Here is a 115,343-nt window from a genome sequence, read left to right on the forward strand (position 1 = left end):
AAGATAAGCAAGTGCTAAATACACAAGTAGTAGACCAAGCGCTGCAATAAATCCTGCAAAGATTGTTACTTTTGCAATACTGTTTTTATTTGTAATGCCTTTTTCTTTTAACGCATGAATTACAACATTTCCGAATACCAGTGCTGCAAGTCCATCTAAAGTTAAATATCCATCAATAAATCCTTTGAAGAGAGGAGCACTATACGCTTCTGTCGGTGCACCAAATTCTCCAATTGGTGTAATAAGTGCTTTACCTACGATAATTGCAATAACAGCTAATAATATTGGAGTTAGCACCTTACCAATACGACCCACTAATTTCGAAGGATTTAAAGCTAAATAGAAAGTGACTGCAAAGAAAATAAGTGTAAAGATAACAAGTGGATATGACTGACCAGCTATCTCACTTGGTAAAAACGGTGCAACACTCATCTCATAAGCTACTGTTCCTGTACGCGGCACACTTACGAATACGCCTAAACATAAATAAATTGCAGTGATAAAAACAAGTGCGAATATAGGATGTACACGTCCTGCTAGCTCATTAATATCTCCCTTTAAAGCTATAACAATTACTCCTAATAAAGGTAGTCCAACGCCTGTTACGATAAAACCAAACAGCGCGATCCATACGTCCGTTCCAGCACCTTGCCCTAACGCTGGTGGAAAAATCATATTACCTGCACCAAAAAACAGTGCAAATAACATTAAACTTATTGCAAACATCTCTGAAAACTTTAAAGATGATTTCATTTCTACTAACCTCCTAAAATGATAAATTAACAAAATATTCTGAATTGAAATCCGTTACATATCCTCTTTCAAGCATACTTCCCCGTAAAAGAACGCAAAAAACACCCGTCCCTAACAAAGGGACGAGTGTTGAAATCGTGGTTCCACCCTTATTCTAATAAAATGAATTTATAACGAAATACGCTCATTTTATAGCTCGTGTAAATTGATAACGGTTTTATCCGCCAAGAATTACAATGCATCATGTATGCAGTTCACTCTTGAAGTTTAGAGGTGGTAAGCTTGTCTTTTCGTATTAGGAAGCTCACAGCCTAAGGCTTCCCTCTCTGAGAATCGTAAAATACAACTCATGTCCTCATCATTACTTTTATAAAATATCTTGTCGAAACTTGTTGCTTTTTATTATATGGGCTATTTTTTAAAAAATCAATAGTTTTATTTTTTCTGACAAAAAAAATATAGGGAGAAAATTTTCCCTCCCTATAACTGCCCTATTAAAATTTCTAACTCTTCAGCCGTAACGCTCCGCCACTTTCCAACTTCAAGCTCATTTAGCTCTATATTCATAATGCGTACTCGCTTTAGCTTTATTACAGTAAACCCGAAAGCTCGACTCATTCTACGAATTTGCCTGTTCATTCCTTGCGTTAAAACAATACGAAATGTTGATTGATCGACTCTTGTCACTTTGCACGGCTTCGTCATTCCATCTTTAATCTTTACACCGCTGGACATCTCATCAATAAACCAGTCCGTAAAAGGTTTATCGACTGTGACAACATATTCCTTCTCGTGCTCATGATCACCATGTAAAATTCGATTCGCAATGCCGCCGTCATTCGTTAATAAGATAAGTCCTTCCGATGCTTTATCTAATCGTCCAACTGGAAAGATTCGCTCTGGATAATTGATATAATCAATAATATTATCTTCAATATGATCAGCTGCTGTACAAGTAATTCCGACTGGTTTATGAAAGGCTATGTACACCTTTTCTTTCTCTTCTTTTACAATAACTTGCCCATCAATCGTTACAACATCACCATCGCTCACAAGTGCACCGTGCGTACATATTTCACCATTAATAGCCACGCGTCCAGCTTTAATGAGGCGATCTGTTTCACGTCTGGAGCATGATTTTGCTTCGCTTATGTATTGGTTGATTTTCATGTTCTATTCCTTTTCACATATATTAAAAGCGTCAATCTATGGCAATATCATTCTGCCACGATTGACGCTTTTTCACTTCGCAAAAACAACTAAATAAATAACCCCAATCACCAAAAATATTCCGCAACAAGCTAACAATACTTTTGCAAGTTTGTCCATAAACATATAATGGTTTCCCCTTTGTTTCGTTGTTTTCTATTTTAATTCGACAACTGTTACGCCTAGGCCTCCCTCGCCCATGTCACCGTAACGGAAGGTTTTTACACCACGATGCTTCTTCAAATAATCTTGTACACCTTGGCGAAGTGCTCCTGTCCCCTTACCGTGAATAATTGATACGCGAGGATAGCTTGCAAGCTGGGCATCGTCTAAGTATTTCTCAACGCGCGCCATTGCATTTTCAAATCGTTCACCACGAAGGTCAAGTTCTAATGAAACGTGATAGTCTCTACCTTTTACCGTTGCAACTGCTTTTTTCTCTATTTGCTTCGGTGTGTTAATGTATTCCATGTTAGATTCTTTTACTTTCATCTTCAGAATACCGATTTGTACGCTCCACTCAGTATCGCTTACTTTTTCAAGTAATTGACCTTTTTGACCGAACGTTAATACTTTTACTTCATCACCTGCACGTAACTGTTGCTTCGGCGCAGTGTTTTTCACGTTTACTTTTTGTTTCTTAACAAGCTCTGGTGCTGCGCCTTCTAGACGGCTCTTCGCTTCAATTAACTCGTGATCTTTCACGTTTGCAAGCTGTGCTTTACGCAATTGACGAAGTTCTTGAATAATGCCTTCTGCTTCTTTCTTTGCGGCTTCGACTTTTTCTTCCCCTTCTTTTTGCGCTTTTAATAATCGTTCATCGCGATCTTCGTTAAATTCAATGATTTGACGTTGTAATTCACGATGAAGTTTTTCAGATTGTTTGCGAAGTGCTTCTGCTTCGTTCCAGTCACGCTCTGCGTTCTTCTGGCTTTCTTCTAACTTCGCAATCATATTTTCAATTTTATTCGTATCTGTACTAATGTGGTTGCGTGCTTGGTCAATAACGCGATCAGATAATCCAAGACGTTTCGAAATTTCAAAGGCATTACTACGGCCTGGTACACCGATTAATAATTTATAAGTTGGACTTAATGTATTTACATCAAACTCAACACTCGCATTAATAACTTGCTCACGGTTATATCCGTATGCTTTTAATTCTGGATAATGCGTCGTTGCAACAACGCGAGCACCGCGATTACATACTTCATCTAAAATCGAAATTGCTAGTGCAGCACCTTCTTGTGGGTCTGTTCCAGCACCTAATTCATCGAATAAAACTAAGCTTTCAAAATCAGCTTTTTCTAAAATATCAACGATGTTCACCATATGTGAGGAGAACGTACTTAAACTTTGTTCAATCGATTGCTCATCACCGATATCAGCAAATATATTTTTAAACACACAAATCTCTGACTCATCCATTACTGGAATGTGAAGACCAGATTGCGCCATTAAAACACAAATACCAACTGTTTTCAGCGTAACTGTTTTACCACCTGTATTCGGTCCTGTAATAACAATTGTCGTGAAATCTTTACCTAACATAATGTTATTTGGCACAATAATTTCTGGATCGATTAGCGGATGGCGAGCTTGTCTTAAATCCATATAACGCTCGTTATTTACGATTGGTTTCGTTGCTTTAATTCGCTTCGCATAAAAAGCTTTCGCAAAAATGAAATCAAGATTCGCAACTACTTCTACGTTTGATAAAACGATATCAGCTTCTACTGCCACTTCTTCTGTTAGCATCAATAAGATGCGTTCGACTTCTTGTTTCTCTTTCACACGAGCTTCTTGCAGTGCGTTATTTAATTCTACAATGACTTGCGGTTCAATAAATAACGTTTGTCCAGAAGCTGATTGATCGTGAACAATACCACCATATACGCCGCGGTATTCTTGTTTTACTGGGATTACGTAACGTTCGTTACGAATCGTTACAATCGAGTCAGACAGCATCTTTTGCGCGTTTGAAGAGCGCGTCATATTTTCTAACTTTTCACGAATACGGCTTTCCGCAGTACGAATTTGAGTACGAATCCCACGCAGTTTATCACTTGCGCTATCCACTACTTCACCGCCGTCACCGATACAATTTGTAATTTTCTTTTCTAAATCATATAAAGATACAATTTGAGCGACGTGAGTTTCTAAAATCGGAAGCTCGACACCGTTATCAGCCATATCTTCAATGAAACGTTTCATATTACGACTACCATACATCGTATTCGCAATATCAAGTAATTCATTTGGACTTAACATACTCCCAATTTTTGCACGCTTCACATTTGAGCGAATATCCGTAATACCACCTAATGGTGCACTCCCTTTTAAACGAATAACTTTCGCTGCTTCATCCGTTGTATCTTGCATTTCTACAATTTCTTCAAAATCAGTGCTCGGCACTAAATGCTTCACTTTGTCACGGCCAAGTGAAGAGGCTGTATGTTCAAGTAATTGTTCTTTTACTTTATTGTATTCTAATACACGCAACGTTCTTTCTAACATGTTGCAGGTCCCCCTTGTGTTACTTATTACGTTTAATATAGTCTAATAAACGTTCAATATCCCATGTGTTAATCACGTTATCTTTTTGAATCCAACCTTTACGTGCTGCTGCTACACCTGTTTCCATATCTTCTAACATTTCAAGTGTATGAGCATCTGTATTAATCGCTACTTTTACACCAGCATCTTGTGCTTGTTTTAATAATTTTGCGCTTAAATCTAGACGGTTCGGATTCGCATTTAATTCTAAAACTGTATTTGTCTCTTTTGCGAGTTCAATTAATAAATCTGTATCTACATCATAACCCTCACGGCGCCCGAGAAGACGTCCTGTCGGATGAGCAATCATTGTGACATGTTTATTCTCAAGTGCAGTACGCAGACGCTTCATGATCGTTTCACGGTCTTGTGAGAAGCTAGAGTGAATCGCTCCAATGACATAGTCTAATTCTTCTAATACTTCATCATCAAAATCAAGCGAGGCATCTGGTAAAATGTCCATTTCAATTCCGCGTAAAATTGTAATGTCTGGATACTTTTCATTCATACGTTCAATTTCTTTCGCTTGCTCACGAAGACGCTCTTTCGTTAAACCATTCGCTACTTTTAAGTATTGCGAGTGATCAGTAATCGCCATAAACTTATATCCACGAGCACGGCACGCTTGTACCATTTCTTCAATAGAAAAAGCACCGTCACTCCAAGTTGTATGCATATGTAAATCACCTTGTATATCGGAAAACTGAATTAAGTTCGGATACTCTTTAATTAATTCAATTTCTTTTCCATCTTCACGCACTTCTGGCGGAATAAATGGTAGACCGAAATGAGCAAAGAAGTCTTCTTCAGTCTCAAATGTTTTCACTTCACCTGTTTCTAAGTTCTCTACACCGTACTCACTAATTTTCTCGCCTTTATCTTTTGCGATTTGACGCATTTTCACGTTATGGTCTTTTGATCCTGTGAAATGGTGAAGTGTTGTAATAAACTCTTCTGGTTTTACTAAGCGGAAATCGATTGAAATATCATATTCATATTGAAGACGAACAGAAACTTTCGTATCCCCACTTGCGATTACCTCAATCATATTATCGAATTGTAGTAAATGCTCACGTACCGCTGCTGGTTCTGTCGTTGCAATGATAAAATCTAAATCTTTCACTGTTTCACGAACACGGCGCAAACTACCAGCGCGAGAGAAACGAATTACTTCAGCAATATTCGACAATTTCTCCTCTATTTCCCCGGCAATAGGCAATACCATCGCAATTGGTAAACGCTCTGGACGAGAGCCTACTTGATCGATTGCTTCTAATATTTTCTCTTCTGTCTTCTTACCGAAACCAGCTAAAGCTTGTACTTTATTTTCCTCACAAGCAGCTTTTAACGTCTCCATATCAATAACGCCTAGCTCTTTATATAACTTAGCCACCTTTTTACCACCAAGACCTGGTAGTTTTAATAACGGCAATAAGCTACTCGGTACTTCTTTTTCAAGTTCTTGTAATACTTCAGATGTTCCCGATTCTATATATTCTTGAATAACGGCTGCTGTTCCTTTTCCGATGCCCGGAATCTTTGTGAAGTCTTCAATCTCAGAAAGACTACGATCGTCACTTTCTAATGCTGCTGCCGCTTTACGAAATGCAGATATTTTAAATGGATTCGCACCCTTTAGTTCCATAAAAAGCCCGATTGTCTCTAATAATTTGATAACTTGTTTTTTATTTACTTTCATCATTACCCCGCCTTTCTTTCATAGAAAAAAACTTCTCTTTCCGAAAAAAGAGAAGTTATACTCTGCTACCTGTCTGCCATAGTTCCTTCACCTTTTCAGATAGAATCGGTGTATCGTCTACAATTATTTTGCTAATTGATGATTTTTGTAATGGTGTTTGTACTTGTTCAATCGGAAGAATGTTTCCAATGATAATTAAGACAAACAAAACAATATATACTTCTAAAAATCCGAGGATTGCCCCCGCAAACGCATTTACTTGCTTTAAAACCGGTATTTCTGCAAACATATTTAACAAATTACCAAGTAATGAAAGTGCTATTTTTGTAATAATAAACAATATGATAAACGCAAGCGCTTGATAAAATACTGTCTCAATATTATTTGCATCAATCCATTCTGGAACAGATACGTTTTTATCAAATGGATACGGAATAAATTTCGCAAGTGCTGGCGCTAAATCTTTACAGTACCAGTATGCAACAAGGTATGCGATAATAAAGCTTGTTAACTTCACAAGTTGCAGAATAAACCCTCTGCGTAAGCCGAGGAAAAATCCCATAACAAGCAGTAAAATGATAATAATATCAATCATGTTATTCCATTCCTTTTTTTGTCATACTTTCTTTCAATTTCTCATGTTCTTCTTTTAATTTTATGTAATCGTGTATGACGTTTACCGCCGTCAATACCGCTAGTCTACTCGTGTCAAGCGAAGGATTCTTGGCATTGAGTTCGCGCATTTTATCATCCACAATCGCTGCTACCATGCGGATATGACTTGTACTTTCATCGCCAACAACTGAATATTGCTGACCATAGATTTCTACATTAATTCGACTTTTCTTTCCCTTTTGTTGTGACAACTCACCGGCCTCCAATCACGTACAGAATCCTAAAGTTTATCATACCATGAACCTTCATAATATGGAAACAGAAAGAACAATCCGATATGATAAAAATAACAATATAAAAAAAGGGGCGACCATTATGTCAAATTCTATCGTAATTCAAACAAATTCTACAGTAATTGAAGACATGAAACAACAATATAAACATTCGCTTACCCCGAAAATTCCGCAAGGCGGTATCTTTATGGCTAAGGTGCCATCTTGCACGATTACAGCGTATAAATCTGGAAAAGTAATGTTCCAAGGAGGCCGCGCTGAAGCAGAAGCTTCTCGTTGGCAAACTGTCTCTCACGCGCCAAAAACAGCTGTAAAAAAATCTGTCGATTCCCATCGTTATGCGCCGCCTACTTCCATCAGTACAATGTCTATTGTAGGGTCTGATGAAGTTGGTACGGGAGATTTCTTTGGACCGATGACAGTCGTTGCTGTATATGTGGATGCGAAGCAAATTCCACTACTAAAAGAACTTGGTGTAAAAGACTCTAAAAACTTAAATGACGATCAAATTACTGCCATTGCGAAACAACTTCTACACGTTGTTCCTTACAGCTCTCTTGTCCTTCATAATGAAAAATATAACGAGCTATTTGATAAAGGAAACAACCAAGGTAAGTTAAAAGCCTTGCTACATAATAAAGCTATTACAAACTTATTAGCGAAAATGGCACCTACAAAACCTGAAGGCGTCTTAATCGATCAATTCACACAACCTGATACATACTATAAATATTTAGCAAAACAAAAACAGGTACAGCGTGAAAATGTTTATTTCGCTACGAAAGGTGAAAACGTCCATTTAGCAGTAGCCGCTGCTTCTATTTTAGCTCGCTACTCATTCGTAAAACAGTTTGACGAACTAAGTAAAAAAGCTGGTATGCCACTTCCGAAAGGTGCTGGTAAACAAGTTGATATCGCTGCTGCTAAATTAATTCAAAAGCTTGGTAAAGAACGATTACCCGAGTTTGTGAAACTGCATTTCGCTAATACGGAGAAGGCGCTTCGCTTATTAAAATAGTATCGACAAAAACAGGAGCCTACAAACTCCTGTTTTTTGTTTCATCCTACTATTGTCCTTATAGTTTTGTTATAATTATAATATACAGATTATTCTAACATAGGAGGAGATCTACATTGCTACTTCTACAAATGATTCTAAATATTTTACTAGGCGATCCACACGAAAGACAGTTCGAAATTAGAGAAAACATTCAGCTACTAAGTGAACAACCAGCGTTCAACGATTTAATAGAGCGTTATGGTCGATCTTTCTTATTAAACTTTCGGATTCGAAGATTTATTGGGAAACACGATGCACGCTTGTTAATACATAATCCAGCAAAACTACAACACTTCTGTGAAGAACTTGAATGTATGATTAGAAAAAGGAGGTTTTTCATATGAACGCTGTAAAAGTTAAAAAGGTACTATATGCTTTCGTACACCTCGTAGGCCCACTTTCTTACCTCACTATTTCTATCATTTGGGGAGCTTTTTTCACTACTAAATCCACATTCGAAAATATATCTGATAATCTTGGCGTGATGGCCATCTATTACGTGTTCATAAGTTTACTGTGGTTTTTCTATTTAGATCGATTAGACAAAGACATAAATAAGATTACAAAAGAAATTAACGATAATAAGATGTAACACATAACAAAGGAGAGCCCTTAAGACTCTCCTTTGTTATGTTAGCTTCGTTTCTGCTTCTTATTTGATGAAGATACTTTATGAGAACCTGTTTCATGTGTCGTCGTTCCTTGTCCTTCAACTTCTGGAGAACCTAGGCCCGATCTTGAATGATCTTTTTTCACTTTTTTACTCATTTATATTCACCCCTTCGCGTTACTTTTTGCTACGAGGGAATAAACTATACAATATGTAAAATAAAAAGCGAGAGGAAATCCTCTCGCTTTTTTTCATATTTTAGAATTCAGAAGAACCTGGAGTTCTTGGGAATGGAATTACGTCACGGATGTTAGCCATACCAGTGATGTACATTAGGAAGCGCTCGAAACCTAGACCGAATCCAGCGTGTTTTGTACCGCCGTATTTTCTAAGTTCTAAGTACCACCAGTAGTCCTCTTCGTTCATACCTAATTCTTTAATTCTGTCTACTAAAACGTCCATTCTTTCTTCACGTTGGCTTCCGCCGATTAATTCGCCGATGCCAGGAACTAGAAGGTCAGTAGCAGCTACTGTTTTACCGTCTTCATTTAAACGCATGTAGAATGCTTTAATGTCTTTCGGATAGTCAGTTACGAATACAGGGCGTTTGAAGATTTCTTCTGATAAGTATCTTTCGTGCTCTGTTTGTAAGTCAATTCCCCATTCTACTGGGTATTTGAAGTCAGCACCTGATTCTTGAAGCACTTTAATTGCTTCTGTATATGTGATGCGACCGAAGTCAGAGTTGATTACGTTGTTCATGCGCTCTAGAACTGTTTTATCAACGAAGCTGTTGAAGAATTCCATTTCTTCTGGAGCATGCTCTAATACGTATTTCATTGCATATTTCAGCATATCTTCTGTAAGGTTCATTACGTCACCTAGTTCAGCGAATGCAATCTCAGGCTCAACCATCCAGAACTCAGCAGCGTGACGAGTTGTGTTTGAGTTTTCTGCACGAAATGTAGGTCCGAATGTGTATACATCACGGAATGCTAATGCATAAGCTTCAGCGTTCAGCTGTCCACTTACTGTTAAGTTTGTTTCTTTACCGAAGAAGTCTTTTGACTCATCAACTTTTCCGTCTTCACCTTTTGGTAGGTTATTTAAATCTTGCGTTGTTACGCGGAACATTTCGCCAGCACCTTCTGTATCACTACCAGTGATGATTGGTGTGTGGACATGTACGAATCCACGCTCTTGGAAGAATTGGTGAATCGCAAATGCTGCGATAGAACGTACGCGAAACGTTGCAGAGAATGCATTTGTTCTTGGACGTAAGTGAGCGATTGTACGTAAGTATTCAAACGTATGACGCTTCTTTTGAAGTGGGTAATCAGAATCTGATAAGCCCTCGATATCAATTTTTTCTGCTTTAATTTCAAATGGTTGCTTCGCTCCCGGCGTTGCAATTACTTTACCTTCTACTTTAACTGAAGAGCTAAGTGGAAGTTTTGCAATTTCTTTGAAGTTCTCTAATTCTGTATCGAAAACGATTTGAACGCTTTTAAAGAAGCTACCGTCGTTTAATTCGATGAAACCAAATGCTTTTGAATCACGTAAGTTACGAATCCACCCTGATACTTGTACTGTTTGATCTGCATACTTTTCTGTATCTCTATACAGACTTTTTACTAATGTGTTTTCCATAGTGAAATTCTCCTTTGCTCATATATTTAAATACAAAAAAACCTTTCATCCATAAAGGGACGAAAGGTTAAACTTCGCGGTACCACCCAATTTGTCATAAAGACCAACTTTAACTCGTATGTAATACATACTTCCCGGTTTGTAACAGGCCGGATTCCCGTCTAAGTCTACTCTTGAATACAAAATTCAATTTCGGTTAGCAACTCCAAGGTGTTCTTCACATATACCGCCTCATCAGGCTCTCACCGTCCCTGACTCGCTTTGGATTATAGTATATACTACTTTTCCTTATCATCGTCTTTCATTTTGTTAAACTAAAATTAATGTACTACATTCGAGAGAAAGATGCAAGGTGTCGGAAAATATATGAGCGATTTTTGTAATATATCGACTTACCGACAGCGTCCGACAACCAATCCAATAAAAAAATTGCCGGAATGAATCCGGCAATTTTCTAATTACTTACGTAACTCCGCACCGAATTTCTCTTCTACCGTTGTTAATACACGGTTATGTGCTTCTGTTACTTCTTCGTCTGTTAATGTACGTTCTGCATCGAAGTAAGTCATAGAGAATGCAAGTGATTTCTTGCCTTCTTCCATTTTTTCACCTTCGTATAAGTCGAATAGTGTTACGTCTTTCAGAAGTTCTCCGCCAGCTTCAGCAATGACTTGCTTCATTTCACCAGCTTTTGTTTCTTTTGTTACTACAACAGCCATGTCACGTGTCATAGATGGGAAACGTGGAATTGCTGAGTAGTAAGTTTCCTCAGCGTCTGCACCGAATACTTTTACAAGAGATAATTCAAATACGAATGTATTTTTCACATCTAATTGTTTTTCTGCTTCTGGGTGCAATTGACCGATGAAACCAATTACTTCGCCATCTAATACGATGTCAGCTGTACGGCCTGGGTGCATACCTTCACGTTTTGCTGGTGCATATGTGATTTGATTTGAAACGCCAAGCACGTCGAATAGTCCTTCTAGTACACCTTTCACAACGAAGAAGTCTACTACTTTCTTCTCACCTTGCCATGCATGGTGAAGAGCAAGACCTGTCATAACACCTGCAAGATGTTGTTCTTCTTTCGGAAGTTCTCCTTCTTCTGTCGGTAAGAAGATAGAACCTACTTCGTATAAAGCAACGCTGTCGTTTTTACGAGCGACATTGTATGAAACTGCTTCTAGTAATTGCGGTACTAAGCTTAAACGAAGTTGGCTACGTTCTTCACTCATTGGAAGTGCAAGACCTACAGGCGCCTTTTCGTTTGGCTCAACCATATATTGTTTCGCTTTGTCAGCGCTTGTTAATGAATACGTAATTGCTTCATATAAACCAGCACCCTCTAAGAAGCGGCGTACTTTACGACGTTTCGTTTGTGCTGATGTTAATTTACCACGAGTCATCGTTCCAGAAGGTAATGTAACTGGAATGTGGTCATAACCGTATAGACGGCCCACTTCTTCTACTAAGTCTTCTGAAATTGTAATATCAGGACGACGTGCTGGTACATTTACATGGAATGTTCCTTCTACTTCTGTAAATGGGAATTTCAAGTTTGTGAACATTGTACCCATTTCACTCGCAGAAATATTTGTACCTAATACACGGTTTACTTTTTCAGCAGTAACAGATACTGTACGCTCTTGTACTTGTAAGTTGTCAGCTTCTACTACACCTTCAAGTGCTTCACCGCCAGCATATTTCGCCATTAAAGCAGCTGCGTGTTGAATTGCTTCAAATGTACGTGTTGGATCGATTCCTTTTTCGAAACGTGCACTTGATTCACTACGAAGACCTAAGTCTTTTGATGTACGACGTACTGTTTGACCTGCAAAGTATGCAGACTCAATTAGAACGTTTACTGTCTCATTTGTAACTTCAGAATCCGCCCCGCCCATTACACCAGCAACAGCTAAAGCTTTCGTGCCGTTTGTAATTACAAGATGGTGGCTTTGTAATGTACGCTCTTGATCATCTAACGTTTCAATTTTTTCGCCTTCTTTTGCAAGACGAACAACGATTTCTTTTGAACCTAATTTATCGTAATCGAATGCATGTAACGGTTGACCGTATTCCATTAAAATGTAGTTTGTAATATCAACTACGTTGCTAATTGGACGAATGCCAGCTGCCATAAGACGAGTTTGCATCCACATTGGTGACGGACCAATCTTTACGTTTTTAACCATTTTTGCAATGTATAATGGGTTTTCTTCTTTCGCTTCTACGCTTACAGAAATATAATCAGAAGTTTTTTCTGCTGTTTCTTGTAAGTCGATAGCTGGAAGTTTTACTTCGCGGCCATAAATAGCAGCTACTTCGTAAGCAACACCTAACATGTTTAAGCAATCTGCACGGTTTGGTGTTAAGCCAAGCTCAAGTACTTCATCGTGTAAGTTTAAAATTTCAAGTGCATCTGCACCAACTTCAGCGTCACTTGGGAAGATGAAGATACCATCTGCGTATTCTTTTGAAACTAACTTTCCATCAATACCAAGCTCTTGAAGAGCACAAACCATACCGTGAGAAGCTTCACCGCGTAGTTTTGCTTTTTTGATTTTGAAGTTACCAGGAAGTACAGCTCCAACTTTTGCAACTGGTACTTTTAAACCTTTTGCAATGTTAGCAGCTCCACAAATAATTTGAACTGGCTCTTCTTCACCGATATCGATTAAGCATTTGCTTAATTTATCAGCTTCTGGGTGTTTTTCACATTCTAATACGTGACCAACTACAACACCTTTTACACCTTTATTTAATACTTCAACGCCTTCTACTTCAATACCACTTTTCGTGATTTTGTCTGCTAGTTCTTGTGCTGTTACATCTTTAATATCTACATACTCTTGTAACCAACGATATGATACGAACATATTTATCCTCTCCTTCCCTTACGCTCGTTTGAATTGTTGTAAGAAACGTACATCATTTGTATAGAAATGACGAATGTCATCTACTCCGTATTTCAACATTGCGATACGCTCTGCGCCCATACCGAATGCGAAACCTTGATATTCTTTTGAATCATAACCAGCCATTTCAAGTACGTTCGGGTGAACCATACCTGCGCCTAGAATTTCAATCCAGCCAGTTCCTTTACAAGTGCCGCAACCTTTGCCATGACACATCATACAAGAAATATCCATCTCTACAGATGGCTCTGTGAATGGGAAGAAACTTGGACGAAGACGGATTTCACGATCTTCACCGAACATCTTTTTCACGAATACTTGCAGTGTACCTTTTAAGTCACTCATACGAATGTTTTTATCAATTACAAGACCTTCAATTTGCATGAACTGATGTGAATGCGTCGCATCGTCGTCATCACGGCGATACACTTTACCAGGACAAATAATTTTGATTGGGCCTTTTTCTTTATTATTTTCCATCGTACGTGCTTGCACAGAAGATGTATGTGTACGTAGTAACGTTTCTTCTGTAATGTAGAATGTATCTTGCATATCACGCGCTGGGTGATCTTTCGGTAAGTTTAGTGCTTCGAAGTTGTAGTAGTCTTTTTCTACTTCTGTTCCTTCAGCTACTTCATAACCCATACCGATGAATACATCTTCAATTTGCTCAACAACAGCTGTTAACGGATGGTGACAACCTGTTTCAACAGGACGACCTGGCAGTGTAACATCGATTGTTTCAGTAGCTAATTTCGCTTCGATTACTGCTTTTTCTAAGTTACTAATTTTGTCATCTAAACGCGTTTGAATCGCTTCACGCACTTCATTTACTAATGCTCCCATACGTGGACGCTCTTCTGCTGACAATTTTCCCATGCCGCGTAATACTTCTGTAATTGGGCCTTTTTTTCCTAAATACGCTACGCGTACGTCGTTTAAGCCCTTTAGCTCTTTCGCTTCTTCAATAAGCTCTAACGCTTTTTGCTTTAGCTCTTTTAAACGTGCTTCCATTTTGGAACCCTCCTAATTTTAAAAATAAAAAAACCTCGCTCCCAAAAAGGGACGAGGTAAATTCGCGGTACCACCCTAAATTGACAGAACAAGTCTGCCCACTCATTAGTTATAACGATCAATTCTGACCGGAACGCCTTTACATATACATGGTCCTGGCGTCAACTCCAGAGGTGAATTCACTTCCGTCTACCATAAGAATGCTTTCAGTCTACGGCACTCTCTCCCTATATGGCGATTTTGTAAGTTACTCTTCTCTATCAACGTTTTTCGTTATTTAACTTTTAATATAATGTACTTCAACTTATTATAAGAAGTTTTTTATTTGTTCGCAACCGGGCTTTGCAAATAATACGTTAAAATCCCTGCTGCAACCGCAACATTTAATGATTCTGCCCCGCCGTAAATCGGAATATACAAGTTTTGATCCGTTTTTGCAAGAATTTCTTGGCGTACGCCATTTCCTTCATTTCCTACAATTAATGCAAAACTGCCAGCCGGCGTTACTTCACCATACGGAACTCCATTTTCAAGAGCTGTTCCATATACAGGAACGTTGTTTTCTTTTAACTTGTCTACCCATTCTTCTAAGTTCCCTTTTACAATTGGTAAGTGGAAAATAGAGCCTTGTGTAGAGCGGAGTACTTTACTATTGTAAACATCAACACAACCTTCTCCAAGCACAACGGCGTGAATACCAGCTGCATCAGCTGTACGAATAATTGTTCCTAAATTACCTGGGTCTTGCAGGCCATCTAATAAAAGGAATTTCCCATCAGTAAGAGCTACTTCTTTCTCATGCTTCTCACAAACAGCAAATACACCTTGTGTCGTTTCTGTTTCACGAAGTATTTTGACAATCGCCTCAGGTACGATATACATTTCCACATCATTAACTGTCCAATCTTTCGGAAGGTCTGTCTGATCTGAAACGATAAGTTCTGTTACAATTCCTGCCTTCAAAGCTTCCTCGACTAAGTGGAATCCTTCTACAAAAAATAAACCTTTTTTATCGCGTTCTTTTTTCGTTTGCAGCTTTTTCCACTGCTTTACACGCGGATTTTGTACTGAATCAATGTTTTTCATAATATGTATTTCCCTCTCTTCTTGTCTTATCATTATAGCCTATTTTTCATACATATTTACATAAAAAAGAACAAAAACTAACGTCAGTTTCAATTCTGAAGAAGAGGTGAAAGCAATGAGTTTTAATTTACGCGGTGCCGTATTAGCGAATGTATCTGGAAATTCACAAGATCAATTACAAGAAACAATCGTCGATGCAATTCAAAGCGGTGAAGAAAAAATGCTTCCAGGTCTTGGCGTTTTATTTGAAGTCATTTGGAAAAACGCTGATGAAAATGAAAAGCACGAAATGTTAGAAACACTAGAGCAAGGATTAAAAAAATAAGCAATTTGAAAATCACCTTTGCATAAGCTAAGGTGATTTTTTTTGCAGAAAAATTTTTTCTTCTCCTAAACATTTCTACTTTACTAACGAACTATGATGGAGTACAATGTTCAAAATACATTTAAACCGATCGATTTTTCTTCATATACACCATAAGATAAAAGGAGTGAATGTTTTATGCATCGTATTACGCTTGAACAAATTTTTAAACACCACATTACACAAAAATACGTAAACCGTTCTGGAATGGTCCACGCGATCGCTGTCGCTTACCATGCGTTTCACCTAGCCAAAAAGCATCACGCCTCAGTCGATGCTGCCACAAAAGCTGGCTTCCTTCATGATATCGGACATCATACGTGGTACACAGGCGGTGAATGGGATTATGACTTATATAAAAAGAATGATATACACGCAATTAAAGGTGCTGAAAGAGCACATAAATTACTTATTAGATTAGGAGAACATCCAAAACTAGCAAAAGAAATTTCTATTGCAATTCTTCTTCATACAGATTCTTTCTTAGTGGAACAAGAAATTGAAAGAACATCTCTTCAAAATATTATTAAATGGGCAGACGAAGCAGATGAAGAACCGGGCGGAGCGCATCATTATCGAACAATTTCTTATGAAAAAGCACTTAAAGCAATTCAGCAATTAGATCGATTGGTAGAGCGTGAATTGCAAATAGAGCAAGCAAAATTGAATAACAAGATAGAACATAGTTATCAATGAGAAAGAGGCATCACTACAGGGTGATACCTCTTTTATTATTTTATGGAAAATACACCTTTATATGTAATATTTAAATATTACGCCTGAAAACAAAATGCCTTATAATTAAATATACAAATATAAAGAGGTGATTCTACATATGCAACCCGCTACACAACTTTCTAATGAACAGAAATACTCTATGTCATGGGGACAATTTATTAGCTCCGTTGTATTCGCTTTTTTCGGAACCGGACTTATTACTGTGTTCCTCGCAATGCCCTTAACAATTTATACAGCCGGTCTTACAGATAAAAAACAAATTGCCCTGTATGAATCTATCGTAAATACTGCAAGTATTGTATTACAGCTAGCCGTGTTGTTATTCTTCATTTTTAAATTCGAACCCGCAAAAAAATTACTACTACAATCATTTAACTTTAAAGCACTGAGAGAATGGCGTACATACGTATACTTACTTCTTTTCTTCGCTATAAACATTTTACTCAATTACATCTTGTTAAATTATGTGTTCCAAGACGCAACAAAGCAGCAATCTTCCGCACTAAACTTAGATGTCTTTAAGCAGTATCAAATATTATTACTTCTCGGCTTTGCAATACTCACACCAATTTTTGAAGAGCTTATTTTCCGTGGCTTTATACTTCGCTTTTTCTCAGAACGCTTTCCATTTTGGATTGCAGCGATTATAACAAGCTTCTTCTTCGGTATCGCTCATACATACTCACTTGGCGTAATGGTCATTACTTTCTTCATGGGATTATTAATGGCTATTTTATGTAAAAAAACAAAATCCATTATTCCAGCTATGTTATTTCATATTATGAATAATTTGTTGGCATTCTTGAATTAGAAAGAGGTATCCTCACGATACCTCTTTTATTAATTCGTATGATCACTTCTCATCTCTATCAATTTATACATATTTATTAATAATATCCAAAATAAACTTCATGTAGTAAAATATAACTTAATTCATATAAAGGAGTTTACATATGTTCAGTGTTATTTGGATGCTTTTCACGCCACTTCTCTTACTATGCGGGATTGCTGGTGGTATTTTTTTAATAGTAACAGGAATTAAATATCGGAAATTACTCGTTGGTTTAATGGGGCTACTTAGCCTATCCTTTGTCACACTACCTTTTGTTTTTTTAAGTATAGGAATTAATATGGATACAATCTTCCCCATTCCAACTGCTCTTTACTGGACCCTATTTTCTTTAACTGGATTATTAGCAGGGATAAGTGGATTCCAAGCAAAAATTAAAAGTATACGTAATATGGGATTCATTATTTTTACCATTGGAATATTAGGGGTTATCTTCTGGGTACTCATGTCTGTAGGTGTTTGATTCTATATATAACTTTTTTCGAAACCCACAAATCGGAGGTAATACAGAAATGTTCGGAATATTAATTTGGATGATTTTAGCTTTTACTTTAATGTTATGCGAATTCATCGTCGGCATTTTTTTAATTATTGCTGGTATGAAATGTCGTAAATCATTTACTATTATAGCTGGTTTAATTAGCATATCTCTTATCGTTGTTCCTATCATTTGTATAGGTTATGGAATAGACTTAGAGGGGATGATTCCAATTTCAGGAACTTTATATTGGGGTCTCTTCTCTTTAGCTGGACTATTAGCTATTATAAGCGGCAGACAAATATCAAGTATTCGTGCTATGGGAACAATTTTGTTTATAACAGGGCTGTGCTCCGTAGCTGGTTACCAGCTTTTATATTTAACTGCATAAAGAACACAAAAAAGCAGGGAATTTAATTCCCTGCTTTTCTATTTGGTTTATTGCCTGATGGTAAGAAGAACGATAACACCCAAGCGATACCTGCTAGTATCGTTGCGATTAAGAAGGCATCGTTAATACCGTTAATTGCAGATAGCTTTGAAATTTGTCCATATAATAGTTGTGTACTCATCGCGTCTCCTGCTTGAGCTGATCCAGCTAAGGCCGCTAAACTTTGCCCCATGCCGTGTATTTTATCAACTAAAATTGGGTTTGATGTTGTTAACATGTTGCCGTAATCTGCTACGTGAGCAGTCGTTTGTTGCGTCATAAGTGTAATTAAAATCGCTGTTCCGATTGAACCCGCTACTTGTCTTGACGTATTTTGCGTTGCTGTACCGTGAGAAATTAATTTCATCGGCAGCGCGTTCATACCAGCCGTCATAATTGGCATCATAATGAATGACATACCAATTGAACGTATAATATAATCCGTCATAATAACGCTATACGGTGTATCCATCGATAATTTTGTAAATTCATATGTCGCATACGTCGTAATTGCCAATCCAATTATCGCTAATGGACGAATGCCATATTTATCGAATAATTTACCCGCTACTGGTCCCATGATCCCCATAATTAATGATCCTGGAAGAAGTAGTAAACCAGATTCAATTGGCGTAAAGCCACGAATGTTTTGCAGATATACTGGAAGCAATAACATACCTCCGAATAATGCCATCGTAACGATTGCGTTAATTACTAAAGTGAAAGTAAATACTGGATATTTAAATACTTGTAAATCAAGCATTTTATTGTCCGTTGTTAGCTCTCTCCAAATAAATAACGCTAAACCAATTACACCAATGATAAGTGAAATAACAACTTCTGCACTAGTCCAACTATTATTTCCAGCTTCACTAAATCCGTACAATAAGCTTCCTAGTCCAATACTTGAACTAACCACACCGAATATATCTAATTTCGTTTTAGACACTGGCTGAGCTAGTGTAAAGAATTTTAAAGATAGGAACGTAATAATTAAACCGATAATAAACATCGCATAGAACATTAAGTTCCAGCTATAGTTTTCAATCACCCAACCTGTTACAGTCGGTCCGATAGCTGGTGCTAAAATCATCGCTACACCTAGTAATCCCATCGCCGCTCCGCGTTTATGAGGCGGGAATAACGTCATGAAGATATTCATACCAACCGGCATTAAAATACCCGCACCAACTGCTTGAATTACGCGACCTGTCATCATCATTGTAAAGTTTCCTGAAGTAGCACAAATGATAGATCCTACCGTAAAGAATAACATTGCTGCTACGAATAATTTACGATACGTAAATCGTGAAACTAAAAATGCACTAATCGGTACTAAAATACCATTTACAAGCATGAAGCCTGTAATTAACCATTGTGCTGTTGAAGTTGATACGTTAAATTCATTCATTAACGGAGGTAATGCAACGTTAATAATTGTTTGGTTTAAAATAGAAACGAACATGCCGAGAATTAATACAGCTACAACTGCTTTTACGTTCACATTCTCTACAGGCGTAGACATTTGTTTTTTCGGCACTTCTTTTTCTTGTTTTACTTCTTCTTGCTTTCCTGTTTCTAACTCAACTACATTAGAAATTTCCGATTCTTGCTTTCGTTCAATTTCTTTCTCTTCTGTTTCAACTTTACTTATTTCTATTTTACTTACGGCTGGGACTTGTTCTTCTCCCATTTTCGTTTTTTTCTTTCGTAAAAGACGATTTACAAGGAAGAAGACGATTATACAAAATAGTGCATATCCTGCAATTACAATTGAGGACATCTCATCTCCCCCTTACTTATGAATACGAACTGTCACATTCATGCCAGGAACAATATTTACTGATTTGCTATGATCTAAAGAAATTTTAACTGGTACTACTTGTGTTACTTTCGTATAGTTCGCTGTTGCGTTGCTTGATGGCAACATAGAGAATGTATTCGCTGTTGTTAAGCCAACTTGTTCTACTTTTCCTGTTAACGTTGTATCTGGGTATGCATCTACATACACATCTACATCTTGACCTTTTTGAACATCATCAACATCTGTTTCTTCAATGTTTGCTGTTACCCATAAATTGTTCATATCGAATGCGTAAGCAATCGGGCTACCAGCTCCAACGAAAGCATTTGTTGTTGCGTTTGATTGTACAACCGTTGCATTTTGTGGAATGGTTACATCTACTGTTTGTTCTCCATTAGCTGCCGCTACAGTAACAGTGCCTAGTTTATCGTTCTCATTATAATTTTTTCCTACTTCAGCTTTCCAGTCAGTTAGTTTACCTGCTACTGGTGAAGCAACCGGAATTACCTTCCCATCAATCTTTGCATTGTCTGTTTTTAAGTAATTTTCCGTTTGGTTGTAATAGTAATAACCGCCAATACCGCCGCCAACTAGTACAATTAATGTGATAATGTTGATAATTACCATTCTTCGAAACTGATTCATTGCATTCCTCTCCTTATATCGCATATAATTTTTTTCTAAACTATTTATGTCCTTATTGTTTAGATTGTTTAATTGTTAATTATATTAACCTTTTAACAAAAAAATCACACCATCTGCAGCGTAAATCGAAATTTATCTACCTGCGAGCGGTGCTGATTTCTGAAGGACTATCGTTTATAATTATAAATAATTATTTTGAATCTACAACCGACAATTTACGTATGAAATGTCGCTTAAACAACAATATAATACCAATATGTTGTTTAAGTATAGAAAATTAAACGAGGAGAAGAAAAATGTCTATTAAAAATACAAATGATCCACGTGTAAAGCGAACGAGACAACTCATTCAGGATGCTTTTGTCGCTTTAGTAGGCGAAAAAGGCTTTGAAAATGTAACTGTGCAACATATCGCAGAACGCGCTCCTGTAAATCGCGCTACATTTTATAGCCATTACCATGATAAATATGACCTATTAGACAAAAGTATTGAAGAAATGTTAGAGAAGCTAGCAGAAGTAATTAAACCGAAAAATAGAAATAAAGAAGATTTTCAACTTACATTTGATTCACCTCACCCTACATTTTTGGCTTTATTCGAACATATCGCAGAAAATGTAAACTTTTATAACGTTATGCTTGGGGATAAAGCTGCCGGAAACTACTCTTATAAAATGATGAAAACAATACAAGTGCATTTAACATTAAGCTTGTCTATTTCACAACCAGATGATGAAGATCTTATGGTTCCTCGTGATATTTTGATTAGTTATGTTACAGGGGCTCACATCGGAATGATTATGTCATGGTTAAAAAGAGGAATGATATATACTCCGCATTTTATGGCGATGCAATTAACTCGTTTAATTATTTTAGGCGCTCATACTGCAGCAGGATTAGAACGGCCTTTTTAAAACATAAAAAAGCGAAGGAGAATCTCCTTCGCTTTTTCTATTAATTAAATGTAATGTTATGTACAGCCTCTTTATCAAGACGTTTAATAACTTCTACAATTAACTTCACTGCATTTTCATAATCATCACGGTGTAACATTGCCGCATGAGAATGGATATAGCGCGTTGCAATTGTAATTGCCATAGAAGGAATACCATTTACAGCAATGTGAATCGCACCCGCATCCGTTCCTCCGCCCGCTACTGAATCATATTGATACGGGATTTGTAATTCATCAGCAACATCAACTACGAAATCACGTAAACCTGTATGTCCAATAACAGAAGCATCATATAAAATGATTTGTGGTCCATCGCCCATTTTACTTTGCGCTTCTTTTGACGTTACACCCGGTGTATCTCCAGCGATACCAACATCTACTGCGAACGCGATATCTGGTTTAATATAATTCGCAGATGTTTTTGCGCCACGAAGACCAACTTCTTCTTGTACAGTTCCAACGCCGTATACAACGTTTGGATGCTTTTCATCTTTTAATTGTTTTAATACGTCAATTGCAATTGCACAACCAATTCGGTTATCCCATGCTTTTGCAAGTAACATTTTTTCATTCTTCATCACTTGGAATTCAAAGTAAGGTACAACTTGATCTCCTGGTCGTACGCCCCACTCCATTGCTTCTTCTTGGCTAGAAGCACCGATATCGATGAACATGTCTTTAATTTCAACTGGCTTTTTACGAGCTTCTGGAGGTAAAATGTGCGGTGGTTTTGAACCAATTACACCTGTTACATCTCCTTTACGCGTTACAATCGTCACGCGTTGCGCAAGCATAACTTGTGACCACCAGCCACCAACCGTTTGGAAGCGAAGGAAACCTTTGTCATCGATTTGTGTAATCATAAATCCAACTTCATCCAAATGACCTGCAACCATAATTTTTGGGCCGTTTTCTTCCCCTACTTTTTTTGCAACTAAACTCCCTAAATTATCAGTAGAAAGTTCGTCCGCAAACGGCTCGATATATTTCTTCATTACTTCACGTGGTTCACGTTCGTTACCAGCAATACCACGTGCGTCCGTTAATTCTTTTAGCATTGTCAATGTCGCGTCTAATTTTGTCATTGCCAACACCCTCCTTTTTCTTCAGTCAATTCATTATACAATAATTAAATTGAAATATTCAAAAATTAAATTAGTATCCTTGTGTTTGACGCTGATGATTTACTTCATTTTTATCTAAATATGCTTTTTCAATCTCTTCTTGCTCAAATTCAAGTGCTTGTCCAAGTCGAAGATAGCTCGTAAATAATTCAATATAGTTTGTAATAGATGGTTGATCTGTAAAACGAATTACTTTCGCATATGTGTCTAAGAAAATTTCCACTTGTGTTTTATTCGTTTGTGCACATTTATAGAATAGGAAGTTTTTATCAATACCTAAATCAATTCCGATTGATAAAATAAAATGCAAACCATCTACGTATTCTTCTAATATTACTTCACGTTCCGAAGCTGGCTTGTTGCTCCAATATTTAAAACAACGTGTTTCATTTGCAAGTTCTCCAATTTCTACAAGAAGAGCTAACATTTTTTCTTTTAACAATTTTTTCGGTTGTAAGTCATGTTCTTTTGCAATACGGTCATCTAATTCTTTTTGTAATTTAAATAGTTGTAGTAAGTCCATTCTATTGTCCTCCTCCAACATCGCATTTTACGCAACAATGTTGTTTCATCTCAAAGTTCATTATTATGTTTCAGTTCTTATGAATAAGTCAGCTATCTAACTCTTTATAAAATAGCTTGTCCTTAATTTACAAATACGTTTCAGTCATCGCTCTTAAATTGTTCATCTGATGAAAGTTCCATATTACCTTTCCATTATAGCAGTGTCGTTTCGGCTAGGAAAGATACTCTTCTTTCCAAACGAGCAGAATTGAAAAAAGCCAGGAGTATTCTCCTGACTTCATATGTATATTCTTCTATACTGCTATAACTTTTATATTGATTTTGTCATATTGATAACGACATAGTCGTTAATCTTTAGAATTTCTTTCACTTCTAACTTCTATTTGAATACAAATAAAAAAACCTTAGAAGAAAATTCTTCTAAGGTTTCAACTAATTAATTAGTTAATGTTGTTTTTTGCAACTGTTGCTAATTCAGCGAAAGCTTTTTCGTCATGAACAGCTAAGTCAGCAAGCATCTTGCGGTTAACTTCGATGCCAGCATTTTTAAGACCGTGCATTAAGCGGCTGTAAGAAAGACCATTCATACGAGCTGCTGCGTTGATACGTGTAATCCATAATTTACGGAAGTCACGTTTCTTTTGACGGCGGTCACGGAATGCATACATTAGAGATTTCATAACCTGTTGGTTAGCAACCTTGAATAATGTATTTTTTGAACCGTAGTAACCTTTTGCTAATTTAATTACTTTTTTACGACGTTGACGAGTAACTGTACCACCTTTTACTCTTGGCATAATATTACCTCCTAATTGTTCTATATATCAGCCGAACTTATTTTAAGTTGTCAAGCATTTGACGAATGCGTTTGAAGTCACCAGCGCTTACTACACCAGCTTTACGTAGTTTACGTTTAGCTTTTGTAGATTTGTTAGCGAATAAATGGCTTGTGTAAGCGTGAGAACGTTTCAGTTTACCTGATCCAGTCTTTTTGAAACGCTTTGCAGCGCCGCGATGAGTTTTTTGTTTAGGCATAGGTATTTCCTCCTCTATCTATTACTTATCGTTTTTCGGTGCTAAAACTAAGAACATACTGCGTCCTTCCATTTTAGGCTTAGATTCAACTGTACTAACTTCAGCACAAGCTTCTGAGAAGCGATCTAAAACACGTTGACCGATTTCTTTATGAGTAATGGCACGTCCTTTAAAGCGAATTGACGCTTTAACCTTGTCGCCTTTCTCTAAAAACTTGATAGCATTACGAAGTTTTGTGTTAAAGTCGTGTTCATCAATTGTTGGACTTAAACGAACTTCTTTCATGCTAATTACTTTTTGATTTTTGCGCTGCTCTTTTTCTTTCTTCTGTTGCTCAAAGCGGAATTTACCGTAGTCCATAATGCGGCATACTGGCGGTTTCGCATTTGGAGCAACTAATACTAAATCAAGATTAAGATTTGCAGCTAAGTCTAAAGCGTCATTACGAGACTTGATTCCAAGTTGATCGCCATTTGCGCCAACTAAACGTACTTCACGTGCACGAATTTGCTCGTTAATCATCATATCCTTGCTAATAGTAAGCCACCTCCAAGGTTTTCTCAGAACATATTTTGTAGTCATAGAACCCGAACAAAAAAAGTGCGGGCATACGACACCCACACTTGTAAAATCTTAAGTAAGAAATACATTTACCTGTTAACTGCGAATGCGTCCATCAGGTGAGAAGCGGGTGCTTCTACTTGTTCCACAAAACAATATTCTATTATCCTTGATGAGTTTATCATAGGACATGACGTCTGTCAAGAAGACGCGATGTGTTTTACTAACAACAAGAAATATTGTAACAAACAACTAACATACTTGCAATACTTTTTTATGATAAGTGTCACATGGTTATTTTTTCTAATTTCTCTCGAATATATTACATAAAAAAGCCGCGGTATACCGCGGCTTTTTCTTATCGTTTTCCTTCTACTTTAATCATGTCAACAAAAGCATCTAATGCGATTGTTTCTGATTTTTGTTCACCATATTTACGTACGTTTACGCCGTTTTCAGTTACTTCATTGTCACCTACTACAAGCATGTACGGAATTTTTTGCATTTGTGCTTCACGGATTTTGTAACCGATCTTCTCTTCACGAGTGTCTAATTCAACACGGATACCAGCACGACGCAATTCGTCTTGTACTTTTTTCGCATAGTCTAAATGTACTTGCGGAGAAACTGGAATTACTTGTACTTGAACTGGAGCTAACCATGTTGGGAATGCACCTTTGTATTCTTCAATTAAGAAGGCTACAAAACGTTCCATAGTTGATACAACACCACGGTGAATTACAACTGGACGATGTTGTTTACCGTCTTCACCAACGTATGATAATTCAAAGCGTTCTGGAAGTAAGAAGTCTAATTGTACAGTTGAAAGTGTTTCGTCTTTTCCAAGAGCAGTACGAACTTGAACATCAAGTTTTGGACCGTAGAATGCCGCTTCACCTTCAGCTTCATAGTAATCAAGACCCATTTCATCCATAGCTTCTTTTAACATACCTTGTGCTTTTTCCCACATCTCATCATCCGCATAATACTTTTTAGTATCTGCTGGGTCGCGGTAAGATAGACGGAATGAGTAGTTCTCTAAACCGAAATCTTTGTACACTTCTAGAGTTAAGTTTACAACACGTTTTAACTCTTCTTTAATTTGATCTGGACGAACGAAAATGTGCGCATCGTTTAAAGTCATTCCGCGTACACGTTGTAATCCAGATAACGCACCTGACATTTCATAACGGTGCATTGTTCCAAGTTCTGCAATACGGATTGGTAATTCACGGTAGCTGTGAATATCATTTTTATAAACCATCATATGATGAGGACAGTTCATTGGACGAAGAACTAATTCTTCGTTATCCATTTCCATTGATGGGAACATGCCATCACGGTAGTGGTTCCAGTGACCAGAAGTTTCATAAAGCTCTCTGCTTCCTAGTACTGGAGTATATACGTGATCATAGCCTAAGCTTGCTTCTTTATCAACGATGTAACGCTCGATAATGCGGCGGATTGTTGCACCTTTTGGTAACCAAAGTGGTAAACCTTGTCCTACTTTTTGGCTATTAGTAAATAGTTTTAATTCTTTACCTAATTTACGGTGATCGCGCTCTTTCGCTTCTTCAAGCATACGTAAGTGCTCATCTAATTCTGCTTTCTTAACGAATGCAGTACCGTAAATACGTTGTAGCATTTTATTATTGCTATCACCGCGCCAGTAAGCACCTGCAACGCTTAATAATTTAAACACTTTAATTTTCCCTGTAGATGGAAGGTGAACACCACGACAAAGGTCGAAGAATTCGCCTTGCTCATAGATTGAAATAACTGCATCTTCTGGAAGATCGTTAATTAAATCTAATTTTAACTCATCGCCGATTTCTTCAAAGCGACGAATTGCTTCTGCACGTGGTACTTCATGACGAACGATTTCTAAGTTCTCGTTCACGATTTTTTGCATTTCTTTTTCGATTTTCTTGAAGTCTTCAACTGTAATTGCTTCTTCCATATCAATATCGTAGTAGAAGCCATTTTCAATTACTGGACCAATGCCAAGCTCAACCTTAACATCTTTATATAAACGTTTTAACGCTTGTGCTAAAAGGTGGGCTGTTGAATGGCGTAAAATATATAGGCCATCTTCAGAATCTAATGTAATGATAGAAACTGCACCATCTTCTTCGATTGGTGTAACAAGATCGATCATCTCATCGTTTAATTTTCCAGCTACAGCTTTTTTCTTTAAGCCTGGGCTAATAGAAGCTGCGATTTCTTCAGTTGTTACGCCTTTTGGAAACTCCTTCACAGCTCCATCAGGGAAAGTAATTTTAACTACATCTGCCATCACTGGTCACTCCTCTTTTTCTCAAAATAAAAAACACTCACCCCGTAAAAAGGGACGAGTGTTGAATTCGTGGTTCCACCCTTGTTCCAATTAACATAATTGTTAATTGCTCAAGTTCAACATAACGGTGTTGTCCGTTAGCAATTACTAGAAAAACCGTTCACTGCTAAAGTTTAGAGGTGGTAAGTAATAATCCCGTACTAGGAAGCTCACACCCTAAGGCTTCCCTCTCTGAAAATCGTAGAAAACTACTCATGTCCTCATCATGACATTTCAATATATTTCATTTATGTAGGTAATTATATGCTCAAAAACTTAGAAAATCAAGGGCGTTACCTTTATTTTTTAAATTTTTCACATTGCGCTCAAAATCATGTAATCCATGTAATTGGACCCGTTCTTGGAACACATTTCGCAAAGTAATAATCATATTATGGTCTTGTTCTTTCGTATATAAATAAATCTTTTTAGGCGAAATAGAAAGAAGCGGCGCAATTACTTTCGTATCAATATATACATCATTTTGCTTTAATAATTCCTCATCTATATATTGGACCAACTTCTCCTGTTTTAAACGTCTACCTTTATCATCATAAAAGATAAAGCTTTCATCAAAAATAAGATGCACGCAAGACAAACGTGATTTACGGCTACTTACTTGTTGCCGAAGCGTCTCAATGAACATTTGGTATTCTTGCTCCATCTTATATTCATCAATTGCCACTTCCGCAAGTTTAGCCACCATTTCCCTATATGTACGAAGACGAAAACGGATATATGATGAAAACGAGAATGAGAGCGGATCACAAAGCCAATTATTTAAAGAAGACTTAATATATGACTCAAATGCGTTACGCGTTAAATCCTGAGCTACACCTTTTCTTCTTCCCTTTAAAATCTCATGTGCCATGTGCAATATTTGATGACACTCTTCTTGTTCTTCATAAAAAAACTTTTCTTTTAAAATCGTATAAATCCACTCATTTTGTTTCACATTCACAATGAAATACACCATTACTGGCAATAAGATTTTTTCAATATAATTCGATTCACGTACTGGTATGTGAATCACCACTTTTTGTTCCTGTAAATACACACTCGTTTCCTTATATAACACTTCCGCTCTTTTCAGCAATTGTCTATATACGTGCATAGCATCATTTTTTTCTTCGAAGCAAATTTCAATCACTTTTGTCCCCCCTTTTATCCCCGCTCTAAAGGACTGTATCTATACGTTACAAATCCTATAAGAGTCCGTCCCGCGTGAAGTTCACTCTTAGTAGAATCACATTTCCTATCGTTAGAAAATCCACTCAATATGGCTTGCTAATTTTATATATATTAAGGGAGGGAGAAAAAAATGATACAAGCTACTATGAATTTTTATTGTATACTTTACTTATCAATAAAAGGGGGTATCTGAATGTTTGAATATAAATTCGTAAAAGTCGAATTACATTGGGGGTTCACTCGCTCAAAACCAGCTGAAGACTACCAAGAAATTATTCAAGAACATGCTAGAGATGGCTGGAGGTTCGTACAGATTGTTGCCCCTACGATTGGCAGTTCTGGACAACCTGAATATTTCGACCTCATATTTGAAAAGAAAATATCACTATAATACAAAAGAGCAAGCTTCTCAGCTTGCTCTTTTACTTATGACGACGGTTTTTCCCACCAATTGGAATTGGTTTCGCTAAATATTTAATTCGTTCCATAATACGTGCTGCCTTCATTTCTTCAGCCTCACCACGCTGCGTATACGTTAAATGGTGTTCCAGTTGTTTAAAATCAAAATTAGACGTAAAGAACGTCGGTAAGTTTTCTAACATACGGAATTGCAAGATTGCACCAAGCACATCGTCACGCACAAAGCTTGACATCGCTTCTGCCCCGATATCGTCTAACATTAAAACTTGTACGCGTTTAACCGCATCAATCTTTTCACCAATCGAATTATCTTGAATTGAACTTTTAATTTCACGTAAAAATTCCGGGAAGTATACGAGCATCGAACTTATTTTCTTTCGAGCAAGCTCGTTCGCTATTGCTCCTAAAAGGTACGTTTTTCCTACACCAAATTTACCGTACAAATATAAACCTTGTGCTTTTTTACCTGGTTCATATGTACTTAAAAATTCATTCGCTGCACCAATTGCATCGATACGTGCATTTAAATCAGAAGGGTCTAAGTTTTCCATAGTTGCCTGCAAAATATCCGTTGGCATATATACACTTTGAACGAGTTTTTCATATTTCTTTCTCTCGTCATGCGCTACTTTTCTAACGCAGCGATCGTATTGAATATCAATCATCTTCCCTTGAATAACAAGCTTTGGCTCATAACCTTGCAGCATATTTTTACATGAACCTAAATCCGGACAATCCACGCAACCTACACTTTGTCCAATATATTCATATAACTTCACAAGACTGCGCTCAATCATAGAAGTCGTTACTTCACCCTTATGTTCGTCTATAAATTCTTTCACACGCGGATGCGCCATTACTTCTGCCTTTAATACTTCATATCTATTTTTAAAGTTTTCATTTTCCATTAATTTTGCAAATGAATTTTGAATATGCTCCATTTTCTCACCTCAAAGAGCGTTCATTCTCTTCTATTAATCACGCTTATATTTTTTTAACACTTCTTCTAGTCGTTTTCTTTCATCTTCTAGCGTACTTGCATTTTTTTCTACACTTATATCTTTCTTCTCTGTTTCTTTCTCTTGTTCTTTCGACTCTTCTTCCTTAAGCCAATCTGGCACCATTTCTTTCCGCACCGTTTTCTTCGCCGTACGGCCTTTTTTCTTCGTCTCAGCCCACTCTTGATATTGACGGTTCTCTTCTTTCGCTAACGCCATCGCGTCCGCTACTGTACCGACCTTTTTACGTGCCCAATGCCCAGCAATCTTCTCGACATACGTTTTCGCAAGTTTCATATCTGAGCGTAGCATAACGTAATAAATAAGTACATTCACAACTCCTGGTGTCAATTTTTGATTAATCATGACATCTTCAACGATCTGCAAGTCCGCTTTCGTTGCCTCTGCACCACCAGAAATCTCTTTCAATAGTTGTTTTGGCGAGATTTCCTCTAGCTGCTTTATTAGCATCTCCTCTTGCGATGAAGGCTCTTTCTCTTTCATCGTACGTGCAGCATGAGGCTGTACTCTTTCACTTAATACCGGTAATGCTTGACCATTTTCAAATTGATACCAATCGCGCGCTCCTTTTCTAAGCCTTTCCGTATCAATTGTTTGCATCTCTGTCACTGCACCAAGAACGATATTTTGCATCGATAACACATCTACACCATACACGTAAGCAAGTGTTATAACGCAGTCTCTCACTTGATCTGTAATCGCCTTTTTAGGAACAAGAGCGGACAATCCATCTACAAATAAAGAGAAATCAAAGAAATCATTCCAAACTTTCGGAGCGTCTCCCTTCTCGTTACTTGGCATAGTTGTCGTTTTTGGAATACGAAGATCTTCTTGCGCATGCTCAAGCTGTCCTGGATTAAACGAACCAAACACATCATTGAAAGAACGCGTAACATTTTCATAAGAAGCAAAATCCAATTCTTCTTCTAAGAAATATTGCTTTACTTGATTATATTTTGTCCGGCTCAATCGATTGTATAAAAAGATACTTAAAACAATATCATCAAAAAACTGCTTCGGAGATAAAGGTGGTTGCAACTCATATATGAACATTCGAATATCTTTTTCTTTCTTAATATATACCTTCAATAGCCCAATTGCCTCTAACTTTACTCGTTCTTCATATATTTCAGGAAGTTGCATTTGCATAGTCACCATAAGGAAATGATGCGTATTCTCTTTTCCAAATACACGATCTTGCTCTAGCTCTCCCCATAGTGTCATGTATAAGCTAAAAGCTCTACTACCTATTAACGGCTGATACAACATCGTTAACACTTTTCGGTCGTAATTGTGCAGTAGCCCTTTCGCACTTACTTTATAACGATCAATCGGCAATAGCTCCATCCATGACTGTTTTTCCATTCTTGCTTTTCCTTTCTCTCATCCAATCTATCCTCTACTTCATTCGTTCTATCTTCATTATATAAATTCTTAGTGAAAAAGAGCTATTAGCTTGCGCTTCTAGCTCTCTTATCCTATTACTTACGGTATGTAAAGAGAATAAAATACAACTTCTACTCTCTTTCTTTTTGCAGTATATCTTTTAATTCTTCAATAAATACATTTAAATCTTTAAATTGACGATATACAGAAGCAAAACGTACGTAAGCAACATCATCAATATCGCGAAGTTCTTCCATGACAATTTCACCAATCATATCACTTTTCACTTCTGATATACCTAAATTACGCAGTTCACGTTCCACGCTTTGTGTTACTTCTTCTAATTGTCTTAAAGATACTGGTCTTTTTTCACACGCTTTAATTAAACCACGTAAAATCTTTTCTTTATTAAACTCTTCTCGTGTGCCTTCTTTTTTTACAACGATAAGAGGTGACTCTTCTACCCTTTCAAAGGTCGTAAAGCGACTTAAGCAGCTTTCACACTCTCTCCTTCTTCGAATAGAGCGCCCCTCGTCTACCGGACGCGAATCTAACACTCTTGTACCATTATGAGAACAGGATGGACAACGCAATACATTCACTCCTTTACACTATACTCTTTATTTTTCTCTACTCACTTCACCTAAAATATATATACAATATTATATAACTCATTCTAACTCTCTTACCACTTTAAGTTTCAGCGCATCACTTTATCATCTCATCCTTAAAAATAAGATGGTATATAGAGCACTACCTCATTTGCAAGAATCCAATTTATTCAACTAACGAGTACGTTATATTTTTCCTTTTTTATAAACTAAAAAAGAGGTGCATTATACACCTCTTTACATTTTAAATCAATTATGTTCTTTTTTAAAGAGCTTTTGTTTCTCTCTGCTTAATTTCGAAGCTACCAGTGCCTCGAGGAAGCTCGATGCTCTCACGCGTTTTCGCGTTTAAACCTTCTGCAATATATTCTGCAGCAACATTTGGATCAATACGATCCCCACAAGTATAAACATCAATACTCGCGTAACCGTGCTCCGGAAAGCTATGAATTGTTAAATGTGATTCTGAGATAATTACTACTCCACTTACACCTTGTGGTGCAAATTTATGGAAAGCAACCTCACGCACTTCAGCACCAGCTCTTAGTGCTGCATCCACAAATAATTGTTCAATATACGGCATGTCATTAAGCTTGTCGAAATCGCAATCCCAAAGTTCAGCGATCACGTGACGACCCATCGTATCCATAGTATCCATTCTACAGTTCCCCCTTGTAAATTTATTCTAACTGTTCGAATTGAAAACTAATTTGCAATTTGGCTTGCTCCACTACCACGGGGGAAAGTTAGTCCAGAGAGGTCCTAACCCTTTAAGTAGTGACTACGTACCTCAGCTCTTAAGTTTACGAGTGTTAGTATACTTTGTTTATTTTCATTTTGCAACAACAGTTTTTTCGATTTTCTGTCATATTTTCCTCTTTACTTTTCCCTAAAAAAAATAAACGATTCACAAATGCAGTAATCACAACGTTTCGTGGTATGTCCACTTTTTAAAATATACTTATATAATTTTTTCCTTTTCAGAAAAAATTAAAAAAAGAGGGCAAATATTGCCTTGCCCTCTCCTCCCTTATTCACTTAAATGTGTTGCACATTTTCTTGTTTCGCTAACTCTTCAACAACTAACGTTACAAGATCTACAACACGACGAGAATAGCCCCACTCGTTATCATACCAAGCAAGTACTTTCACTTTACGATCACCCATTACCATTGTAGATAAACCATCGATAATAGCTGAATGTGTATTTGTATTAAAGTCGATAGATACTAAAGGCTCTTCGCTGAATTCTACAATACCTTTTAAAGCACCGTTTGCAACAGTTTTGAATGCATCGTTAATAGCTTCTACTGTCACATCGCGTTTTACATCTACTACCAAGTCAACAAGAGACACGTTTGGTGTTGGTACACGAAGTGCCATACCATGAAGTTTTCCGTTTAAATGTGGAAGAACTTTTGCTAGCGCTTTCGCAGCACCTGTCGTTGTCGGAATGATTGATTGTCCGCAAGCACGTGCTCTTCTTAAATCTTTATGTGGGTTATCAATATTTTTTTGGTCATTTGTATAAGCGTGAACCGTCGTCATTAAACCGTTCTCAATTCCAAACTGCTCATCTAACACCTTCACAACAGGCGCTAAACAATTTGTTGTACAAGATGCATTTGAAATAACAGTATGTTTTGTAATATCTAATTGGTCTTCGTTCACACCAACTACAATTGTTACATCTTCATTTTTACCAGGCGCTGTTAAAATAACTTTTTTCGCTCCAGCTTCAACGTGAAGAATTGCTTTTTCTTTTGAATTAAATTTACCAGTTGCTTCAATTACAACTTCAACACCTAAATCTGTCCAAGGCAATTCCTTTGGATCGCGGTTGTTTAAAAGGCGAATCATTTTTCCATCAACTAATAAGTGATCTTCAAATGCTTCTACTGTTCCGTCAAACTTGCCATGAACTGTATCATATTTAATTAAGTGTGCTAACGTTTCAGATGGATAGCTTGCATTGATTGCTACAATTTCGAATGCGCTTTCTTTTATTGCTTGACGAAATACCATTCTCCCAATACGTCCAAATCCATTAATTGCCACACGAGTCATAATATGTTATCCCCCTTGAATGCGTTATACTATTTATCTCCAATCCCAATAATAGTATAACACAAAAAGGAGATATGTCACTAAGCATTTTCATTAATTTCACAATTTTTTAGTCAATAATGTTCCACTTCCTTAAAATTACCTGCAATTGTGTTTTCGTTCCCATAATTGTGCCATCATTATTTATCACTTCATCTGCATTTTTCACTTTTTCTTCTAACGGCATTTGAGATTGAATACGAGCTGTTGCTTCTTCTTCTGAAAAGTTATTTCGTTTCATCAAACGTTCTAATTGCGTATGCGGCTTAACCGCTACAACTAAAATGCGGTCAACGAGACTTGTTAATTTGCTTTCAAATAAGAGAGGAATATCTAACACAACCGCTTGCATACCTTCTTTTATGTACATTTCCTTTTGCCTATTCATTTCCTCACGTACTGCAGGATGAACAATTTTATTTAACTGCAATCGTTTTTCTTCATTATAGAAAACGACACTTCCTAGTTTTGGACGATCTAGTTCTCCATCTTCTTGTAACACTTCCGTTCCAAATACTTCTACTATTTTGTTATATGCTGGTTTTCCTCGCTCTACAACTTCTCGTGCAATAATATCTGCATCAATTACTGGTATACTCAGTTCACGAAACATTTGAGATACTGTACTTTTTCCGCTTGCAATGCCTCCTGTTAATCCAATTACTACTGTCATCATAATCCTCCTCATAATAAAAGGCGCGAAACTAATGTTCCACGCCCATACTTACATTTTCCAAATTCCAATAATAATGAGTAATACTCCAGGCAGGAATGTGAATTTTTGTAACCACTTCATATTCGATAAAACCGTTCCAAGTTTCATTCCAATAAATAAAAACAAAGAACTCATAATTGCAACTAATATCGCCATCATAGCGGGTGTATACCCTAATAAAGATGCACCAATTCCGGCACCAAATGAGTCTACAGAAAGAGCGATACCAAGAAGCAATGCTTCTCCTGCAGAAATGGTGCCTGATTTATCAAAATCTGCTACAGTCGGTTTCCGTAAAATTTGAATCACTAGCCCTAGCGAGGCAATCTCTAATTTCCAGACCTTCTCCTCTTGCTTCGGTTCTTCTTTTTTCTCACTTCGAAAAAATTGATATAATACCCAAATCCCTATTCCAATAAGAACGAGCCCACCGATACGCGTTGCGATAACAGGTGAAAATACTTTCGCGATCATATGTCCAATTCCCATTGAAACAAGCATAACAGCCGCTGAACACATTCCGATAATTATAATTGATCTTAGTGGAATTCTTACGCTTCTTAAACCATATGTTAGCCCTACACTACAGCTATCCAAGCTTAATGTAAAAGCTAATAAAATAAGAGATAAATAAAGGTACATCGGTAAGCTCCTCCCTTATACATAGCTCTGCTGTATGTATATGACAAATGCCTATCCGATGTTATCTCTTTTCTATATTCTAGGCTGACAAATTGGGCAGTAATGCGTTCCTCGCCCGCCAACAACTGTTTTTTCTAATATCGTACCGCAAGTTACACACGGTTCTCCTTTTTTTCCGTATACATTTAGGAGTTCTTGGAACGAACCAATTTGCCCTTGTGAGTTGATATACGTTCGAATTGTACTTCCGCCACGCTTCACCGCTTCGCTTAGCGTTGTAACGGTAGCCTCATAAATTCGCTCAATTTCTTCTACTGTTAAAGACGACGCTTCTCGTTCAGGATGAATTTGAGAACGGAATAAAACTTCATCTACATATATATTTCCAAGCCCTACTAAAAGACGCTGGTCCAATAGCACAACTTTTATTTTACGATTCGTCTTTTTCAATCTTTCTTGTAAATACTGCGTTGTCAATTCCGCATCAAATGGCTCCGGACCTAAGTCAGCAAGAGGCATTTGGTTCATTTCTTCACCTTTCTTAAAGAGATGCATCGTACCAAATTTTCTCACATCTTTATAATGTAATTCCGTTCCATCTGTAAATAAGAAACGGACGTGCGTATGTTTATCAATCAGCTCATCCTCTTGATGTAGTAAAAACTTATCTTCCATACGCAAATGTGAAACAATAACATAATTTGTTACATATAGAAGCAAAAACTTACCCCTTCGCTTTATATTTTCAATCTTCTCGCCTTTTAGCATTTCTTTAAAAATTTCTGCATCATCTGGTCGTTTCACTATTTTTGGATAAGTAACAATAACATCTTCAATCGTTTTTCCTGTTACAAGATTTTCAAGTGTCCGTCTGACATTTTCAACCTCTGGTAATTCAGGCATTTCATCACTTCCTTATTTTGCGTCGTACCAAGTTGGACCGTAAGAATAATCAACTTTCAGCGGAACTGCGAGTTCAATTGCATGCTCCATTACTTCAGGTACAAGCTTCTCTAATTTTTCAATTTCTTCTTTTGGCGCTTCAAATATCAATTCATCGTGTACTTGCAGAAGAAGACGTGCTTGTAATCCTTCTTCTTCTAAACGATCCGCCATAATAATCATCGCTTTTTTAATAATATCTGCGGCAGTACCTTGAATTGGTGTATTCATCGCTGTACGCTCAGCGAAGCTACGTAAATTGAAATTACGACTCGTAATTTCTGGAATATAACGGCGACGATTTAATAATGTAGCCACATATCCTTTTTGTTTCGCATCTTTTACGATGTCCTCCATGTATTCTTGTACACCAGGGAAACTTTCTAAATACTTTTCAATAAATTCCGCTGCTGCTTTTCTTGTAATTCCTAAGTTTTGTGAAAGACCATAATCACTAATACCATATACAATTCCGAAGTTAACAGCTTTCGCTTGTCGTCTCATATTTGAAGTTACTTCATCTTTTTCAACGCCAAATACATCCATAGCTGTTTTCGTATGAATATCCATATCATGTTGGAATGCTTCAACTAGCCCTTTATCATTTGCAATATGAGCTAATACACGCAGTTCGATTTGTGAATAATCAGCCGCATACATAATCCATCCTTCTTCTGACGGAACAAATGCCTGACGAATCTTTCTTCCTTCTTCTAATCGAATCGGGATATTTTGCAAGTTCGGATCCGTTGAACTTAATCGACCTGTTTGCGTTAACACTTGATTAAAGCGAGTATGAATTTTAGATGAATCTTCATGTACAACTTTCAGTAAACCTTCAATGTAAGTTGAATTTAGTTTTCCTAATTGACGATAATGTAAAATATTTGGAATAATTTCATGGTGATTCATAAGCTTATCTAGTACATCAGCTGACGTAGAATAACCTGTTTTCGTCTTTTTAATAACCGGCAAGTTTAAGTTCTCAAACAGAATAACACCAAGCTGCTTCGGTGAATTAATATTAAATTCTGTTCCCGCAAGCTTATAAATTTCCTGTTCCATTTCCTTTAATCTACCCGCAAGTTCTTCTCCCATATTACGAAGACGCTCTGTATCAACTTTTACACCCTTTACTTCCATATCAGCTAATACACGTGCAAGCGGCAATTCTAACTCTGTAAACAGTTCATATTGCTCATTCTTCTTTAACTCTTCAACGAATGTTTGCTTTACATCATATAATACATGCACTTTACGAGCCACATGCTCCGCTACTACCTCTAACTTTGGAACAGCACGCTTCGCACCTTTTCCGTAAACTTCTTCATCAGATTTCACAGCATGCGTTTCTTTCATTTTCGCTACAGTACGGAAGTCTTTATCCGTATCAGCTGGATCAAGTAAATAAGCAGCGATTAATAGATCAAAGTCAATCCCTTGCATATCTATCCCATTCCATTTCAGTGCAACGATTGCACGCTTCGCATCAAATGTATGCTTTCTCATTTCTCCATCTGCAAGCCACTCTTTAAAAGCATCTGACTTAAGAGCAATGTCTGTCTGAATAAAGTAACATCCATTTTCATTTTGAATACCGAAACCTTGAATGTCTGCTTTATGATAGTTATCTTCTTGTACTTCAACGATAAGCGCACTATCTTGCTGAAGCATTTCTTCTGTAACTTCTTCCACAATATCAAATGTAATATCATCTAATTCAGCTGGAGCAGTTTCTTCTGGCGTAACGCCTAATTTATTTAAAAGAGATGTAAATCCTAAACTCTCGAACATTGGAATGACATCACTTGCTTCATATCCTTTATACGCCATATCATCCACATGAACTGTAATCGGCGCATCTGTAATAATAGTTGCAAGATCCTTACTCATAAGAGCTTGTTCTTTATTTTCTTCCAGTTTTTCTTTTAATTTCTTCCCACTTACTTGATCTATATTTTCATACACCGCTTCAACCGTTCCAAACTGTGTTAACAATTTAATTGCCGTTTTTTCACCAACTCCTGGTACACCCGGTATATTATCTGACTGGTCTCCCATTAAACCTTTCATATCGATAATTTGCTTTGGTGATAAGCTGTATTTTTCAAATAAAGCTTCTTTCGTATATTCATCCACTTCTGTAATCCCTTTTCGCGGAATACATACAAGCGTGTTATCAGAAACAAGTTGAAGTAAATCTTTATCTCCTGAAATAACTTTTACACTTGCCCCTTGCTCACTCGCTTCTTTCGCTAACGTTCCCATGATGTCATCCGCTTCATAATTTTCTAATTCATAACGCGGTACATTGAACGCATCCAGCATCTCCCGAATAAACGGGAACTGCTCTGATAATTCAGGTGGAGTCTTTTGACGCCCTCCTTTATACTCACTATACGTTTTATGACGGAACGTTGTTTTGCCTGCATCAAACGCCACTAACATATGAGTTGGCTTTTCTTCCTCTAATATTCTCATTAACATCATTGTAAAACCGTAAATTGCGTTCGTATGTATACCTTTGTCGTTATTTAAAAGCGGTAGTGCAAAGAAAGCACGATACGCGATATTATTACCATCTACTAATACGACCTTTTTTTCCAAAATTAAAACCTCCCCATACAAATTTGAAATGATTTTTTTCACAGAAAAAAACCGTTCCTTTCCTCTCTCTATATTAACATGACTAATAGAGAGAAGAAAAATAACGGCTATTTTCTTTCATATATAAAACAGACTTATATTGGCATAAAGGGAAGTGACGAGAACAGCTTAACTATTCTCGTCCAAAATTACTCCTTGGATGAAGGGGTTTTCATGTATTATATTAACAGAGCTTTATTAATATTTAATTAAGCCATTGTTAATATATTGTAAACATCCTTCATCCTATTTTTCAGTTGCTGATTTCGGTAAAACAACTGTAAACGTTGTCCCTTCTCCAACTTCACTATCTACTGTAATCGTACCTTGATGCGCCTCAACTAAATGCTTTACGATCGACAATCCAAGGCCGGTACCACCAGTATTTCTACTTCTTGCTTTATCCACCCGGTAGAAACGTTCAAAAATACGCGGAATTTCCTCTTTACTAATACCAATTCCAGTATCCGATACTTTTATATAAGCATTATATTTATCTTCCGCTAACTCTACTGAAACAACGCCTCCAGCCGGTGTATATACGATTGCGTTATTAATTAAATTAATAAAGATTTGTTTCAAACGACTTGGATCTCCAATAACAGAGGCACGTTTTAATACATTCACTTGTAAAGAGATTTCTTTTTCTCCTGCTTTATTATCAAGCACCATATGAATATCTTCAAGCAGCCCCTTCATGTCAACGGTTCCCATATTTAATTTAAATCCTTGTTGTTCGATCTTCGACAAATCTAATAAATCTTCAATTAATCCTTGCATGCGCTCACTTTCTTTTAAAATAATGTGCAAGAAATGTTCGCAGAATTTTTTATTATCCATCGCTCCGTCTAAGAGTGTTTCTGAAAAACCTTTAATAGAAGTAATCGGTGTCTTTAATTCATGAGAAACATTCGCTAAAAAGTCTTTTCTCATTTGTTCTAATTTCTTTAACTCTGTTATGTCATGGAATACGAGAACAATCCCTTTCCATTCATGGTTTGTCCCGATAATAGGCGCTCCATATACTTCGAAATGCTTCCGTTCAATTCCAAGTGGTAATAACATTTGTTTACGCACTTTCACTTCTGTCATAAAGATTTCTTCTACAAGCTCAATAATTTCTGTATGATGAAACGATTCATAATATAAGCGATCTAAATATTCTTCATCTGTTACGTGGAAAGTTTCCTTATAAGAGCGGTTTACAAGGTTTATATATCCTCGGCTATCAATTAAAATCATTCCGCTTCCCATATTTTCAATTAACGTATGCAGACGATCTTGCTGCATTTCTTGTTCAAGTGTCATCTCTTGTAAATTTCGTGCTAAAATATTAATCGCTTTACTCAGCATTCCTGTTTCATCCGAATGACTTTCGTATGCACGTGCTTTATAATTACCCTTTGCCAATTCAATTGCAACTTTCGTAACCGATTCAATTGGCCTAATATATTGCCCTGTAATTTTCATACCTAAAAATACAACTACGAGACAAGCAATGACAAATCCGATAATTAATAATCCCCACGTTTTTTGATGTACGTCTCTTAAAGGATCAATTATACTTTTCACCAAAATGTATCCTTGTTTTCCTTCTACATCTTGAACGAACACCGCATGATAAAATTCATTCTTTCGATCCGTTTCTTTCGTAATTACTTTACTTCGTTGTTTTGCCACTTCCGAAGAAAGTTCTTTAATCGTCTCTGGACTAAATGCCAATTCTTGTCCTTTTCTATATTGAACTTTCTTTTTTTCATCCAAAAATACGATAGAAGCTGGTATTTTTTCTTCTAACTTTTCAAATACGTATGGATTTTTTAAGACATTATTAAAACCTTGCTCTTCTGCTAACGTCGCAACATACTCCGTCTCTTTTACCATTCTCTCTTTAGCATGATCTATATAGTAGTTTTCAAACACAGTTTCTAGTAATAAACCTAGTCCAACTAAAATAAATACAATAAGAGAAACAAATGTAAAAAGAAGCCTGGAACGAAATTTATTCATTCCCTTTTGGCTCCTCTAATTTATATCCTAAACCACGTATCGTTTTAATGTACGTCGGTTTTTTCGTATTTTGTTCAATTTTATCGCGCAAATGGCTAATATGAACATCAACAATTCGTGTATCACCAGCAAAATCATAATTCCATACAGCACTTAATAATTGATCACGTGTCAACACGCGACTTTTATTTTTCGCAAGATACACAAGTAGTTCAAATTCTTTTGGTGTTAATTCAAGCTTTCTTCCTTGGAAATAAGCCTCATAAAACTCCGGTAAAATTTTAAGTTCTGCAATTGTAATGCTATCTTCATCTGGCGCTTCTGCAACTTGTTCTTCTTGTTGTAATTTCGTGCGGCGCAAAATTGCCTTCACACGAGCAACAACTTCTCTTGGACTAAATGGTTTCGTCATATAATCATCTGCCCCAAGTTCAAGGCCTAGCACCTTATCAAACTCATCATCTTTTGCCGTTAACATTAAAATCGGCGTCATAACGCGCTGCAATCGTAATTCTTTACACACTTCCATACCATCCATTTTCGGAAGCATTAAATCTAATATAATTAAATCTGGGCGTTCTGTTGTCGCTTTTTGAAGCGCCATTTCTCCATCCATCGCTGTTATAACTTCAAACCCAGCTTGTTGTAAATTAAATTCGATTAAAGTTAAGATAAATTCCTCATCATCAACTACTAAAATACGATTGTTCATTCTTTTCCTCCAAGTTATAGACTTGAAACCTTCTTCATCCTAGTATTTTCCCCGTTATTCTCATCATACTAGAAAACAAGGTCCCTCTCAATATAATTGTCTATTCATGGAGATCGTTTGTGTAGAATTGAGAAAATAGACTTAATTACGCTTCACCTGCAACTACACAGGATTTTGCCAAATTTTATAGATTGCTCTCTCTTCGTTAAAGCTCACTTCCGTATGAACTATAAAGTGAAACTTTAATCAGTGGGGGGGTGTTCATTCCCCACTGATTATTAGTTGAATCAATCGGGCTTTTACGGGCAGTTGATTCCCCACCTAACTTCTTTGCTTTCGCTGAATTTTGAGGTGGGATCTTACTGCCCGTTAATGCGGGATAAAATCTTGATTTTGCGCTAAGAACAACGAAAGAGCATACGCTATTTTATAATCTGGTGTTTCATATCCATCAAATACTCTCCCGTACATTTCATTCACAAACCCGTCTGCCCACACTTCAGCTTCTCTTACCGTTTCAAAGATCACTCTTCTCTTTTCCACCTCACCTAAAAAACCACTCCTTTAATTGACTTCAATTACCGATAATAATATTATTAATCTTAATATATAAATTAATAATATTTGGAGGTCTATTATGCGACTAATACTATCCATTCTATCTTTAGCAGTCACATGTATCCTTGCTTTTAACGCTCCTAGCTGGGATACGATTAAAACGGGTTGCTCAGAATTTGCTGAAGGGTTCAAAGAAGGGTTTTTCAACTAAAAATAGCGCTAGCATCCCTATTAAAGGTATGCTAGCGCTATTTTTATTTTCATCTTTTAAAAGTTATCTAATGCTTTTTCCATAATGGAAACAGATTTATAAGGTGGCGTTACTGTTAATGAACCCTTTACAACAGTTTCTCCTTTTTCATCATGAGCAGATACAAGCATATCAATTGTATGTTCCTCCTCAGAAACAGCCACAACTTCAAAGTGGATTTGTAACGTTTCATAATGGTGAACATGTTTCACGAATGTAAGGTCCTTTCTCGTAATATGACTTCCTGGACCCGGTAAATATTTCGTAACTGCCGTTGTAATCATTCCCGTTAGCATAATGCTTGGTACAATCGGCTTTTCATACGGAGTTTGGGATGCGTAATCATGCTGAATATATAATGGATTGGCATCATTCGTTAACCCTAAGTACAATAACAAATCTTTATCCTCAATTTTTTCAGTGATAGATAATTTCTCTCCTACTGTAATTTCATCCATTTTACGACCAATTTGAACTTTTTTCTTTAACATGTTACAACCCCCTCCGATTTTTTCACCTTATTATCCTACTAAAAGCGATACCTTATCCGAAATTTACTATGATGAGGGCAATATATAGTATAAATCTACAGTTTCATTATAGGATATTACAAATGATAGCGTTTTCATATTATTTCAAAAAAACAATTCGGTAAATAGTAGAAAAAGATTCGGAATCCCGAATCTTTTTCACTACTATTCAATTATTAAACAAGAACTTTCATTACGTTACGTACAGATTCTACAGAGCGATCTAACGCTTCTTTTTCATCTGCAAGAAGTTCTAATTCAATAATTTTTTCAATTCCGTTACCACCTAGAATTACTGGTACCCCTAAGTAAAGGTCACTATAACCATACTCACCTTCAAGGTACGCAATAGCCGGTAATACACGGCGTTGATCTTTTAAGATTGCTTCTGTCATTTCAACTAAAGAAGCTGCTGGTGCGTAATATGCACTACCGTTTCCTAATAAGCCTACAATCTCACCGCCACCTTTACGTGTACGTTCTACGATTGCTTCTAAACGCTCTTTCGGAATTAACGTTTCTAACGGAATACCGCCTGCATAAGAATAACGCACAAGAGGTACCATGTCGTCACCGTGTCCACCAAGAACAAATCCTGTAATATCTTTTACAGAAAGATTTAATTCTTGTGCGATGAATGTACGGAAACGAGCTGTATCTAATACACCCGATTGACCGATAACACGCTCTTTCGGGAATCCTGCTTCTTTAAATACAGAATATGTCATTGCATCAACTGGATTTGTTAACACAACAATAATTGCATTTGGTGAATGTTTTGCAATGTCGCGCGTAATACTTTTCATAATTTTAGAGTTTGTTGCTACTAAGTCATCACGGCTCATACCAGGCTTACGTGCAATACCTGCTGTAATAACGACAACGTCAGAATCAGCAGTATCTGCGTAATCAGATGTTCCAATAATGTTAGCATCAAAACCTTGTACTGGGCTCGCTTCTAACATATCTAACGCTTTCCCTTTTGTTGGATTTTCCAGTTGTGGAATGTCCACTAATACAACATCTGCAAGTTCTTTTTGTGCTAATAAGAATGCCGTTGTTGCTCCTGTAAATCCTGCACCGATGACTGAAACCTTCTTGCGTTTGATTGTCATAATTTACCCCCCGCTTTAATTATGCGTTTTTGATTATCGCTACATCCATGTTTTTAATAAGTTCATTAGCGAACTCAGAACATTTCACTTCTGTTGCACCTTCCATTAAGCGTGCGAAATCATAAGTTACTACTTTTGAAGCAATTGTTTTCTCAACAGAAGCAGTTACTAATTTCGCAGCTTCGTTCCATCCTAAGTGTTCTAATAATAATACACCTGAAAGAAGAACAGAAGATGGGTTTACTTTATCTAAACCTGCATATTTTGGAGCTGTACCGTGTGTAGCTTCAAAGATAGCATGTCCAGTCACATAGTTAATGTTTGCACCAGGTGCAATACCAATTCCACCTACTTGTGCAGCAAGTGCATCAGAGATATAGTCACCATTTAAGTTCATTGTTGCAACAACATCGAACTCACGTGGACGAGTTAAAATTTGTTGTAAGAAGATGTCTGCAATAGAATCTTTTACGATGATTTTTCCAGCCACTTCAGCGTCTGCCATCGCTTTATTCGCTGCATCTTTACCATCTTTTTCAACAATACGATCGTATTCAGCCCAAGTAAATACTTTGTCGCCGAATTCTTGTTCCGCTACTTCATAACCCCAGTTTTTGAAAGCACCTTCTGTAAATTTCATAATGTTTCCTTTATGAACTAATGTAACAGAAGAGCGTTTTTCGTTAATTGCATATTGAATTGCAGCACGAACAAGACGCTTTGTCCCTTCTTCTGAGATCGGCTTAATACCAATACCAGATGTTTCTGGGAAGCGGATTTTATTAACACCCATTGCTTCTTTTAAGAAAGCAAGAACTTTTTCTGCTTCTGGAGACCCTTGTGCATATTCAATTCCAGCATAAATGTCTTCAGTATTTTCACGGAAAATAACCATATCAGTATCTTCCGGACGTTTTACAGGTGAAGGAACACCTTCAAAATAACGAACTGGACGTAGACATACATATAAATCTAATTCTTGACGAAGTGCTACGTTTAGAGAACGAATACCACCGCCAACTGGAGTTGTAAGTGGACCTTTAATCGCGATTAAATATTCACGAATTAAGTTTAAAGTTTCTTCAGGTAACCACTCGCCTGTTTGGTTGAATGCTTTTTCCCCTGCAAGCACTTCTTTCCAAACGATTTTCTTCTCACCATCATAAGCTTTTTCAACTGCTGCTTCTAGTACGCGAGATGCAGCTGCCCAAATATCAGGACCAATTCCATCTCCCTCGATAAATGGAATAATCGGATTGTTTGGTACATTCATAACACCATTAGTTACAGTAATTTTTTCACCTGTCGTCAATGTGATAACCCCCATGTTTGAAATTTCATATGTATGAAACTGAGGGAATAACCCCTCAGTTCAAACCGTTAGTCAAATTAAAATATTCTAATCATTACATCTTTCCGAAAAAATCAGACTTTTGAAAGCGTATTTTCACTATCAAAATAGTGTTATTCGCTTATCGTTGTGCAATTGGAACATACACTTGATGCGTTGGTCCATTATAATCAGCACGCGGACGAATTAAACGGTTGTTTTCATATTGTTCTAGAATATGAGCTAACCAGCCTGACATACGGCTAATTGCAAAAATAGGTGTAAATAAGTCATGGTCAATTCCTAAACAATGGTATACAGAAGCTGAATAGAAATCAACATTTGGTGGAAGACCTTTTTCTTTTGTTACAATGTCTTCAATTTTGATAGACATATTATACCATTTCTCTTCTCCTAAAAGCACGCATAATCTCTTAGACATTTCACGTAAGTGTTTTGCACGTGGATCACCCTGCTCATACACACGGTGGCCAAAGCCCATGATTTTCACTTTATTTTGAAGAGCATTATGAATATATGACTCTACATTTTCTTCTTCACCAATCTCAGTTAACATCTTCATTACATTTTCATTTGCCCCACCGTGAAGAGGACCTTTTAATGCACCGATTGCTGCTGTAATACCAGAATATACATCTGAAAGTGTAGCTACGCAAACACGTGCAGTAAATGTAGAAGCGTTTAACTCATGATCTGCATGAAGTACAAGCGCCTTATCAAAAGCTTCAATTTCAACTTCATTTGGCTCGCGATCATTTAACATGTACAAGAAGTTTGCAGCTAATGATAAATCCTTTCTTGGCTCAACAATATCTAAACCTTTACGGATTCTCGCGTAAGCAGCAACTAAAGTTCCGACTTGCGCCTGTAATTTAACCGCTTTCAAATAATTGGACTTTTCATCCATAATTTCAGCGCTCTCATCGTATAATGATAGCATGGAAATTGCAGTTCGTAAAACCGACATCGGATGTGCGATTTTTAAATCTACTTGTTTCAAATATGTTAAAATCTCATCTGGCACTTTATAGTATTCCGATATAGTCCCTTTAAATTTCTCTAGTTCTTGTTCGTTAGGAAGCTTACGATGCCATAATAAGTATACTACTTCTTCAAATGTAGCATTCTCCGCTAAATCATCAATATTATACCCAACATAAGTTAATGTATCATCAATAATAGAGCTCACAGATGATGTTGTTGCTACTACCCCTTCTAAACCTCGAATAACAGTCATGACATTCTCTCCTTTTCCTGAAAATTCTCCCAACCTTGCTCCTTATATCTATTTGCTTCCCTTTTGAATTATGAACGCCCGTTCACTCTTTAGGCAAGCAAAATGCACGATCATGCAAATTTGTTGCGATGTTCCCCTCTTATTGTCCATTGTTTACATGGAAAGCATGAGCGTGAATGTCTCCCCGAATCCTCACGCTCAAAACAACAAGTTAGTGAGGAAAATACATTCCGAAGAGTTTTATGATAAAAACAACATAAAACAATATCATTATAAAATTGTTTTATGTTGTTTTTATTTTATCTGGTGTAAAGTCTCTGCTGTTATGTAACTTTTCAAAGTTTCTAATCCTATTATAAACAATTATCTGACTTTTGTGAACAGAAAGAATTCAAAAATTTTATATTACTATAAAATTCCTTATTTAAACATCTGTATAATACTCATAACCGCATAGGCAATTCCAGCCCCAATTAACGGACCAACAGCAACCCCATTAAATAGCGCAACCGCTATAATTGTCCCAAAAACAAGCGCAGTTGTAATGTGAGGATCCGTCGTCAACAATTGTACGCCGCCTTTCGCTAACAAAGCGACCGCTACACCTGAAGCTAAAGCAATCCACGCATAATAAGATTTCGCCGCTTCTCCAAGTTGTTTAAAACCTATTTCCCCTGTCGCAATCGGTACGAGCACCGCTATTGTAATGACCGTTACACCTAGGTTAATTCCTTTCGTTTGTAAATAAGGAAAGACCTTATCTCCTAAAAACGTAAACTTCAATAAAAATAACACACCAATAGCTACAGTAAGCGATTGGTTTTTAGCAATAAGTCCTATAATAAGTAGTATGAATAAAAATAACGTTGACTGACTAATCATGTTTGCACTTCCTTTCTGAAAATAATGAACTCATTTCCAAACAAAAATACCTTTAAACCTATCGTTATACATGCTATATCGATGCCTATTCAACATGAATCACTTCATTTTTTATGTATTTTAAAATGACAAACTGAGACTTTCACCATCAAAATTTAAGCATGTATACATTTTAAAAAACGGGCGTCTCTTCTTTCTTTTCTAATTAGAAACAGGTAAAATAAAAAGAAGAGAAAATGAAGTTTTTACCATATAGTAGAAGCATCAACACCAAGCTTTCACAGTCACTCACATACTGAAAAAGCAGGAAAAATCCATCATTCCACTATAACATAAAGTGAAACTTTAATCAGTGGGGCATTTTCCACTGATTATTAGTTGAACCAATCGGGCTTTTACGGGCAGTTTATCTCCAGCTAACTCCTTTGATCCAGCCGCACTTCGGGTAGGAGATTTACTGCCCGTTAATGCGGGGTAAAGTGAAACTTTAATCAGTGGAGCACACTCGTTATAAGTTGAACGAATTAGGATAATCCAAATTGGAATGGGAGGTATACATCTTTGAACCGAAACTTACTATATATGATATTGAGACTCATATTTGTCATTGTAGCAACGGTAGCTGGGTTCTATGTATTACTATACATGTCAGGGCTTATCTATCCTTTTATTATCGCTTTTGCATTTGCTTATTTGATTAATCCTGTCGTCAATTTCCTTAATCAAAAACTACAATTTCCTCGCGCACTAGCAGTACTCGTTAGCTTAATTCTCGTATTTGGAGCTATCGTTGGACTTGTTACATATCTTGTGACTGAAGCAATATCTGCCACAACATACTTACTACAACTTGTTACAGTAAAGTTTCCAGATATCGTTACATTCGCTCAGCAATTTGCACTTAATCATATTATGCCTCTCTACGATGATTTAATCTCTAAATTTAATCATCTTGGAGAACCACAGCGCTATACAATTACACAAAACATTCAAAACTTAGGAACAGAAGCAACAACACAAATGAAAGAACTTTTAACCGCCATTATAAGCGGGTTAACGAATTTCATTAGTGCACTGCCAACAACTTTAACTGTCCTTGTATTCATTTTATTAGCCACTTTCTTCATCAGTTACGATTGGCACCGTCTTGCTCAGAAAGCAAGAAAATTGCTACCGAATCGTGTACATGGCTATGGAAAAACTATTTTTGTCGACTTAAGAAAAGCTTTGTTTGGTTTTGTGAAAGCACAACTTACACTCGTATCTATGACAACCGTCATTGTACTAATCGGGCTTTTAATATTACGCGTACCATACGCCATTACTATTGCGATTATTACAGGAGTTGTAGATTTACTACCATATTTAGGAACAGGTGCAGTCTTTGTTCCATGGGTTATATACGTATTTTTCACTGGCGATACCGCATTCGCCATTGGTCTTCTCATTTTATACATCGTCGTGATTGTCCAAAGACAAATTATGGAGCCGAAAGTACTTTCATCTAACATCGGTCTCGATCCATTAGCAACACTCGTCGCTCTATTTGTCGGCTTTAAACTTTTTGGCTTTTTAGGATTAATCATCGGCCCAGTCACCTTAGTACTACTTAATACATTACACAAAGCTAATGTCTTCCATGACTTGTGGAAATATATTAAAGGTTCACCTTCAAAATAATAGTTTCTAATTCATACACAACAAAAAACTTACATGTAATCAGTGGGAAATTCCCACTGATTATTCCTTGTACTTATTTTTCATACTCATTACATAAAACAAGAGAATTGCACTCAAAAAAGATAATTCTCTTGTTTTTTTGCATAAAAAACGCATATTTCGTGGTGCTTTTACATATTTATTCTATTTATTTTATAATTATTATTTACATTTATTACTTTTTATGTAAATGAATAATTATACAAAATAGCATAAAATAAGACTTCAACTAACAATCTCCGCCTTTTTATATGAATTTTTTACACCAATCGTTCCTTTATATAAGAAAGCAAAACTTTAATTTAGCAGCGTTTCCCTCCATCTTATTCATCTAAATTAATAGCACTAAAAAATCACAAGTTTAATCGAAGCACAACAAGAGTTCAAATGAAAATTATATAGCAAATATAATGAGCAGACGTTTTGTTCATCCCCACTCATCATTCGCCCCACATCAGACACTTACGAGCAGCCCAATTTCGAGATAGAAATTCCACCCCACAAATAGCGTGGTAAAACAAAGCTTCAATTAGAAAGTTCCTCTCCTCTTACAAGACAAAAAATAGCACTTAGATTTCTACAATCTAAGTGCTATTTCTGAATAATAATAGTAGAGTTCTTTCTAAATTTCCATTCCATCCACTTCATAACAAGCGGCTTCAATAAAGCTCTCGTAATAGGGATCACGCAGATAAACCCTAGCACATCTGTCACATACCCAGGAAGCACTAAGAGAATACCTCCTACAAATACAAAAATACCATCTAGTACCGCCTCACCTGGCATTTCCCCTCTATTCAACTTAGATTGAATCTCTCCAAGCACTTTAAACCCTTGTCTTTTCGCCAAATACACACCTACAACACCTGTAAATACAATCATAGCGAACGTAGACCATAAACCTATTACATGACTTGATCCAATTAAGACCGTAATCTCAATCGCTGGTATTAAAATAAACAAGAATAGTAACCATTTCATAGTTCTACACCTCTCTCACATCTCACTTTTAATGCCCTCACAACGCCTATATACATCATATGAAATATAGATATCCTTTCATATTAAAACCCATAACAAACAGCTTTTAAAAGCAATTCTAGGCGCTTTAAGCTAATTCTATCTCGTTTTTGTGTAAAAAAAAAAGAGAAGGACTCCGATCCTTCTCTCCGTATTACTTATAGCACTTCCGCATGTCCATTATAAACAATTCCGCGTGCTGCATCAACTGTTACTTCTTGGCCATTTTTTAAAGTTGCTGTTACGCCGTTTACACCAACGATAACAGGAATACCGATTGATACGCCTACAACAGCTGCATGGCTCGTTAAGCCACCTTCTTCTACAACTAAAGCCGCAGCTTTTTCGATTGCAGGAATCATATCTTTATCAGTGCTTGTTGTAACAAGGATATCACCTTCGTTTACGTTCGCTACAGCTTCAGCAGCTGTTTTTGCTACAACTACTTTACCTTTTGCAGCTTTACGACCGATTCCTTGTCCTTTAGCAATTTCTTCACCAACAACGTGGATTTTCATTAAGTTTGTTGTACCAGTTTCAGCAACTGGAACACCCGCAGTAATCACTACAGTATCTCCAAGTCCGATTAGACCTGCATCCATACCTGTTTGAATTGCTGTATCTAACATTTCGTCAGTTGAAGCTGCGCGCTTCTCAGCCATAAATGCTTGTACACCCCAAACAAGTGCAAGACGACGTCCTACTTGCTCGTCAGATGTTACAGCTACGATTGGAGATTTTGGACGGTATTTAGAGATCATTTTCGCAGTATATCCACTTTCTGTTGGAGCTACGATTGCAGCTACATCAAGAGCAAGTGCTGTATGCGCAACAGATTGGCTAATTGCATCTGTAATTGTTGGAGTGAACTCTTTAATACGTTTTTTGAACATATCTTCATATTGTAATGATTTTTCAACACGTACCGCAATGTTAGCCATCATTGTTACCGCTTCTACTGGGTATTGTCCAGCAGCTGTTTCACCTGAAAGCATGATTGCATCTGTACCATCGAAGATTGCGTTAGCTACGTCACTTGCTTCCGCACGAGTTGGACGTGGGTTACGTTGCATAGAATCTAACATTTGTGTTGCAGTAATAACTGGTTTACCTAACACGTTACATTTTTTAATTAGACGTTTTTGTACTAACGGTACTTCTTCTGGTGGAATTTCTACACCCATGTCACCACGAGCTACCATTAAACCGTCAGAAACTTCTAAGATTGAATCGATGTTGTCGATACCTTCTTGGTTTTCGATTTTTGGTACGATTTGGATGTATTGAGCGTTATGCTCTTCTAATAATTCACGGATTTCTAATACGTCAGACGCTTTACGTACGAATGAAGCTGCAATGAAATCAACTTTTTGCTCGATACCGAAGATGATATCTTTTACGTCTTTTTCAGTGATACCAGGAAGCTTAATGCTTACGTTTGGTACGTTAACACCTTTTTTATTTTTTACAGTTCCGCTGTTAAGAACTTTTGTACGGATGTTTCCGTCAGCTTTTTCGATTACTTCTAGTTCGATAAGACCGTCATCGATTAGAATACGAGAACCTGGGTCTACATCGTCATAAAGACCAGCATAAGATACAGAGAACTTCTCTGCAGTACCTAATACTTGCTCAGTAGAAAGAACTACTTCTGCACCTGTTACAAGCTCAGCTTGTCCGTCTACGAAGTCGTGAGTACGGATTTCTGGACCTTTTGTATCAAGTAAGATACCAACTGTTTTACCAGTTTTCTTTGAAGCTTCACGAATGTTTTTAATACGAGCTCCGTGCTCTTCATGGCTACCATGAGAGAAGTTTAAACGAGCAACGTTCATACCTGCTTCGATTAATTGCTCTAATTTTTCAATACTTTCACTAGCAGGACCTATAGTACATACAATTTTAGTTTTACGCATATTGCACCTCCGAAAATTATGAAACCGTTCCCAAATATCTGACATTACGCCGATTAGATGGATAATTCTTTAGATAATTGATACATATCTTTATCGATTGTATGCTTTTGAGCTAACGCTTCGATAATATCATGATCAACAAGTTTGTTATCTTGAATACCTACACAACGTCCACCTTTACCAGCAATTAACAATTCAACTGCTCTTGCGCCAAGACGACTTGCTAATACACGGTCTTGTGCACTTGGTGATCCACCACGTTGTACGTGACCTAATACAGTTACACGAGTATCAAAGTTTGTTGCTTCTTCAATGTGCTTACCGATGTCAATTGCACTTCCAACACCTTCAGCTACAACGATAATACTGTGTTTTTTACCACGTTCACTACCACGCTTCAGACGAGCGATAACATCATCCATGTCATACTCTTCTTCTGGAATTAAGATTGTTTCCGCACCATCAGCTAAACCAGCCCATAATGCGATATCACCAGCGTGACGTCCCATTACTTCGATAACATATGTACGTTCATGAGATGTAGCTGTGTCACGAATTTTATCAATTGCATCAATAACAGTGTTTAAAGCTGTATCGAAACCAATTGTGAAGTCTGTTCCAGGGATATCATTGTCGATTGTACCTGGTACACCAACACATGGGAATCCTTGTTCAGTTAATTTTTTAGCGCCTTGGTAAGAACCATCTCCACCAATAACAACAAGTCCTTCGATACCGTGTTTCTTTAATTGCTCGATACCTTTTAGTCGTACTTCTGGATCTTTAAACTCAGGACATCTTGCTGTATATAATTTTGTACCACCGCGGTGGATAATATCGCCAACAGAACCAAGTTCTAATTTTTCAATGTGACCAGAAATTAATCCAGCGTATCCATGGTAAATACCATATACTTCAATATCATGGAAAATCGCTTTACGAACAACTGCACGAATGGCAGCATTCATACCAGGTGAATCTCCACCACTTGTTAATACACCAATACGTTTCATTTGTACTCACCTCATAAAGATTATTTGCCTTATAATAAAATAACACGAAAAAATATAAAAATACAATGGAGAAGATGTGTCTTTTCATAATAAAAACGTGCATTCGCGAAGTGGAACGCACGCTTTTCTTATTTTATCCAAATGGAAGCGTTTGAAAACGAAACTTGCCCAATTTTCATATATTTTTCATAACGTTTTTCGATTAATTCATCTTTCGAAATTCCGTTTAATTGTTCAAAAGTTTTTCGAATCATTAAATCTATATTTTCTGACTGTTTCAAAATATTACGGTGAGCTCCGCCTCTTGCTTCTGGAATAATTTCGTCAATTACACCTAATTCTTTCAAATCTGCTGCTGTAATTTTCATTGCCTCTGCAGCTTCCTTTGCTTTTCCTGCATCTTTCCAAAGAATTGCCGCTGCACCCTCTGGTGTAATAACAGAATAAGTGGAATTTTCTAGCATATGAATGTAATCTCCTACTCCAAGACCTAGCGCACCACCACTACCGCCTTCACCAATAACGATACAAATAACTGGTACCGTTAAACCTGCCATCTCAAATAGGTTGCGGGCAATAGCTTCACTTTGTCCACGTTCTTCAGCTGCTTTACCAGGATAAGCTCCCTTCGTATCGATGAAACAAATAATAGGACGATTAAACTTTTCCGCTTGTTTCATGAGACGCAGTGCTTTTCGATATCCTTCTGGATGAGGCATTCCAAAGTTACGGCGAATATTTTCTTTCGTATCTTTTCCGCGCTGATGCCCAATTACAGTTACAGGCATCCCTTTATATTTCGCAATGCCGCCGACAATCGCTGCATCATCGCCAAATAGACGATCTCCATGACATTCGAAAAAATCAGTAAATAAGTGCTCAATATAATCGAGCGTTGTCGGTCGTTCTGCATGACGAGCAATTTGAACACGGTCCCATACTTTTAGATTGCCGTATATATCTTCCTCTAAATTTTCTAGCTTTTCTTCCAAAATACGAATCTCCTCACTGAAGTCCATCTGGCTGTTTTTCGTATAGTCTTTCAGTTCACGAATCTTATTTCTTAGCTCAACAACTGGTTTTTCAAATTCTAGCTCTGCCATACAGCCATTTCCCCTCCTTGATGAACTTCTAAAATCTTGCGAAGCGATTCTCTCATATCATCACGATGCACCACCGCATCTAATTGACCATGATCTAGTAAGAATTCTGCCGTTTGGAAATCTTCCGGTAGTTTCTCACGCACCGTTTGTTCAATTACACGTCTACCAGCAAATCCGATAAGTGCACCTGGTTCTGCAAGATTATAATCACCAAGTGAAGCGAAACTCGCTGAAACCCCGCCCGTCGTTGGGTGAGTCATAACAGAAATAAATAATCCTCCTGCATTACTATGCTTTTTCAAAGCTACGCTTGTTTTTGCCATTTGCATTAAACTTAATATCCCTTCTTGCATACGGGCACCACCCGAAGCAGTAAAGATAATAAATGGAACTTGTAAGTCGTACGCCTTTTCAACCGCACGGGCGATTTTTTCTCCTACTACAGAGCCCATGCTCCCCATTCGAAAACGAGAATCCATTACTGCAACAACAACAAGCATGTCATCAATTGTTCCTTCACCAGTTACAACCGCTTCGTTCAATTCAGTCTTCTTACGATCGCTCTCTAGTTTCTCTTCATAACCTGGAAACTCGAGTGGATTTAATGAAACCATTTCTTTGTCATACTCACGGAATGACCCTTCGTCCAATATACTATCAAGACGTTCCCATGCATTCATAGGATGATGATATCCACAATTCACACATACTTTTAAATTTTTTAGAAGTTCTTTCGTATACATGATTTTTTTACATTCCGGACATTTTGTCATAACGCCATCTGGTACATCTTTTCGTACTTGTTCTGAAGGTATTGCAGCGTACTTTTTCTTTTTCACGAATAAATCTCTTAGCACAATTTGACCCCCTTCGTTGAGAGCTAAGGTTAGCGTAAGAAGAAAATGGGGCTAACACCAAAGTTTGATGTTAGCCTTATCTTCTCAATCTGTCTAATAACCTCACTCTTTACGTTTAACTTTAACCGCTACGCGGTAGAATGTTTGTCATAACGTGTCATGGTCATTTCGACAAATTTTATACATTACGAGTGAAACTGTATATTCTCTACTAATTCATCGTAAATTTTTAGTGCATCATTTTCTTGTTTTTCTTCCAAAGTAGCGTAAAGCTTTCTATACATATCGATAGAATCTCTTGAAACTTTACAAGAAAGCGTTGATACGTAATCATTTACGATCATCCAAATGCGATATAGTAAATAATTATCGACTTGTTCAATAAGTGTTTTAAAGAACGTTTGATGAAGCATTGGAATTGAGTTTTCGTTTCCTTCGAGCACTTGATGTAATTTACTTAGCACTTTAGAAAACGTTTCTTTCGGTAAATTACATACAATTCGAATCATATCTTTCTCGAGTAACCGTTTCGTTTGTAATAAATCACGAATTGTTTTCTCATCTTGCAATAAGAACGGAGCAATTAATTGTACAAGACCGTTATCATAAAAGTTTCGAATAAACGTCCCTTCACCACGTCTCGTTTCAATCAATCCTACCAGTTCTAAAGCACGCAATGCTTCTCTTACAGAGGAACGTCCTACGTTTAAGCGTGAACTTAACTCACGCTCAGACGGCAAACGATCCCCCGCCACCAATCCATCCTCTTCCATAATGGAACGGATTTTTTTTACAATTTCGAGATATACTTTTGTATTTGATGATGTCAATGGAAATTCCTCGCTTATTCTTTACCAATCAGCGCTAATTGTTTTGTTTTTTCAGCGATCTCATTTGGATCTACTTGACGGCGAGCTACTCCTGTCTCCATTGCTGCTTTTGCAACGTAAGCCGCTACTTGAGGCGCTACACGCGCGTCAAATGGTGCCGGAATGATATAGTCTGCATTTAACTCATCTTCTGCTACAAGCTCAGCAATAGCCTGTACAGCTGCCATCTTCATTTCTTCGTTAATTTGTGTCGCATGTACGTCAAGTGCACCGCGGAAAATACCAGGGAACGCCAGTACATTATTTACTTGGTTCGGGAAGTCAGAACGACCTGTTCCAACAACAGCTGCGCCCGCTGCTTTTGCCAATTCTGGCATAATTTCTGGAACTGGATTCGCCATTGCAAAAATAATCGCATCGTCATTCATTGTACGAACCATCTCTTCTGTTAATGCACCTTCTGCAGATACACCAATGAATACGTCCGCACCTTGTACAACATCAGCTAAAGAACCTTCTATACGATTCTTATTTGTATATTTTGCAACTTCATCCTTCACCGGATTCATACCTGTAGGACGACCATCATAGATTGCGCCTTTACGGTCACACATAATAATGTCGCGTACACCATAGCGATATAAAAGTTTAATAATTGCAATACCTGCTGCACCTGCGCCATTTGCGACAACTTTAATGTCAGACATTTTCTTTCCAACTAATTTCAGTGCATTTACAAGACCTGCTACTGTTACAATAGCTGTTCCGTGTTGATCATCATGGAAGATAGGAATATTTGTTTCTTTTTTCAAACGCTCTTCAATAATGAAGCAGTTTGGTGCTGCGATATCTTCTAAGTTAACGCCGCCAAAAGTTGGCTCCATTAATTTTACAGTTTCAACAATTTTATCTACATCGTTTGTATTTAAGGCAATTGGGAATGCATCTACACCAGCAAAGCTCTTGAATAATACAGCTTTACCTTCCATTACTGGAAGAGATGCTTCAGGTCCAATGTTACCAAGACCAAGTACAGCTGTTCCATCTGTCACAACTGCTACCATATTTCCCTTCATCGTATATTCATATACCTTACTTTTATCGTCATAAATTTCTTTACAAGGTTCTGCAACCCCTGGAGAATATGCAAGACTTAAATCTTTTGCATTTTCTACTTTTACTTTTGATACAGTTTCTAATTTTCCTTGATGCACTTTATGCATGTGAAGTGCTTCTTCACGAAGTGTTGACAAACTATCCACTCTCCTCAAATTATTCTTGCTGATATCAATTTCTCCAAGTGGTCTGACCACGAACACTACTACTATAATAATCGAAGTGTAGGGAAATTGTCCATTATATTTTCACAACTACATTTTCTTCCCCGACAATTTCACGAAGTGCTCCTAAACATTCTTCACTTGGATGAATCGATAAACTCCGAGATAATTGTACCATTTTATGTTCCTTTTCATAATAAATTAGTACTTTCGCAAAACCTGAATAGTCGAACAATATTTTCGTAACCCGATTTAAAAGCTTTTTCTCATACTGAGATGGCAATTTCACGTAAACAGATGCGTCTTTCTTTTCTTCATAAACATCCATTTCCTCTAGCGGATATAGTCCATTTACAATCCATTGAAGCTTATGATTTCTTAGCTCAATCGTACCGTCAACTAAAACAATTGCTCCTTCTTGCAACTTATCCGAGAAATGTATATACGTTTCCGGGAAGAGGACCGCTTCCATTTCATCATTTTGATCACAGAATGTAATAAATGCCATCTTTTGAAACTTTTTCGTACGAATCACTCTAACACTTGTTATATACACAATCGCTCTTTGTACTTTTTTCTTGTGTCGCATCGCCTGAGCGAGAGATGGAATTTCTAATTCTTTTGCTAACTTCACATACTGCGCTGTCGGATAACTTGATAAATAAAAGCCAAGTGCTTCCTTCTCTTTATTTAGTTGTTCAATAAAAGATAGCTCTTCTCCTTGTACATATTTTGATTTTGGAACAGCATCTCCTAAATCACGTGCGAGATTCGCGTACTCTAACGCCCCTTTAATACTTTTCCATAAATTCGTTCTCGAAACACCAAAATCATCAAAACATCCCGACCAGACGAAAGCTTCTAAATTACGCTCCGTTACGAACTTTGACGGCATACGGAGACAAAATTCAAATAAATCTTCGAACATTTTTTTCTCTCGTTCTTCTAATAATGCCGTCACTGTAGCCATTCCAATATTTCGGATCGAAAGTAAACTGTAACGTATCGCATTCCCTTCTATTTGGAAGTTATAACCACTTCTCTGAAGAGACGGCGGCAAAACGTGAAAACCTTTCCGCTTCGTTTCTCGTATATACTGTACAATCTTATCTTCATTTCCAATTGCGCTTGATAATAATGCCGTCATAAATTCCAGCGTATAGTTCGCTTTCAAATAGGCAAGCTGATATCCAATCATACTGTAAGCTACAGCGTGACTTCGGTTAAAACCGTAATTCGCAAATCTTACAATTAAATCATAAATTTTCTCTGCGGATGTCTCATTGTATCCATTTCCCAAACATCCTTGGACGAAATGCTTACGTTCCTGATCTAAAATATCACGATTTTTTTTACTCACCGCACGGCGCAGTAAATCTGCTTCTCCAAGCGAAAACCCTGCTAACTTCGATGCAATTTGCATAATTTGTTCTTGGTATACAATGACGCCGTATGTTCTTTCTAAAATTGGCTTTAAATCCGGATGTAAATATTCGATTTTTCTTTTTCCATGTTTCGATTCAATAAAAGTCGGTATCTGTTCCATCGGTCCTGGTCTGTATAACGAGTTAACAGCTACGATATCTTCAAACTCATTCGGTTTTAACCCGCGAAGTACATTTCGCATACCGCCTGACTCAAGCTGGAATACACCTGTTGTATCTCCTCTCCCTAATAATTGGAACGTCTTTTCATCTTGAAGAGGTAAGTTTCTTATATCGATTTCTTTCCCTGTTTTGTTCGCGATAAATTTTATAATATTTTCAAGTAACGTTAAATTACGTAATCCTAAAAAGTCCATCTTAAGCAACCCAAGTTCTTCTAGCGCATCGGCTGGATATTGCGTAACATAAACATCGTTATGTCCTTCTTGAATTGCTACACTGCCTGTTAGCGGTTCTTGACTCATAATAACACCAGCCGCATGAATAGACGTATGACGTGGTAAACCTTCTACACGTTTTGCGATTTCAAACACACGCTCATGCAAAAGATTCCCTTGTATAAACTCACGAAGTGATTGTGATTCTTCATATGCATCTTTTAATGTTATACCAAGCTTTGATGGGATAAGTTTTGAAAATATATCAATATCTCGCGGCGGAAGCCCCATTACGCGAGCAATGTCTCTAATTGCCGCTTTTGCTGCAAGCGTACCAAACGTTACAATTTGCGCAACACGGAGCTGACCGTATTTATCTTTCACATAGCGAATCATCTCATCACGTCTTACGTCTGGAAAATCAATATCAATATCGGGAAGCGTCACACGTTCAGGATTTAAAAACCTTTCAAATAATAGATCGTATTCAATTGGATCAATATCTGTAATTTCTAATACGTATGAAACGAGTGAACCAGCTGCCGATCCACGACCTGGTCCTGTTAGAATATAATTTTCATGTGCATACTTCATAAAATCCCATACGATGAGGAAATAATCACTAAATCCCATACGAGAAATAACATTTAATTCATGATCCAAACGCTTTATATGCACTTCTTTCGGTTCACCATATCGTTTCCGCAAACCTTCTTCACAAACACGACGCAAGTATATATCACTCGTTTCATTAGACGGAACAGGAAACTTCGGAAGTTGATTTACATGGAACAGTATTTCTACTTGGCAACGCTCTGCAATTTTTATTGTATTTTGGATTGCTTCCGGCGCATGGGAAAATAGTGCTTCCATTTCATCCGATGACTTTAAATAATACTGATCTGTTTTCAGCCTCGGCCTATCTGGATCAGTCATTTTCGTTCCACTTTCAACAGATAGTAAACATTCGTGAACAAGCGCGTCACTTTGATTGATATAGCGCACATCATTTGTTGCAACGACTGGAATATTAACCCTACTAATAAATTCAGGTAGTTTCTCTTGTAAAAGCAACTCATCTTGAATCGCATGATGCTGCAAACTCATATAAAAATGGCCGAACATATTTTGATACGTGCGAGCTACTTCTTCAGCCTGACTCTCATTGTCTTCTAGTAATAATTGCTCAATTTCGCCATCTTTACCTGGTGAAATAGCAATTAATCCTTTCGCATAATGCGCAAGCCACTTCTTAGGAATACCTTCTTTGGACTTTGTCATAATACTGCTAGAAATCTTTAATAAATTTTGGTAGCCTATTTCATTCTCAGCAAGTAATACAAGCGGATAAGACCTTTCTTCTTCTTCACTAAAAATAGAAGCGGTTAATCCAATAACAGGCTGTATACCATGTTTCTTACATGCTTTATAAAACGGAATAACACCATACATAACATTTTCATCCGTAATAGCCAGCGATGAAAAACCAAGTTCTTTCGCCCTGACTACAAGCTCATCAATTTTACAAGCACTTTTTAATAAACTAAAAACGGTTTGACATTGTAAATGCACAAACTTCACTGTTGTACCCTCTCTTTACCTATTTGACTACTTTTATTATAGGTGATGAGGAAAGCGGAAATCAAAACATACTTCTTATACTTTGTCCATATATATGAAGAAGAAAGGGGAATGACGATGGATGTAAGAGAACATACTTTTTTCTCTCTGCTTATTATTAGTTATTTTATTGCCTTTGGGGTTATACTTGGCGGTTCATTAATTGGTGGATTTGGTGCGTTTCTTATTGGAAAACCAGCTCTAACTTACATTAATCAATTCGCCCAAAATTTAAGAATTTGGGCACTCGTTGCAGCAATCGGCGGAACATTCGATACCTTTTATAGCTTCGAAAGAAGTTTCTTTGGCGGAGATATGAAAGATATCGTAAAACAAATTCTCCTTATTTTTTTCGCAACTGGTGGTATGCAAACAGGTCTCATTATTATTAAATGGCTAACGCAGGAACATGTATGAGAGTACCAAGTGCTAATACAGCAAAAAGATGGTACTTAGTATTAGCTGGGGCTGCTGTTGGAGGCGTTTTGAGCTGGTTTATTTTTTTGTACATATACGGTGTTTTTCAAGAAGAACAAGCTAGTAAAATAGCAGAACAAAGAGAAATTATAGAAAAACAAGAAGCAAAGCTCCACGTCCTTCTCGAAGATCAAGAAAAATTGAATACTGAAAATAAACGGCTCTTAACCATTCAAGAGATTAAAATAAAACTTATCAATCGAGAAAAATACGATTTAGACAATCTCACACTCGAAAATATGACTACATCTATCCATAATGATCTCCAACATCTTTTAACGAAAAACATTCAAAGTATCGCAAAAAATAAAGACCTACTTAAAAAGGTAATCGAAAATAAAACGTACAAACATTACGATCGGCTATACCGTTTTAAAGTCGATACAATATCTTTTGATACAGTGCTTGAAATTAGCATTACTATAGAGAAAGAAAAATAAAGAAGGAGGGCTTTAGCACCGCTCCTTCTTTTCGTTCTAACATATAGTCTCTTATTTACAAATCTCACGTAAATCAGCAAAAAGACGATCCGCTTCTTCCCAAGAAGATGCCTTCGCACCAGAAGCCATCGGATGCCCCCCGCCGTTATATTGCATTGCTAATTTGTTTATAACTGGTCCTTTTGAACGAAGACGAACACGAATTACGTCGTCTTCCTCTAAAAATAGAACCCAGGCCTTTAATCCATCAATATTGCCAAGCGCTCCAACAACACCAGATGCTTCAGAAGGAAGTACATCAAACTCTTCTAATACTTCTTTCGTTAATTTAATGTAAGCTGCTCCTTCTTCTACCATCGTAAAGTTTTGTAAAATATAACCGTTTAAACGAGCAATTTTTTCTTTTGTCTTATACATTTCATTGTATAAATCTGTGAATTTCACACCCATATCAACAAGCTCACTTACGTAACGAAGTGTTTTGGCTGTCGTATTTGGGAATAAGAAACGACCTGTATCTCCAACAATTCCTGCTAAAATAAGGCGAGCTGCTTCTTTTGTTATTTTTAATCCTTTATCTTTTCCATAGTTATAAAACTCATAAATCAGTTCACTTGTAGAACTCGCTGTCGTATCTACCCACGTAATATCTCCATATGGATCTTCATTTGGATGATGATCAATTTTAATTAACATCTTCCCTTTTGTATAGCGTTGATCGTCAACACGTTCTTGATTCGCAGTATCACAAACAATAACAAGCGCATTTTCGTATACACTATCTTCAATATCATCCATTACTCGTAAGTATGCTAGTGACGGTTCATTGTACCCAACCGTATAAATATTTTTCTCTGGAAACGATTCTTGTAGAATTGTACCAAGACCCCCCTGTGAACCTAACGCATCTGGATCCGGACGCACGTGGCGATGAATAATAATTGTATCAAACTCTTTAATTGCTTCTAAAATTTGCTCATGCATATGTATAATCTCCTTTTTAATCAACTTCTTCACTTTATCCTCCATTATAACGGAAAGTATTTCATACATGCGAACAATTGCTTTATAATAAAAGTTAGAAAGTTTAGATATTTCTTTTTCTTTTCTATTATTTTTCATAAAGCGATGGGAGTGTTCATTATGCCAGTATTAGTCTTCTGTATTATCGTCTCATTTATGTTGTACCTCTTTTACAAAACAAAATACTTTCGTACAAACCGCCCAATGGAGAAAGGTTGGCTCTCAGGAAAATCCGCAATGGCACTCGGTTCATTCGTTTTATTTTTCGGGATAAACCAATTCTTTTTAGAACTTTCAACCGCTCGTATTATCGTTGGTGTTTTATTCGTTCTATTTGGTAGTGCAAGTGTATTTAACGGGTTTCGCCAATACAAACATTTCTTGCCATTAGCAGTTAAAGAAGCCGAAGTCTATGAAGCAACATAAAAAAGCATCAATATTGTGATGCTTTTTTATGTTGCTTCACTTTCAAAATCATATATGCAACAAACGCAGATGGTATATTAAATGGGTTACCTTGTACATGAAAATGTAATTGTTCTTCTTCAAAAGACATTTTTTCATATAGCTCTCGCTGAGATAATCCTGTCTTTTCCTTTTTTTCATGTAAACCTTGTAAATATAAATATTGAATAGGTATCATTACAAGAAAGTAAAATAATGCGATACTACCAAAAAAAAGTACGGCTGACGACATAATGCATACCACCTTTCATAATTCCATTTTCTTACAATATAATCATAACACAATATACAACTGAATTGAATTATTATTCTGTCTTTTCTCACGTTACTTTTCCACTCCATCCCATACATATTTCACTAAAACTCCCATCTAAAATCATGCCTTTCAAATTTAAAACAACAAAAAAGATGGAACAAATCAAAACGATTTGTTCCATCTTTTTATTTATCGATTAACTGAACCATAAGTAATGCTTTTCCAACAACATTACCTTCATGATGCACCTCTACATCGACCTTACCAAATTTACGTCCAATTTCTAATACTTTCGGATGAACAGATACAACATTATCAATTTGAACCGGCTTTACGAAATAAATCGTTAAGTTTTCAACAATTAAATCGCTTTTCTTTTGCGCACGAATGACGCGATTTGTCGCTTCTGTCACAATTGTTGCAAATACACCGTACGATAACGTTCCGATTGAGTTCGTCATTTGCGGCGTCACCGAAAATTGATATAGATGCTCATTCTTCGCTTCTTTTGGCGTCATAAATTGATTCGTTACAATATCATCAATGGTTTCTCCAACTTGCGGCTGACGTTGAATCATTTGCAGTGCCTGAAGTACATCTTGACGGCTAATAATACCTTGCAGTTTATTTCCTTCCTCAACGACAGGAAGTAATTCAATTCCTTCCCACACCATCATACGTGCCGCAGCTGCGACAGACATTTTACCGTTCACTGTAATTGGGTGCTTTGTCATTACTTTATCAATTGGTGTTTCTTTCGCTACTCCGATCATATCTTTTGAAGTTACGATTCCTAGCACTTTGTTACTTTCATCAACAATCGGATATCTTCCGTGCATCGTCTCTTCATTATAGGCATGCCATTGCTGCACTGTATCACTCGGCTTTAAATATAACGTTTCTTCAATTGGCGTTAAAATATCTTCAACGAGTACAATTTCTTTCTTAATAAGCTGATCGTAAATCGCACGGTTAATTAACGTTGCAACTGTAAAGGTATCGTAACTACTTGAAATAATCGGCAGTTTTAATTCATCTGCTAATTTCTTCACATGATCTTCCGTATCAAATCCGCCCGTAATTAATACAGCGGCTCCAGTTTCTAACGCTAATTGATGTGCGTTCGTACGGTTACCAATAATGAGTAAATTCCCAGCTTCTGTATAGCGCATCATCGCTTCTAATTTCATAGCTCCGATTACGAATTTATTTAATGTTTTATGTAGTCCTTCTCTGCCCCCAAGTACTTGACCATCGACAATGTTAACGACTTCTGCATATGTCAGTTTTTCGATATTCTCTTTCTTCTTCTGTTCAATTCGAATTGTTCCGACACGTTCAATTGTACTAACATATCCTTTATTTTCTGCATCTTTAATTGCACGGTAAGCTGTCCCTTCACTTACACTCAAATCTTTCGCGATTTGTCTTACAGAAATTTTATGGCCTACTGGCAGGCTATTAATATGTTCTAAAATTTGGTTATGCTTGGTAGCCAAATGGTTTCACCATACTTTCTTTTCCCTAAATTCTTCATGTGTTGTACTTTTAGTATACTATATTTTCAAAACTGTTACACTCTCTCTTTGCATACCTGTACTATTTTTTTTATAACAAAATGTCTCTTGCATTCCACCATTCATTCTATTACAACAATGTAATGCTATTGTCATCTCATTCGATAGTTCGTACACTTAATTACTTATACAATTAAGACAAGAAATAAAACAAAGGAGCGAACACATGATGAAAAAATTTTTAGAGGTTGTAGGTGCTGTATTTTTAGCTTTCGTAGATGGGAAAAAAGTTGCAATGGAATTGAATGAAACACCTGAACAACCACGTACCAAAAGAAAAGAATCACCAAAACAAATACAAGCATTAAAAGCTGTCCTACACACATAAAAAACCCTTCACTTTTCTTTTTCAAATGAAGGGTTTCTTTTCTATAGTGTAATACTTTCTCCAGCTTCTAATACTTTCCCTGTACAATTTTGTAGCTTTTCTACAAATTGATATGGATCTTGTTCAATAACTGGGAACGTATTATAATGCATCGGTACAACAGTTTTCGCATTAATCCATTTTGCCGCTAGTACAGCATCTTCTGGTCCCATTGTGAAATTATCACCAATTGGTAAAAATGCTAGATCAACTTTATTTAATTCCCCAATTAACTTCATATCAGAGAATAGTGCAGTATCTCCTGCGTGGTATACAGTTTTCTCTTCTGCTGTAAATAAAATACCTGCTGGCATACCTGTATATGTAATCGTCTTATTTGCTTCATCAATATAACTAGAGCCGTGGAATGCTTGTGTAAACTTCACTTTTCCGAAGTCAAATTCATGTGAACCACCAATATGCATCGGGTGTGTATTTACACCTTGCCAACTTAAAAATGTTGCTAGTTCAAATGGTGCTACAACAACTGCATTATTTTTCTTCGCAAGTTCTACTGTATCTCCAACATGATCACCGTGTCCATGCGATAAAAGGATTGCATCCACTTTTACATCTTCAGCTTTTAAATCTGTTTTCGGATTACCTGTTAAAAACGGGTCAATTAAAATAACTTTTCCATTCGCCTCAATTTTCACAACTGAATGTCCATGATAAGATACTTTCATTATTACATTCCTCCCCTATTCACATTCTCACTTTTTATTCTACATGATTTTTCAATCCCCTGTCTTTTCTAACATCTATTTACTTGTCATAACGCTTTCTTCCGAGTTAAAGTTATATTTGTAATTAAATATCTCGGGGGTGCCAATCGATGAATGCTAGATTAGAAAATTTAATGCAATGGCTAAAAGAAAAAAACGTAGAAGCTGCGTTCTTAACTTCTACACCGAACGTCTTCTACATGACAAACTTCCACTGTGAACCACACGAAAGACTTCTTGGTATGTTTGTATTCCAAGAAAAAGAACCTATTTTAATTTGCCCTAAAATGGAAGAAGGCCAAGCACGTAACGCTGGCTGGGCACATGAAATTATCGGATTTACTGATACTGACAGACCATGGGATATGATTGCAAAAGCAATTAAAGACCGCGGCATCAATGCAAATGCAGTTGCAATTGAAAAAGAACATTTAAACGTAGAGCGCTACGAAGAATTAACGAAATTATTCCCAAATGCAGCTTTCAAATCAGCTGAGGAGAAAGTTCGCGAACTTCGTTTAATTAAAGATGAAAAAGAACTTTCTATTTTACGCGAAGCAGCTAAAATGGCGGACTATGCTGTTGAAGTTGGTGTAAATGCAATTAAAGAAAACCGCAGCGAGCTAGAAGTATTAGCAATTATTGAACACGAATTAAAAACAAAAGGCATACATAAAATGTCATTTGATACGATGGTATTAGCAGGTGCGAACTCTGCTCTTCCACACGGTATTCCTGGCGCAAACAAAATGAAACGCGGCGATTTCGTACTATTTGATTTAGGCGTAATCATTGATGGTTATTGCTCTGATATTACACGTACAGTAGCATTCGGTGAGATTTCTGAAGAGCAAACTCGCATTTACAACACTGTACTTGCTGGACAACTACAAGCAGTTGAAGCATGTAAACCAGGTGTTACACTTGGCGCAATCGATAACGCTGCTCGTTCTGTTATCGCAGATGCAGGTTACGGAGACTTCTTCCCGCACCGACTTGGTCATGGACTTGGAATTAGCGTACACGAATATCCAGATGTAAAAGCTGGTAACGAGTCTCCATTAAAAGAAGGTATGGTCTTCACAATCGAACCTGGTATTTATGTACCAAACGTAGGTGGCGTTCGTATTGAAGATGATATTTACATCACAAAAGACGGATCAGAAATTTTAACGAAATTCCCGAAAGAATTACAATTTGTAAAATAATAAAAAAGGCAGCTTGATTGCTGCCTTTTTTATTTCTCTACTATTTCAAATTTCTCTACAATCATTTTTGCTGGATAGCTTTCAAGTGTTTGAGAAGACCATACTTTTATTTTATCCCCTGTTTTTAACTGTTTATATGCGTCTTTGTCCTTAAAGCTCAAGACTATATGTGCTGGATGATCTTTATTCATTTGTTGTTCTATATAATGTTGCAACTCTACTTTTGTTTTAAACGTTTTATCATCGGCAAAAAACACCGTGTCATTTCTTAATATAATATACCCTTCTTTTACCGTTACTTGCTCTACTTGTTTTGTATCACACGCTGATAATACGACTAGAAATACACTTAAAAACATAACAATTTTCATATGCCTATTCATTTTTAACCCCTTACTCTAGGCTATTTCAAATTTAGCACCATCTTCTCCTCATACTTATCATCCCATTTCATCACAATCTCTATTGGTTCATCTTTAGAGATAGGCGCGCAACTTACACAAGAAGACTTCATTTCAACCTTTGCTCCTCTATGAACTTCTGACGTTTGTGTCATTGTACTAAAGGCTCCATTAATAGCAATCTCTAAATTCTTAAATTCTGTATTCCCATCTCCGCCCTTATACTGAAATGTAAACATTCCATCTTCACTATCATCCTTAATATGGCCTTTATATTGTCCCGTCCAACTTTTGCTCTCGCTAGAAAAAGTAACATACGAAATGGAACAGCTTCCTAAAAAGAAAATACTAATGAAAAAGAATAATGCTCTCTTCATAATGCCCCCCTCCATTCAAAAGCACTTATTTATTGTCTATTTCTTCCTTTAAATATTATTAAAAAAAGAAGGCCACTCAAAAAGTGCCTTCTTCTATTTCACTAATATTTAATTGAAATTTCACGATCCAAACTGAGAAAAGGTGGACAAGAAGCGCAAACGCCATACATGCTCCGCTTAAAAAAGTTAGTATAGGATGCGAATACACGTGCCCTAATCCATAGGATATCGCCACGAAAAACATAGTTATGTAAATATAAATTGCTCCATGTATTTGCCTCATATAAACCTCCTTTTCCCATAGTATAACATAAGTTTTCTGATTATTCACATTAATAGACTGTAATTAATATTTCTCAACTGTTACACCTCTAACAGCAGCCTTAATATATGGTGCTCCTTGTAAACTTTGTAAATCCTCTATTTTGCCTGTTACAACTACACCGTATATTTGTAAGTCTTTTGGTTCGGTGTTTTTTATTTCTTTATCCCGCATTAACAGGCAGTAAGACCCCACATCAAAATTCAGCGGAAGTAAAGAAGTTAGGTGGGGGGCGGACTGCTCGTAAAAGCCCGATTGGTGAGGGCTGATAATCAGTGGGGGATGCCCTCACCACTGATTAAAGTTTCACTTTATAGTTTATCCTAAAATATTCTCGATATCCCTCTTTATTTTCACTTAAAGATATCCAAATACAGCTTTTATAAATTTTTCCATAATAAAAAGCACATTTATTTTGATGTGCTCTTCACATATAATTTAGTAAAATATGAATCATTTTTTGAAACAAAAACTCCCACTCATCTCTCCCCATACTATCGTTATGACTTAGTTGCCATAATAATTGAACGAGGATAAAATCCCAGCTTTTCATAAAATGATACAGCTTCATTTCCATACACTACTGTTAATTCAATTTCATCTATCTTTTTCACTTTAAACCATTCCACTGCACTATTCATTAATTTCAAACCAAATCCGTTTCTTCGGTATTTTTCATCAACAAATAAAACTTCAATCTTTCCGCTTACGCTTTTACTATACGCTATACAAAATCCTAATATATTATCTGTTTCTGACTCAATCAATAATTCAATTCTATATTCTCCGTACTTTGAGTTCTTTTTATAATTTTCAATACGTTCCTCAAATGTCATTCTTGGGTAATCGCCAGAAAAATATTTTGATTTATTATTATGATATTCATGCAATTTATTTAAGGATTCTCTTATTATCTCTATTTCATCGAGAGTGATATATTTATTACTAATTCTCATCCTATAGCATCTCCAATAATATATATTTCAGCAAAAAAATAAGACTGTTTTTTGTTCACAAAATATTACTCTATTATTCCATCGCTTCCCTCACAACATCTTGAATCATAACAACTTCCGTTTTCATATCAACAGATGGTGCTTCTTCATCAATACATTCATGCCAAAATTCCAAGTGCTTTTTATCAATTTCATAATGAGAATTTTCGACAAGAGCCCCGCCTTCTCCTTGCACAGAATACCAATATAAGTATTCTTCTCCATCTCTTATTTCCCGGAAAATTGTCTCAACATACATCTTTTCGTCGTTTAATGTCAAAAGGACTTCTTTCATATTGTCATTAAGAAGCTGCATCCATTCATCTACACGATGACTTTTACCTTGTTTCACTTTGAATCTCGTTAATTCCACATTCATTTTTATTCCCCCGTTTTCTTACGTACAAACAATCTATATTCTATCGGATTATGAAAACTTAATTTACTAGCTAATTTTCGCGAAGGAATATTGTCTACATAACAATCCCAGCTCGGTATAATATCATTTTGCATGCAATGTTCAATGAACCGTGTCGCAACAGCTTGAGCTAATCCTTTCCCTTGATATGCTTTATGCGTAGCAATATCGATTTCAGCAAAACTATTCCCTCTAAATATTGAGACGCATTCAGCTATAATCATCCCACCTTGTTCTATACAAAATCCGAAACCACCGTTCAAAAATAGTTCTTTTGATCCCCAATATTCTTTATAATACTTCTCTGTAAATTCACTGCTTCGTTCTATATCACTTTTATCAATACGCTTCACTGCATATGTATTTTTATTTGCATCTTGTGTTCGCTCTTCAAAGATTTCTCTTTGGAATTTCATTCGTGGCATATTCCGAAGTACATTACTAAAACGCCCTTCAATCATCATTTCCCACTCTTCACTTGAAGCGAATAGTGTAAATCTCTTCTCTGTTTTTTCAATAGCCATTTTTAAATACATCAATAAATCTTCATTATAATTTTGATCATCCGTATGACCAAATAAATAATAGATACCGTTAACTGTACGAATTAATCCTGCTGTTAACTTCTCGTTGGCAAAAATCTCACCATCTATCATTTGGTCACATACCGCATAAGCAAATGTCGTCGTTCTTGTATTACTTTCCAAAATCGGAATGATTTTTCTATACTCGGCTACAGATAATTTTTTCATAACTGCTCCACTTTAATCGTATCAGCTTCTATATTTTCGAAACAAAGATTTACTGTTCTCTTTAATGCTCTCGTTCTATGAATCGTACACGCTGGAATTAAAATAGAATCATTCGGCTTTAAAACTGCTGTTTCTCCATCTTCAAAATCGATAAGCAATTCTCCCTCTAGCACAATAAATAATTCATCCGAATTAGAATGATAATGCCAATCATATTCGCCAGTAAATACAGCGATTCGTAAGCAATGACTATTTACATTTGAAACGACGAAGTTTTTATGTTGGTCTTGAATGTCCTTTGTTAATTCTATTAAGTTCACAGTCTCCATATTCCGTCTCACCCTTTCATTAGTCGTTCTTCTGAAAAACTAACTTAGTCTCCACCACCTCCGCAATCTCCTCCGCCATCACTTGAGCTGCTACAATCATTGCTACTGTAGTCACCGAATCCACTTGATGAGCTTGCATAATAAGACGAATTTCTTTTCTTTTTTTGTACTTTTTTTCCACCATTCTTATTAGTTGATAGTAATGTTCCAAAAACTAAAACATGTACCGAAATAGCTACCATAAGAAAAATAATAAGTACAAATACATGTAAAGATAAATTTGAAATTTGTAACTTAATTAAGTTAATGAAAATAATACTCATTACAATAAAATACATAACATTCGCCGCATCTATTAAACCACTTTCAAATTTCGACCTAGGTCTCTTTTTCGTAACTACTAACTCATGTTTACTCCTTATTACTCCTCTTTGTTTTTTACGCTTCCCCCGCTTACTTTTTCTTCCCAATTCAATCCCCCTTCCCTTAAATTTATATAATTCTAAATTATCACAATTACCACTTGTTAACAGTAATAAAAAACAATTTTTCACCTTATAAAAAAGACCCTCCTCATAAAGGAAGGTCTCGAATGTATTTCTATTATGATAAAGCAGGAGCTTTTTCAAGAAGCTCTTTCGCATCAGCGTATTGTAAGCCGTGCGCTTCTGCAACTGCTTCGAATGTTACATAGCCATCTAATGTGTTAATACCTTTTAGTAATGCAGTGTTGCCTAAGCAAGCATCTTTGTAACCTTTGTTCGCAATTTGTACTGCATATGGTACTGTTACGTTTGTTAATGCAAGAGTTGACGTACGTGGAACTGCACCTGGCATATTAGCAACTGCATAATGAACAACGCCATGTTTTTCGTAAGTTGGGTTATCATGAGTTGTAATACGATCAGTTGTTTCGAAAATACCACCTTGGTCAATCGCGATATCTACAACGACAGAACCTGGTTCCATTGATTGAATCATTTCTTCAGTTACAAGTTTTGGCGCTTTTGCACCTGGAATTAATACTGCACCAATAACAAGGTCAGATTCTTTAACAGCTTCTGCAATGTTATATGGATTAGACATTAATGTTTTTACTTGGTTACCGAAAATATCATCTAATTGACGAAGACGTTCTGCACTTAAGTCAATGATTGTTACATCTGCACCTAAACCTACTGCAATCTTAGCTGCGTTTGTACCAGCTTGACCACCGCCGATGATTGTTACTTTGCCGCGTTTTACCCCTGGAACGCCTGCAAGTAAAATACCTTTACCACCTTTGTTTTTCTCAAGGAATTGTGCACCGATTTGTGCAGACATACGACCAGCTACTTCACTCATAGGTGCAAGTAATGGTAAAGAACGATTGTCTAATTGTACTGTTTCATATGCGATTGATGCAACTTTGTTATCGATTAGTGCTTTCGTTAATTCTGGTTCTGGAGCTAAGTGTAAGTATGTGAATAAAATTAAACCTTCACGGAAATAGCCGTATTCACTTGCTATTGGCTCTTTTACCTTCATAACCATATCTTGATTCCATGCTTCTTCAGCAGTTTCTACAAGTTTCGCACCAGCTTGTACGTATTCTTCATCCGTAAAGCCAGATCCTAAACCTGCTCCTTTTTGAACAAAAACTTCATGACCATTTTGTACTAAATGTACTGCTCCCGCTGGCGTCATTGCCACACGGTTTTCATTGTTTTTAATTTCTGTTGGAATACCGATACGCATGATTAGTTCCCCCTTGAGTTATGAAATGACCCCTGAATCATTTTTTTAAAGCGCTTTCTACGCTCTTATATTTTAACATAATATCTCAATATTTGACAAAAAAATAACACGAGTTTTCCGATAGATTTAATTTTATATTAAAGGACAGTATTATCCGCACCTCTCAGCACAATGGATAAACTGTCCAATTATTCGAAACTTCATCTTATTTTATTCTATCGATGTCTATGAATAACATCCACTGCACCAGTCACTTCAATAATTGTACCGGTAATCATATCGGAATCGTCCTCACATAAAAACGAAATGGTTCTTGCAATATCTTCACCTGTTCCAGATCTACCAATCGGTGTGTTATGCTCTTTCAGCTGACGTGCTTCTTGAATAGTTGCCTCTTTCATCTCGCCTATAATATCACCAGGACATACCATGTTCGCAGTAATACCATACTCCGCTTCTTCATAAGCAACTGTTTTCGTTAATGAAACAAGTCCTACTTTCGCTGCGGCAAAAGCTGAACGATAAATCCATCCCGGTGCACTATCCGCCCCTTGAAATCCGTAATTAATAATACGGCCAAAGTTCTGTTTTCTCATGACCGGAACGACAAGTTTTAATAAATGAAATACCGCTGTTAAATTTCCCTGAATCATTTCATTCCATTCATCTTCTTCATAATCAACTAACTTTTTTCGTTCAAATACATATGGACCAGCATTATTAATTAAAAAGTCAATTTTGCCAAAACGGCTCATCGCTTTTTCTACTATTTTATGTAAATCTTCCTTTTTCGTGACATCCGCTTGCACGAATTGTAGACGCTCTTCCACATCTTTATATGTTTCTTTCATCGTTTCCATAGCCGTGATATCGCTATGGTACGTTACTGTTACTGAATAGCCTTTAGCCAATAATTTTTCTGTTACTTGCTTTCCTAAACCTTTCGTACCGGCTGTAATGAGCGCATGTCTCACAAAACTGCCCCCTTTTAAATTGCTATACTTCATATGTAACAAGTTCTCGCTCCAATTACAACTAAAATGAATTGAAACAGAGTTTTCAAAATTCTGTAACGTTTCTGGCAAGCACGTTACCAAAATTTGTTTTATAATTAAGTTGTAAACAGTTATAAAACAGATTGGGAGGAATTTACTATGAATAATACATATACAAATATTTTAATCGCGGTGGATGGTTCTAAAGAAGCAGAAAAAGCCTTTAAAAAAGCAATTCAAGTCGCAAAGCGCAACAATGCAACATTAACAATTGCTCATATCGTTGATGTAAAAGCATACTCAGCAGTAGAAGCTTATAGCCGTGCAATTGCGGAACGTGCAAATCTATTTGCAGAAGACTTATTAGAAGACTACAAAAAAACTGCGCTTGAAGCTGGTCTTGAAAAAATTGAAACTGTATTAGAATTCGGTAATCCTAAATCAAAAATTTCAAAAGAAATCGCTCCAAACCATAAAGTAGATTTAATTATGTGTGGTGCGACTGGTTTAAATGCTGTTGAGCGTTTCCTAATTGGTAGCGTCTCTGAACATATTATTCGCTATGCGAAATGCGATGTCCTTGTTGTTCGTGGTGATGAGGAACAAGGTGAGCTTTAATTTATAGATAAAACACCAAGTCCACATAGGCTTGGTGTTTTTCATTTTATAAACTTCACTATAAACACAAGACATGCTACGACAACAACGGTAATTGCCAACACATAAGGCGGAAGAAACTTCAAAGACCATAACGCCATCATGATTGTCGCGATCGTTAAGTACGTTTGCTTTGCATCTGCTGTCATTTTTTTACGAAGTAAGAAGACGTACAAATAGCCAATTGGCGGCGTAATGAAGCAAAGAACATATATGATTTTTGATTTTAAATACCATTTTTGTTCTCCAAGTTTCTTTATATCCCCTTCTATTCTCTTATGCTCTTGTTCTCTCGCTTCTTCTACAAGCGGGTCTTCCTCTTCTCCTCGCTTTTCTTTCATATAAGGAAGAAAGTGCATAAAAAAATAGTATGCGAATACGAACGCTCCAAATCCAATATTTAATCTTTCTAATGGAATATGTTCACTAAAAAAAGCAGCAGTAAGCACTAAAGACAAACAGTACGTCATCATCCAAAATGAACGTTTTCTCTTTTTTTGTTCCATTTCTTTTTTATCTTGTACATATTTTCTTTTCGAAAACCATATTGAAATACAGCAGTCTACTACAAATAGAATAAAGATAAATATCCCGACGTGTACTGTTTCTACATCCTCAAATGAAAACATATTTGAGAATGCAACGTGTAATACAATTAGCGTGTACAAAATTAACCCTATAAAATAAATACGTCTCATTTTTCATCCCTTTCTTATTTCCTAACATTACGTTAACATACATTTTTTAGAAATAGACGGACAAAATATATATGTGTAAAAAAGGAGGATGCAACATGGATGATTCTGAACGTATTATTTTAGATGTGAATGGGAAAGAACTCGAAATGCTAGATACGATTCGTACTCATTTTAAAGAGAAACATGGCGTTGAACTAAGTAACGGTGCATTACTTAGAGATTTGATGGATATTGAGTATATTCGAATTACGGAAGATCGACATAAGTATGATTAAAAGAAAAACGACTGCAGGCGAATGCCATCAGTCGTTTTCTTTCTTTATTTAAGCTCTTGATGCTTCCCGCCCATACCACCTTGCTCATTGCTATCTTGGTGTACAGTTAGTTTATTTGTTTTCGTATCTTTTAAAACTCTATATGTATATGATTCATTTGGTTCATCTTTAAACTGCACATTCATTCCATACGAATCCATTTTGCTATAAAAGGCCGGTTTTATATATAAAATATCACTTTCTTTATATCCTTTATCTTGCAAATGCCACATCGTTGCGATAATCGCTTCTTCTCGCTTTTCTTTTTCACCAACATACATATATTTGTCCAAAAGAAACACTTTAGCATTTGCAATTAAACTAATTACCAGTACAATGATAAACACTATTTTTTTCATAGACTTCCCCTAAATTGTTATTTTTTACTATATTGTAACTTAAATATTATTAAAAAACAAAGTACGCCAGACTTTACTAGACTGGCGTACTTCCCAACTCAATTCTTAATAAATTCTTTCGTTAACCCCTTCGCCTTCTCCAAAGCGTTTTTGATTTGTTCAAACCCTGTCCCACCAGCACTATTACGACGCTTTACAGCCGCATATGGTGAAAGAACTTCATACAAATCTTCTTCAAATAAAGAGCTCATTTCTTGATATGTTTCAAGCGGGACATCTAATAAATAAATTCCTTTTTGTGTGCAATGTAGCACTAACTTCCCAACAATTTCATGAGCTTGACGGAATGGTAGTCCTTTGTTTGCTAAATAGTCGGCAATTTCTGTTGCGTTGGAGAAATCTTGCGTCACAGCTTGCCCCATTTTTTCTTTGTTTACAGTCATCGTTTCAAGCATGCCCCCCATAATATGAAGGCATCCTTCTACTGTTTTTACTGTATCAAACATTCCTTCTTTATCTTCTTGCAAGTCTTTATTGTAAGCGAGCGGTAATCCTTTCATTACTGTAAGTAAACTGAATAAATTACCGTATACTCTGCCTGTTTTACCACGGATTAGTTCCGCCATATCCGGGTTTTTCTTTTGCGGCATAATGCTGCTTCCAGTTGCGTATTGATCGCTCATTTCAATAAATTGAAACTCTTGGCTACTCCATAAAATAAGTTCTTCACAAAAGCGCGATAAGTGCATCATAAGCATAGATGAGTTACTTAGGAACTCCAGTATGAAATCACGATCGCTTACTGCATCTAAACTATTTTCATATATTCCATTAAATCCAAGAAGCTCCGCACTATATTCTCGGTCAATCGGGAATGTCGTCCCAGCTAGCGCTCCTGCTCCTAATGGGGAGATATTAATACGCTTTAACGAATCTTCATAACGATTTACATCACGCTCTAACATCCAAAAGTAAGCGAGAATATGATGAGCAAATGAAATCGGCTGGGCACGTTGCAAATGCGTATAGCCAGGCATAATCGTTTCAATATTATTTTCTGCTTGATGAACAAGAACAGTTTGCAATTGCTTTGTAGCTTTTATAATATGTTCTACCTTTTCTTTTAAATACAAATGCATATCCGTTGCCACTTGATCGTTACGGCTTCGGCCTGTATGAAGTTTCCCTCCTACTTCGCCAATTTGTTCAATTAACATCTTTTCGATATTTAAATGAATATCTTCTGCTTCTACTGAAAATTGTAGCTTATTCTCTTTTGCTTCTTTCAATAAATATTGAAGACCTACCTTTATTTTCTCTGCTTCTTCTTTCGTCACGATGCTCTGCTTTGCTAGCATCGTGACGTGTGCAATACTCCCGTTTATATCTTGATTTACTAATTGTTGATCGAAGGAGATGGATGCTCCAAATTCTTCAACCCATGCTTCCGCTTCTTCTGTAAAACGTCCGCCCCAAAGTTTGCTCACGCTTCCACCTTCTTTTGATTCACTTGGCTGTATACTTTCGTCGGTAAACCAAATAATGAAATGAATCCAACTGCTGCATCATGATTAAATTCGTCCTGGGCAGTATATGTTGCTAATTTTTCATCGTATAAAGAGTACTCAGATTTACGTCCTTCTACAATCGCATGACCTTTAAATAATTTCACACGCACTGTACCTGTTACATTCTTTTGCGTTTCTTGTAAAAATGCATGAAGCGCTTGTTTTAAAGGCGAGAACCATAAACCGTTATAAATAAGTTCTGTTATTTTCTGTTCAATCACTGGTTTAAAATGTGCTACTTCTTTTACGTGTGTTAAATCTTCCAACTCTTTATGCGCAGTGATTAACGTCATTGCTGCTGGGCATTCGTATACTTCACGAGATTTAATACCGACAAGACGATTTTCTACGTGATCAATACGTCCAACGCCGTGTTTTCCAGCGAGCGCATTTAACGTTTTAATTAATTCTGCAAGTGAATATGCAGTGCCATTTAAAGTAGTCGGTACGCCTGCTTCAAATCCGATTTCTACAAACTCTGGTTTATTCGGTGTATCTTCTAACGCCAATGTCATCTCATATGCATCTTCTGGCGGCGCTGCCCATGGATCTTCTAAAATTCCACATTCGTTGCTGCGTCCCCATAAGTTTTGATCGATTGAAAACGGGCTATCTAAATTAATCGGAATTGGTACATCGTTTTCTTTTGCATATGCAATTTCTTCTTCACGTGACCATTTCCATTCACGTACAGGCGCAATCACTTCTAAGTAAGGATTTAATGCTTGGATAGAAACTTCAAAACGAACTTGGTCATTTCCTTTTCCTGTACATCCGTGTGCAACTGCAGTTGCACCTTCTTGTTCTGCGATTTCTACTAATTTCTTTGCAATAAGCGGACGAGATAATGCAGAGACAAGAGGGTATTTCCCTTCGTATAAAGTGTGTGCTTGCATCGCCATCAATGCATATTCATTCGCGAATTCTTCTTGAACATCAATCATATATGATTTAATTGCACCTACTGAAAGTGCCTTTTCTTTTACAAACCCTAAGTCTTTACCTTCCCCTAAATCTAAACAAAGCGCGATAATATCATAATTTTTCTCTTGTAACCATTTAATTGCAACGGAAGTATCAAGACCTCCAGAATATGCTAATACAACTTTTTTCTTCTCCATTTTGCATCCCCCTAAAGAATAAATATTCATTTTCTTTTATAATAATTCACACTTTACCACCTTTCACATAATGTATCAAGAGTCATTTTCAAATTTTTTCAAACAATTTCGTCGAACTTCTTTCTGTTTTTCTGTACAATATAAGCAGGAAAACGGGGGTGAACTTATGGAAAAGTATTTCTTATACGATGAACATCTAGGAATTGAAATTCCGCATTTACAAGAAGACTGGGAAGAAATCCCCGAAAAAATGCAACATGCTATTTTACTAAAATGGGAACAAGTTCGCGGGAAAATTCCTGATCGTATAAAAGAACTTGAGCACTATATTAATACAAAACAACATTATTTAAATAACGAAGAAGACTTCGAAGTTTCTTGTAAACTAAATTCAGAAATTGCCGATCTTGCTTCCATCATTAATGACCTTTGGCTTTGGTATCGACTCACTCAAAATGTATCTGAGGGGAAAGCACACCAATGAAAAAAGCATGCCCCTCAATTACTTTGGGTCATGCTTTTTTTGTCGTAACATGATTTACAATATATCTCTTGTGCTGTTTTTGCCAAACACACATCAAAAGGGCCAACTAATATACTTCTTTCTTTCGGCAACTTTACAAAAGCAACAAGCTCTTCTTCATATTGAATTTTTTTCTGACATGAAATACATATTAATTCTTTTCTTTTGAACATTCCTTTTAGCATACCTTCACTCTCCCCTTCATCTATCTATATTAATATACTCTCATAATAGTTAAGACTTGTAAAAAAATGACACATTCCGAATCGAATGATTCATATACTATGTACAAAAGGAGGTCTACAGCTTATGCGTGCTTTCGTTATTATCGCTTTAACTTTTTTAAGTGTGATTAGTTGGGATGCGTTTTTTAAAGATAAAAGTGATGAAAAGAATACAACGGAATAAAACCCTTTTTTTCTTACTTATTGGACAAACCGTTACAAACTGTCCAATCCTCCGAAATAACTTAGGCTTTTCTACAAAAATATTTAAACATAACATTTTTTGTAGATTCCCTCCGTTTATTGTCGGTTTCCATCCGCATACATTTTTTAAAAGTATGATATAATAGTATAAATCTTGAAGGAAGGGATTTTGATATCATGATCGCTCGAAGGAGCATGTGGCATCGTATTGACGAATCATACACGTAGCGTATTTTTCAGCTCAGATACTTTAGTCTAGCGAAAAAAATACGAGAGTGGGGAAATTATGATTGCCCGAAGGATAATTTGGCAAAAAAAAGACTCTTCTTACACATAGCGTTTTGTTTAGGACTTAATTGTTACTAACTAAACAAAACAAAGAAGAGCAGGATTGCTAAATGACGAATCCTACTCCACGTTTTGTTTAGTCGTTTTAAGACTTAAACTAAAACGAAGGTAGGGAGAATTGATGGACGAGAGGATTATTCGTTATTTCTTCAGCGACATATAGCGTAGTTAGTTTTTTCGTAAACTAACTGAAAGCTACATGTGAGCTCGTAGTTAGTTTACAACACAAAAAGGACTACTAACTACGGAAAGAAGGAATAACGATGAGGAACATCCAAAGTCGGCAAATTATTAAAGAAATTTTTATGGTTTTAATCGGTTCATTTATTTTAGCAGCAGCGCTATATCACATTCACTTCCAAAACCACTTAACAGAAGGTGGCTTTGTAGGAATTGCACTATTCATTCAAAACTTTTATGATATTTCACCATCTATTTCAACTGTATTAATGGATATCCCAATTATTTTACTGTGCGCTTCATTTTTAGGTAGAAAAATGGTTGGTTATTCATTCCTAGGTTCAATTTCATTCGGAGTATTTTATTCCTTTATGGAAAATTATTCTCCATTTACGGTAGATTTATCAAATAACTTATTTATAGCTGCAGTAGTTGGCGGTGCGTTAGCTGGTATTGGACTCGGTTTTATATTGCGATTTGGCGGTGCAACCGGTGGAGACGATATTTTAACAATTGTATTAAGTAAACGAACTCGTTTTACAATTGGGCAAATTTTCTTCGTCTTTGACGCGATTGTTCTTGCGCTTTCATTATATTATTTAAATTGGACAGAAATTGCTTTTACTATTCTTTCGATTGCCGTACAGGCAAAAACATTGGATTTAATTTATTATCCAAAAACAGAAAAAACAGCAGAAAAACAACCAGTATCTGTTCCAATGTCCAAAAAACATGCAACAAATTAAAAAAAGCGAAAGGCTTCGGCCTCTCGCTTTTTTTATGCTCTTTTTTCTTTCTCGACTATATGGCGCACTTGATAAAATCTATTTGCAAATTCAGTAACGTTTCTTGTTAAACGATAATTCACTGTAGATCCAATTGCCATTCCAATTACCGGTATACCTTGGAATAATTTACGACGAAGAGCATAAATCGAAAATGTCTTCAAAATTTGTTTTAACACAACCTCAGTAGAAGCTGTTTGTAGCACTGCTTCGTCTCCTTCGTAAAAGAACGAATCTTCCTGCTCCAGCTCTTGCAATAAATTGTACCATGCATATTGCTGAAGTCTTCCTGGTAGTAATGACGCATGAAACACCTTTAACGCAAGCATCATTTCATACGGCTTGTTCACATCATGTCCAAATGATGTTGCAATAAGTTGGACTGCCTTCACATTTAACGCGATCATAACCGGAAAATCCGCCGTTAATAATAATAAACCTCCAGCACCTGTTGCCCCGCCTTGTACAAATGAATATAGACGATGACGTGCTGTTTGCTGCTCTGCTATGTATGTTAATTGATCAATAGATAATGCTTTCAAATCTTCAAGCTGTTCAATCGATTCATCAAATAATCTTGATGTTCCTAAAATCCGATTACGTGCATCTAACTGTGCTTGTGAACTTTGAATAAATGCATGCAAATGAAAGAGCCATCCATCTGCTTTCGTGAAGAATTCTTTTCGCTTTTTCTCAGGTAATTTCGCAACTGTAGTATGTAACCATTTATCAAACACTTTTTGAAAATCGGTCGCTTCTTGCTCAACTAATTGCGCTTCCCATTCTTTTATATTGTCTAAAATGGCTTGTTCTCGCTTCGATCGCATCGTAACAACCACCTCGTTCGATTTTTTTCTATTGTAACATATTTCTGCTTATTCTTTGCAAATATGCTTGTCTATCTTTATTCACATACCATTTTTGAATGGCATAAAATATTAACAAAAAGGATGAGATAAATCACATGAATCTATCCGATATAAAAAAAGAATATAATGCGGTATTCAGCTTAGGACAAAACTGCTGGCCTGCTTGGGCATTATATCAATTAGAATTATCACCATTTTTTGGCGTTATTGATTTTATGCTAAGCCCCTCATTAGAAAAAGTGAATGTATTATTACAAAATCGATTTGACCGCTTTTTAAATTTCGAAAATTTATCCTTCATCTCATTTTGGGATGATGATGCAAAATTAAGATTAAGGGACAACCTTTATGAAATTGACTCCTGTCATGACTTTAAAACAGATGTAAACACACCAACTTCTTGGCCTTCTTATACAGAAATTAAGTTAAACTATGAACATCGTATTAATCGTTTTCTAGCTACAATTGAAACGGCAGAATCCATATTATTTATTCGAACTGGAGGAACATATGAAGAAGCATGTTCCCTAGAACAAATTTTATCTCAAATCGTTACACATACATTCTCTGTCTTGTTACTAATTCCTGCCGATATACCAACTATCACCCAAGAAGATTGGGGATTACAACGTGTTTGCGTTATGAAATGTCCTATTATGGATGTATACCAATACAATGAAGCATTTTGGAAAAACTTATTTGATGGAATTATGATTAGACCATATTCTTAAATACATGACACCTTTACTACAAAACACATTATAATCTTCCTTATACAAAAAAATAAGGAGTGATTGTATATGTATCCACGTGCAAAGGCTTTTGGCATTGCTATACATCACGGGCGTCTTCTCGTACAAGAATATCATTCAGCCGATGAAACATTTTACCGACCTCTTGGTGGTTCAATTGAACTTGGTGAACAATCAGCACATACCGTTATTCGTGAATTTAGGGAAGAGCTTCATACAGAAGTGGAAATCACCAATTATTTAGGTTGTTTAGAAAATGTCTTTCATCTAGATGGAGACATTGGTCATGAAATCATTCAACTATATTCTTTGCGTTTATTAGACACGTCACTATATGAAATGAAAATATTAAATATACAAGATGAGGAAACAGTAGCGTATGCGAAATGGATTCCTATTACGGCATTCATTCAGAAAGAAAAAATATTATATCCGGATGGAGTTTTAAAATACATCCAAAAGAAAAAAGACGAAATCCTATAGGATCTCGTCTTTCTTTTCATATATTAACCAATATCTCCAAGACGTAGTACATCACGAGCAATCATAACTTCTTCGTCAGTTGGAATTACGATAATTTTTACTGGAGAGTGTGGGAAGCTGATGAATGCTTCTTCACCGAATACGTTATTACGTTTTGCATCAAAGTATACGCCCATGTACTCAAGGCCTTCTAATACGCGCTCACGAATAATCGCACTGTTTTCACCTACACCAGCTGTGAAGATGATTGCGTCTACACCTTTCATACGAGCAGTGTAAGAACCGATGTATTTGTGGATACGGCTTACGAATACATCAAGTGCTACTTTCGCACGGTGGTCGCCTTCTTCTTCTTTCGCAATGATGTCACGTAGGTCACTAGAGTAACCAGTAAGACCTAACATACCACTCTTCTTGTTTAATACGTTAACTACTTCTTCTACTGTTTGGCCTGTTTTTTCCATGATGTATGGAATTAACGCAGGGTCAAGGTTACCAGAACGTGTACCCATTGTTACACCAGCAAGTGGAGTGAAGCCCATAGAAGTATCGATAGATTTACCGCCTTCTACTGCTGCGATACTTGCACCGTTACCTAAGTGACAAGAAAGTAAGCTTAAGCTTTCAATTGGACGACCTAATAATTCAGCCGCACGCTCAGTTACATATTTATGAGAAGTTCCGTGGAAACCGTATTTACGGATGCCGAATTTTTCATAGTACTCATATGGTAGGCTGTATAGGAATGCAGATTCCGGCATTGTTTGGTGGAATGCTGTATCGAATACTGCTACTGCTGGTACGTTTGGTAATACTTCTTGGAATGCTTTAATACCAACAACGTTTGCTGGGTTATGAAGTGGTGCTAAATCGCTTAATTCTTCGATATCAGCTAATACTTCATCAGTAATTAAAACAGAGTCAGCAAATTTTTCGCCGCCGTGAACAACACGGTGACCGATACCGCCAATCTCATCTAGAGATTTAACGATTCCGTTTTCAGTTAATTTTTTTAGAAGCATATTAACTGCTACTGCGTGATCTGGAATGTTTGTAATTTCTTTTTGTTTTTCGCCATCTACAGTAATAGTGAAGATACTATCTTCTAAACCGATACGTTCTACTAAACCTTTTGTTAATACTGTTTCACTTGGCATTTCAAATAATTGGAATTTTAAGGAAGAGCTTCCTGCGTTAATCGCGATGATTTTTGACATCTAGTCTTTCGCCCCTTTTTCTCTTGGTAGTTGTGTGGATGTTTCCACAAACCGCTCGATTTTATCTGATCAAATTCACTAAATATGAAAACGTTTCATCATTAGCAAATTTTATACTCACGATTTTAATTTAAACATCGTCCGACATATATTTCAAGTGAAAAAATTGTAACACCAAGAAAAAATATATATTACAGATTTCAAAAAAATTCAGTTAAATCTTGTATATATTTAAAAATATGACATATTATATAAAACTGTACTACATGAATCACTAATGCTGTTACATATACCTAGCTTTATTTATGTGTTGCAAACCAAGTATTTAATTGATCCATAATGTCTTCCATCGCCTTCATGTTAGAGAATTTAGGCAACTCCACTAATAACGCCTGTTTTGGCATTGTTACATTAGCGCCTTTCTTTTGGAGAACAAATATACTTTTTGCATTTTTCTCGTTTTTAAACATGGAAACAGGAAGCTGTAATAACCCTTGAATAAAGCATGTTTCTTTAATAAATGCATGTAATTTTGGTGCCTGGTCACTTTCAAAAATGAAGTTTGGTACTAAGAAGAATAAGTACCCGCCCTCTTTCGTATGTTTCACACTTTGTTCAATAAATAAGTGATGGGCATATGACATTCCTTCATCTGCTTTTAATTTATATTCACTTGCACCGATTTCGTTTGGATAATAACCAACTGGCAAGTCTGAAACGACTGCATCAACTGGATCGATATAAAGTGGTGCTAGTCCATCTTGATGGAAGAATTCGATTGCATGCTTTTGTAAATTTGCATTTACTAAAGCAAGTTTAATTAGCACTTCATCCACTTCTACACCAAATCCACTCATTGTTAGTCCTTCTTTGGCGCTATTAAACACTGTAGTCATTAAGTTACCTGTTCCAATTGCAGGATCTAAAACTGTAATTTCATTTTGCCCTTGCATAAATTTATGGAATAAATAACTCATAAACATACCAACTGCATCAGGTGTCATTTCATGATTCGCTTGTACGCCTTCTTTCATTCCTTTTAAGATGGCTAACTGAAATGCTTTACGAATTTCTTCACCTTTATATGTTTCTTCATTAAACGTACTATATTCACGATTCAGCCTTTCAATTGCTGATTCGGATAATTCTTCTTGTAAAATCGCTCCCTCAAACAAGTTATCACCTGTCTCTACAAGCGCCTCTAAATATGTTACATCTAATTCTTTACGTAAAACTACCGCAGAAGAATCAAAAATAGAAAATAATGTTTCTACTGTCTGACTCACGTACATTCCTCCTTCTCTCTTTTACACATAACTTATATCATACCACAAAGTGTTTTTTTCCAAAAAGAAAAAGCGACCTCCTGTAAAGAGCTCCCTTTTAAGTTATATATGATATAACGTTTTTTCTCATATATCGATGCCGTTACAGAGCAATATATGAGAAAAAATGACCTCTTTATAAGAGGTCATTTCCTTCACATTACTTCGCAGATTTAGCTGCTTCTAATGCTGCTTCATAGTTTGGATGGCTTGTACCTTCGCTTACGTACTCTGCGTAAACTACTTTGTCGTTGCTATCTACTACGAATACTGCACGAGCAAGTAAACGAAGCTCTTTCATTACTAAGCCGTAAGCTTCACCGAATGAAAGGTCACGGTGGTCAGAAAGTGTTACAACATTTTCTAAACCGTTTGCTGCACACCAGCGTTTTTGAGCGAATGGTAAATCAGCGCTAATTGTTAATACTTTCGCGTTTTCAATACCTGCTGCATCTTGGTTAAAACGACGTGTTTGTGCATCACAAACACCTGTGTCGATTGAAGGTACAACACTAATTAATTTCACTTCACCTTTGTATGTTTCTAAACTTACTGGAGATAAGTCGTTTGCTAATACTTGGAAGTTTGGCGCTTGATCGCCAACTTTAACTTCTGTTCCAACTAAAGTCATTGGATTACCTTTAAAAGTTACGTTTGCCACTTGAAAATCCTCCCTTATTTAAACAAAATATGTACAATGTAAATGATAGTTTGTCCCTATCGATAATGCAAATAAAATCGCTTTATTTACAAAAAAATTAAAGAAGCTAACCTATTGATTAGCTTCTTTATTCGTTAAATTTGAAATTCAGGATCATCTTCTTTTCGTTTATCCATCATTTCTTTCACTTTATCAACAGCTTGTGGAGCTAATTCAATTATTTTATCGATGACGTGTGTTTGTTTATCTAAGTGCAATACTTTCACACCATCTCCATTTATAACAAGAAAGGCAACAGGATTAATAGAAACTCCTCCACCACTTCCCCCGCCAAATGGATGGCGGCCTGAATGTTCTACTTTACCAAATTCACTTCCACCAGCAGCAAATCCAAAACTTACTTTCGAAACAGTAAGAATTACACTTCCATCTGCCGCTTTAATTGGGTCACCAACAATGGTATTTACATCAGTCATTTGTTTTAAATGCTGCATTGCGGTTGTCATTAAACCTTGAATTGGATGGTCCATTCTATATCCCCCCTATGCTTGAACAGATTTTTCTGTCATACCAGATCTTTGCTTCCTCATAAATATGAGCAATTTCACCGCTGTTTTTATAGTGCGGAATATCCGAAAAGATGCTGTTAACTCACATCTTGACGCAAATCCTTTCCCTTGAAAAACAGGAGTAATTTCAAATTCTGGTACATCGACAATATGCATATATTGTCCGACAACTCCAGCAGCCATACCTTTTGTCCCCCATGCATATCCAGTGACAATTCCAGTACTAGCTGCGTCGCCTGCTCCAATTTGTGTATGCCATTTCCAACCATTGATTTTCACTCGTTTGAGAAAATCTTTAACAATAGTATGAACTTCTTGAAGCTTTTTTATCAGTTCACCAATGCTGTCAAGTTGCGCCATAATTTTATTATCGAGTCCGCCGTCCTCTTCAGCTTTTTCGATTTTCTGTCCTGTCTTTTTCTGCTGTTTTTCAATTCTTTCCAACACATCAAATGTATATCGAATCATCCATATTTTCACTTGAAGCAAACATTGCTTTTCCATTTCTGAATATAAAAATGTCACCTTAAGCTTTATTTTCGACAATAGTATAAACAAAATAAAAAGAAGAAGAATTATTATTCCAATTACGAACCACTTCATACGTATCATCCTTTCACTCCGTACCCATTATCGACAACTTTATTCATCATTAAACAGGGTTCTATAAGATTGAATATAAAAATTTTTCTAAAAATAAAAAGGTATTTTGACAATTTATATCGAAATATATTATTTGAACATATCATCAGGGAACGGACTCTAATGATATGTAGCACGAAAAACAGAAAATTTAACTGCAGTGGAGGGATACATAATGGCAGATCGTCGCAATTTATTTTTCTTTTATGGTGATGACAAAGCAACGCTCGTTGAAAAAATGAAACCAATCTATCGTATTTTAGAAGAGAATGGATTTACCATATTAGATCATCCAAAAAATGCAAACGCTATCGTCAGTGTTGGAGATGATGCAACCTTCTTACAAGCCGTTCGTAAAACTGGTTTTAGAGAAGATTGTTTATACGCAGGGATTTCTACGAAAGATGAAATTTCTTTCTACTGCGATTTCCATATTGATCACGTTGATACAGCCCTTCAAGAAATTACAAAAAATGAAATTGAAGTGCGTAAATATCCAACAATTCAGGTAGATGTAGATGGCAGTACATCTTTCCATTGTTTAAATGAGTTCTCATTACGTTCTAGCATTATTAAAACATTCGTTGTAGATGTTCACGTTGATGATTTATATTTCGAAACTTTTAGAGGGGACGGTTTAGTAGTTTCTACCCCAACAGGAAGTACTGCTTACAATAAATCATTGCATGGTGCAGTTGTTGACCCGCTTATCCCATGTTTCCAAGTAAGCGAACTAGCATCTTTAAACAACAACACTTACCGTACGCTCGGTTCACCTTTCATTTTAAATCACGAACGTACATTAACTTTAAAACTAAGACCAGACGGTAACGATTATCCTGTTATCGGCATGGATAACGAAGCGCTTAGTATTAAACAAGTGGAAAAAGCTGTTGTACGCTTAAGCGATAAACAAATTAAAACAGTTAAATTAAAAAACAACTCTTTCTGGGAAAAAGTACAGAGAACGTTTTTATAGGATTAAAATAACCGCAGAATTATGGAATTCCATAATTCTGCGGTTATTTATTTACCCCGATTGGCGCGGACAATAATCTCTTACTATCCGGCCGTTATTCTTGTCAGTTTTTGTCGGTAAGTCGATATATTCCGATAATCGCTCATATATTTTTACGCATCTTTTCTATAGACAACTTGGCCATCTATTACGGTCATTTCTGCTTGTACTTCTTTTATTTCTTCTGCCTCAATTTCAAACATATTGCGGTCTAATATTGTAAAGTCTGCTTCATATCCTTTTGTAATTTGCCCTCGCTTCGCTTCTTTTCCAATTGCATAGGCACTTCCTGTTGTAAATAAAGAAACAGCCTCATATACCGTTAATCTTTCCTCAGGCATATAGCATACACCGTCAATAAAACTTCTACGTGTAACAGCGCTATATATACCTAGAAACGGATTTACTTGTTCAATGGGGGCATCTGAGCCACCATTACAATGTAGCCCTGCTTCCAGTAATGTCTTCCAAGCATACGCATAACGAAGACGGCGCTCTCCTAGTTTTTCAATGACTGACGGAAAATCTGATGAAAGAAAGACTGGCTGTATATCTATAATGACTTGCAAGTTTTTCATTCTTTCAATTAACTCCTCACGAGCAAGCTGACAATGAATAATGCGGTCACGTAACCCTTTTGCTGGTGGATATAATTCGAGTGCATCAATGACATATTCAAGCGATAAATCACCGATAGTATGAATCGCAACTGGCATATGTAAATCTCGTGCTTTCTTCACTAATTCTGCAAGTTCTTCACGTGAGAAAATCGCAACCCCATTCGTTTCCTTAGCATCTTCATACGGTTCACTTAATAATGCTGTTCTTCCGCCAAAAGAACCGTCAGAAAAAATTTTCATTGCCCCAAATTCAATATAATGTTCATTTTCATATTCTTTTCGTTCATGTGCTACTTCATGGTGAACGAGCAAATGGGCTTTAAATGGCATTTCTTTTATCACATGAGAAAACGCATTATGCGTTTTTCTAAAACCACCATAATAATTTAAATCTTCCGTATGCCCGCCAACAAGTCCGTATTTCCAGCAATCTTTAATCGCTGTTTGCAGAGCTCTTTGTAAATAAGCTTCATCAATTTCTGGCTGAACATGTTTAATTAATTCTTGCCCTTGTTCATATAAAAGTCCTGTTAACTTATTTGATGAATCCCTGCCAATTTTCCCGCCTTTTGGATCTTCTGTCGCTTCTGTTATATTCACTTCTTGCAGTATGTATGAATTCACCCATGTAACGTGACGACAAACTCTCTTTAATAAAATAGGATGGTCTTTCGAAATTTCATCTAAATCACGCGCGTGAACATCTTTCGTATCTGTAAAGTTATTTTCATTCCATCCTTCTCCAATAATCCAAGAGCCCTTTGGAGCTTCTTCCACTCGCTTCTGAACAAGAGCCAGTACTTCGCTATAAGATGTACAATTTGATAAATCTAGACGGAGTAATCTCTCTCCATGCCCAATAAGATGCATATGGCTATCAACGAGACCTGGGATCATTGTTTTTCCTTTTAGGTCATGTAACTTTACGTTTGAATATCTGCTTTCTAATTCTCCCTTATTACCAGCATCAACAATTATGCCGTTTTCAACGTAAACAGCGTCCACTTTTTCATTTTCTTCTCTCATTGTGTAAATGGTGCCGCCATACCAAATTTCTCCCATATATCCCATCTCCTTTATTTTTTATTGTATAAAAAAAAGCACCATTTCAAAACATGGTGCTTTTCTAAAAATTACTTTTGTTCAGTAGTAGACGTTGTAACTTGCCATTCAATATTAAATTTATCTTTTACTTGTCCGTATGCTGGGCTCCAGAATGTTTCTTGAAGTGGCATGATAACTTCTCCACCTTCTTGTAACTTATCGAATACTTCTTTTGCTTTTTCTGCATTACTAATTTGAATTGCGATTGTTACTTGAGATCCGATTGCATGTCCTTGACCTGGGAATGTATCAGAAATCATAAGATCCGTATTACCAACTTTTAAAGTAGCGTGTAAAACGCGCTCTTTCGCTTCAGCTGGAATCGGGTATTCTGGATTTTCAGGCATGTCACCAAAAGTTTGCATGACTTCTACTTTTGCATCTAAAGCCTCTTTATAAAACTGTACAGCTTCTTGCCCACTACCATCTAAAACTAAGTACGGATTAATCCCTAAAATCATACGGACACCTCTTTTTTAAGTTTATAAAATCGAACTTGTGTTCGTTTTTATATTATCATTGTTTTGCATTTCATTCAACTATTTACTTCACTGTTTTCAAAATTATTTTGACGGAATCTCCATCTCTTGTTTTCTAAGTTCAATACGGCGAATTTTTCCAGAAATCGTTTTTGGTAGTTCATCTACAAATTCAATTTTGCGAGGGTATTTATATGGTGCAGTGAGTTCTTTGACGTGTTGTTGGAGTGTTGGAATTAATGTTTCTTCGTTCTTTTCTATATTCTCTCTTAATACGATAAATGCCTTCACGACACTTCCACGAATTTCATCAGGACTTGCGACAACTGCACATTCTCTTACGTAAGGATGTTTTACAAGTGCATCCTCTACTTCAAACGGCCCGATTGTATAACCAGAGCTAATAATGATATCATCACCGCGCCCTTCAAACCAGAAGTAGCCGTCTTCATCTTTCTTCGCTTTATCACCTGTAATATAATAATCACCGCGGAATTGCATCGCTGTACGTTCATCGTCTTTGTAATATTGTTTAAAGAGGGCCGGCGTTTCAATGTGAACTGCAATATCACCAACTTCGCCTACTTTAACTGGAGTACCTTCCTCATTTATGATATCGACGTGGTTACCTGGCGTTGGTTTCCCCATTGAACCTGGTCTAATATCCATCCCTTTCATTACACCAACAAGTAATGTATTTTCCGTTTGCCCATAGCCGTCTCTCACTGTAATATGAAAGTGCTTTTGGAACGTTCCAATGACTTCTCTATTTAACGGCTCACCTGCTGATACAGCGCTATGTAATGCCTCTAAATTGTACTGGCTTAAATCTTCTACCTTTGCCATTAATCTATACTCAGTCGGTGTACAACAAAGTACATTCACCTTATTATCGTCTAATAAGTTCAGGTACGTTTTCGGTTCAAACTTACCGTGATATACAAACCCTGTTGCCCCTGATCCTAGCGTTGCTAAAAACGGGCTCCAAATCCACTTTTGCCAGCCTGGACTAGCTGTTGCCCATACAATATCATTCTCTTCAATTCCGAGCCAATTTGGAGCGCTCGTACGTAAATGAGCGTATGCCCACGCATGTGTATGAACGACACCTTTTGGATTTCCTGTCGTTCCTGACGTGTAAGATAAAAAGACCATATCTTCTTTATCTGTCTTCGCCATTTCTAACCTGTCACTCTCTGTTTCTAACGCTGTTTTTAAATTAATCCATCCATCTACTGACTGCTCGCTCAGGACAAATTTTCGAAGAGATTCCATCGCTTCTATATCATCAAACTGCCTAATATACGGCTCATAGCTTACTATCGCTTTTACTTCTCCATGTCCAATTCGATATTCTATATCTTTTTTACGTAACATTTCCGAGCTTGGAATTACGACAAATCCTGCTTTAATAGCAGCAATATACGTCATGTACGCTTCAATTAAACGCGGCATCATAATAAGAAGCTTGTCCCCTTTTTGCAAACCACTTTTTATAAAAGCGTTTCCAATTTTATTCGCACCTTGCATTAATTCAGCGTATGTAACTTCCCTTCGATTCCCTTTATCATCTTGCCAAATTAAAGCTAATTTCCCTTTATCACCCGTATATTTCTCTATTTCAGAAACTAAATTATAAGACGGTGGCGCCAACAATTCTTCTCGCTTCATAAAATATCCTCCCTTTTCTTTATGCCTCCTTTATATAATAAAGAATTTTCTGTTAATTTTGAACCCTCTTCTTTTGACAAATTTTTCAGTTCTGTCGAATTACTAAATGAAATTACATCAACTTACCGACAAATAGCAACACAAAAAAGAAAGAGCGGGAGAACCCGCTCTTTCTAAGCCATCATATGGGATTATTTTTGGTAACCGCCTAATTGTTGCTCAGCTAGTGAAACTAGACGTTTAGTGATTTCACCACCAACAGAACCGTTAGCGCGAGCTGTTGCATCAGCTCCAAGTTGAACACCAAACTCTTGAGCGATTTCGTATTTCATTTGGTCTAATGCTGATTCAGCACCAGGAACCGCTAATTTATTTGTGCTACGTGACATGTTATATCACCTCCTTGTGAGTATAGAGTGTGATAAATAACATGACTTCATACACGTTTTAGATATGGTAATTTATGGTTTAGAAAAGTTCTTCAAATTTTTCTTCTTCCGCCACTACTTCTATCGTTTGTAATACCATTGTTTCTTTGCTCGCTACAGCTTCATCGATTAATGGTGTGAAATCGTATTTCGCTTCAAAACGATTTGCTTTTTCACGTTTCGGCTTCGTCGCTGGGCTTGCTGGTGTAAATACAGTACAGCAATCTTCATATGGACGAATTGAAATATCATACGTGCCGATTTCTTCAGCGATTTTAATAATCTCTAATTTATCCATCGTAATAAGCGGACGAATAACTGGGTAGTTTGTTACTTCGTTAATCGTATGCATACTATCTAACGTTTGGCTTGCTACTTGCCCAAGACTTTCACCAGTCGTAATTGCAAGTGCGTTACGCTCCTCAGCAATACGTTCTGTAATACGCATCATCATACGGCGCATAACCGTCATTGAATAGCTAGATGGGATTTCTTTATTAATCGTTTTTTGCACTTCTGTAAACGGAACAAGGTGAAGCGTTACTCGTTTACAATACTTCGTTAACTCTTGCGCTAAATCGATTACTTTTTGTTTTGCACGCTCACTTGTGAAAGGTGGACTATGGAAGTGAACTGCTTCCACAGATACGCCGCGTTTCATCGTTAAGTAAGCTGCTACTGGGCTATCAATACCACCAGAAAGAAGTACCATTACTTTTCCGCCAACACCAACTGGTAAACCGCCAGCTCCCATACGCTCATCACACATAATGTAGCTATAACCACTGCGAATTTCTACACGTACATTTACATCTGGATTATGAACATCTACAGTAATATCTTCTGTATTTTCTAGAATGTGTCCACCAATCTCAGGTAATAATTCCATCGTTCTCATTGGGAAATGCTTATAAGAACGGTGTACAGTAATTTTAAATGTTTTCACATCGCCTTTTACTTGTAAGAAAGCTGCTAATGCACCTTCTTTAATGTCTTCTAATTCTGATGGTACTTTCATCGCTAAGTTAAATTTATGAATGCCAAATACATCTTTCAATCTTTCAGATACCGCTTCATGATCTTCGCCATTTAACTGGATGTACATACGGTCATGTGTTGCATCGATTTTAATATTTGGGAATTTTTTCAGTTTGAACTTCACGTTATCTTTTAATGTGCTTACAAATTTAGAACGGTTCTTACCTTTTGTCGTCATTTCTCCATAACGCACTAAAATATATTCATATTTCAACATAATTTCTTTACCTCATCACTTCATATAATTTTGGCATCGTCTCTTTTACAATACCTTCAAATTGTTTTACTTCTTCCATTGTGTTTTCTGGTGCCAAACTAATACGAATAGCGCTTGCAGCTGCTGCATGCGGCACTCCCATTGACACTAACACTCTGCTCACTTCATTTGCTTTTGAAGAACAAGCAGATTTCGTTGACACATATACACCGTGTTCTTCTAAAGCATGAACGACTACTTCTGGTTTTAAACCAACAAATGATACATTTAAAATGTGCGGTGCTGCATATGCAAGCGACGTGTTAATCGTTACATCTTCCATCTCTTTAAAGAAACGAACAAGCTCTGCTTGTAAACTTTGCAAATGAGCTACCTTTTCTTTCACTTGTTCCATTGTCATGCGAAGTGCTTTCACCATCGCTACAATGCCAGGTAAATTCTCTGTACCAGAGCGATACTTAAGCTCTTGTTGACCACCTGATAAAATCGGATCTAATCTTACGCCATCGCGTACATAAAGAAGACCTGTTCCTTTTACACTGTGGAATTTATGTCCAGATATTGAGCAAAGATCAATATGAGAAGCATATAAATCAAGCGGTACTTTTCCTATCCCTTGTACATGATCTACATGGAATCTTATTTTCGGATGATTCGATAATAACGTTCCAATTTCAGCAACGGGTTGAATTGCTCCGGTTTCGTTGTTCACATGAATAATTGACACAAGAATCGTATCTTCACGAAGCGCTCGTTTCACATCTTCTACCGATACAACACCATGCTCGTTAACCGGTAAATATGTTACATCAAACCCGAGTTCTTCTAATTGCTTATATGCTTCAAACACAGACGCGTGTTCAATATTTGTTGTAATGATATGTTTGCCACGCGAACGATTCCTCATCGCTATCCCTTTAATCGCAAGGTTATTTCCTTCCGTTCCACCTGATGTAAAAATAATTTCAGAAGGTTTAACACGAAGAAGCTGCGCTGCAATCGTTCTTGATTGTGTTAATAGACGCTCTGCCTCTCCTCCAAGCGAATGAATAGAAGAAGGATTACCAAAATATTTCCCAGCAACCGTCACGTACGATTGAAGAGCTTCTGGATATGGCTTCGTCGTCGCACTATTATCAAAATAGATCATCGTTCTTCCCCTTTCAGCGCTATCACATCGTATAATCATATCATAAATACGTGTCATTACGCTAAGACTACGCAAAGGTTCCGTTTTATCTCGATTGGTGAAGGCTAATAATTGGCGAGGATGCCCTCCCATTACAGTTTCACTTTATCCCGCGTTAACGGGCAATAAGACTCTCACCTCAAAATCCAGTTAGAGCAAAGAAGTTAGATGGGAGATTAACTGCCCGTAAATGTCCGATTGGTGAAGGCTAGTAATCAGTGGGGATGAATCCTCCCACCGATTACAGTTTCACTTTATTTTGAAACGAATAACCTTGCTGTATTCCGCTATTCATTATAGCAACATCGCCTGCAAAATTACATAAAAAAACAAACCCTTTTATGAAAGGGTTTGTTCGTTGTCTACATATTCAGCTATTTTTTGAACAACGCCAGGTTCAAGTTGCTCTAACACTGAAGCCGCTTGTTCTAAAGCTGCATCGTATTGGTATTCACGGAATAATTTCTCAGCATAATTTAAACTTTCTGCTAGGTTTTCATCATGACTACGGTAACGGTTACCGTACTGAATTAATTTTTCCACTAAATACGCTTGTCCAATTAACTCTTCTGTCATTTCAGCCACACCGTTCACAGTTGTGTATGCTTCTTCTAAACTGCTATTTACAGCGTTCATATTTAACGGCTTCACTTCTAATTGTTCATATACAGCTTGCATTGCCATTTGCCCTCTTTTTAAATCTTCCATAATACTCTCTGGAAGACCTGGCAAATTCGACTTTTGCATAAAGCGTTTCGTTTCGAAAATAGTATTTCGCATTTCTTGTAACTTCTCACGTGCTTCAAATTCTTCTTTGCGCATCGTTTGCAGCATTTCTTTATATTCTGCATGAAGTACTTTTAACGTTTCACATTGCTCATAAACCTCTTCTAGTTCCTCGCGAATAATAGAGAAGGCAATATCTTGTTCTGCAACGCGTAATTGTAGCATTTCAAAACGTTTCGTTAAAATGTGCATTTGCTTTTCAATTACTTTTTGAGACTCAATGTCTTTATCTTGTAACTGATAGCTTTGTTTCACAAGTTGTGTTTCTGTTTTCGTTTCAATCGTTTCGATGCGCATTTCTTCTAAATCATCATAAACAGAAAGTGTTTTTTGCTCCACATAATGTCTCGCATGTACTTCTTGTTCCAGTTGATCGTAGAAGCCATCTAAACGTGTTTTTAAGTTTTCTACTTTTTCAGCCGCTTCTGTTATATGAAGCTCCTGTATATCCATTAAACATGTTTGTAGTTGTTTCGTCATATCACGAACTTCTTTAGGGACTTCCAAATAATCTAATACATAACCTTGTCTTACCATATCATTGTGTCCGTGTAATAAATCTTCCAGCTGAACTGGTAACGTCGCTTGACACTCTACCAATAAATCTGGAATTTGGTGAATAATGATTTCTAAATCTGCTAAACCTTCTTCCAAACTAATAACAATTTCTCTCGCTTTTAAATAGTCGCCATTGTTTGTCGCTTCTTCAAAGGTTTTAAATTTCTCAGATTCAGCGTCTAGCATCTCTTCGATTTTCTGCTCTGCTGCTCCATACATATGTCTATGAGCAAGAACACTCTTTTTCATACTACGATATGTATCACGTAACCCTTCAATTTCCGAGCTATTTTTCTCATGGCTTTCTAACAATTGCTGTAATTCATTTAAAATGTCCGTAATACGATTATCAGCGTCATCTAAACCACTTATGGATTCGTTCATCGCATGCTTTGCTTTTCGGAAGGAGAATTGCGAGGCGAATTTTCGCGCTTGCGCTAAATCTTTGTCAGCTTTCGGAAGGGTTGTTGATACAATTTCATCCCATTCTTCACGCCATTTACCAAACAGTTCTTCTGTTTGACCCGTCATGTTTAAATCTTTTACCCGTTTTAGTTCATCTGCCACAGGTTTATCTTTTATCTCTTGTTTCCACTGCTCCAGTGCTTCAATATCTTTATATGAACGATTTCTTATCACAAGCTCTATCATGAGCAGCACTAGAATAGAGCTTACTACAATGATAACGATCGTCAGGATAGAATCCATGCAAAAAAGCCTCCTAGTTATATCTCTTTTTTTGTCCGTTCCGTTTATGAAATGGAAGGCATTATGTATAAAAAGGGAATTCCCCTATATTTAACAACTAACAATGTACTAATCATACCATGTAATGGTTTGTTTTTGACCTAGTTTTTTTAAAAATTTCATGTTCCTTTCAATGTGATTGTAATCTTTCTCAATATTCCGCCTACGTCACTACCTATCCTCAAATGATTGTAATAACAAACAATCTTTCGTATGGGATACGAAATAAATTTTCCGCATGAGTGGTGGTTCAACAGAAATTACATGTACATTTCCTTGCCTTACAGACTGCTCTACTGCCCTTTCTGGAAGTAACGTGATACCAAGGCCAGCTTTTACCATTGCAAGCATCGGTTCTGCGTAAGATGTTTCCACAGCTATAGTTGGTTTTACACCTATTTCATGAAACATGTTCATAATCATTTTCCTTACATCACATATTTCTGGATATACAATTAATTTTTCATTGTGCAGCTCTTCTATTTGAATGACTATCTTCTCTTTGTACGGATGATTATTTGAAACGGCACAAACAATTTTCTCTTGTTGCACTTCTTTTATATACGTAGCACCTTCTACTACTGAATCGATGAACATCGCGTCAATCTCCCGCGCTTTAAATAACTCTCTTAATACTTCCGTATGTCCGATTTGCCATTCCACTTCGAACTCATCACCTAATATATCTTTACATTCTGATATGTAATACTCCGCTAAACTCGGTAGTATACCAATTGAAAACTTCCGGTTCTCTTGATACCCCCTCATTTCTGTTTTCACTTCATTTATTTGCTCCAAAATTGGTAACATTCTTTTTATAAATAACTCTCCTGCCTCCGTTAACTCTACTCCTTGCGCAGAACGTTTAAGTAAAGTAACCTCTAAATCCGCTTCTAACTTTTGAATTTGTTTACTAAGCGCTGGTTGAGATATATGTAAAATCTTACTTGCCTTTGATAAACTTCGCGTATGCTTCACTTCAATAAACGATCGTACTGCCTCCAAATCCATTGTACACACCTCTAACAAAAAGTTATAACCGTTATAAGAAATCGATATTTCCTCCTATAAACAATTACTCTTTATACTTATTTCATCAACTTACTATAACGAAATGTAAAGGGGAAAGATACTCTTGAACAAAAAACAAATGCTACTCGGATCCTTTCTATGCTTACTCGCCGTCACTGCCTGGGGATTTATGTTTCCTGTAATGGCAAATGCTCTGCAATTTATCGATCCATTCTTCTTCACAACGCTTCGCTATGGATCAGCAGCTATTATTTTTCTTATTTTGCTATTAATTACTGAAGGAAAGACTTCACTCCGCTTAGAAAAAAGAACACTTTCTCTATTCTTTTACGGGACAGTCGGTTTCGCGGGGTATGGTTTTCTCGTTTTCTACGGACAACAACTTGCTGGACCTTCCGGAGCAATCCATGCAGCTATGATTCAATCCCTTATGCCACTGATTGCCTTATCACTGCAATGGATAACGAAAAATCGCCGCCCACAAAACTATACATTCCTTTGTATGTTCGTTGCATTACTTGGTGTTATGCTTGTCATTTCAAAAGGAAATATTGAATTATTATTTGGAGCTGCAAGCCACTTATCGACAAATATATTGATGCTATGCGGCGTTACTTGCTGGGTCATTTATACAAACGGGGGTGCTCGTTTTCAATCTTGGTCACCACTTAGGTACACGACATTAACTTGTTTATTTGGCTCCATTTCACTCATCGTTATTGTTACTTTCTTAACGTACACAAATATAGTTACTATACCGTCACTGCGTACAGTTGTGAGCGTTCGTTTTGAGCTCTTTTATATGTCGATTATCGCAGGCGTTATCGCTGTATTTTGCTGGAATATGGGAAATCGCTATATTTCATCTATTAACGGCATATTATTTATGAATTTAGTTCCTATCCTTGCACTAATCGGTTCTATCTTTCGAGGTTATACAGTGGATAAAATTGAAATCGCTGGAGCTGCATTAACAATTATCGCGCTATTATGTAACAATTTATGGCAAAGAAAAGTAAACATAAAAATCCCCACCTCAGTTCGTTAGGTGGGGATTCTTCACATATGAACAGCTCTTGGCCATTCATGGTACATATTCGCTTTACATAATGCTTGTTCCATCCATTGCTCAATCTCTTTCGTATACATTTCTATGAAAAATGTCTCAGACGGGAAAGAATGGAGTACTTCTGATATATATTGTGGATATAAAAACGGCATACTTATCATACCTTTTAATTGCGTCATAAACATTGTAAATGATACTTTCTGAAATTCTTGTTTCATTTGTCCTTGTCTAATCATTTGTTCTATATAATATCTTTCTTTAGAAAAATAAACGGTCATCACTTCACGAATTAATGTCGTATCAAGCGAAAGCTCTCGGTAGAAGAAACGTGTTAGTTCTCTATTTTCAAATTGATATCGTAAAATCCCGCGCACCATTTGCACCATTACATCTTTAGCCGACAAATACTCTCTCTGTTCAAACGACATTTCAATCACATGAATATATCCTTCTAAAAAATCAGTAATAAGCTGTTCTAATAAACCTTGCTTCCCAGCAAAATAATATGAAATATTCGCTACATTCACATCCGCTCGCTTTGCAATGTCTCGCACTGACGTTCCATCATAACCTTTCGTATTAAACAACGATATTGCCGCATCAATTACTTTTTGTTTCGTCTGCTTCATGCGCTCACTTCCCTTCACTGAACAGCTATAGTTTAAATTTCTTGACTTTTAAGACAAATTCCTTTAATTTTCTATCGACAAAGTCATGTGAAATACATCGTATTTTGCTAATATTTTACACATCTCGATAAAAAAGGAGCTGTTTCCATGTTTACTAAAGAAAGTTATGCAGGATCTCGCGTGCAGCAATATGAGACAGTAATTAAACAACTGGATGCGTTATTAACTGGCGAATCAAACGTAGTCGCAAACTTATCAAATGCGTCCGCATTATTAAACCAATTTTTAGATCGCGTTAATTGGGTTGGCTTTTACGTAACAGAAGGAACTCAGCTTGTTCTTGGACCATTCCAAGGAATGCCTGCTTGCGTGCGCATTCCATTTGGACGAGGCGTTTGCGGCGTTGCAGCTGAAACGAAAACAACGCAGCTTGTAGCAGACGTTCACCAATTCCCAGGTCACATCGCTTGCGATAGTGCTTCTAATTCAGAAATCGTTGTACCGATTGTGAAAGAAGGAGCTGTCATTGGTGTACTTGACATTGATAGTCCTGAAAAGAATCGTTTCGATGAAGTAGATCAGCGCTATTTAGAAAAGTTTGTGGAAACACTCCTAAAACATATGTAAAAAGAAAAGAGCGAGTTATCGATTTAGTACGTCCTGTACAAAACCGATAGCTCACTCTTTTTTATTGATTAACAGTAGATATTTTCTTTAATGCCTGCTCTAAATCAGAAACGATATCCTCCCACGATTCTAAACCGACTGATAAGCGTATTAAATTATCGAAAATGCCCATTTCTTTTCTTAGTTCAGCTGGAATCGCAGCGTGCGTCATCGTTGCTGGATGCTGAATTAACGTTTCTGTATCTCCTAAACTCACCGCAATTGTAATAAAGTGAAGATCATTAATAAACGCTTGCGTCTCTTCTTTTCCGCCTTTTACTGAAAAAGAAATAACACCGCCCCCGCGTTTCATTTGACGAGATGCTAACTCCCCTTCTGGATACCAAACACCTTCTACCGCATCATGTTTTCTTAAGAACGATACAATTTTTTCTGCATTATCACAATGACGATCCATTCTTACTGCTAACGTCTTTAACCCGCGTAATAATAACCACGCATCAAACGGTGCCATAATACCGCCGATATCCTTTCGCATCGGGCGAATCTTTTCAGCTAATGCTTTCGTTTTACAAATTGTTACGCCCGCTACAACGTCACCGTGACCACCAATATATTTTGTCGCACTATGCACAACAGCGTCACAGCCAAGCTCAAGCGGTCTTTGTAAATAAGGTGAACAAAATGTATTATCAACAATAACAAGTAAGCCATTTCGCTTTGCAACCCGAATCACTTGTTTTAAATCAATTAATTTCATTGTCGGATTAATCGGTGTTTCAACGAAAATAAGCTTTGTATTTGGGCGAATTTTATTTTCAATATCAACCTCTGTCTCCATATCACAAAACGAATGCGTAATCATAAATTTTTCTTCTAACACTTCTAAAAAACCGTACGTGCATCCATATAATCCATTTGAACAAATAATATGATCTCCAGCTTTTAGAAAACCGATTAACGTTGCTGAAATAGCTGCCATACCAGATCCGAAGGCAAGTGCTTCTTCTCCTCCTTCTAACAACGCCATACGTTCTTCAAATAATTTCACAGTTGGATTTCCAAGCCGTGAGTAAATATAAGATGGATCCACTCCCGCAAAACTCGCCTCTCCTTGCTGCGCAGTCTCAAATGTAAATGTAGAAGTTTGAAATAAAGGTGGTGTTAAACTTCCTTTATGTTCCTCAGGTGTATAACCGTGGTGAATTAACGCTGTCTCCATATGCTTCTTTTTCATAAAAACATCCCCCTTATGTTTTTATTGCCGCATATTCATCCATAAAAATTTGATGAACGTTTTCCTTCATTTTATGTAAGCGTTTTATTTGTGTTTCTATCTCTTCTTCTATATTGTTTTAAATTCCTTCTTATATTAATTTCCAAAATTTTTATGCATAAAACAAAAACGTACTCGCTTGACGAAACTCTGGGTAAAAGATATAATAGCGTTTGTGTAAAATAAAAAGGCAGCCTTGTAATGTGAGTTTATCGTTTGTATTTTGTTCCTCTACGGAGGTGTATCTCGTAACTCCCTGCTGCTGGAGCGAAGGTACATGAAAACAAAATGCCCGTAAATATCGATTACGTCTGTTTTTATTTTACGTAAATAAAAACATTTTTAAAGGAGGAGTCAACTATGGCTCGTTATACAGGTCCAGCTTGGAAACTGTCTCGTCGTCTTGGAATCTCTCTAAGCGGCACAGGAAAAGAATTAGAAAAACGCCCTTACGCACCAGGTCCTCACGGTCCTAACCAACGTAAGAAACTTTCAGAATACGGTTTACAATTACAAGAGAAACAAAAACTTCGTCACATGTACGGCATGACTGAGCGTCAATTCCGTCGCACATTTGACCAAGCAGGTAAAATGCCTGGTAAGCACGGCGAAAACTTCATGATCCTTCTTGAAGCTCGTCTTGACAACTTAGTTTACCGTATGGGCTTAGCTCGCACTCGTCGTGCAGCTCGCCAATTAGTAAACCACGGTCACATCATGGTTGATGGCGCTCGCGTAGATATCCCATCTTACCGTGTAAAACCTGGTCAAACTATCAGCGTTCGCGAAAAATCTAACAGCCTTGTTGTTGTTAAAGAAGCGATCGAAGTTAACAACTTCGTACCAGAATACTTAACTTTCGATGCTGACAAATTAGAAGCTACTTACACTCGTCACGCTGAGCGTTCTGAGTTACCAGCTGAAATCAACGAAGCATTAATCGTAGAGTTCTACTCTCGTTAATCTCGGTACTCTGCAAAGAGTCGTATTAAAAGCCTTAGGAACCTTGTTTATCAAGGGGCCTGGGCTTTTTTTATTAAATATAGCCTGTATATGTATAAAAACGGAACAATGTAACAAAATAAAACTTAGCCCTCTCTCTAAAATTTCATCCATTTTTATCCACATTAATAAAAACCTACCCCATAATTCATTTTTCTTTGCTGTACTCTCCTTTTGTTAACATTATTTTTACAACGTATTTATTTGTACATAATCTATACCTTCCCTTTTTCTATTCACATTCAACTTAAAAACCTCTTCATCACCCGAGCATCTGAATAAGATTAAAAAAACTTAATGAACAAGTATCTCTTTAACTGTCAAATTATTAGAATATTCGATTTACAACCCCTTCCTTAAATTGGTATTATTTTCTTGTAAGGGGAGGGAAAGTTCATGTCTTTAAATATGTATCTCGGTGAAGTACAAGCTCAAACAGAAAGTATGAACTCTTTATGTAACGCTACTATTCAAGGTATGGAACAAATTATTCATTCTATTGACGCTTTTGCATTGGATACTGTTCTACAAGGGCAAACATATAGCAGTGCAAAAGCATATTTCTTACAAACCTTTCGTCCGTTAGCACAAGGAATCATTTACTTATGCGAAGAATTAATCCTTCAAAATGATGCCTTTCCAAGAGACTTTCAATCACAGGTAGCTTCTACAGATGTTATCGAACAGGAGATAATAGAACAAATTCGAGAAATCGATCGAATGATAGCAAGTACAGAAGCGCTCAACCAAACTATGTCGATCCCAGGTATGGACGCTATGGTAAATCTTTTTACTGTCATGAGGCAAAAACTGCAAGAAAAATTAGAACATCTATATGAATTTAATTATACTTCTAGTAATAATTATGATACTGCACTCCAACTAGCCGCTAGCATTGCGACAGGTTTGGCGGAAGTACAAAGCGGAAAAGGTTTTAGTCCCGTCAGTGGTACATTTAGTACACAAGGGTTGAATATGGAATGGATAACCTCTATTCAAAAAATTGCAGAGGAAAGAGTTCAAGAAGCCGAAATAAAAAAAGAAATTGAAGAAAAAATGGCTTTGCAGGAACAAGAAGCTAATAGACCGTGGTACCAAAAAACAGCTATTGGCGCTTGGGAACTCTTCCAAGGAATTTGTAATTCAGCTGCTGAAAACTTTACAGGCGTGGAATTACCAATGGGCAATGAATTAGAAAACAAAACAACCTTTCAAGCCGGAAATCTTGTGGGTAATTTTGTATCAGGGGTAGGATCTATTTTTGAAATTTTGGGCGGTATAGCTATTGTAACAGGATCAAATGTTGGAACCGTATTGTTAGAAGGAGTAACTTTCGGGGCAGCATCACCAATTGTTATCCCAGCTGATTTAGCTCTTACAACCGCTGGAGCAGGTGTTGCTACACATGGTACATTTGTATGGTATAATACCGTTCAAAATAGTATTGATACTTTGCAAAGGTTTCAGTCTTCTTCTGGAGGTTCCTCTAAAAATCTTTTAAAAGATGGTAAGTTTGTCGAATCTGATTTAGAATTAAAATATGCGGAATATTGCGTTAGAAAAGCAAAAGACGGTAAAATACCTAAAGATAGATTGAACTGGAAAGAAGCAAGTGATTATTGGACAAAAGATTCACCTATGGCAAGAGGAAATAAGTTTAATAAAACTGCAGAAAAAAATAGATGGTATCCAAATAATGAGGTCCATTTAAGTAATGGTAAAAGATTAGATTCATATGACCCATTTGAAAGAGAAATAATTTCTAGAAAAGCAACAGATTTAGAGGATATCGATATTAAAACTTTTGAAAAACATTTGAAAGAAATGAAAACTAAGTATGCAGTTGGCACTAAAATTCGTTCAAATAAATACGACGAAATAGACGGCACTGAACTACAAGGAAAACAAATATTAGAGATTCCAGCATCTAATAAAAATTTCAAAAAAATAGATGAATATATAAAATTGGCGAAAAACAAATATGACATTAATATTAGATTTAGGGAGGAATAAAAAATGGCATATGCATTGAAACCTGAAATACAAGAAGTATTTGAGAAAATTGATTTTTTAACGAGATATAGAGAGCTATCTGAAAATTTTTCATCAAATAGTGAAAGTTCGTTTGAAAACTATGAAAACGAAAAAGCTATTGAAATATTTGAATCCCTTGGTTATAAAGCTCGTTTTATGAAAAAGGAAAACTTTTTTATTGTTGGTGAAGTAAAGAACAAGGATTTCTATACTTTCAGATTCAATATCAGCTTAAAATATGGGCTTGTTGAGTTCATTTGGTCTGCAAGGTATAATGGTGAAGTTAGAGTTGGGAATTCATGGGATATGTTTGTAAAAGTATTATCCAATGGTTCTGAAAGATTGCCGGCAGTATGCTTCCACAGTTACGATGAACTCAAAGAAATCATGAAAATTGCCTTTGAAATGTACGAAGATTTCAAGCGAGAATTAATTCCTATTTATTCATAATTTCACCTTAAAAATACATGAAGTAATGACTAAAAAACAAGGACAGACTTAAGGTTTTAGGAGAATTAATTATGAACTTAAAATTAAAACCTGAAATAGAAACAGCACTAAAAAAAATTGACTTTGTTAATAGATACACAGAACTTTCTTCTTTTTCGAGAGAAAATTATGATGCCGAAGAAATCATTCCTAATCCCAATATTGAAGAAATTCAACAAATACTTGAAAATCTAGGTTATAAATCAGTTTATGATAAAAAAGAAAACTTTTTAAAAGTTGGAGAACTAGGTGATAAAAAAGAAAATTTATTTTATTTTAATATTGGTATTAAAGTAAACGTTCTGGATTTTACTTGGGTAGTTTATCATAATGATGAACTAAGATTAGGTAGTCCATGGAGTCTATATTCAAGACTTTTAATTTCTCCAGATACTAGAATTAAGCCCGTACTATTTAGCGATTATGACAGCTTAGAAAAAATTTTAAAAATTGCTTTAGGTATGTATGAAGATTTTAAACAAGAATTAATTCCTATCTATTCATAATTTTATATATAAGAAAGGCAATCTTATCTTATATATATAAAAAGAAAATCCGACTCACAAGAGCCGGATTTCTTTATGTATCTAGATTTGAGATGTTGTGCCTTGGAAACATGAATAAAGGGAGATGGTTTTATGCTAAGAAAATATTATTCAAAAAACAATCATTTACAACCATTTTTTGAGGAAGTTAATAAATATGTAGATGGCATTCACACCCTAAACAATGGAATTAACTTAGAAGATATAACAAGCCTTCAAAATGAACTTAACATTCAAATTCCTGATATATATAAAGATTTTCTCCAAGTGTGTAATGGCGGAGAATTATTTATACCTGGAACAGTCCTGTCAGAAATTTATACAGCTGCTCAGGGCCCAAAACAGCGTGGTGGCTCTTATCTAAATGATTCGTTTAAAAAAGAACGAAGACCGACAAAGATGCCAGACACGTATTTAATCATCGCAGATTTAAACTATGGTGACTCGATATGTATAGACTTAGAATCAAGCAATGGATACGATGCAACGGTAATACAATGGGATAGGGAGACTCACAGCGTTTCTAGATCATGGAATGTTTTGGTGGAATGGTTAATGGATACCTTAGACGAAGGATCATTACTAGTAGATTATGATGGTAATGAAAAAGATTTAGACTTTTAACATGAATAGTAAAAGTGGAGCCACAAGAATTAATTCCTATCTATTCATAATTTTATATTAAAGAAAAACAATATTATTTTAAATATAAAAAAAGAAAATCCGACTCACAAGAGCCGGATTTCTTCATTTAACTAAAATTTATACCGTTCTATTCGATTTCTAACGTTTAATTGCGCAAGATAGACTAACACAACACCTCATTGGAAAAAACTTGCTCTAAAGTGGACAAAAAGAGATAATAAGTATTTGATAAAAGACGAAATACAAAAAGACTATTTCAAAATTCATGAATAAGAAGGTGCAAATATGAAATTATACTTTAAAGATACTGAAATAGGTGAAATCAGAGACATTTTTGTAGAAACACCATGGATGTATGGAACAATACATTTAAATGATAATAGTAAACCCTATCAAGAATATTTTCGTGAAATGGTAGACGAAGACAGTACTTTTGACTTTGAAACTATTGATCCTGAATTTCTAGACGATGAAAATTGGTCCGTTTTCGATGAGAACGAAGGGAAATATTTAGGAATCGACATTCCAGCAATCCACATTGAAGATACCACGATTGCATGGCGATGGAGATAAAAATCACACAAAGAAGAACACCTGATTAATATTTAAACTAACGTTTACGCTAGCTTTTCCTTTGTTTCGAATCAAATACCATGGAAAAGGAATATTTGATTTTACTGGTGAAAATATTATAACTAGGATACTACAAAGACTATGTAAAAACAGAAAAAGGACAAAGACCGCCAAATTTTACTCCTAAAGGAGCTAAGAGAGCAAGCGGTATTCCTGTTAATGAACAGCCAACTAAGGTGACACCAGCTGTAGATAAAAGAGGGAACCCTATTCCTGGAAGAGACTATCATTTCAAAGATGGTAAGATTATAAGAGAGCATTCAGACGGTCATACTTATCCAGATGATCCATCTCAAAATAGAGGATCACATTTCAATGATGTACATGGGAATCATTATGACTATTAAAATTGAGGTGGTAAAATGAAGTGTTGGAATGAAGTAGAAGAAGATGCATTCTCATACTACAAATGGTTTAGTAAGGATGAAGCAATCAAAAGAGTCGGTAATTTACCAAATTTAAGTTTATTCAGTGTTAATGGCTCCATGTTATTTAGCTCAGATGAAAAAAAACAATTCAAAGAAGTATGTGGCACTGAAATCAAGCAAGTATTTATGAAACATGATTTGACTAATGTCTACAAATTCTACTTGCTTGCAGCTATTGAAATCAAAGACAAAAACTCTAAAATTGAAAAATACCAAAAGGTATGGAAAGCTCTTCAAACCAAATGGAAACTTGAGGGATTTAATAAGGGGCCAGAAGTTGAAATGAAAGTTGGAGGAACAACTTTCTACTCAAGTATTGCAGAGTTTTGTCTTGAGAAACTTCCAGATGCCATTGAAATAGTTTCTAGTAATCCTAAAAGATTTACAATCATTGCAAGTAAAAATAATGATATAATTGCGGAAGAAAATGTTAGAAAAATCTTCAAAAAAGCATTTAATGAATATAACAAATGGAAAGATGAAATAGATTATTTTAACCTTTCCATTCATCTCTGCCCAAAAGATGATATAGTTTTTAGATGGGGAGATTCATTAGAGGAAGCGGAAATAGCTGCTATATTTAAAGGAGATATACTTACACTTTTAAATAGCTAACTGCAAAATCTTGCTAAAAATAACTACATTTCAATTAACAATCATAATATTTTAATAGAATTAAACTAAGAAAAATCCGACTTACAAAAGGCGGATTTCTTCATGTATCTAAAATGTATACTGCTTTATTTGATCTAATATAAAAAATTAGGGAGGAGTAATTTTTGGCGTATTCATTAAAACCTGAAATACAAGCCAGCCTTACAAAAATTGATTTTATTCAGAGATATAAAGCATTATCAAAACAATTTCCAGATAGAGAAAACACATTTGAAAACTATGAAAACGAAAAAGTAATTGCAGTATTTGAGTCTCTTGGCTATAAAGCTCGTTTTATGAAAAAAGAAAACTTTTTTATTGTTGGTGAGGTCAAGAATAAAAACATCTATACTTTTAGATTTAATATTAGTTTAAAACATGGCCTTGTTGAGTTTATTTGGTCTGCACGACATAATGGTGCAATAAGAGCTGGAGATCCATGGGCTATGTTTGTAGCAATATTATCAAATGATACAGAAAAAATACTTCGTCCATGCTTCCACAGTTACGATGAACTCAAAGAAATCATGAAAATCGCCTTTGAAATGTACGAAGATTTCAAGCGAGAATTAATTCCTATTTATTCATAATTCAAAAAGCTACCGAAGACACCAAAACAGTTACTTCGAGTAGCTTTTATTTATATATATTAAAGTTATTTATTTTCCTCTTTTTGAACATATACATAAGCATCTTTCTGCTCTTTATGTATATCAACCTTCGAATTCTCTGCAAGTTGACCCGCGTTTAGCAAAGAAAAAATAATCAACGCTTCTAGTGACATTTCGTTTTACCACTCCTTTCTAATTGTTATACGTTTATCATACCGCTTACATGTGATTTCCGTATGAACTCGAAAAGGAGATTAAAACAAAAAAGCTTTGAGGAAATTCCTCAAAGCTTTTTATTTATTAGTAACGAATTAAGAAATATTTCTTTTTACCGCGGCGAATGATTGTGAATTTACCTTCGATGCGGTCGTTTTCTGTTACAACGTAGTCTAATGCTTGTGTACGCTCACCATTTACGTAGATTGCGCCGTTCGTTACATCTTCACGTGCTTGACGTTTTGATGGAGAGATTTTGCTTTCTACAAGTAAGTCAATTAATACTGTATCTTCTGCAGTACGTTCTACAGATGGTACGTCTTTGAATCCTTGCTCGATTTCGCTTGCAGTCAGTTCTGCTACAGAACCGCTGAATAATGCAGCTGAAATTTTAATCGCTTGCTCTAATGCTTCTTCACCATGAACAAGTTTTGTCATTTCAGAACCTAATGCTTTTTGTGCTGCACGTTTTTCTGGCGCTTCAGCTACTTGCTTTTCAAGCTCAAGAATTTCTTCGTGAGATAAGAATGTGAAGTATTTTAAGTATTTAACAACGTCGCGGTCATCTGTGTTGATCCAGAATTGGTAGAACTCGTAAGGAGTTGTTTTCTCTGGGTCTAACCAAATTGCGCCGCCTTCTGTTTTACCAAACTTCGTACCGTCAGATTTTGTAACAAGTGGAATTGTTAAACCGAATGCTTTCGCATCTTCTTCTGATTTACGGATTAATTCAAGACCAGCTGTAATGTTACCCCATTGGTCACTACCACCGATTTGCAGACGGCAATTATGTTGTTGGTATAAGTTTAAGAAGTCGTATGATTGTAAAATCATGTAACTGAACTCAGTGAATGAAATACCAGTTTCTAAACGAGATGCTACTGTATCTTTTGCTAACATATAGTTTAAACCGAAGTTTTTACCGATATCGCGTAAGAATGAAATTACATCTAAGTTACCAAGCCAGTCGTAGTTGTTAGCCATCGTTGCTGGGTTGTCCACGTTTTCAAACTCTAAGAAGTTTGAAAGTTGGTTTTTAATGCTTTCTGTGTAGTAAGCAACTGTATCTTTCGTATTTAATGTACGCTCTGCTTTTTTACCACTTGGATCACCGATCATACCAGTACCACCGCCAACAAGTGCGATTGGTTGGTGACCAGCTAATTGGAAACGACGTAACATTAATACTGGTAACATATGACCAATGTGTAAGCTATCTGCTGTCGGGTCGAAACCACAGTATAATTTAACGCTTTCTTTTTCTAATAATTGCTCAAGGCCCTCAGCATCTGTTTGCTGATTAATTAGACCGCGAAATTCAAGATCTTGTAAAATACCCATATCCTACATACTCTCCTTTAAGTTCATTACTGGCGTGAAAGTTGAAAACATAAAAAAATCGCCCCTTCAAATAAGGGACGATTTTGATTATCGCGTTACCACCCTAGTTGCAGGCAAAAAAAGCCTACCACCTTATTTACATAACGGCTTAGCACCGTCTTTTCCCTTTTGAATATAATTCAATCGAAAAAAGATGCTCTAGGGGCGTAATTCGCGATCATCTATGTGCTGATTTTCACCGGCCATCAGCTCTCTAAAACAGGGAAATGATCACTACTTCTCCCTTTCCACGCTCAATTATTCATATACTTTTCTTTATACCATCATTTATATAGGCGTGTCAAATAGAGGTGGAATTTCACTTCTCTCCAATCCTTTACAACGTCGCAAAGAGTAATTTATTAGATATAAAAAAACCTCCCTCATCTATTCTTTCATAAATGTATACAGACGAGGAAGGCACTTCGTTCAAATATTATTTTAGTTTTTTTATAATCTTTGCAGGATTCCCGCCAACTACTACATTATTAGGTACATCTTTCGTTACGACAGCACCAGATGCGATCACTGCATTGTCTCCAATTGTTACACCTGGATTAATAATTGCTCTTCCGCCAATCCATACGTTATCGCCAATTGTAACTGGTTTTCCGTATTCTGATCCGCTTATACGCTCAATTGGATCAAGTGGGTGCGTTGCTGTATAAATGTGGACACCTGGAGCTAACATACAGTTCACTCCGATTGTTACCGGGCATACGTCTAAAATCGTACAGTCAAAGTTCGCGTAAAAATTTTCACCGACATGAATGTTATAGCCGTAATCACATCTAAAAGAAGATTCAAGATGAATATTATCTCCTGTCGTTCCGAATAATTCTTTTACGATTTCGCTACGCTCTTTCAATTGCTCTTCTGGCGTATCATTTAATTTTCTCGTTAATATACGTGCTTGCTCTCTTTCTTGTACTAAAACTGGATCAGCCGGTATGTACATTTCTCCTAGTATCATCTTTTCCTTTTCTGGTTTCATCATACTACCCCCTTTAACTTATATATATAAGTTCATGATATCATAAAAAAGAAAGGCCTGAACATTTTTCGTTCAGACCTTTCTCTCTTAATCTTCCATCGTTGATAAGTCACCTGTTGGTAAGTTTAACTCCCACGCTTTTAATACGCGGCGCATAATTTTACCACTTCTCGTTTTCGGTAATTTATCTCTAAATTCAATTTGTCTCGGCGCTGCATGAGCTGCTAGGCCTTTCTTTACAAATTGACGAATTTCTTCTTTTAATTCATCAGATGGTTCGTATCCTGCTCGAAGTGCGATAAATGCTTTAATAATTTCGCCGCGCACCGGATCAGGAATACCAATTACACCAGCTTCTGCAACAGCAGCATGCTCGATTAATTTACTTTCTACTTCAAACGGACCAACGCGCTCACCTGACGTCATAATTACATCGTCAATACGTCCTTGGAACCAGAAGTATCCATCTTCATCCATATAGGCAGAGTCGCCTGATACGTACCAATCTCCCGGCATGAAATAAGATTCATATTTTTGCTGGTTATTCCAGATCCCACGCATCATAGATGGCCAACCTTTCGCAATTGCTAAGTTACCCATTGTGTAAGGAGGCACTTCATTTCCTTCATTATCAACAATCGCTGCTTTCACACCTGGAATTGGTTTACCCATTGAACCTGGACGGATTTCCATACAAGGGTAGTTACAAATAACTTGTCCACCTGTTTCTGTCATCCACCACGTATCATGAATACGAAGTCCAAATGCGTTCATACCCCAGCGAATTACTTCTGGATTTAACGGCTCACCAACGCTTAATACGTGACGAACTTGTGATAAGTCATATTTTTTAATTGCGTCTTGTCCAGCTCCCATTAACATACGGAATGCTGTTGGTGCGCTGTACCAAACCGTCACACCGTAATCTTGCAGTGCTTCATACCAAGCTTCTGGACTAAAGCGTCCACCTAAAATAACGTTTGACGCTCCAACTAACCACGGTGCGAAAATACCGTAAGCTGTTCCAGTTACCCAGCCCGGGTCAGCAGTACACCAATATACATCGTCTTCTTTTAAATCTAATACCCACTTCGCCGTTTGATAGTGCTGAACCATTGCGTTTTGCGCATGAAGCACACCTTTTGGCTTACCAGTAGAACCAGACGTGTAATGTAGAATCAAGCCGTCTTCACGGCCTAACCATTCAATATGTAATTCTTTTGAAGCTTGTTCAAATAAAGGATTGAACGCTACCGTTTTACCGCCTTCTTCTACATTATCTCCAACAAGGAAAACTGTTTTTAAAGCCGGTAAATCATTTAATGGTACGCGCTCTAACAATTCAGGCGTTGTAATTAACACCTTTGCTTCGCTATCTTCTAAGCGATCGCGAACTGCGCCTTCCATAAATGCTTCAAATAGCGGTCCAACAATTGCTCCTAATTTCACTGCACCTAAAAGTGCGAAATATAACTCTGGAGAACGTGGCATAAAAATAAAAACGCGATCGCCTTTTTCTACATCGCCATAATTCTTAAGGACGTTTCCTGCTTTATTAGAAAAATCCTTCATTTCCTTAAATGTATATTTCTCTTTTCGCGATCCATCTTGATAATAAAGAGCTACTTTATTCTTTCGATCGGATTTCGCATGCTTATCAATTGCCTCATACGCCATATTTACTCGGCCTGTTTCATTCCAAGTAAAGTTTTTATTAACCTCTTCCCAGTTAAAATTCGCGTATGCCTCATCATAATTCGGCAAATTATTTTCTCCTTTAATGACAGGAAGCGTTTCTACTTTCATACTTTACATCCCCCTCCTATGTATTCTATTATCTATTATAATGACATTATTTAAAATTTTCAGTATATTTGTTGATTTTTAGACAAATTTTTAATGACAAATTTCGATTCACATCGCATATATTATAAAGTACGATATTAATAGATTCACAAACCCTCAAGGTGGTGAGCAATACATTGATTCATAAAAAAATATATAATGCTAGAAACTTAAAAACAGCGAAAGGCACTTTAATTATTGAAGGTCCTGTCTCTACACATAACTTAGAAATGTATGAGTTTCATCCAGACTTAATTGCGTTTCGTCCTGCCGAGCAACAATATAAAGCAATTGTCGAAATTTCTAAATTACCAGAAGCTCGTCTCATTATTGCTAGACATGACCAAACAATTGTTGGATATGTTACATACTTGTATCCTGATCCACTTGAACGATGGTCAGAAGGAAAAATGGAAAACTTAATTGAGCTTGGGGCAATTGAAGTAGTCCCAGCCTTCCGCGGGAGTTCTGTCGGAAAGAACTTACTAGAGGTTTCTATGATGGACGATTATATGGAAGATTACATTATATTGACGACTGAATATTATTGGCACTGGGATTTGAAACAAACAGGATTGAATGTGTGGGAATACCGAAAAGTAATGGAGAAGATGATGAATGCTGGCGGGTTACAATGGATGGCTACAGACGATCCTGAAATTTGTTCACATCCTGCCAACTGTTTAATGGTCCGCATCGGTAAACGCGTTGATACGGATTCTATTCAAGCTTTTGATCGTCTACGTTTTCACAATCGTTTTATGTATTAATAAAGGGGGCAACTGGAATGATTGTAGAAGAAATTATGAATCAAAATGTAGTTACATTACATCCAAACGATACAATCGAAACAGCAATCCGAACGATACGCACGAAAGGCATTCGGCACATTCCAATTGTCGATCAAAATAATCACGTCGTAGGCATTATTTCTGATCGGGATGTAAGAGATGCAAGTCCGTCTATTCTAGATGAACAAGTTTCACTCGATATGCTACAGCAACCGCTCGAGCTTATTATGAAACATCCTGTTATGACTTGCCATCCTCTCGATTTTGTTGAGGAAATTGCTACTTTATTTTTTGAAAATAAAATTGGCTGTCTTCCTGTTACAAAGGCCGGGAAGTTAGTTGGAATCATTTCTGAATCTACAGTACTGCACACATTAGTAAAATTAACAGGAGCACATCAACCAAGTTCGCAAATTGAAATTCAAGTAAAAAACGAACCTGGTATTCTTGGAAAAGTCGTTGCTATTTTTAGTGATTTACAAATAAATATCGTGAGCGTTCTCGTCTACCCAGCAAAAGACGAGAATGATAAAGTACTCGTTTTCCGCATTCAAACGATGAATCCTCTAAAAGTGATTGATGCACTTGAAGCAGAAGGCTACCGCGTATTATGGCCAAACATCATGGGGATGCAAGCATGAGTAGCGCGTTTATTTATTCGGATGACTTTCGGGGCTATTCATTTAGCCCTGATCATCCTTTTAACCAACTGCGCGTCACACTTACGTATGATTTATTACAAAAGGGCGGTTTCATCTCTCCCTCTCAAATCATCTCACCACGGATGGCTACAGATGAAGAGATTGCCTACGTTCATACAGAGGAGTACATAAATGCGGTAAAACGTGCTGGAGAAGGAAAGTTAGAAAAATCAATTGCGATGACATATGGACTCGGAACAGAAGATACACCGATGTTCCCAAATATGCACGAAGCAAGCGCATTGCTCGTTGGCGGTACGTTAACAGCTGTCGATGCTGTTCTTTCCGGAAAAGTAAAACACGCACTTAATTTGGGCGGCGGCTTACATCACGGCTTTCGCGGCAAAGCATCTGGCTTTTGTATTTATAACGACAGTTCTATCGCAATGAAATATATTCAAAAGAAATACGGTTTACGCGTCTTATATATTGATACAGATGCTCATCACGGTGATGGCGTACAGTGGTCGTTTTATGATGACCCTAACGTATGCACCATTTCACTGCATGAAACTGGTCGCTATTTATTCCCTGGAACTGGCGCTGTAAACGAACGTGGACAAGGTAATGGTTATAGTTATTCTTTTAACGTTCCACTCGATGCTTTTACAGAAGATGAATCGTTCTTAGAAGCATATCGAACTGTTGTAAAAGAAGTTGCAGCGTACTTTAAACCGGATATTATTTTAACGCAAAATGGTGCTGACGCACATT

General features: G+C 36.6%; 122 protein-coding genes, 1 pseudogene and 6 other annotated features (2 of these 129 only partly in view). Of the genes and pseudogenes, 38 read left to right on the forward strand and 85 right to left on the reverse strand.

Going from position 1 to position 115,343, the window contains the following annotated elements:
* From brnQ6 to zapA, 6 genes are all read right to left on the reverse strand, one after another.
* Positions 1–753, reverse strand: the 5' portion of a protein-coding gene (gene brnQ6 / locus NST86_RS23305) for a branched-chain amino acid transport system II carrier protein BrnQ6 (RefSeq protein ID WP_000842650.1). Its footprint begins 573 nt before the window's first position; 753 of the gene's 1,326 nt are visible here — the first part of the coding sequence; its start codon is at positions 751–753; its stop codon lies off the left edge, out of view.
* 115 nt (positions 754–868) lie between these two features.
* Positions 869–1,124: a binding site (T-box leader), on the reverse strand.
* 109 nt (positions 1,125–1,233) lie between these two features.
* Positions 1,234–1,923: a 23S rRNA pseudouridine(2604) synthase RluF gene (locus tag NST86_RS23310; RefSeq protein ID WP_061663239.1), complete on the reverse strand. Its 690-nt coding sequence runs from the start codon at positions 1,921–1,923 to the stop codon at positions 1,234–1,236.
* A 195-nt stretch (positions 1,924–2,118) separates the two neighbouring features.
* Positions 2,119–4,479 (reverse strand): endonuclease MutS2, encoded by a 2,361-nt coding sequence (locus tag NST86_RS23315; RefSeq protein WP_061663240.1) that lies wholly within the window; start codon positions 4,477–4,479, stop codon positions 2,119–2,121.
* A gap of 19 nt (positions 4,480–4,498) precedes the next feature.
* Positions 4,499–6,217 carry a DNA polymerase/3'-5' exonuclease PolX gene (polX, locus tag NST86_RS23320; RefSeq protein ID WP_000867517.1) on the reverse strand — a complete coding sequence of 573 codons (1,719 nt, stop codon included), beginning with the start codon at positions 6,215–6,217 and terminating at the stop codon, positions 4,499–4,501.
* A 55-nt stretch (positions 6,218–6,272) separates the two neighbouring features.
* Positions 6,273–6,812: a CvpA family protein gene (locus NST86_RS23325; protein ID WP_000565412.1), complete on the reverse strand. Its 540-nt coding sequence runs from the start codon at positions 6,810–6,812 to the stop codon at positions 6,273–6,275.
* A gap of 1 nt (position 6,813) precedes the next feature.
* Entirely contained in the window at positions 6,814–7,083 is a 270-nt protein-coding gene (zapA, locus tag NST86_RS23330) for a cell division protein ZapA (RefSeq protein WP_000082701.1), read from the reverse strand.
* Between the two features lie 124 nt (positions 7,084–7,207).
* Between zapA and rnhC the strand changes: the two genes are divergently transcribed.
* The 3 genes from rnhC to NST86_RS23345 all read left to right on the forward strand — a co-directional run bounded on the left by rnhC (position 7,208) and on the right by NST86_RS23345 (position 8,777).
* Positions 7,208–8,143, forward strand: a complete 936-nt coding sequence (rnhC, locus tag NST86_RS23335) for a ribonuclease HIII (RefSeq protein ID WP_340934472.1) — start codon at positions 7,208–7,210, stop codon at positions 8,141–8,143.
* A 116-nt stretch (positions 8,144–8,259) separates the two neighbouring features.
* Positions 8,260–8,529, forward strand: a complete 270-nt coding sequence (locus tag NST86_RS23340; protein WP_000925537.1) for a hypothetical protein — start codon at positions 8,260–8,262, stop codon at positions 8,527–8,529.
* The gene (locus NST86_RS23345; protein WP_000994758.1) at positions 8,526–8,777 is read left to right on the forward strand and encodes a hypothetical protein; all 252 of its coding nucleotides are present in this window, start codon (positions 8,526–8,528) and stop codon (positions 8,775–8,777) included. The genes NST86_RS23340 and NST86_RS23345 overlap by 4 nt, the downstream gene beginning before the upstream one ends.
* Before the next feature lie 41 nt (positions 8,778–8,818).
* Here the strand turns inward: NST86_RS23345 and NST86_RS23350 are convergent, their stop codons facing one another.
* The 5 genes from NST86_RS23350 to NST86_RS23370 all read right to left on the reverse strand — a co-directional run bounded on the left by NST86_RS23350 (position 8,819) and on the right by NST86_RS23370 (position 15,496).
* A complete protein-coding gene (locus NST86_RS23350) occupies positions 8,819–8,953 on the reverse strand; it encodes a YuzL family protein (protein WP_000039590.1) in 135 nt (44 codons plus the stop codon).
* 100 nt (positions 8,954–9,053) lie between these two features.
* Positions 9,054–10,445, reverse strand: a complete 1,392-nt coding sequence (gene asnS, locus NST86_RS23355; protein ID WP_000432177.1) for an asparagine--tRNA ligase — start codon at positions 10,443–10,445, stop codon at positions 9,054–9,056.
* A gap of 52 nt (positions 10,446–10,497) precedes the next feature.
* Positions 10,498–10,749: a binding site (T-box leader), on the reverse strand.
* A 154-nt stretch (positions 10,750–10,903) separates the two neighbouring features.
* Positions 10,904–13,324, reverse strand: coding sequence for a phenylalanine--tRNA ligase subunit beta (gene pheT / locus NST86_RS23360; RefSeq protein WP_000498191.1), 2,421 nt, complete (start codon positions 13,322–13,324; stop codon positions 10,904–10,906).
* A gap of 18 nt (positions 13,325–13,342) precedes the next feature.
* Positions 13,343–14,377 (reverse strand): phenylalanine--tRNA ligase subunit alpha, encoded by a 1,035-nt coding sequence (gene pheS / locus NST86_RS23365; RefSeq protein WP_000388219.1) that lies wholly within the window; start codon positions 14,375–14,377, stop codon positions 13,343–13,345.
* 44 nt (positions 14,378–14,421) lie between these two features.
* Positions 14,422–14,650, reverse strand: a binding site (T-box leader).
* Between the two features lie 48 nt (positions 14,651–14,698).
* Positions 14,699–15,496, reverse strand: coding sequence for a TrmH family RNA methyltransferase (locus NST86_RS23370; RefSeq protein WP_001986644.1), 798 nt, complete (start codon positions 15,494–15,496; stop codon positions 14,699–14,701).
* 82 nt (positions 15,497–15,578) lie between these two features.
* Here NST86_RS23370 and sspI point away from each other — a divergent pair, with 82 nt between their 5' ends.
* From sspI to NST86_RS23395, 5 genes are all read left to right on the forward strand, one after another.
* Entirely contained in the window at positions 15,579–15,788 is a 210-nt protein-coding gene (gene sspI, locus NST86_RS23375; RefSeq protein WP_000009509.1) for a small acid-soluble spore protein SspI, read from the forward strand.
* Between the two features lie 177 nt (positions 15,789–15,965).
* Positions 15,966–16,523: an HD domain-containing protein gene (locus tag NST86_RS23380; protein ID WP_016118701.1), complete on the forward strand. Its 558-nt coding sequence runs from the start codon at positions 15,966–15,968 to the stop codon at positions 16,521–16,523.
* 139 nt (positions 16,524–16,662) lie between these two features.
* The gene (locus tag NST86_RS23385; protein ID WP_001182122.1) at positions 16,663–17,376 is read left to right on the forward strand and encodes a CPBP family intramembrane glutamic endopeptidase; all 714 of its coding nucleotides are present in this window, start codon (positions 16,663–16,665) and stop codon (positions 17,374–17,376) included.
* 142 nt (positions 17,377–17,518) lie between these two features.
* Complete coding sequence (locus NST86_RS23390; RefSeq protein WP_016118702.1) at positions 17,519–17,878, forward strand: hypothetical protein; 360 nt, start codon at positions 17,519–17,521, stop codon at positions 17,876–17,878.
* A gap of 49 nt (positions 17,879–17,927) precedes the next feature.
* Positions 17,928–18,284, forward strand: a complete 357-nt coding sequence (locus NST86_RS23395; RefSeq protein ID WP_016118703.1) for a hypothetical protein — start codon at positions 17,928–17,930, stop codon at positions 18,282–18,284.
* Positions 18,285–18,306: 22 nt separating this feature from the next.
* Here the strand turns inward: NST86_RS23395 and NST86_RS23400 are convergent, their stop codons facing one another.
* Both NST86_RS23400 and NST86_RS23405 read right to left on the reverse strand, forming a co-directional pair.
* Complete coding sequence (locus NST86_RS23400) at positions 18,307–20,106, reverse strand: DHA2 family efflux MFS transporter permease subunit (protein ID WP_000095271.1); 1,800 nt, start codon at positions 20,104–20,106, stop codon at positions 18,307–18,309.
* Positions 20,107–20,118: 12 nt separating this feature from the next.
* Positions 20,119–20,772, reverse strand: a complete 654-nt coding sequence (locus NST86_RS23405; protein ID WP_001071419.1) for an HlyD family secretion protein — start codon at positions 20,770–20,772, stop codon at positions 20,119–20,121.
* A 296-nt stretch (positions 20,773–21,068) separates the two neighbouring features.
* On the opposite strand from NST86_RS23405, the gene NST86_RS23410 reads away from it, so the two are divergent.
* Positions 21,069–21,686 carry a TetR/AcrR family transcriptional regulator gene (locus NST86_RS23410; protein ID WP_000023661.1) on the forward strand — a complete coding sequence of 206 codons (618 nt, stop codon included), beginning with the start codon at positions 21,069–21,071 and terminating at the stop codon, positions 21,684–21,686.
* A gap of 40 nt (positions 21,687–21,726) precedes the next feature.
* On the opposite strand, the gene NST86_RS23415 is transcribed toward NST86_RS23410, so the two are convergent.
* The 7 genes from NST86_RS23415 to ytxC all read right to left on the reverse strand — a co-directional run bounded on the left by NST86_RS23415 (position 21,727) and on the right by ytxC (position 28,457).
* Complete coding sequence (locus tag NST86_RS23415; protein ID WP_000163555.1) at positions 21,727–22,812, reverse strand: M42 family metallopeptidase; 1,086 nt, start codon at positions 22,810–22,812, stop codon at positions 21,727–21,729.
* 70 nt (positions 22,813–22,882) lie between these two features.
* Entirely contained in the window at positions 22,883–23,374 is a 492-nt protein-coding gene (locus NST86_RS23420; RefSeq protein WP_000365050.1) for a dUTP diphosphatase, read from the reverse strand.
* Between the two features lie 442 nt (positions 23,375–23,816).
* A complete protein-coding gene (gene rplT, locus NST86_RS23425) occupies positions 23,817–24,173 on the reverse strand; it encodes a 50S ribosomal protein L20 (protein WP_001138362.1) in 357 nt (118 codons plus the stop codon).
* A gap of 37 nt (positions 24,174–24,210) precedes the next feature.
* A complete protein-coding gene (gene rpmI / locus NST86_RS23430; protein WP_001125945.1) occupies positions 24,211–24,411 on the reverse strand; it encodes a 50S ribosomal protein L35 in 201 nt (66 codons plus the stop codon).
* 21 nt (positions 24,412–24,432) lie between these two features.
* The gene (infC, locus tag NST86_RS23435; protein WP_000973215.1) at positions 24,433–24,936 is read right to left on the reverse strand and encodes a translation initiation factor IF-3; all 504 of its coding nucleotides are present in this window, start codon (positions 24,934–24,936) and stop codon (positions 24,433–24,435) included.
* 63 nt (positions 24,937–24,999) lie between these two features.
* Positions 25,000–25,120: a sequence feature (ribosomal protein L20 leader region), on the reverse strand.
* Between the two features lie 210 nt (positions 25,121–25,330).
* Positions 25,331–27,268 (reverse strand): threonine--tRNA ligase, encoded by a 1,938-nt coding sequence (thrS, locus tag NST86_RS23440; protein ID WP_000786083.1) that lies wholly within the window; start codon positions 27,266–27,268, stop codon positions 25,331–25,333.
* A gap of 47 nt (positions 27,269–27,315) precedes the next feature.
* Positions 27,316–27,544, reverse strand: a binding site (T-box leader).
* A gap of 31 nt (positions 27,545–27,575) precedes the next feature.
* Positions 27,576–28,457, reverse strand: a complete 882-nt coding sequence (gene ytxC / locus NST86_RS23445) for a putative sporulation protein YtxC (protein WP_000569629.1) — start codon at positions 28,455–28,457, stop codon at positions 27,576–27,578.
* Positions 28,458–28,691: 234 nt separating this feature from the next.
* Here ytxC and NST86_RS23450 point away from each other — a divergent pair, with 234 nt between their 5' ends.
* On the forward strand, positions 28,692–28,889 hold the full coding sequence (locus NST86_RS23450; RefSeq protein ID WP_000464457.1) for a DUF4177 domain-containing protein: 198 nt from the start codon (positions 28,692–28,694) through the stop codon (positions 28,887–28,889).
* A 31-nt stretch (positions 28,890–28,920) separates the two neighbouring features.
* Here the strand turns inward: NST86_RS23450 and dnaI are convergent, their stop codons facing one another.
* The 12 genes from dnaI to NST86_RS23510 form a co-directional block, all read right to left on the reverse strand.
* Positions 28,921–29,859, reverse strand: coding sequence for a primosomal protein DnaI (gene dnaI / locus NST86_RS23455; RefSeq protein WP_000400104.1), 939 nt, complete (start codon positions 29,857–29,859; stop codon positions 28,921–28,923).
* A 33-nt stretch (positions 29,860–29,892) separates the two neighbouring features.
* On the reverse strand, positions 29,893–31,302 hold the full coding sequence (locus tag NST86_RS23460) for a replication initiation and membrane attachment family protein (protein ID WP_061663241.1): 1,410 nt from the start codon (positions 31,300–31,302) through the stop codon (positions 29,893–29,895).
* A 152-nt stretch (positions 31,303–31,454) separates the two neighbouring features.
* Positions 31,455–31,916: a transcriptional regulator NrdR gene (gene nrdR / locus NST86_RS23465; protein WP_001203687.1), complete on the reverse strand. Its 462-nt coding sequence runs from the start codon at positions 31,914–31,916 to the stop codon at positions 31,455–31,457.
* 283 nt (positions 31,917–32,199) lie between these two features.
* Entirely contained in the window at positions 32,200–32,583 is a 384-nt protein-coding gene (gene speD / locus NST86_RS23470) for an adenosylmethionine decarboxylase (protein ID WP_002003660.1), read from the reverse strand.
* A 389-nt stretch (positions 32,584–32,972) separates the two neighbouring features.
* Positions 32,973–34,001 (reverse strand): glyceraldehyde-3-phosphate dehydrogenase, encoded by a 1,029-nt coding sequence (locus tag NST86_RS23475; RefSeq protein WP_000198974.1) that lies wholly within the window; start codon positions 33,999–34,001, stop codon positions 32,973–32,975.
* Between the two features lie 109 nt (positions 34,002–34,110).
* A complete protein-coding gene (gene coaE, locus NST86_RS23480) occupies positions 34,111–34,713 on the reverse strand; it encodes a dephospho-CoA kinase (RefSeq protein ID WP_000219316.1) in 603 nt (200 codons plus the stop codon).
* Between the two features lie 51 nt (positions 34,714–34,764).
* The gene (ytaF, locus tag NST86_RS23485; RefSeq protein ID WP_016118705.1) at positions 34,765–35,397 is read right to left on the reverse strand and encodes a sporulation membrane protein YtaF; all 633 of its coding nucleotides are present in this window, start codon (positions 35,395–35,397) and stop codon (positions 34,765–34,767) included.
* A gap of 72 nt (positions 35,398–35,469) precedes the next feature.
* On the reverse strand, positions 35,470–36,300 hold the full coding sequence (mutM, locus tag NST86_RS23490) for a DNA-formamidopyrimidine glycosylase (protein ID WP_340934480.1): 831 nt from the start codon (positions 36,298–36,300) through the stop codon (positions 35,470–35,472).
* Positions 36,301–36,312: 12 nt separating this feature from the next.
* The gene (gene polA, locus NST86_RS23495) at positions 36,313–38,946 is read right to left on the reverse strand and encodes a DNA polymerase I (protein WP_000412803.1); all 2,634 of its coding nucleotides are present in this window, start codon (positions 38,944–38,946) and stop codon (positions 36,313–36,315) included.
* Between the two features lie 285 nt (positions 38,947–39,231).
* On the reverse strand, positions 39,232–40,995 hold the full coding sequence (gene phoR / locus NST86_RS23500; protein WP_001032108.1) for a sensory box histidine kinase PhoR: 1,764 nt from the start codon (positions 40,993–40,995) through the stop codon (positions 39,232–39,234).
* Positions 40,988–41,707, reverse strand: coding sequence for a two-component system response regulator PhoP (phoP, locus tag NST86_RS23505; protein WP_001065220.1), 720 nt, complete (start codon positions 41,705–41,707; stop codon positions 40,988–40,990). The genes phoR and phoP overlap by 8 nt, the downstream gene beginning before the upstream one ends.
* A 369-nt stretch (positions 41,708–42,076) precedes the next feature.
* The gene (locus tag NST86_RS23510) at positions 42,077–42,235 is read right to left on the reverse strand and encodes a hypothetical protein (protein WP_016118707.1); all 159 of its coding nucleotides are present in this window, start codon (positions 42,233–42,235) and stop codon (positions 42,077–42,079) included.
* A gap of 109 nt (positions 42,236–42,344) precedes the next feature.
* Between NST86_RS23510 and NST86_RS23515 the strand changes: the two genes are divergently transcribed.
* Positions 42,345–42,476: a hypothetical protein gene (locus NST86_RS23515; protein ID WP_001237022.1), complete on the forward strand. Its 132-nt coding sequence runs from the start codon at positions 42,345–42,347 to the stop codon at positions 42,474–42,476.
* Between the two features lie 56 nt (positions 42,477–42,532).
* Here the strand turns inward: NST86_RS23515 and NST86_RS23520 are convergent, their stop codons facing one another.
* The 5 genes from NST86_RS23520 to NST86_RS23540 all read right to left on the reverse strand — a co-directional run bounded on the left by NST86_RS23520 (position 42,533) and on the right by NST86_RS23540 (position 47,630).
* Positions 42,533–43,006 carry a MaoC family dehydratase gene (locus tag NST86_RS23520; protein ID WP_000914181.1) on the reverse strand — a complete coding sequence of 158 codons (474 nt, stop codon included), beginning with the start codon at positions 43,004–43,006 and terminating at the stop codon, positions 42,533–42,535.
* Positions 43,007–43,221: 215 nt separating this feature from the next.
* Positions 43,222–44,160, reverse strand: coding sequence for a malate dehydrogenase (gene mdh, locus NST86_RS23525; RefSeq protein ID WP_000153232.1), 939 nt, complete (start codon positions 44,158–44,160; stop codon positions 43,222–43,224).
* A 19-nt stretch (positions 44,161–44,179) separates the two neighbouring features.
* A complete protein-coding gene (icd, locus tag NST86_RS23530; protein WP_000206898.1) occupies positions 44,180–45,472 on the reverse strand; it encodes an NADP-dependent isocitrate dehydrogenase in 1,293 nt (430 codons plus the stop codon).
* A 160-nt stretch (positions 45,473–45,632) separates the two neighbouring features.
* Positions 45,633–46,781: a citrate synthase gene (gene citZ / locus NST86_RS23535; protein WP_136986137.1), complete on the reverse strand. Its 1,149-nt coding sequence runs from the start codon at positions 46,779–46,781 to the stop codon at positions 45,633–45,635.
* Between the two features lie 387 nt (positions 46,782–47,168).
* The gene (locus tag NST86_RS23540; protein WP_000625507.1) at positions 47,169–47,630 is read right to left on the reverse strand and encodes a DUF441 domain-containing protein; all 462 of its coding nucleotides are present in this window, start codon (positions 47,628–47,630) and stop codon (positions 47,169–47,171) included.
* A gap of 561 nt (positions 47,631–48,191) precedes the next feature.
* Between NST86_RS23540 and ytvI the strand changes: the two genes are divergently transcribed.
* Positions 48,192–49,310 (forward strand): sporulation integral membrane protein YtvI, encoded by a 1,119-nt coding sequence (ytvI, locus tag NST86_RS23545; RefSeq protein ID WP_001081388.1) that lies wholly within the window; start codon positions 48,192–48,194, stop codon positions 49,308–49,310.
* A gap of 630 nt (positions 49,311–49,940) precedes the next feature.
* On the opposite strand, the gene NST86_RS23550 is transcribed toward ytvI, so the two are convergent.
* The 8 genes from NST86_RS23550 to dnaE form a co-directional block, all read right to left on the reverse strand.
* Positions 49,941–50,330 (reverse strand): FxsA family protein, encoded by a 390-nt coding sequence (locus tag NST86_RS23550; protein ID WP_000871631.1) that lies wholly within the window; start codon positions 50,328–50,330, stop codon positions 49,941–49,943.
* Positions 50,331–50,527: 197 nt separating this feature from the next.
* Complete coding sequence (pyk, locus tag NST86_RS23555) at positions 50,528–52,285, reverse strand: pyruvate kinase (protein ID WP_001232673.1); 1,758 nt, start codon at positions 52,283–52,285, stop codon at positions 50,528–50,530.
* Between the two features lie 53 nt (positions 52,286–52,338).
* Positions 52,339–53,298, reverse strand: a complete 960-nt coding sequence (gene pfkA / locus NST86_RS23560; RefSeq protein ID WP_000821157.1) for a 6-phosphofructokinase — start codon at positions 53,296–53,298, stop codon at positions 52,339–52,341.
* A 128-nt stretch (positions 53,299–53,426) separates the two neighbouring features.
* A complete protein-coding gene (gene accA / locus NST86_RS23565) occupies positions 53,427–54,401 on the reverse strand; it encodes an acetyl-CoA carboxylase carboxyl transferase subunit alpha (RefSeq protein ID WP_000818804.1) in 975 nt (324 codons plus the stop codon).
* The gene (gene accD, locus NST86_RS23570; RefSeq protein ID WP_000942856.1) at positions 54,389–55,258 is read right to left on the reverse strand and encodes an acetyl-CoA carboxylase, carboxyltransferase subunit beta; all 870 of its coding nucleotides are present in this window, start codon (positions 55,256–55,258) and stop codon (positions 54,389–54,391) included. Before accD ends, accA begins: the two co-directional genes overlap by 13 nt.
* 185 nt (positions 55,259–55,443) lie before the next feature.
* Positions 55,444–56,088 carry a FadR/GntR family transcriptional regulator gene (locus NST86_RS23575; RefSeq protein ID WP_000204439.1) on the reverse strand — a complete coding sequence of 215 codons (645 nt, stop codon included), beginning with the start codon at positions 56,086–56,088 and terminating at the stop codon, positions 55,444–55,446.
* 14 nt (positions 56,089–56,102) lie between these two features.
* Entirely contained in the window at positions 56,103–57,311 is a 1,209-nt protein-coding gene (locus NST86_RS23580; RefSeq protein WP_161508111.1) for an NAD(P)-dependent malic enzyme, read from the reverse strand.
* A gap of 133 nt (positions 57,312–57,444) precedes the next feature.
* The gene (dnaE, locus tag NST86_RS23585; protein WP_061663242.1) at positions 57,445–60,771 is read right to left on the reverse strand and encodes a DNA polymerase III subunit alpha; all 3,327 of its coding nucleotides are present in this window, start codon (positions 60,769–60,771) and stop codon (positions 57,445–57,447) included.
* A 42-nt stretch (positions 60,772–60,813) separates the two neighbouring features.
* On the opposite strand from dnaE, the gene NST86_RS23590 reads away from it, so the two are divergent.
* Positions 60,814–61,227, forward strand: a complete 414-nt coding sequence (locus NST86_RS23590; protein ID WP_002005839.1) for a YtrH family sporulation protein — start codon at positions 60,814–60,816, stop codon at positions 61,225–61,227.
* A complete protein-coding gene (gene ytrI, locus NST86_RS23595; protein WP_001265736.1) occupies positions 61,224–61,727 on the forward strand; it encodes a sporulation membrane protein YtrI in 504 nt (167 codons plus the stop codon). Before NST86_RS23590 ends, ytrI begins: the two co-directional genes overlap by 4 nt.
* Positions 61,728–61,778: 51 nt before the next feature.
* Here ytrI and NST86_RS23600 read toward each other — a convergent pair whose 3' ends face one another.
* A complete protein-coding gene (locus NST86_RS23600) occupies positions 61,779–62,711 on the reverse strand; it encodes a DHH family phosphoesterase (RefSeq protein WP_016118710.1) in 933 nt (310 codons plus the stop codon).
* 159 nt (positions 62,712–62,870) lie between these two features.
* Here NST86_RS23600 and NST86_RS23605 point away from each other — a divergent pair, with 159 nt between their 5' ends.
* Positions 62,871–63,176, forward strand: coding sequence for a YtpI family protein (locus NST86_RS23605; RefSeq protein ID WP_001144776.1), 306 nt, complete (start codon positions 62,871–62,873; stop codon positions 63,174–63,176).
* Between the two features lie 7 nt (positions 63,177–63,183).
* On the opposite strand, the gene NST86_RS23610 is transcribed toward NST86_RS23605, so the two are convergent.
* A complete protein-coding gene (locus tag NST86_RS23610; RefSeq protein WP_000093044.1) occupies positions 63,184–63,447 on the reverse strand; it encodes a DUF3949 domain-containing protein in 264 nt (87 codons plus the stop codon).
* Positions 63,448–63,656: 209 nt separating this feature from the next.
* On the reverse strand, positions 63,657–64,970 hold the full coding sequence (locus tag NST86_RS23615; protein WP_000201580.1) for a CBS domain-containing protein: 1,314 nt from the start codon (positions 64,968–64,970) through the stop codon (positions 63,657–63,659).
* A 244-nt stretch (positions 64,971–65,214) separates the two neighbouring features.
* On the opposite strand from NST86_RS23615, the gene NST86_RS23620 reads away from it, so the two are divergent.
* On the forward strand, positions 65,215–65,376 hold the full coding sequence (locus tag NST86_RS23620) for a hypothetical protein (protein ID WP_000976017.1): 162 nt from the start codon (positions 65,215–65,217) through the stop codon (positions 65,374–65,376).
* Between the two features lie 41 nt (positions 65,377–65,417).
* Here the strand turns inward: NST86_RS23620 and NST86_RS23625 are convergent, their stop codons facing one another.
* A complete protein-coding gene (locus NST86_RS23625) occupies positions 65,418–66,101 on the reverse strand; it encodes a metal-dependent hydrolase (RefSeq protein ID WP_000868922.1) in 684 nt (227 codons plus the stop codon).
* A 149-nt stretch (positions 66,102–66,250) separates the two neighbouring features.
* On the opposite strand from NST86_RS23625, the gene pepQ reads away from it, so the two are divergent.
* Positions 66,251–67,348 (forward strand): Xaa-Pro dipeptidase, encoded by a 1,098-nt coding sequence (pepQ, locus tag NST86_RS23630; protein ID WP_000994032.1) that lies wholly within the window; start codon positions 66,251–66,253, stop codon positions 67,346–67,348.
* 29 nt (positions 67,349–67,377) lie between these two features.
* On the opposite strand, the gene NST86_RS23635 is transcribed toward pepQ, so the two are convergent.
* The 11 genes and pseudogenes from NST86_RS23635 to NST86_RS23685 all read right to left on the reverse strand — a co-directional run bounded on the left by NST86_RS23635 (position 67,378) and on the right by NST86_RS23685 (position 73,686).
* The gene (locus NST86_RS23635) at positions 67,378–67,731 is read right to left on the reverse strand and encodes a DUF3221 domain-containing protein (RefSeq protein ID WP_001079375.1); all 354 of its coding nucleotides are present in this window, start codon (positions 67,729–67,731) and stop codon (positions 67,378–67,380) included.
* 20 nt (positions 67,732–67,751) lie between these two features.
* Positions 67,752–68,126, reverse strand: coding sequence for a hypothetical protein (locus NST86_RS23640; protein WP_000816710.1), 375 nt, complete (start codon positions 68,124–68,126; stop codon positions 67,752–67,754).
* A 76-nt stretch (positions 68,127–68,202) separates the two neighbouring features.
* Positions 68,203–68,409: a hypothetical protein gene (locus NST86_RS23645; protein WP_001248905.1), complete on the reverse strand. Its 207-nt coding sequence runs from the start codon at positions 68,407–68,409 to the stop codon at positions 68,203–68,205.
* 63 nt (positions 68,410–68,472) lie between these two features.
* Positions 68,473–68,613: pseudogene (locus NST86_RS23650) on the reverse strand (anti sigma factor C-terminal domain-containing protein); the annotation flags it as partial.
* 335 nt (positions 68,614–68,948) lie between these two features.
* Positions 68,949–69,404, reverse strand: a complete 456-nt coding sequence (locus NST86_RS23655) for a GNAT family N-acetyltransferase (RefSeq protein ID WP_001222923.1) — start codon at positions 69,402–69,404, stop codon at positions 68,949–68,951.
* A 73-nt stretch (positions 69,405–69,477) separates the two neighbouring features.
* Positions 69,478–69,822 carry a DUF6176 family protein gene (locus NST86_RS23660; protein WP_001100230.1) on the reverse strand — a complete coding sequence of 115 codons (345 nt, stop codon included), beginning with the start codon at positions 69,820–69,822 and terminating at the stop codon, positions 69,478–69,480.
* Positions 69,823–69,824: 2 nt separating this feature from the next.
* Positions 69,825–70,613 carry a GNAT family N-acetyltransferase gene (locus tag NST86_RS23665; RefSeq protein WP_061663243.1) on the reverse strand — a complete coding sequence of 263 codons (789 nt, stop codon included), beginning with the start codon at positions 70,611–70,613 and terminating at the stop codon, positions 69,825–69,827.
* Positions 70,610–70,942 (reverse strand): cupin domain-containing protein, encoded by a 333-nt coding sequence (locus NST86_RS23670; RefSeq protein ID WP_000450941.1) that lies wholly within the window; start codon positions 70,940–70,942, stop codon positions 70,610–70,612. Before NST86_RS23670 ends, NST86_RS23665 begins: the two co-directional genes overlap by 4 nt.
* A gap of 44 nt (positions 70,943–70,986) precedes the next feature.
* Complete coding sequence (locus NST86_RS23675) at positions 70,987–71,412, reverse strand: hypothetical protein (protein ID WP_016118714.1); 426 nt, start codon at positions 71,410–71,412, stop codon at positions 70,987–70,989.
* A 133-nt stretch (positions 71,413–71,545) separates the two neighbouring features.
* Positions 71,546–72,679 carry an alanine dehydrogenase gene (gene ald, locus NST86_RS23680; RefSeq protein WP_227593281.1) on the reverse strand — a complete coding sequence of 378 codons (1,134 nt, stop codon included), beginning with the start codon at positions 72,677–72,679 and terminating at the stop codon, positions 71,546–71,548.
* A 215-nt stretch (positions 72,680–72,894) separates the two neighbouring features.
* A complete protein-coding gene (locus NST86_RS23685; protein ID WP_002005829.1) occupies positions 72,895–73,686 on the reverse strand; it encodes an SDR family oxidoreductase in 792 nt (263 codons plus the stop codon).
* A gap of 147 nt (positions 73,687–73,833) precedes the next feature.
* On the opposite strand from NST86_RS23685, the gene NST86_RS23690 reads away from it, so the two are divergent.
* Positions 73,834–74,292, forward strand: a complete 459-nt coding sequence (locus NST86_RS23690) for a universal stress protein (protein ID WP_001066673.1) — start codon at positions 73,834–73,836, stop codon at positions 74,290–74,292.
* 41 nt (positions 74,293–74,333) lie between these two features.
* Here the strand turns inward: NST86_RS23690 and NST86_RS23695 are convergent, their stop codons facing one another.
* Positions 74,334–75,029 (reverse strand): hypothetical protein, encoded by a 696-nt coding sequence (locus NST86_RS23695; protein WP_227593280.1) that lies wholly within the window; start codon positions 75,027–75,029, stop codon positions 74,334–74,336.
* A gap of 95 nt (positions 75,030–75,124) precedes the next feature.
* Between NST86_RS23695 and NST86_RS23700 the strand changes: the two genes are divergently transcribed.
* A complete protein-coding gene (locus tag NST86_RS23700) occupies positions 75,125–75,304 on the forward strand; it encodes a hypothetical protein (protein ID WP_000342765.1) in 180 nt (59 codons plus the stop codon).
* A 44-nt stretch (positions 75,305–75,348) separates the two neighbouring features.
* On the opposite strand, the gene NST86_RS23705 is transcribed toward NST86_RS23700, so the two are convergent.
* The 3 genes from NST86_RS23705 to NST86_RS23715 form a co-directional block, all read right to left on the reverse strand.
* Entirely contained in the window at positions 75,349–75,702 is a 354-nt protein-coding gene (locus tag NST86_RS23705; protein WP_000724675.1) for a DUF3139 domain-containing protein, read from the reverse strand.
* Positions 75,703–75,800: 98 nt separating this feature from the next.
* A complete protein-coding gene (gene argH, locus NST86_RS23710) occupies positions 75,801–77,189 on the reverse strand; it encodes an argininosuccinate lyase (protein WP_000041290.1) in 1,389 nt (462 codons plus the stop codon).
* Complete coding sequence (locus tag NST86_RS23715) at positions 77,186–78,391, reverse strand: argininosuccinate synthase (protein ID WP_016118716.1); 1,206 nt, start codon at positions 78,389–78,391, stop codon at positions 77,186–77,188. The genes argH and NST86_RS23715 overlap by 4 nt, the downstream gene beginning before the upstream one ends.
* 166 nt (positions 78,392–78,557) lie before the next feature.
* Here NST86_RS23715 and NST86_RS23720 point away from each other — a divergent pair, with 166 nt between their 5' ends.
* The gene (locus NST86_RS23720) at positions 78,558–78,875 is read left to right on the forward strand and encodes a hypothetical protein (RefSeq protein ID WP_000417218.1); all 318 of its coding nucleotides are present in this window, start codon (positions 78,558–78,560) and stop codon (positions 78,873–78,875) included.
* A gap of 14 nt (positions 78,876–78,889) precedes the next feature.
* Here NST86_RS23720 and NST86_RS23725 read toward each other — a convergent pair whose 3' ends face one another.
* Complete coding sequence (locus NST86_RS23725; RefSeq protein ID WP_000911986.1) at positions 78,890–79,099, reverse strand: hypothetical protein; 210 nt, start codon at positions 79,097–79,099, stop codon at positions 78,890–78,892.
* A gap of 854 nt (positions 79,100–79,953) precedes the next feature.
* Between NST86_RS23725 and NST86_RS23730 the strand changes: the two genes are divergently transcribed.
* Positions 79,954–80,616 (forward strand): YitT family protein, encoded by a 663-nt coding sequence (locus NST86_RS23730; RefSeq protein WP_001244515.1) that lies wholly within the window; start codon positions 79,954–79,956, stop codon positions 80,614–80,616.
* A 32-nt stretch (positions 80,617–80,648) separates the two neighbouring features.
* Here NST86_RS23730 and NST86_RS23735 read toward each other — a convergent pair whose 3' ends face one another.
* Positions 80,649–81,482, reverse strand: a complete 834-nt coding sequence (locus tag NST86_RS23735; protein ID WP_001256853.1) for an EcsC family protein — start codon at positions 81,480–81,482, stop codon at positions 80,649–80,651.
* 137 nt (positions 81,483–81,619) lie between these two features.
* Here NST86_RS23735 and NST86_RS23740 point away from each other — a divergent pair, with 137 nt between their 5' ends.
* Positions 81,620–82,255, forward strand: a complete 636-nt coding sequence (locus NST86_RS23740) for a DUF1796 family putative cysteine peptidase (protein ID WP_016118718.1) — start codon at positions 81,620–81,622, stop codon at positions 82,253–82,255.
* Positions 82,256–82,324: 69 nt separating this feature from the next.
* Positions 82,325–82,759, forward strand: coding sequence for an NUDIX hydrolase (locus NST86_RS23745; protein ID WP_000283468.1), 435 nt, complete (start codon positions 82,325–82,327; stop codon positions 82,757–82,759).
* 23 nt (positions 82,760–82,782) lie between these two features.
* Here the strand turns inward: NST86_RS23745 and ackA are convergent, their stop codons facing one another.
* The 5 genes from ackA to NST86_RS23770 form a co-directional block, all read right to left on the reverse strand.
* On the reverse strand, positions 82,783–83,976 hold the full coding sequence (ackA, locus tag NST86_RS23750; RefSeq protein WP_000034575.1) for an acetate kinase: 1,194 nt from the start codon (positions 83,974–83,976) through the stop codon (positions 82,783–82,785).
* A gap of 299 nt (positions 83,977–84,275) precedes the next feature.
* Entirely contained in the window at positions 84,276–85,262 is a 987-nt protein-coding gene (locus tag NST86_RS23755) for a class I SAM-dependent methyltransferase (RefSeq protein ID WP_000084367.1), read from the reverse strand.
* A 199-nt stretch (positions 85,263–85,461) separates the two neighbouring features.
* Entirely contained in the window at positions 85,462–85,962 is a 501-nt protein-coding gene (gene tpx, locus NST86_RS23760) for a thiol peroxidase (RefSeq protein ID WP_000024525.1), read from the reverse strand.
* A 134-nt stretch (positions 85,963–86,096) separates the two neighbouring features.
* The gene (gene ytfJ, locus NST86_RS23765; RefSeq protein ID WP_000350003.1) at positions 86,097–86,492 is read right to left on the reverse strand and encodes a GerW family sporulation protein; all 396 of its coding nucleotides are present in this window, start codon (positions 86,490–86,492) and stop codon (positions 86,097–86,099) included.
* Positions 86,493–86,504: 12 nt separating this feature from the next.
* On the reverse strand, positions 86,505–87,143 hold the full coding sequence (locus tag NST86_RS23770) for a DUF2953 domain-containing protein (protein WP_002098024.1): 639 nt from the start codon (positions 87,141–87,143) through the stop codon (positions 86,505–86,507).
* A gap of 205 nt (positions 87,144–87,348) precedes the next feature.
* Here NST86_RS23770 and NST86_RS23775 point away from each other — a divergent pair, with 205 nt between their 5' ends.
* Positions 87,349–88,152, forward strand: a complete 804-nt coding sequence (locus NST86_RS23775) for an NAD kinase (protein WP_000785177.1) — start codon at positions 87,349–87,351, stop codon at positions 88,150–88,152.
* A gap of 152 nt (positions 88,153–88,304) precedes the next feature.
* Here the strand turns inward: NST86_RS23775 and NST86_RS23780 are convergent, their stop codons facing one another.
* The 8 genes from NST86_RS23780 to NST86_RS23815 form a co-directional block, all read right to left on the reverse strand.
* A complete protein-coding gene (locus NST86_RS23780; RefSeq protein WP_016118719.1) occupies positions 88,305–89,873 on the reverse strand; it encodes an amidohydrolase in 1,569 nt (522 codons plus the stop codon).
* A gap of 71 nt (positions 89,874–89,944) precedes the next feature.
* A complete protein-coding gene (locus tag NST86_RS23785; RefSeq protein WP_000600350.1) occupies positions 89,945–90,376 on the reverse strand; it encodes a VOC family protein in 432 nt (143 codons plus the stop codon).
* Positions 90,377–90,478: 102 nt separating this feature from the next.
* The gene (mbcS, locus tag NST86_RS23790; RefSeq protein ID WP_044796462.1) at positions 90,479–92,065 is read right to left on the reverse strand and encodes an acyl-CoA synthetase MbcS; all 1,587 of its coding nucleotides are present in this window, start codon (positions 92,063–92,065) and stop codon (positions 90,479–90,481) included.
* A 191-nt stretch (positions 92,066–92,256) separates the two neighbouring features.
* Positions 92,257–92,454 carry an alpha/beta-type small acid-soluble spore protein gene (locus tag NST86_RS23795; RefSeq protein WP_000091640.1) on the reverse strand — a complete coding sequence of 66 codons (198 nt, stop codon included), beginning with the start codon at positions 92,452–92,454 and terminating at the stop codon, positions 92,257–92,259.
* A gap of 79 nt (positions 92,455–92,533) precedes the next feature.
* Entirely contained in the window at positions 92,534–93,748 is a 1,215-nt protein-coding gene (gene thiI, locus NST86_RS23800) for a tRNA uracil 4-sulfurtransferase ThiI (protein WP_061663959.1), read from the reverse strand.
* Positions 93,749–93,755: 7 nt separating this feature from the next.
* Entirely contained in the window at positions 93,756–94,898 is a 1,143-nt protein-coding gene (locus NST86_RS23805; RefSeq protein WP_000638992.1) for a cysteine desulfurase family protein, read from the reverse strand.
* Between the two features lie 378 nt (positions 94,899–95,276).
* Complete coding sequence (gene ezrA, locus NST86_RS23810) at positions 95,277–96,989, reverse strand: septation ring formation regulator EzrA (RefSeq protein WP_000377305.1); 1,713 nt, start codon at positions 96,987–96,989, stop codon at positions 95,277–95,279.
* 210 nt (positions 96,990–97,199) lie between these two features.
* Positions 97,200–98,039, reverse strand: a complete 840-nt coding sequence (locus NST86_RS23815; RefSeq protein ID WP_000362536.1) for a LysR family transcriptional regulator — start codon at positions 98,037–98,039, stop codon at positions 97,200–97,202.
* Positions 98,040–98,163: 124 nt separating this feature from the next.
* Between NST86_RS23815 and NST86_RS23820 the strand changes: the two genes are divergently transcribed.
* Complete coding sequence (locus NST86_RS23820) at positions 98,164–99,108, forward strand: DMT family transporter (protein ID WP_001986680.1); 945 nt, start codon at positions 98,164–98,166, stop codon at positions 99,106–99,108.
* A gap of 11 nt (positions 99,109–99,119) precedes the next feature.
* On the opposite strand, the gene refZ is transcribed toward NST86_RS23820, so the two are convergent.
* Positions 99,120–99,758: a forespore capture DNA-binding protein RefZ gene (gene refZ / locus NST86_RS23825; RefSeq protein WP_000814923.1), complete on the reverse strand. Its 639-nt coding sequence runs from the start codon at positions 99,756–99,758 to the stop codon at positions 99,120–99,122.
* 147 nt (positions 99,759–99,905) lie between these two features.
* On the opposite strand from refZ, the gene NST86_RS23830 reads away from it, so the two are divergent.
* On the forward strand, positions 99,906–100,385 hold the full coding sequence (locus NST86_RS23830; RefSeq protein ID WP_000494342.1) for a GAF domain-containing protein: 480 nt from the start codon (positions 99,906–99,908) through the stop codon (positions 100,383–100,385).
* Positions 100,386–100,446: 61 nt separating this feature from the next.
* Here NST86_RS23830 and megL read toward each other — a convergent pair whose 3' ends face one another.
* On the reverse strand, positions 100,447–101,622 hold the full coding sequence (gene megL, locus NST86_RS23835; RefSeq protein ID WP_000726564.1) for a methionine gamma-lyase: 1,176 nt from the start codon (positions 101,620–101,622) through the stop codon (positions 100,447–100,449).
* Positions 101,623–102,021: 399 nt separating this feature from the next.
* On the opposite strand from megL, the gene rpsD reads away from it, so the two are divergent.
* The 9 genes from rpsD (at position 102,022) to NST86_RS23880 (ending at position 108,681) form a co-directional block, all read left to right on the forward strand.
* Complete coding sequence (gene rpsD / locus NST86_RS23840) at positions 102,022–102,624, forward strand: 30S ribosomal protein S4 (protein WP_000135317.1); 603 nt, start codon at positions 102,022–102,024, stop codon at positions 102,622–102,624.
* Between the two features lie 435 nt (positions 102,625–103,059).
* A complete protein-coding gene (locus NST86_RS34920) occupies positions 103,060–104,676 on the forward strand; it encodes a T7SS effector LXG polymorphic toxin (protein ID WP_061663958.1) in 1,617 nt (538 codons plus the stop codon).
* Between the two features lie 3 nt (positions 104,677–104,679).
* Positions 104,680–105,147, forward strand: a complete 468-nt coding sequence (locus tag NST86_RS23850; RefSeq protein WP_000312675.1) for a hypothetical protein — start codon at positions 104,680–104,682, stop codon at positions 105,145–105,147.
* 71 nt (positions 105,148–105,218) lie between these two features.
* Positions 105,219–105,692, forward strand: a complete 474-nt coding sequence (locus NST86_RS23855; protein WP_016118724.1) for a hypothetical protein — start codon at positions 105,219–105,221, stop codon at positions 105,690–105,692.
* A 132-nt stretch (positions 105,693–105,824) separates the two neighbouring features.
* Positions 105,825–106,355 carry an SMI1/KNR4 family protein gene (locus NST86_RS23860; RefSeq protein ID WP_061663957.1) on the forward strand — a complete coding sequence of 177 codons (531 nt, stop codon included), beginning with the start codon at positions 105,825–105,827 and terminating at the stop codon, positions 106,353–106,355.
* Between the two features lie 306 nt (positions 106,356–106,661).
* A complete protein-coding gene (locus NST86_RS23865) occupies positions 106,662–106,949 on the forward strand; it encodes a hypothetical protein (RefSeq protein WP_016118726.1) in 288 nt (95 codons plus the stop codon).
* A gap of 236 nt (positions 106,950–107,185) precedes the next feature.
* Entirely contained in the window at positions 107,186–107,356 is a 171-nt protein-coding gene (locus tag NST86_RS23870; RefSeq protein WP_227593279.1) for an HNH/endonuclease VII fold putative polymorphic toxin, read from the forward strand.
* A 15-nt stretch (positions 107,357–107,371) separates the two neighbouring features.
* Positions 107,372–108,052 carry a hypothetical protein gene (locus NST86_RS23875; protein WP_016118727.1) on the forward strand — a complete coding sequence of 227 codons (681 nt, stop codon included), beginning with the start codon at positions 107,372–107,374 and terminating at the stop codon, positions 108,050–108,052.
* Positions 108,053–108,216: 164 nt separating this feature from the next.
* Positions 108,217–108,681 (forward strand): hypothetical protein, encoded by a 465-nt coding sequence (locus tag NST86_RS23880; protein WP_016118728.1) that lies wholly within the window; start codon positions 108,217–108,219, stop codon positions 108,679–108,681.
* A gap of 65 nt (positions 108,682–108,746) precedes the next feature.
* Here the strand turns inward: NST86_RS23880 and NST86_RS23885 are convergent, their stop codons facing one another.
* The 4 genes from NST86_RS23885 to acsA form a co-directional block, all read right to left on the reverse strand.
* Positions 108,747–108,875, reverse strand: coding sequence for a hypothetical protein (locus NST86_RS23885; protein ID WP_000050940.1), 129 nt, complete (start codon positions 108,873–108,875; stop codon positions 108,747–108,749).
* 127 nt (positions 108,876–109,002) lie between these two features.
* Complete coding sequence (gene tyrS / locus NST86_RS23890) at positions 109,003–110,259, reverse strand: tyrosine--tRNA ligase (RefSeq protein WP_000512083.1); 1,257 nt, start codon at positions 110,257–110,259, stop codon at positions 109,003–109,005.
* Positions 110,260–110,329: 70 nt separating this feature from the next.
* Positions 110,330–110,558 (reverse strand) — a binding site (T-box leader).
* A 176-nt stretch (positions 110,559–110,734) separates the two neighbouring features.
* A complete protein-coding gene (locus tag NST86_RS23895) occupies positions 110,735–111,295 on the reverse strand; it encodes a maltose acetyltransferase domain-containing protein (protein WP_080451640.1) in 561 nt (186 codons plus the stop codon).
* Between the two features lie 84 nt (positions 111,296–111,379).
* Positions 111,380–113,098, reverse strand: a complete 1,719-nt coding sequence (gene acsA / locus NST86_RS23900) for an acetate--CoA ligase (RefSeq protein WP_000862049.1) — start codon at positions 113,096–113,098, stop codon at positions 111,380–111,382.
* Between the two features lie 176 nt (positions 113,099–113,274).
* Between acsA and acuA the strand changes: the two genes are divergently transcribed.
* The 3 genes in view from acuA to acuC are tightly spaced (at most 17 nt apart) and all read left to right on the forward strand, a layout consistent with a single transcriptional unit that may run on beyond the window.
* The gene (acuA, locus tag NST86_RS23905) at positions 113,275–113,907 is read left to right on the forward strand and encodes an acetoin utilization protein acetyltransferase AcuA (protein WP_000581388.1); all 633 of its coding nucleotides are present in this window, start codon (positions 113,275–113,277) and stop codon (positions 113,905–113,907) included.
* Between the two features lie 17 nt (positions 113,908–113,924).
* Positions 113,925–114,569, forward strand: coding sequence for an acetoin utilization AcuB family protein (locus NST86_RS23910; protein ID WP_000634583.1), 645 nt, complete (start codon positions 113,925–113,927; stop codon positions 114,567–114,569).
* Positions 114,566–115,343, forward strand: the 5' portion of a protein-coding gene (acuC, locus tag NST86_RS23915; RefSeq protein WP_080119306.1) for an acetoin utilization protein AcuC. 389 nt of this gene lie beyond the right edge of the window; 778 of the gene's 1,167 nt are visible here — the first part of the coding sequence; it begins with the start codon at positions 114,566–114,568; the stop codon falls past the right edge of the window. Before NST86_RS23910 ends, acuC begins: the two co-directional genes overlap by 4 nt.

It is taken from the genome of Bacillus sp. FSL L8-0199 (assembly GCF_038005705.1).
Taxonomy (GTDB): domain Bacteria; phylum Bacillota; class Bacilli; order Bacillales; family Bacillaceae_G; genus Bacillus_A; species Bacillus_A cereus.

Bases quoted from the DNA above. Each gene is read 5' to 3' on its own strand.
- speD (WP_002003660.1), bottom strand. From the start codon at position 32,583: ATGGATACGATGGGTCGTCACGTGATCGCTGAACTTTGGGATTGCGAT.
- acsA (WP_000862049.1), bottom strand. From the start codon at position 113,098: ATGAAAGTAGAAACGCTTCCTGTCATTAAAGGAGAAAATAATTTGCCG.
- NST86_RS23735 (WP_001256853.1), bottom strand. From the start codon at position 81,482: ATGCGATCGAAGCGAGAACAAGCCATTTTAGACAATATAAAAGAATGG.
- NST86_RS23315 (WP_061663240.1), bottom strand. From the start codon at position 4,479: ATGTTAGAAAGAACGTTGCGTGTATTAGAATACAATAAAGTAAAAGAA.
- NST86_RS23770 (WP_002098024.1), bottom strand. From the start codon at position 87,143: ATGATACGTATGAAGTGGTTCGTAATTGGAATAATAATTCTTCTTCTT.
- megL (WP_000726564.1), bottom strand. From the start codon at position 101,622: ATGAAAAAGAAGCATATGGAGACAGCGTTAATTCACCACGGTTATACA.
- dnaI (WP_000400104.1), bottom strand. From the start codon at position 29,859: ATGGAGCATATTCAAAATTCATTTGCAAAATTAATGGAAAATGAAAAC.
- NST86_RS23785 (WP_000600350.1), bottom strand. From the start codon at position 90,376: ATGATTTTAGGGATTAATCCGTACTTAGTTTTAGATGGTAGTGGGCAA.
- phoR (WP_001032108.1), bottom strand. From the start codon at position 40,995: ATGAATAAATTTCGTTCCAGGCTTCTTTTTACATTTGTTTCTCTTATT.
- NST86_RS23885 (WP_000050940.1), bottom strand. From the start codon at position 108,875: ATGTCACTAGAAGCGTTGATTATTTTTTCTTTGCTAAACGCGGGTCAA.
- NST86_RS23855 (WP_016118724.1), top strand. From the start codon at position 105,219: ATGAACTTAAAATTAAAACCTGAAATAGAAACAGCACTAAAAAAAATT.
- NST86_RS23645 (WP_001248905.1), bottom strand. From the start codon at position 68,409: ATGAGGCAAATACATGGAGCAATTTATATTTACATAACTATGTTTTTC.
- NST86_RS23515 (WP_001237022.1), top strand. From the start codon at position 42,345: ATGCGACTAATACTATCCATTCTATCTTTAGCAGTCACATGTATCCTT.
- thrS (WP_000786083.1), bottom strand. From the start codon at position 27,268: ATGGCAGATGTAGTTAAAATTACTTTCCCTGATGGAGCTGTGAAGGAG.
- ytrI (WP_001265736.1), top strand. From the start codon at position 61,224: ATGAGAGTACCAAGTGCTAATACAGCAAAAAGATGGTACTTAGTATTA.
- NST86_RS23780 (WP_016118719.1), bottom strand. From the start codon at position 89,873: ATGGGAGAAATTTGGTATGGCGGCACCATTTACACAATGAGAGAAGAA.
- coaE (WP_000219316.1), bottom strand. From the start codon at position 34,713: ATGACAGTAGTAATTGGATTAACAGGAGGCATTGCAAGCGGAAAAAGT.
- NST86_RS23730 (WP_001244515.1), top strand. From the start codon at position 79,954: ATGAGGAACATCCAAAGTCGGCAAATTATTAAAGAAATTTTTATGGTT.
- NST86_RS23690 (WP_001066673.1), top strand. From the start codon at position 73,834: ATGAATAATACATATACAAATATTTTAATCGCGGTGGATGGTTCTAAA.
- NST86_RS23700 (WP_000342765.1), top strand. From the start codon at position 75,125: ATGGATGATTCTGAACGTATTATTTTAGATGTGAATGGGAAAGAACTC.
- pheT (WP_000498191.1), bottom strand. From the start codon at position 13,324: ATGTTCGTATCATATCGTTGGTTACAAGAGTATGTAGATATTAAAGAT.
- ytaF (WP_016118705.1), bottom strand. From the start codon at position 35,397: ATGTACCTTTATTTATCTCTTATTTTATTAGCTTTTACATTAAGCTTG.
- NST86_RS23740 (WP_016118718.1), top strand. From the start codon at position 81,620: ATGAATCTATCCGATATAAAAAAAGAATATAATGCGGTATTCAGCTTA.
- NST86_RS23695 (WP_227593280.1), bottom strand. From the start codon at position 75,029: ATGAGACGTATTTATTTTATAGGGTTAATTTTGTACACGCTAATTGTA.
- rpmI (WP_001125945.1), bottom strand. From the start codon at position 24,411: ATGCCTAAACAAAAAACTCATCGCGGCGCTGCAAAGCGTTTCAAAAAG.
- NST86_RS23400 (WP_000095271.1), bottom strand. From the start codon at position 20,106: ATGTCCTCAATTGTAATTGCAGGATATGCACTATTTTGTATAATCGTC.
- pyk (WP_001232673.1), bottom strand. From the start codon at position 52,285: ATGCGTAAAACTAAAATTGTATGTACTATAGGTCCTGCTAGTGAAAGT.
- pheS (WP_000388219.1), bottom strand. From the start codon at position 14,377: ATGGAAGCACGTTTAAAAGAGCTAAAGCAAAAAGCGTTAGAGCTTATT.
- NST86_RS23610 (WP_000093044.1), bottom strand. From the start codon at position 63,447: ATGTCGTCAGCCGTACTTTTTTTTGGTAGTATCGCATTATTTTACTTT.
- infC (WP_000973215.1), bottom strand. From the start codon at position 24,936: ATGATGATTAACGAGCAAATTCGTGCACGTGAAGTACGTTTAGTTGGC.
- NST86_RS23655 (WP_001222923.1), bottom strand. From the start codon at position 69,404: ATGAGAATTAGTAATAAATATATCACTCTCGATGAAATAGAGATAATA.
- NST86_RS23390 (WP_016118702.1), top strand. From the start codon at position 17,519: ATGTTCAGTGTTATTTGGATGCTTTTCACGCCACTTCTCTTACTATGC.
- polX (WP_000867517.1), bottom strand. From the start codon at position 6,217: ATGAAAGTAAATAAAAAACAAGTTATCAAATTATTAGAGACAATCGGG.
- NST86_RS23450 (WP_000464457.1), top strand. From the start codon at position 28,692: ATGTTTGAATATAAATTCGTAAAAGTCGAATTACATTGGGGGTTCACT.
- NST86_RS34920 (WP_061663958.1), top strand. From the start codon at position 103,060: ATGTCTTTAAATATGTATCTCGGTGAAGTACAAGCTCAAACAGAAAGT.
- mbcS (WP_044796462.1), bottom strand. From the start codon at position 92,065: ATGAAGCGAGAAGAATTGTTGGCGCCACCGTCTTATAATTTAGTTTCT.
- NST86_RS23475 (WP_000198974.1), bottom strand. From the start codon at position 34,001: ATGACTCGTGTGGCAATTAATGGATTTGGACGTATTGGGAGAATGGTA.
- ackA (WP_000034575.1), bottom strand. From the start codon at position 83,976: ATGTCAAAAATCATCGCGATTAACGCAGGAAGCTCTTCCTTAAAATTC.
- NST86_RS23580 (WP_161508111.1), bottom strand. From the start codon at position 57,311: ATGCATAAAGTGCATCAAGGAAAATTAGAAACTGTATCAAAAGTAAAA.
- NST86_RS23405 (WP_001071419.1), bottom strand. From the start codon at position 20,772: ATGAATCAGTTTCGAAGAATGGTAATTATCAACATTATCACATTAATT.
- NST86_RS23600 (WP_016118710.1), bottom strand. From the start codon at position 62,711: ATGCATGAGCAAATTTTAGAAGCAATTAAAGAGTTTGATACAATTATT.
- NST86_RS23605 (WP_001144776.1), top strand. From the start codon at position 62,871: ATGCCAGTATTAGTCTTCTGTATTATCGTCTCATTTATGTTGTACCTC.
- NST86_RS23895 (WP_080451640.1), bottom strand. From the start codon at position 111,295: ATGATGAAACCAGAAAAGGAAAAGATGATACTAGGAGAAATGTACATA.
- sspI (WP_000009509.1), top strand. From the start codon at position 15,579: ATGAGTTTTAATTTACGCGGTGCCGTATTAGCGAATGTATCTGGAAAT.
- NST86_RS23725 (WP_000911986.1), bottom strand. From the start codon at position 79,099: ATGCTAAAAGGAATGTTCAAAAGAAAAGAATTAATATGTATTTCATGT.
- NST86_RS23370 (WP_001986644.1), bottom strand. From the start codon at position 15,496: ATGATAAGACAAGAAGAGAGGGAAATACATATTATGAAAAACATTGAT.
- rplT (WP_001138362.1), bottom strand. From the start codon at position 24,173: ATGCCAAGAGTAAAAGGTGGTACAGTTACTCGTCAACGTCGTAAAAAA.
- NST86_RS23670 (WP_000450941.1), bottom strand. From the start codon at position 70,942: ATGGAGACTGTGAACTTAATAGAATTAACAAAGGACATTCAAGACCAA.
- NST86_RS23345 (WP_000994758.1), top strand. From the start codon at position 8,526: ATGAACGCTGTAAAAGTTAAAAAGGTACTATATGCTTTCGTACACCTC.
- NST86_RS23860 (WP_061663957.1), top strand. From the start codon at position 105,825: ATGCTAAGAAAATATTATTCAAAAAACAATCATTTACAACCATTTTTT.
- NST86_RS23460 (WP_061663241.1), bottom strand. From the start codon at position 31,302: ATGGAAAAACAGTCATGGATGGAGCTATTGCCGATTGATCGTTATAAA.
- rnhC (WP_340934472.1), top strand. From the start codon at position 7,208: ATGTCAAATTCTATCGTAATTCAAACAAATTCTACAGTAATTGAAGAC.
- thiI (WP_061663959.1), bottom strand. From the start codon at position 93,748: ATGTTGAAATATGAATATATTTTAGTGCGTTATGGAGAAATGACGACA.
- rpsD (WP_000135317.1), top strand. From the start codon at position 102,022: ATGGCTCGTTATACAGGTCCAGCTTGGAAACTGTCTCGTCGTCTTGGA.
- refZ (WP_000814923.1), bottom strand. From the start codon at position 99,758: ATGAAGCAGACGAAACAAAAAGTAATTGATGCGGCAATATCGTTGTTT.
- NST86_RS23795 (WP_000091640.1), bottom strand. From the start codon at position 92,454: ATGTCACGTAGCACAAATAAATTAGCGGTTCCTGGTGCTGAATCAGCA.
- NST86_RS23815 (WP_000362536.1), bottom strand. From the start codon at position 98,039: ATGGATTTGGAGGCAGTACGATCGTTTATTGAAGTGAAGCATACGCGA.
- NST86_RS23685 (WP_002005829.1), bottom strand. From the start codon at position 73,686: ATGAAGTATAGCAATTTAAAAGGGGGCAGTTTTGTGAGACATGCGCTC.
- NST86_RS23310 (WP_061663239.1), bottom strand. From the start codon at position 1,923: ATGAAAATCAACCAATACATAAGCGAAGCAAAATCATGCTCCAGACGT.
- NST86_RS23620 (WP_000976017.1), top strand. From the start codon at position 65,215: ATGATGAAAAAATTTTTAGAGGTTGTAGGTGCTGTATTTTTAGCTTTC.
- NST86_RS23635 (WP_001079375.1), bottom strand. From the start codon at position 67,731: ATGAATAGGCATATGAAAATTGTTATGTTTTTAAGTGTATTTCTAGTC.
- pfkA (WP_000821157.1), bottom strand. From the start codon at position 53,298: ATGAAACGTATTGGTGTATTAACAAGTGGTGGAGATTCACCTGGTATG.
- NST86_RS23410 (WP_000023661.1), top strand. From the start codon at position 21,069: ATGTCTATTAAAAATACAAATGATCCACGTGTAAAGCGAACGAGACAA.
- NST86_RS23865 (WP_016118726.1), top strand. From the start codon at position 106,662: ATGAAATTATACTTTAAAGATACTGAAATAGGTGAAATCAGAGACATT.
- pepQ (WP_000994032.1), top strand. From the start codon at position 66,251: ATGAATGCTAGATTAGAAAATTTAATGCAATGGCTAAAAGAAAAAAAC.
- NST86_RS23830 (WP_000494342.1), top strand. From the start codon at position 99,906: ATGTTTACTAAAGAAAGTTATGCAGGATCTCGCGTGCAGCAATATGAG.
- ezrA (WP_000377305.1), bottom strand. From the start codon at position 96,989: ATGGATTCTATCCTGACGATCGTTATCATTGTAGTAAGCTCTATTCTA.
- asnS (WP_000432177.1), bottom strand. From the start codon at position 10,445: ATGGAAAACACATTAGTAAAAAGTCTGTATAGAGATACAGAAAAGTAT.
- accA (WP_000818804.1), bottom strand. From the start codon at position 54,401: ATGGCAGAGCTAGAATTTGAAAAACCAGTTGTTGAGCTAAGAAATAAG.
- NST86_RS23910 (WP_000634583.1), top strand. From the start codon at position 113,925: ATGATTGTAGAAGAAATTATGAATCAAAATGTAGTTACATTACATCCA.
- NST86_RS23395 (WP_016118703.1), top strand. From the start codon at position 17,928: ATGTTCGGAATATTAATTTGGATGATTTTAGCTTTTACTTTAATGTTA.
- mutM (WP_340934480.1), bottom strand. From the start codon at position 36,300: ATGCCTGAATTACCAGAGGTTGAAAATGTCAGACGGACACTTGAAAAT.
- NST86_RS23520 (WP_000914181.1), bottom strand. From the start codon at position 43,006: ATGTTAAAGAAAAAAGTTCAAATTGGTCGTAAAATGGATGAAATTACA.
- ytfJ (WP_000350003.1), bottom strand. From the start codon at position 86,492: ATGGACCATCCAATTCAAGGTTTAATGACAACCGCAATGCAGCATTTA.
- NST86_RS23745 (WP_000283468.1), top strand. From the start codon at position 82,325: ATGTATCCACGTGCAAAGGCTTTTGGCATTGCTATACATCACGGGCGT.
- NST86_RS23420 (WP_000365050.1), bottom strand. From the start codon at position 23,374: ATGGACTTACTACAACTATTTAAATTACAAAAAGAATTAGATGACCGT.
- NST86_RS23705 (WP_000724675.1), bottom strand. From the start codon at position 75,702: ATGAAAAAAATAGTGTTTATCATTGTACTGGTAATTAGTTTAATTGCA.
- NST86_RS23805 (WP_000638992.1), bottom strand. From the start codon at position 94,898: ATGATCTATTTTGATAATAGTGCGACGACGAAGCCATATCCAGAAGCT.
- tyrS (WP_000512083.1), bottom strand. From the start codon at position 110,259: ATGGGTATTTTACAAGATCTTGAATTTCGCGGTCTAATTAATCAGCAA.
- mdh (WP_000153232.1), bottom strand. From the start codon at position 44,160: ATGACAATCAAACGCAAGAAGGTTTCAGTCATCGGTGCAGGATTTACA.
- NST86_RS23715 (WP_016118716.1), bottom strand. From the start codon at position 78,391: ATGGAGAAGAAAAAAGTTGTATTAGCATATTCTGGAGGTCTTGATACT.
- NST86_RS23665 (WP_061663243.1), bottom strand. From the start codon at position 70,613: ATGAAAAAATTATCTGTAGCCGAGTATAGAAAAATCATTCCGATTTTG.
- NST86_RS23550 (WP_000871631.1), bottom strand. From the start codon at position 50,330: ATGAAATGGTTACTATTCTTGTTTATTTTAATACCAGCGATTGAGATT.
- NST86_RS23720 (WP_000417218.1), top strand. From the start codon at position 78,558: ATGGAAAAGTATTTCTTATACGATGAACATCTAGGAATTGAAATTCCG.
- NST86_RS23540 (WP_000625507.1), bottom strand. From the start codon at position 47,630: ATGATTAGTCAGTCAACGTTATTTTTATTCATACTACTTATTATAGGA.
- NST86_RS23415 (WP_000163555.1), bottom strand. From the start codon at position 22,812: ATGACAAAATTAGACGCGACATTGACAATGCTAAAAGAATTAACGGAC.
- ald (WP_227593281.1), bottom strand. From the start codon at position 72,679: ATGCGTATCGGTATTCCAACAGAAATTAAAAACAATGAAAACCGTGTG.
- NST86_RS23775 (WP_000785177.1), top strand. From the start codon at position 87,349: ATGGCAGATCGTCGCAATTTATTTTTCTTTTATGGTGATGACAAAGCA.
- NST86_RS23850 (WP_000312675.1), top strand. From the start codon at position 104,680: ATGGCATATGCATTGAAACCTGAAATACAAGAAGTATTTGAGAAAATT.
- NST86_RS23875 (WP_016118727.1), top strand. From the start codon at position 107,372: ATGAAGTGTTGGAATGAAGTAGAAGAAGATGCATTCTCATACTACAAA.
- NST86_RS23640 (WP_000816710.1), bottom strand. From the start codon at position 68,126: ATGAAGAGAGCATTATTCTTTTTCATTAGTATTTTCTTTTTAGGAAGC.
- NST86_RS23385 (WP_001182122.1), top strand. From the start codon at position 16,663: ATGCAACCCGCTACACAACTTTCTAATGAACAGAAATACTCTATGTCA.
- NST86_RS23380 (WP_016118701.1), top strand. From the start codon at position 15,966: ATGCATCGTATTACGCTTGAACAAATTTTTAAACACCACATTACACAA.
- NST86_RS23350 (WP_000039590.1), bottom strand. From the start codon at position 8,953: ATGAGTAAAAAAGTGAAAAAAGATCATTCAAGATCGGGCCTAGGTTCT.
- NST86_RS23660 (WP_001100230.1), bottom strand. From the start codon at position 69,822: ATGAATGTGGAATTAACGAGATTCAAAGTGAAACAAGGTAAAAGTCAT.
- phoP (WP_001065220.1), bottom strand. From the start codon at position 41,707: ATGAACAATCGTATTTTAGTAGTTGATGATGAGGAATTTATCTTAACT.
- NST86_RS23625 (WP_000868922.1), bottom strand. From the start codon at position 66,101: ATGAAAGTATCTTATCATGGACATTCAGTTGTGAAAATTGAGGCGAAT.
- NST86_RS23325 (WP_000565412.1), bottom strand. From the start codon at position 6,812: ATGATTGATATTATTATCATTTTACTGCTTGTTATGGGATTTTTCCTC.